The sequence below is a fragment of the Pseudomonas sp. IT-P395 genome (genome assembly GCF_949767675.1).
In the GTDB taxonomy this organism is placed as follows: Bacteria; Pseudomonadota; Gammaproteobacteria; order Pseudomonadales; family Pseudomonadaceae; genus Aquipseudomonas.
The window spans coordinates 619374-721663 of record NZ_CATKPW010000011.1 but is presented as its reverse complement, the minus strand read 5'-3'; the positions used below and the strand labels follow the sequence as shown (position 1 = coordinate 721663).

General features: G+C 59.0%; 97 protein-coding genes and 2 tRNA genes (1 of these 99 only partly in view). 47 read left to right on the top strand and 52 right to left on the bottom strand.

Annotated elements, in window-relative coordinates; all coding sequences use genetic code 11:
- Window positions 1-826 precede the first annotated feature (826 nt).
- The 14 genes from ACM6IN_RS11855 (at window position 827) to ACM6IN_RS11790 (ending at window position 17411) form a co-directional block, all read left to right on the top strand.
- The gene (locus ACM6IN_RS11855) at window positions 827-1615 is read left to right on the top strand and encodes a hypothetical protein (protein WP_095112199.1); all 789 of its coding nucleotides are present in this window, start codon (window positions 827-829) and stop codon (window positions 1613-1615) included.
- Between the two features lie 10 nt (window positions 1616-1625).
- On the top strand, window positions 1626-1826 hold the full coding sequence (locus ACM6IN_RS11850; protein WP_414916083.1) for a hypothetical protein: 201 nt from the start codon (window positions 1626-1628) through the stop codon (window positions 1824-1826).
- 12 nt (window positions 1827-1838) lie between these two features.
- On the top strand, window positions 1839-2789 hold the full coding sequence (locus tag ACM6IN_RS11845; protein WP_007914383.1) for a transporter: 951 nt from the start codon (window positions 1839-1841) through the stop codon (window positions 2787-2789).
- A 23-nt stretch (window positions 2790-2812) separates the two neighbouring features.
- Entirely contained in the window at window positions 2813-3793 is a 981-nt protein-coding gene (locus ACM6IN_RS11840; RefSeq protein ID WP_414916082.1) for an AAA family ATPase, read from the top strand.
- Complete coding sequence (locus ACM6IN_RS11835) at window positions 3790-4725, top strand: DUF58 domain-containing protein (RefSeq protein ID WP_110718627.1); 936 nt, start codon at window positions 3790-3792, stop codon at window positions 4723-4725. The genes ACM6IN_RS11840 and ACM6IN_RS11835 overlap by 4 nt, the downstream gene beginning before the upstream one ends.
- Complete coding sequence (locus ACM6IN_RS11830) at window positions 4722-5324, top strand: DUF4381 domain-containing protein (protein WP_414916081.1); 603 nt, start codon at window positions 4722-4724, stop codon at window positions 5322-5324. Before ACM6IN_RS11835 ends, ACM6IN_RS11830 begins: the two co-directional genes overlap by 4 nt.
- Window positions 5311-6303, top strand: coding sequence for a vWA domain-containing protein (locus ACM6IN_RS11825; protein ID WP_414916080.1), 993 nt, complete (start codon window positions 5311-5313; stop codon window positions 6301-6303). The genes ACM6IN_RS11830 and ACM6IN_RS11825 overlap by 14 nt, the downstream gene beginning before the upstream one ends.
- A 1-nt stretch (window position 6304) precedes the next feature.
- The gene (locus ACM6IN_RS11820; RefSeq protein ID WP_414916079.1) at window positions 6305-7885 is read left to right on the top strand and encodes a VWA domain-containing protein; all 1581 of its coding nucleotides are present in this window, start codon (window positions 6305-6307) and stop codon (window positions 7883-7885) included.
- Window positions 7882-9324, top strand: coding sequence for a hypothetical protein (locus ACM6IN_RS11815; RefSeq protein WP_414916078.1), 1443 nt, complete (start codon window positions 7882-7884; stop codon window positions 9322-9324). The genes ACM6IN_RS11820 and ACM6IN_RS11815 overlap by 4 nt, the downstream gene beginning before the upstream one ends.
- A complete protein-coding gene (locus ACM6IN_RS11810) occupies window positions 9321-10343 on the top strand; it encodes an HAD family hydrolase (protein ID WP_414916077.1) in 1023 nt (340 codons plus the stop codon). The genes ACM6IN_RS11815 and ACM6IN_RS11810 overlap by 4 nt, the downstream gene beginning before the upstream one ends.
- A 70-nt stretch (window positions 10344-10413) precedes the next feature.
- Entirely contained in the window at window positions 10414-12000 is a 1587-nt protein-coding gene (locus ACM6IN_RS11805) for an arylsulfatase (protein WP_414916076.1), read from the top strand.
- 191 nt (window positions 12001-12191) lie between these two features.
- Window positions 12192-14696 (top strand): fused MFS/spermidine synthase, encoded by a 2505-nt coding sequence (locus tag ACM6IN_RS11800; RefSeq protein WP_414916075.1) that lies wholly within the window; start codon window positions 12192-12194, stop codon window positions 14694-14696.
- A 100-nt stretch (window positions 14697-14796) separates the two neighbouring features.
- A complete protein-coding gene (locus ACM6IN_RS11795; RefSeq protein WP_414916074.1) occupies window positions 14797-16416 on the top strand; it encodes a J domain-containing protein in 1620 nt (539 codons plus the stop codon).
- Window positions 16413-17411, top strand: a complete 999-nt coding sequence (locus ACM6IN_RS11790; RefSeq protein WP_414916073.1) for a DUF3829 domain-containing protein — start codon at window positions 16413-16415, stop codon at window positions 17409-17411. The genes ACM6IN_RS11795 and ACM6IN_RS11790 overlap by 4 nt, the downstream gene beginning before the upstream one ends.
- Window positions 17412-17460: 49 nt before the next feature.
- On the opposite strand, the gene ACM6IN_RS11785 is transcribed toward ACM6IN_RS11790, so the two are convergent.
- Window positions 17461-18135 carry a DUF3313 domain-containing protein gene (locus tag ACM6IN_RS11785; RefSeq protein ID WP_414916072.1) on the bottom strand — a complete coding sequence of 225 codons (675 nt, stop codon included), beginning with the start codon at window positions 18133-18135 and terminating at the stop codon, window positions 17461-17463.
- Window positions 18136-18347: 212 nt separating this feature from the next.
- Here ACM6IN_RS11785 and ACM6IN_RS11780 point away from each other — a divergent pair, with 212 nt between their 5' ends.
- On the top strand, window positions 18348-20708 hold the full coding sequence (locus ACM6IN_RS11780) for a tetratricopeptide repeat protein (protein ID WP_414916071.1): 2361 nt from the start codon (window positions 18348-18350) through the stop codon (window positions 20706-20708).
- Window positions 20709-21052: 344 nt separating this feature from the next.
- Here the strand turns inward: ACM6IN_RS11780 and ACM6IN_RS11775 are convergent, their stop codons facing one another.
- From ACM6IN_RS11775 to ACM6IN_RS11765, 3 genes are all read right to left on the bottom strand, one after another.
- The gene (locus ACM6IN_RS11775) at window positions 21053-22027 is read right to left on the bottom strand and encodes a hypothetical protein (protein WP_123375399.1); all 975 of its coding nucleotides are present in this window, start codon (window positions 22025-22027) and stop codon (window positions 21053-21055) included.
- Between the two features lie 220 nt (window positions 22028-22247).
- Window positions 22248-22727, bottom strand: a complete 480-nt coding sequence (locus ACM6IN_RS11770; RefSeq protein ID WP_414916070.1) for a DUF934 domain-containing protein — start codon at window positions 22725-22727, stop codon at window positions 22248-22250.
- Entirely contained in the window at window positions 22724-24397 is a 1674-nt protein-coding gene (locus ACM6IN_RS11765; protein ID WP_414916069.1) for a nitrite/sulfite reductase, read from the bottom strand. Before ACM6IN_RS11765 ends, ACM6IN_RS11770 begins: the two co-directional genes overlap by 4 nt.
- Before the next feature lie 341 nt (window positions 24398-24738).
- On the opposite strand from ACM6IN_RS11765, the gene ccoN reads away from it, so the two are divergent.
- Window positions 24739-26166, top strand: a complete 1428-nt coding sequence (gene ccoN, locus ACM6IN_RS11760; protein ID WP_414916068.1) for a cytochrome-c oxidase, cbb3-type subunit I — start codon at window positions 24739-24741, stop codon at window positions 26164-26166.
- Between the two features lie 18 nt (window positions 26167-26184).
- On the top strand, window positions 26185-26403 hold the full coding sequence (locus ACM6IN_RS11755; RefSeq protein ID WP_016983187.1) for a hypothetical protein: 219 nt from the start codon (window positions 26185-26187) through the stop codon (window positions 26401-26403).
- A gap of 297 nt (window positions 26404-26700) precedes the next feature.
- Here the strand turns inward: ACM6IN_RS11755 and ACM6IN_RS11750 are convergent, their stop codons facing one another.
- Window positions 26701-27192 (bottom strand): hypothetical protein, encoded by a 492-nt coding sequence (locus ACM6IN_RS11750; RefSeq protein ID WP_414916067.1) that lies wholly within the window; start codon window positions 27190-27192, stop codon window positions 26701-26703.
- Window positions 27193-27404: 212 nt separating this feature from the next.
- Between ACM6IN_RS11750 and ACM6IN_RS11745 the strand changes: the two genes are divergently transcribed.
- Complete coding sequence (locus ACM6IN_RS11745; RefSeq protein ID WP_414916066.1) at window positions 27405-28097, top strand: aspartate/glutamate racemase family protein; 693 nt, start codon at window positions 27405-27407, stop codon at window positions 28095-28097.
- A gap of 1 nt (window position 28098) precedes the next feature.
- On the opposite strand, the gene ACM6IN_RS11740 is transcribed toward ACM6IN_RS11745, so the two are convergent.
- Window positions 28099-28617, bottom strand: coding sequence for a GNAT family N-acetyltransferase (locus ACM6IN_RS11740; RefSeq protein ID WP_414916065.1), 519 nt, complete (start codon window positions 28615-28617; stop codon window positions 28099-28101).
- A 263-nt stretch (window positions 28618-28880) separates the two neighbouring features.
- Here ACM6IN_RS11740 and ACM6IN_RS11735 point away from each other — a divergent pair, with 263 nt between their 5' ends.
- Complete coding sequence (locus ACM6IN_RS11735; RefSeq protein ID WP_414916064.1) at window positions 28881-29549, top strand: hypothetical protein; 669 nt, start codon at window positions 28881-28883, stop codon at window positions 29547-29549.
- Window positions 29550-29667: 118 nt separating this feature from the next.
- Here the strand turns inward: ACM6IN_RS11735 and ACM6IN_RS11730 are convergent, their stop codons facing one another.
- From ACM6IN_RS11730 to ACM6IN_RS11665, 14 genes are all read right to left on the bottom strand, one after another.
- Window positions 29668-30648, bottom strand: coding sequence for a LysR family transcriptional regulator (locus tag ACM6IN_RS11730; protein WP_414916063.1), 981 nt, complete (start codon window positions 30646-30648; stop codon window positions 29668-29670).
- 187 nt (window positions 30649-30835) lie between these two features.
- Complete coding sequence (locus ACM6IN_RS11725; RefSeq protein ID WP_414916062.1) at window positions 30836-31783, bottom strand: peptidylprolyl isomerase; 948 nt, start codon at window positions 31781-31783, stop codon at window positions 30836-30838.
- On the bottom strand, window positions 31780-32250 hold the full coding sequence (locus ACM6IN_RS11720; RefSeq protein WP_007915489.1) for a YbjN domain-containing protein: 471 nt from the start codon (window positions 32248-32250) through the stop codon (window positions 31780-31782). Before ACM6IN_RS11720 ends, ACM6IN_RS11725 begins: the two co-directional genes overlap by 4 nt.
- A gap of 17 nt (window positions 32251-32267) precedes the next feature.
- Complete coding sequence (locus ACM6IN_RS11715) at window positions 32268-32897, bottom strand: DNA repair protein (RefSeq protein ID WP_212621929.1); 630 nt, start codon at window positions 32895-32897, stop codon at window positions 32268-32270.
- Window positions 32898-32914: 17 nt separating this feature from the next.
- A complete protein-coding gene (locus tag ACM6IN_RS11710) occupies window positions 32915-34612 on the bottom strand; it encodes a putative porin (RefSeq protein ID WP_095112037.1) in 1698 nt (565 codons plus the stop codon).
- Between the two features lie 39 nt (window positions 34613-34651).
- The gene (locus ACM6IN_RS11705; RefSeq protein WP_414916061.1) at window positions 34652-35356 is read right to left on the bottom strand and encodes an energy transducer TonB family protein; all 705 of its coding nucleotides are present in this window, start codon (window positions 35354-35356) and stop codon (window positions 34652-34654) included.
- 3 nt (window positions 35357-35359) lie between these two features.
- Entirely contained in the window at window positions 35360-35785 is a 426-nt protein-coding gene (locus tag ACM6IN_RS11700; protein WP_007915482.1) for an ExbD/TolR family protein, read from the bottom strand.
- Between the two features lie 11 nt (window positions 35786-35796).
- The gene (locus ACM6IN_RS11695) at window positions 35797-37593 is read right to left on the bottom strand and encodes a DUF2341 domain-containing protein (protein WP_414916060.1); all 1797 of its coding nucleotides are present in this window, start codon (window positions 37591-37593) and stop codon (window positions 35797-35799) included.
- 14 nt (window positions 37594-37607) lie between these two features.
- On the bottom strand, window positions 37608-39206 hold the full coding sequence (locus ACM6IN_RS11690) for a ShlB/FhaC/HecB family hemolysin secretion/activation protein (RefSeq protein WP_414916059.1): 1599 nt from the start codon (window positions 39204-39206) through the stop codon (window positions 37608-37610).
- Window positions 39207-39262: 56 nt separating this feature from the next.
- Window positions 39263-39874, bottom strand: coding sequence for a transposase (locus ACM6IN_RS11685; protein WP_414916058.1), 612 nt, complete (start codon window positions 39872-39874; stop codon window positions 39263-39265).
- A gap of 232 nt (window positions 39875-40106) precedes the next feature.
- The gene (locus ACM6IN_RS11680; protein ID WP_123375410.1) at window positions 40107-40526 is read right to left on the bottom strand and encodes a hypothetical protein; all 420 of its coding nucleotides are present in this window, start codon (window positions 40524-40526) and stop codon (window positions 40107-40109) included.
- 267 nt (window positions 40527-40793) lie between these two features.
- Window positions 40794-42002 (bottom strand): DSD1 family PLP-dependent enzyme, encoded by a 1209-nt coding sequence (locus ACM6IN_RS11675; protein ID WP_414916094.1) that lies wholly within the window; start codon window positions 42000-42002, stop codon window positions 40794-40796.
- Between the two features lie 74 nt (window positions 42003-42076).
- The gene (locus ACM6IN_RS11670) at window positions 42077-43405 is read right to left on the bottom strand and encodes a D-arabinono-1,4-lactone oxidase (protein WP_414916093.1); all 1329 of its coding nucleotides are present in this window, start codon (window positions 43403-43405) and stop codon (window positions 42077-42079) included.
- 76 nt (window positions 43406-43481) lie between these two features.
- Entirely contained in the window at window positions 43482-43835 is a 354-nt protein-coding gene (locus ACM6IN_RS11665; protein ID WP_123375413.1) for a c-type cytochrome, read from the bottom strand.
- Window positions 43836-44204: 369 nt separating this feature from the next.
- Between ACM6IN_RS11665 and ACM6IN_RS11660 the strand changes: the two genes are divergently transcribed.
- The 4 genes from ACM6IN_RS11660 (at window position 44205) to ACM6IN_RS11645 (ending at window position 48377) form a co-directional block, all read left to right on the top strand.
- Window positions 44205-45830, top strand: a complete 1626-nt coding sequence (locus tag ACM6IN_RS11660; RefSeq protein WP_414916057.1) for an NADP-dependent glyceraldehyde-3-phosphate dehydrogenase — start codon at window positions 44205-44207, stop codon at window positions 45828-45830.
- Between the two features lie 129 nt (window positions 45831-45959).
- Complete coding sequence (locus tag ACM6IN_RS11655; RefSeq protein WP_007915457.1) at window positions 45960-46310, top strand: DUF3302 domain-containing protein; 351 nt, start codon at window positions 45960-45962, stop codon at window positions 46308-46310.
- Between the two features lie 5 nt (window positions 46311-46315).
- Window positions 46316-47275, top strand: coding sequence for an HlyD family secretion protein (locus tag ACM6IN_RS11650; protein WP_123375416.1), 960 nt, complete (start codon window positions 46316-46318; stop codon window positions 47273-47275).
- Between the two features lie 61 nt (window positions 47276-47336).
- The gene (locus ACM6IN_RS11645) at window positions 47337-48377 is read left to right on the top strand and encodes an FUSC family protein (RefSeq protein WP_414916056.1); all 1041 of its coding nucleotides are present in this window, start codon (window positions 47337-47339) and stop codon (window positions 48375-48377) included.
- Between the two features lie 3 nt (window positions 48378-48380).
- Here the strand turns inward: ACM6IN_RS11645 and ACM6IN_RS11640 are convergent, their stop codons facing one another.
- The gene (locus tag ACM6IN_RS11640; RefSeq protein WP_123375417.1) at window positions 48381-49274 is read right to left on the bottom strand and encodes a DMT family transporter; all 894 of its coding nucleotides are present in this window, start codon (window positions 49272-49274) and stop codon (window positions 48381-48383) included.
- 137 nt (window positions 49275-49411) lie between these two features.
- On the opposite strand from ACM6IN_RS11640, the gene ACM6IN_RS11635 reads away from it, so the two are divergent.
- Window positions 49412-49849: an Lrp/AsnC family transcriptional regulator gene (locus ACM6IN_RS11635; protein ID WP_007915449.1), complete on the top strand. Its 438-nt coding sequence runs from the start codon at window positions 49412-49414 to the stop codon at window positions 49847-49849.
- Between the two features lie 58 nt (window positions 49850-49907).
- A complete protein-coding gene (locus ACM6IN_RS11630; protein WP_007915447.1) occupies window positions 49908-50237 on the top strand; it encodes a YceK/YidQ family lipoprotein in 330 nt (109 codons plus the stop codon).
- Between the two features lie 43 nt (window positions 50238-50280).
- Here the strand turns inward: ACM6IN_RS11630 and ACM6IN_RS11625 are convergent, their stop codons facing one another.
- Entirely contained in the window at window positions 50281-51636 is a 1356-nt protein-coding gene (locus ACM6IN_RS11625; protein ID WP_095112028.1) for a hypothetical protein, read from the bottom strand.
- A gap of 403 nt (window positions 51637-52039) precedes the next feature.
- Window positions 52040-52711, bottom strand: coding sequence for a Bax inhibitor-1/YccA family protein (locus tag ACM6IN_RS11620; RefSeq protein ID WP_007915443.1), 672 nt, complete (start codon window positions 52709-52711; stop codon window positions 52040-52042).
- 122 nt (window positions 52712-52833) lie between these two features.
- Between ACM6IN_RS11620 and ACM6IN_RS11615 the strand changes: the two genes are divergently transcribed.
- Window positions 52834-52921, top strand: a tRNA-Ser gene (locus tag ACM6IN_RS11615).
- 154 nt (window positions 52922-53075) lie between these two features.
- Here the strand turns inward: ACM6IN_RS11615 and ACM6IN_RS11610 are convergent.
- The 3 genes from ACM6IN_RS11610 to galB are packed head-to-tail and all read right to left on the bottom strand — an operon-like array spanning window position 53076 to window position 55653.
- Complete coding sequence (locus ACM6IN_RS11610; protein ID WP_414894417.1) at window positions 53076-54203, bottom strand: 4-oxalomesaconate tautomerase; 1128 nt, start codon at window positions 54201-54203, stop codon at window positions 53076-53078.
- Between the two features lie 2 nt (window positions 54204-54205).
- Window positions 54206-54922, bottom strand: coding sequence for a 4-carboxy-4-hydroxy-2-oxoadipate aldolase/oxaloacetate decarboxylase (locus ACM6IN_RS11605; protein ID WP_095112026.1), 717 nt, complete (start codon window positions 54920-54922; stop codon window positions 54206-54208).
- Window positions 54919-55653 (bottom strand): 4-oxalmesaconate hydratase, encoded by a 735-nt coding sequence (galB, locus tag ACM6IN_RS11600; protein ID WP_095112025.1) that lies wholly within the window; start codon window positions 55651-55653, stop codon window positions 54919-54921. The genes ACM6IN_RS11605 and galB overlap by 4 nt, the downstream gene beginning before the upstream one ends.
- Window positions 55654-55807: 154 nt before the next feature.
- Between galB and ACM6IN_RS11595 the strand changes: the two genes are divergently transcribed.
- Complete coding sequence (locus ACM6IN_RS11595) at window positions 55808-57043, top strand: LysR family transcriptional regulator (protein WP_414916055.1); 1236 nt, start codon at window positions 55808-55810, stop codon at window positions 57041-57043.
- On the opposite strand, the gene ACM6IN_RS11590 is transcribed toward ACM6IN_RS11595, so the two are convergent.
- The 3 genes from ACM6IN_RS11590 to ACM6IN_RS11580 all read right to left on the bottom strand — a co-directional run bounded on the left by ACM6IN_RS11590 (window position 57018) and on the right by ACM6IN_RS11580 (window position 61013).
- Window positions 57018-58265: an OprD family porin gene (locus ACM6IN_RS11590; RefSeq protein ID WP_007915430.1), complete on the bottom strand. Its 1248-nt coding sequence runs from the start codon at window positions 58263-58265 to the stop codon at window positions 57018-57020. The genes ACM6IN_RS11595 and ACM6IN_RS11590 overlap by 26 nt on opposite strands.
- A gap of 123 nt (window positions 58266-58388) precedes the next feature.
- On the bottom strand, window positions 58389-59651 hold the full coding sequence (locus ACM6IN_RS11585; RefSeq protein ID WP_007915428.1) for a gallate dioxygenase: 1263 nt from the start codon (window positions 59649-59651) through the stop codon (window positions 58389-58391).
- Between the two features lie 24 nt (window positions 59652-59675).
- Window positions 59676-61013, bottom strand: a complete 1338-nt coding sequence (locus ACM6IN_RS11580) for an MFS transporter (protein ID WP_007915426.1) — start codon at window positions 61011-61013, stop codon at window positions 59676-59678.
- A gap of 342 nt (window positions 61014-61355) precedes the next feature.
- On the opposite strand from ACM6IN_RS11580, the gene ACM6IN_RS11575 reads away from it, so the two are divergent.
- From ACM6IN_RS11575 to ACM6IN_RS11565, 3 genes are all read left to right on the top strand, one after another.
- Window positions 61356-62513, top strand: coding sequence for an HD-GYP domain-containing protein (locus ACM6IN_RS11575; RefSeq protein ID WP_414916054.1), 1158 nt, complete (start codon window positions 61356-61358; stop codon window positions 62511-62513).
- Between the two features lie 47 nt (window positions 62514-62560).
- Entirely contained in the window at window positions 62561-66940 is a 4380-nt protein-coding gene (locus tag ACM6IN_RS11570) for a response regulator (protein ID WP_414916053.1), read from the top strand.
- Window positions 66941-67201: 261 nt separating this feature from the next.
- Entirely contained in the window at window positions 67202-68059 is an 858-nt protein-coding gene (locus tag ACM6IN_RS11565) for a DUF2806 domain-containing protein (protein WP_414916052.1), read from the top strand.
- A 227-nt stretch (window positions 68060-68286) separates the two neighbouring features.
- Here the strand turns inward: ACM6IN_RS11565 and ACM6IN_RS11560 are convergent, their stop codons facing one another.
- The 6 genes from ACM6IN_RS11560 to ACM6IN_RS11535 all read right to left on the bottom strand — a co-directional run bounded on the left by ACM6IN_RS11560 (window position 68287) and on the right by ACM6IN_RS11535 (window position 71917).
- The gene (locus ACM6IN_RS11560; RefSeq protein WP_414916051.1) at window positions 68287-69015 is read right to left on the bottom strand and encodes a hypothetical protein; all 729 of its coding nucleotides are present in this window, start codon (window positions 69013-69015) and stop codon (window positions 68287-68289) included.
- A gap of 190 nt (window positions 69016-69205) precedes the next feature.
- The gene (locus tag ACM6IN_RS11555; protein ID WP_414916050.1) at window positions 69206-69814 is read right to left on the bottom strand and encodes a hypothetical protein; all 609 of its coding nucleotides are present in this window, start codon (window positions 69812-69814) and stop codon (window positions 69206-69208) included.
- A 4-nt stretch (window positions 69815-69818) separates the two neighbouring features.
- On the bottom strand, window positions 69819-70163 hold the full coding sequence (locus ACM6IN_RS11550; RefSeq protein ID WP_414916049.1) for a hypothetical protein: 345 nt from the start codon (window positions 70161-70163) through the stop codon (window positions 69819-69821).
- A 252-nt stretch (window positions 70164-70415) separates the two neighbouring features.
- Complete coding sequence (locus ACM6IN_RS11545; RefSeq protein ID WP_414916048.1) at window positions 70416-70826, bottom strand: hypothetical protein; 411 nt, start codon at window positions 70824-70826, stop codon at window positions 70416-70418.
- Between the two features lie 138 nt (window positions 70827-70964).
- Window positions 70965-71474, bottom strand: coding sequence for a hypothetical protein (locus tag ACM6IN_RS11540; RefSeq protein ID WP_414916047.1), 510 nt, complete (start codon window positions 71472-71474; stop codon window positions 70965-70967).
- Between the two features lie 221 nt (window positions 71475-71695).
- The gene (locus ACM6IN_RS11535) at window positions 71696-71917 is read right to left on the bottom strand and encodes a hypothetical protein (protein ID WP_123375424.1); all 222 of its coding nucleotides are present in this window, start codon (window positions 71915-71917) and stop codon (window positions 71696-71698) included.
- A 218-nt stretch (window positions 71918-72135) separates the two neighbouring features.
- Between ACM6IN_RS11535 and ACM6IN_RS11530 the strand changes: the two genes are divergently transcribed.
- Window positions 72136-72597 carry a hypothetical protein gene (locus tag ACM6IN_RS11530; RefSeq protein ID WP_414916046.1) on the top strand — a complete coding sequence of 154 codons (462 nt, stop codon included), beginning with the start codon at window positions 72136-72138 and terminating at the stop codon, window positions 72595-72597.
- A 16-nt stretch (window positions 72598-72613) separates the two neighbouring features.
- Here the strand turns inward: ACM6IN_RS11530 and ACM6IN_RS11525 are convergent, their stop codons facing one another.
- Window positions 72614-73846, bottom strand: coding sequence for an MFS transporter (locus ACM6IN_RS11525; RefSeq protein ID WP_414916045.1), 1233 nt, complete (start codon window positions 73844-73846; stop codon window positions 72614-72616).
- Between the two features lie 230 nt (window positions 73847-74076).
- Between ACM6IN_RS11525 and ACM6IN_RS11520 the strand changes: the two genes are divergently transcribed.
- From ACM6IN_RS11520 to ACM6IN_RS11490, 7 genes are all read left to right on the top strand, one after another.
- Complete coding sequence (locus ACM6IN_RS11520; protein WP_414916044.1) at window positions 74077-75009, top strand: AraC family transcriptional regulator N-terminal domain-containing protein; 933 nt, start codon at window positions 74077-74079, stop codon at window positions 75007-75009.
- Window positions 75010-75086: 77 nt separating this feature from the next.
- The gene (locus ACM6IN_RS11515) at window positions 75087-75542 is read left to right on the top strand and encodes a (2Fe-2S)-binding protein (protein WP_007915396.1); all 456 of its coding nucleotides are present in this window, start codon (window positions 75087-75089) and stop codon (window positions 75540-75542) included.
- Window positions 75542-77794 (top strand): molybdopterin cofactor-binding domain-containing protein, encoded by a 2253-nt coding sequence (locus tag ACM6IN_RS11510; RefSeq protein ID WP_414916043.1) that lies wholly within the window; start codon window positions 75542-75544, stop codon window positions 77792-77794. The genes ACM6IN_RS11515 and ACM6IN_RS11510 overlap by 1 nt, the downstream gene beginning before the upstream one ends.
- Window positions 77795-77811: 17 nt before the next feature.
- Window positions 77812-79164: a c-type cytochrome gene (locus ACM6IN_RS11505; protein WP_414916042.1), complete on the top strand. Its 1353-nt coding sequence runs from the start codon at window positions 77812-77814 to the stop codon at window positions 79162-79164.
- Window positions 79165-79176: 12 nt separating this feature from the next.
- Window positions 79177-80226 carry an XdhC family protein gene (locus ACM6IN_RS11500; RefSeq protein ID WP_123375431.1) on the top strand — a complete coding sequence of 350 codons (1050 nt, stop codon included), beginning with the start codon at window positions 79177-79179 and terminating at the stop codon, window positions 80224-80226.
- Window positions 80227-80407: 181 nt separating this feature from the next.
- Entirely contained in the window at window positions 80408-80617 is a 210-nt protein-coding gene (locus ACM6IN_RS11495; RefSeq protein WP_095112009.1) for a hypothetical protein, read from the top strand.
- Between the two features lie 67 nt (window positions 80618-80684).
- Complete coding sequence (locus ACM6IN_RS11490; protein WP_185051925.1) at window positions 80685-80855, top strand: hypothetical protein; 171 nt, start codon at window positions 80685-80687, stop codon at window positions 80853-80855.
- On the opposite strand, the gene ACM6IN_RS11485 is transcribed toward ACM6IN_RS11490, so the two are convergent.
- On the bottom strand, window positions 80852-81271 hold the full coding sequence (locus tag ACM6IN_RS11485) for a cupin domain-containing protein (RefSeq protein WP_414916041.1): 420 nt from the start codon (window positions 81269-81271) through the stop codon (window positions 80852-80854). The two genes, ACM6IN_RS11490 and ACM6IN_RS11485, sit on opposite strands and share 4 nt — an antisense overlap.
- Before the next feature lie 121 nt (window positions 81272-81392).
- Window positions 81393-82301: a transcriptional regulator GcvA gene (locus tag ACM6IN_RS11480; protein WP_414916092.1), complete on the bottom strand. Its 909-nt coding sequence runs from the start codon at window positions 82299-82301 to the stop codon at window positions 81393-81395.
- Window positions 82302-82411: 110 nt separating this feature from the next.
- Here ACM6IN_RS11480 and gstA point away from each other — a divergent pair, with 110 nt between their 5' ends.
- Together gstA and ACM6IN_RS11470 are read left to right on the top strand one after the other, a co-directional pair.
- Window positions 82412-83023 (top strand): glutathione transferase GstA, encoded by a 612-nt coding sequence (gstA, locus tag ACM6IN_RS11475; RefSeq protein WP_414916040.1) that lies wholly within the window; start codon window positions 82412-82414, stop codon window positions 83021-83023.
- A gap of 99 nt (window positions 83024-83122) precedes the next feature.
- The gene (locus ACM6IN_RS11470; RefSeq protein ID WP_007919637.1) at window positions 83123-83503 is read left to right on the top strand and encodes a RidA family protein; all 381 of its coding nucleotides are present in this window, start codon (window positions 83123-83125) and stop codon (window positions 83501-83503) included.
- A gap of 75 nt (window positions 83504-83578) precedes the next feature.
- On the opposite strand, the gene ACM6IN_RS11465 is transcribed toward ACM6IN_RS11470, so the two are convergent.
- Complete coding sequence (locus tag ACM6IN_RS11465) at window positions 83579-84088, bottom strand: hypothetical protein (protein ID WP_414916039.1); 510 nt, start codon at window positions 84086-84088, stop codon at window positions 83579-83581.
- Window positions 84089-84297: 209 nt separating this feature from the next.
- Here ACM6IN_RS11465 and ACM6IN_RS11460 point away from each other — a divergent pair, with 209 nt between their 5' ends.
- A complete protein-coding gene (locus ACM6IN_RS11460) occupies window positions 84298-86286 on the top strand; it encodes a peptidase U32 family protein (protein ID WP_095112004.1) in 1989 nt (662 codons plus the stop codon).
- A gap of 114 nt (window positions 86287-86400) precedes the next feature.
- On the opposite strand, the gene ACM6IN_RS11455 is transcribed toward ACM6IN_RS11460, so the two are convergent.
- Window positions 86401-86475, bottom strand: a tRNA-Gln gene (locus ACM6IN_RS11455).
- A 320-nt stretch (window positions 86476-86795) separates the two neighbouring features.
- Between ACM6IN_RS11455 and ACM6IN_RS11450 the strand changes: the two genes are divergently transcribed.
- Window positions 86796-87824: an alpha/beta fold hydrolase gene (locus tag ACM6IN_RS11450; protein WP_414916038.1), complete on the top strand. Its 1029-nt coding sequence runs from the start codon at window positions 86796-86798 to the stop codon at window positions 87822-87824.
- Between the two features lie 56 nt (window positions 87825-87880).
- Here the strand turns inward: ACM6IN_RS11450 and ACM6IN_RS11445 are convergent, their stop codons facing one another.
- The 10 genes from ACM6IN_RS11445 to ACM6IN_RS11400 form a co-directional block, all read right to left on the bottom strand.
- Complete coding sequence (locus ACM6IN_RS11445) at window positions 87881-88237, bottom strand: DUF6124 family protein (protein WP_007919067.1); 357 nt, start codon at window positions 88235-88237, stop codon at window positions 87881-87883.
- A 118-nt stretch (window positions 88238-88355) separates the two neighbouring features.
- Entirely contained in the window at window positions 88356-88721 is a 366-nt protein-coding gene (locus ACM6IN_RS11440; RefSeq protein ID WP_414916037.1) for a DUF6124 family protein, read from the bottom strand.
- A 649-nt stretch (window positions 88722-89370) separates the two neighbouring features.
- Complete coding sequence (locus ACM6IN_RS11435; RefSeq protein WP_007919071.1) at window positions 89371-89724, bottom strand: DUF6572 domain-containing protein; 354 nt, start codon at window positions 89722-89724, stop codon at window positions 89371-89373.
- A 51-nt stretch (window positions 89725-89775) separates the two neighbouring features.
- Complete coding sequence (locus ACM6IN_RS11430) at window positions 89776-90114, bottom strand: DUF6572 domain-containing protein (protein ID WP_007919073.1); 339 nt, start codon at window positions 90112-90114, stop codon at window positions 89776-89778.
- Between the two features lie 18 nt (window positions 90115-90132).
- Entirely contained in the window at window positions 90133-91329 is a 1197-nt protein-coding gene (locus ACM6IN_RS11425; protein ID WP_007919075.1) for an S-type pyocin domain-containing protein, read from the bottom strand.
- Window positions 91330-91625: 296 nt separating this feature from the next.
- The gene (locus tag ACM6IN_RS11420) at window positions 91626-92651 is read right to left on the bottom strand and encodes a GlxA family transcriptional regulator (protein WP_414916036.1); all 1026 of its coding nucleotides are present in this window, start codon (window positions 92649-92651) and stop codon (window positions 91626-91628) included.
- Between the two features lie 50 nt (window positions 92652-92701).
- On the bottom strand, window positions 92702-93823 hold the full coding sequence (locus tag ACM6IN_RS11415) for an agmatine deiminase family protein (RefSeq protein ID WP_414916035.1): 1122 nt from the start codon (window positions 93821-93823) through the stop codon (window positions 92702-92704).
- Window positions 93824-93870: 47 nt separating this feature from the next.
- Entirely contained in the window at window positions 93871-94974 is a 1104-nt protein-coding gene (locus tag ACM6IN_RS11410; RefSeq protein ID WP_007919088.1) for an extracellular solute-binding protein, read from the bottom strand.
- Window position 94975: 1 nt separating this feature from the next.
- On the bottom strand, window positions 94976-95884 hold the full coding sequence (aguB, locus tag ACM6IN_RS11405) for an N-carbamoylputrescine amidase (protein WP_414916034.1): 909 nt from the start codon (window positions 95882-95884) through the stop codon (window positions 94976-94978).
- 4 nt (window positions 95885-95888) lie between these two features.
- Window positions 95889-96941 carry an agmatine/peptidylarginine deiminase gene (locus ACM6IN_RS11400; RefSeq protein WP_007919090.1) on the bottom strand — a complete coding sequence of 351 codons (1053 nt, stop codon included), beginning with the start codon at window positions 96939-96941 and terminating at the stop codon, window positions 95889-95891.
- Window positions 96942-97052: 111 nt separating this feature from the next.
- Here ACM6IN_RS11400 and ACM6IN_RS11395 point away from each other — a divergent pair, with 111 nt between their 5' ends.
- Window positions 97053-97961 carry a LysR substrate-binding domain-containing protein gene (locus ACM6IN_RS11395; protein WP_007919091.1) on the top strand — a complete coding sequence of 303 codons (909 nt, stop codon included), beginning with the start codon at window positions 97053-97055 and terminating at the stop codon, window positions 97959-97961.
- On the opposite strand, the gene ACM6IN_RS11390 is transcribed toward ACM6IN_RS11395, so the two are convergent.
- A complete protein-coding gene (locus ACM6IN_RS11390) occupies window positions 97910-99070 on the bottom strand; it encodes a radical SAM/SPASM domain-containing protein (RefSeq protein WP_095111998.1) in 1161 nt (386 codons plus the stop codon). The genes ACM6IN_RS11395 and ACM6IN_RS11390 overlap by 52 nt on opposite strands.
- Window positions 99071-99193: 123 nt before the next feature.
- The gene (locus ACM6IN_RS11385) at window positions 99194-100087 is read right to left on the bottom strand and encodes a LysR family transcriptional regulator (RefSeq protein ID WP_095111997.1); all 894 of its coding nucleotides are present in this window, start codon (window positions 100085-100087) and stop codon (window positions 99194-99196) included.
- A 115-nt stretch (window positions 100088-100202) separates the two neighbouring features.
- Here ACM6IN_RS11385 and ACM6IN_RS11380 point away from each other — a divergent pair, with 115 nt between their 5' ends.
- From ACM6IN_RS11380 to ACM6IN_RS11365, 4 genes are all read left to right on the top strand, one after another.
- Window positions 100203-100604 (top strand): RidA family protein, encoded by a 402-nt coding sequence (locus ACM6IN_RS11380; RefSeq protein ID WP_414916033.1) that lies wholly within the window; start codon window positions 100203-100205, stop codon window positions 100602-100604.
- A 73-nt stretch (window positions 100605-100677) separates the two neighbouring features.
- Window positions 100678-101235 carry a helix-turn-helix transcriptional regulator gene (locus ACM6IN_RS11375; protein ID WP_007919095.1) on the top strand — a complete coding sequence of 186 codons (558 nt, stop codon included), beginning with the start codon at window positions 100678-100680 and terminating at the stop codon, window positions 101233-101235.
- 75 nt (window positions 101236-101310) lie between these two features.
- Window positions 101311-101883 (top strand): HD domain-containing protein, encoded by a 573-nt coding sequence (locus tag ACM6IN_RS11370; RefSeq protein ID WP_414916032.1) that lies wholly within the window; start codon window positions 101311-101313, stop codon window positions 101881-101883.
- A gap of 205 nt (window positions 101884-102088) precedes the next feature.
- Window positions 102089-102290, top strand: partial view of a putative selenate ABC transporter substrate-binding protein gene (locus ACM6IN_RS11365; RefSeq protein WP_414916031.1) — the 5' portion only. It continues 662 nt past the right edge of the window; only the first 202 of its 864 coding nucleotides appear in the window; it begins with the start codon at window positions 102089-102091; its stop codon lies off the right edge, out of view.

Sequence of the window (102290 nt, the reverse complement as noted above, 5' to 3'; positions counted from 1 at the left end):
TTGGCGAGGTACATGGGTTCCGGCTCGTTGGCGCTGGACATGATGTGGGCGGTGGGGTTGAGGTAGAAGTCGAGGGCGCGGTCGGCGGCTTCGTGGAGTTTTTTGCTGTCGACTGAGGCGTAGGGGGATGTAGTGTCGGCTTCTGCTTCTGGGGGGTTGGGTGTTGGTTTTTTCATGGTGTAACTCCGCTGAAAGTTGGAGCTGTCCCATTCGGTTTCCGGACGAAGAGGTGGCAGCTGTACGCAGGTTGGAAACCCGGGCAGCGGCGACCCGGTCGACCCGAAGGTCTCCCGCGCACAGCCGCCATAACGGAGTGCACACATTTGAAGTGCGCAAGGATACGTTATGAAAGGCGTGTACGCGCCACTAATACCCGTCGGGGTTTCCAGTCCCGGTCGCTGATTTGGCAGCGACGAACACAGGCTAGAGACCCGACGTCCGACGGACAACCTGAAAACCTTGTGGGAACGTTCCGCAAAATCAAAACAACCTTTAAACATCCCGAATTGAAATACGTATGGGTAGGAGTTGCCGAGAGCTCAAACCGCGACCGGACGATTCTCTGATTTTGATCCACAAAACCAAGATCAAAAGATCGCAGCCTCGTTTCACTCGACAGCTCCTACACCGTAAGCAATGGAATAGTTGGTACACAATCACCTGTGAACCCGTACACAAAACCTAAGAATTAATCCATTCGGCTGGCTAACTCCCGATTAGCTGCTAGCGTCATTCAGACGTGTCCTACAGGCTTGATAAGAAAGGGATTACGCCGTAACGGCCGAGAAGTGCCGAGTATCCAGAAGCCACCAGGGAATCGGGGATGATGTTCAATCGAGTGGGGAAGACTCTTTTTCTGGCCAGTGCGCTGGCGGCTGCGTGTGGCGTGCAGGCGGATAACGCCGAGGACTCGAACAAAAGCAACAACCCGTTGAACGTGGCGCCCGGCGCCAATCTGCAGGACTACTACACTCCGAAACTCTACGACAGCAATGCGCACAGCAATGACGTGTTGCTGCGCGGCACCCTGCCGATTGCGCCCAACGATTTCATCGGCGTGCCGCAACTGGTCCGCGCCACGCTACCGATCAGCACCCGCCCCGATCCGCACAACGGTTACAGCACCGGCATCGGCGATCTGAACCTGTTCGATATCTTCATTCTGAAAACCGAAGGCGTGCAATTGGGCATTGGCCCGTTGATCACTGCGCCGACCGCCGAACAGGACGAACTCGGTACCGGCAAATGGCAAGGTGGCCTCGCCGCCGTGGCCATCGACGCCTCGCCGCGCGGACTGCTCGGCGCGCTGGTGCAGTACCAGAGTTCGTTTGCCGGTGACAACGATCGCCCGCACGTCGAGAGCGCAACCATGCAGCCGTTCATCATCCATAACCTGGAAAAAGGCTGGTACCTGCGCTCCACCGGCACCTGGACTTTCGACCTGAAAAATGACACCCACTACATCCCGCTCGGTCTGGGTGTTGGCAAAGCCTGGAAGTCCGGCAGCAACATCCTCAACGCTTTCGTCGAGCCGCAGTGGACGGTCGACCGCAAGGGCGACGGGCTGCCGCAGTTCGTTGTGTACACGGGTATCAATGTGACATTCGGCAAATAAGGAAAACGCCATGCACGCTGTTTTCAAAGCCACCGGATACGGCCTGATGACCATGTTTGTCAGCTGTGGCGTCGGCGCCCAGCAGCCCAACTGCCCGCCGACACCAAACGGCTCGGCACAGGGGATTGTTCGCCTTGATATACCGAAACCGGAAGTCGCCAGTGGTGAATGGAAAATGCCGTTGCTCAATACGATCAATTCAAACCAATAAGCGGAGTCATCAATGATCAAGCCCAACGTTGTGCGCCCGCTGTTGGCGCTGTGCATGATCGGCAGTCCTCTGCTTTACGCAGCAGAGGGCGGCGTCGGCCGCCCGATCACCGGCCAGCAGGTGTTTTCCAACGCCGGGATCGTCCCACCCGAGCCGGGTTGGGTCATGTCGCTCACCAGCATCTGGTACGACGGCTCGCTCAAGGGCAGTGACGGTGCACCGATTTCCGGCGCAGTCAGCGGCGGGATCGACATGAAAGTCTCCTACACCATGGGCAACTTCACCCACGTCTGGGACACCGGCAAAGGCCCATGGAATTACGCCTCGGCAATCGGTGTGCCGGTGCAATACACCGACATCAAAGCCAGCATCACCGGCCCGCGTGGGCGCACCCTGGGGGACAGCGATTCCGGCACGCAATTCGCCGACGCCTTGATCACGCCGATTGCCGCCGGCTATCACTTCGATGAGCTCAACCACATCTCGTTTTCGCTGCCGATCTACGTGCCAACCGGCGCCTACAACAAGGATCGTCTGGCCAACCCGGGACAGAACAACTACACCTTCATGCCAACGGTGGCGTTCACGCATCTGGATGGCAAGGGCGGCGAACTCACGCTGTCCAGCGGTCTTGAGTTCTATACCGAGAACGACGCCACCGACTATCGCAACGGCAACATCTTCACCCTCGACGCACTGTGGACCCATGGTTTTGGCGATGGCTGGAGCGCGGGTGTTGCGGCCGGCTACATCCAGCAACTCACCGATGACAAAGGCCAGACCGCCGACACCTTCAATGGTTATCGCGGACGCTCTGTAGGCGCCGGCCCGGTCGTGGGCTGGACCGGTAAATTCGCCGACGCCCAAGCCAATATCAGTGCGCGCTGGGTACCGGAGTTCGACACCAAGAACCGCCCTGAAGGCAACGGCTTCAGCGTCAACCTGACCCTGGCCTTTTTCTAGACCGGACACAAAGGACTGCCCCCATGACTGCGCTTACCGACCTCAACGCCCTGCAAGCCAGCATCGCCGAAGCCGTACTCGGCCAGGATCAGGTGATCCGCCAGATCCTCCTCGGCCTGTTGGCCAACGGTCACTTGCTGCTGGAAAGTCTGCCGGGGCTGGCCAAGACCCGCACGGTCAAAGCACTGGCCAAACACCTCGACGCGAAGATGAGCCGCATCCAGTTCACCCCGGATCTACTGCCCTCGGACATCACTGGCGCCGAGGTGCTGCATCAGGTCGAAGGCAAAAATGAAATCCGCTTTCAGCCGGGTCCGCTGTTCGGCAACCTGATCCTCGCCGACGAGATCAACCGCGCACCGGCCAAGGTGCAGGCGGCGTTGCTCGAAGCCATGGAGGAACGCCAGATTACGGTGGCCGGTAACAGTCATGCGCTGCCGGAACTGTTCATCGTGGTGGCAACGCAAAACCCGATCGAACAGGAAGGCACCTATCCGCTGCCGGAAGCGCAGATGGACCGGTTTCTGATGAAAGTCCTGCTCGACTACCCGAGCGCGGAAAACGAGAGTCAGGTGCTGCGCCTGCTGCGCAACGAAGAGTTCGCCCAAGGCGCCAGCACCACACCGATCAAGGGTTTCAGCCTGCCGCAGGAGGTGATCTTCGCCGCGCGCAAAGAAGTCAGCGCGGTACATGTCTCTCCGGCCATCGACAGCTACCTGATCGACCTGATCAACGCCACCCGCCACCCCGCCGATTACGACGAAGACCTCGCGCGCTGGATTGCCATCGGTGCCAGTCCGCGCGGTGGCATTGGCCTGGACCGTTGCGCCCGCGCCGATGCGTGGCTGCAAGGTCAGGACTTTGTCTCGCCGGACAACGTGCGCGCGCTGGTGCATCCGGTGCTGCGCCATCGTCTGCAATTGAGCTACGACGCGGTGGCCGACGGCGTCAGTGCCGATCAGGTGCTCGACCGGATCCTCGATAAAGTGGCGATTCCGGCATGAACGACGAAGGTCTGGTCTACGTCTCTCTCGCGCAATTGATGGCGCTGGAGTTCAAGGCCCGTGACCTGAGTTTTCTCGCACGACAGCCGCGGGGCAGCATCCTCGCCGGCAACCATGCTTCGCGCCTGCGCGGGCGTGGCTTGAATTTCGATGAGCTGCGTCGCTATCAGCCGGGCGATGATTTGCGTCACCTCGACTGGCGCGCTTCGCTGCGTACCGGCAAACCGGTGGTACGCACCTTCACCGAAGAGCGCGACCGCCCGGCGTTGATCGTCGTCGATCAGCGCATGTCGATGTTCTTCGGCTCGCAACGCAGCTTCAAATCCGCACTCGGCGCCGAACTCGCGGCACTGGCGGCGTGGATGGTGTTCAACGCCGGCGACCGGGTTGGCGGACTGGTGTTCAACGATCAGCGTATCGACAGCATCGCACCGTTGCGCAGCCGTAAACGTGTGGAAGCCTTGCTCAGTCGTATCGCCGAGCAGAATCAGGCACTCAGCGCGGCCAACCCCGACGCCGAAGACGAAGACCAGCTGGACAAGGTCTTGCAACGCTGCCTCGCCCTGGCCGGGCACGACCATTTGATCTGCATCGTCAGCGACTTCGCCGGGGCCGGCGAACGGACCCTGCAACTGATGCGGCAATTGTCGGCGCACAACGATGTGATTGCGCTGCAGGTCTACGACCCGCTGGCCATGAAGCTGCCAACCAATGGCCGCCTGCTGGTTACCCAAGGCGAATTGCAGGTGGAACTGGCGGTGGAAAAACGCAACGTGCACCAACCGCTGGGGGACTTTCTCAGCGGTCGGCTGCAGGACGTTGCGACCCTGCTGCGCCGCAGTCAGGTGCCGTTGATGATGTTCAGTACCGCCGAAGAAGCCCATGCGCAACTGCGTGCCGAGCTGGGTAAAAGTGCCGGAGCACGGCGATGAACCCGAATATCCCGAGCATTGAACAGCTCAAAGAGTTGGGCCTGCCCGAGCCGGTCAGTTATGCGCCGCAGACGTGGGGTTGGTGGGTGTTGCTCGCCCTGCTGATATTGGCCGCGTTGTTGATCGGCATTCGGCGTTATTGGCAATGGCGCAGGGACGCTTATCGGCGCGAAGGCCTGGCACGTCTGACGCAGTTGCGCAGCCGTAGTGATGACTTGAATGCCTTGCGCGAACTGCCGGAACTGCTCAAACGTGTGGCGCTCTCGATGCCGATGCACAAGCCTACTCGCTGGAATGCAAACCCTGTGGGAGCTGGCTTGCCAGCGATGGGGCCATCACATCCAACATCTGTATCGACGGACAGGACGCCATCGCTGGCAAGCCAGCTCCCACAGGGTCCTGCGGCGCTTGGGCGGGAGGATTGGCAAGGCTTTCTGCAGCGCCACTGCAAAAAGCCGCTCCCGGCCGATTTCAGCAAACAACTCGCGCAACTCGCCTACGCCCCCGACGACACCCTGCGCGCCCTCCCCGCGCCGCAACGCCTGGCGCTGTTCGACACCTGCCAATACTGGATGGAGCATCACCATGTGGCAGCTTGATTACCCCTGGCTGTTGCTTCTGCTGCCATTACCTTGGCTGGCTTACCGCTATCTGCCCACCTACAACGAGGCCCGCAGTGCCGTGCGTGTGCCGTTTTTCGCAGCCATGAGCCGCGCGATCGGTGAGGCCCCGGGCATCGTCGGCAACCGCCGCAATCACTGGCAACTGCTGCTGAATGTTCTGGTCTGGGCCTTGATTTTGTTGGCCGCCGCACGCCCGGTTTTCGTGGAAAAACCCATCGAACGGCAACAACCGGTACGCGACCTGATGCTCGCCATTGACCTCTCGCAGTCAATGGAAACCGAAGATTTCACCAACACCAACGGTGAAAAGATCAACCGCCTCGCCGCCGTCAAAGAGGTGGTGCAAGGCTTTATCGACAAGCGCAAGGACGACCGCCTCGGTCTGATCGTGTTTGGCACCGGCGCCTACCCGCAGGCGCCGCTGACCCTCGACCACGCCAGCCTTTCACTGCTGCTGGCCGACACCGGTATCGGCATGGCCGGCCCCAACACCGCGATCGGTGACGCGATCGGTTTGAGCCTGAAGCTGCTGGACAAGGCCCACGAGCAGGAAAAAGTGCTGATCCTGCTTACCGACGGCAACGACACCAGCAGCGCGATCACCCCCGATCACGCCGCTGAAATGGCCGCCAACAAAGGCGTGATCATTCACACCATCGGCATCGGTGACCCGAGCGCGTCCGGTGAGGCCAAGGTCAACTTGTCGGCGCTGGAACAGATCGCCAAAACCACTGGCGGCCAGTTCTTCCGCGCCGAAGACCGCAACGCGCTGGATCAGGTCTACAGCACCCTCGATCGCCTCACGCCACACCAGGTGAAAACCCTCAGCCATCAACCACAACGCGAGTTGTTCTACTGGCCGCTAGGCGCGGCGGTTGCGCTGTTTGGGCTGTATCACCTCGGCGCGCTGCTGCGTGTGCGTCTGGCGTTTGCCCGTCAGCGGCAGGAGGCCTGAGATGGAGATCAACCTCAGCGACTTCCATTTCCTCCGCCCCCTATGGCTGCTGCTCGCACTGTTCGGTGCCGTGCTGCCGCTGCTCTGGCGGCGTGGTCGCGACCTGCAACGACGGCTGCGCGGCAATATCGCCGAGCACTTGTTGCCGCATCTGCTGGTGACTCCGCAGGACCATCAGCGCCTGCGCCCGGTGCACCTGCTGTGCGCACTGTTGATCCTCGGCGCCGTCGCCGCCGCCGGACCGACCTGGGAACAGGATCGGCCGGACTTCCTTGAAAATCGTGCGCCGCTGATTGTTGCCGTGGATCTGTCGCCATCGATGGACGCCAGCGATGTGCAGCCGAGCCGACTGGAAGCGGCTAAACACAAACTGCACGATCTGATACAGCGCCGCGCCGGCGCTCGCACCGCATTGATCGCCTACGCCGGTAGCGCCCATCTGGTGTTGCCGCCGACCGATGATCCGGCGCTGCTCGACACCTTCATTCAAGCCTTGGGCAGCGGATTGATCGACAAACCGGGCAAAGACGTCGGCGCGGTGATCGATCAGGCGAAACGCTTGCTCAATGCCGAAAAAACACCCGGCAGCCTGCTGCTGATCACTGACGGCGCTGACACCGCAGAACTCGACGGCCTCGACAAGCGTGTGGGCGACAGTCCATTGCAAGTGCTGGTATTGGCCGTTGGCAGTGAGGACGGCGGCATCATCCATGATGCCAACGGCCAGCCGCGCACCGATGCCAACGGGCGCCCGGCACTGGGCCGTTTCGATCCGGCAGCAATCAAGCAACTGGCCTCCGCCCTCGATGCGCCACTGGGCAGCCTGAGCGTCAATGACGATGATCTGGACTGGATCGAGTTGCACGCGCAGCAGCATTTTCAGAGTGCCAGCGCCGAGCAGCGCGAACTGCACTGGAAAGACGCCGGTTACTGGCTGTGCTGGCCGTTGTTGCTGTTGGCGCTGTGCAATGTGCGCAAGGGCTGGAGCGTCAACTGGATGCCCGCGCTGGCACTGGCGATTGGCTTGGGCTGGCCAGCAGCACCGGCGCAGGCCAACGCCCTGACCGATGCGTTTTTCACCCGCGACCAGCAAGGTCGCTGGGCGTTCGAACATGAGCATTTGCCGCAGGCTGCCGCGCTGTTTGTCGACCCGTACTGGAAAGGTGTCGCGGCGTATCACGCGGCCGACTACGACTTGGCGCTGGCGACCTTCGCGCGGCTCGACACACCGCAGGCGTATTTCTATCTGGGCAATATTTACGTGCGCCGCTTCAAGTTCGATGAGGCCATCGCCGCGTATACCCAGGCCTTGAAGCTGCAACCGCAGTTCCCCGAAGCCACGGCCAATCTGGCGCTGGCGCAAGCGCTGCTCAAGGACACCGAAAGCGCCGAGAAAAACGCCCCGGAGACCAAGCCCGATGAGGTGAAATTCGACAAGGCGCCGGGTAAGGGTCAGAGCAAAAAGGTCGAGACCGAGCAGGCTGCGTCCGATGCTTTGTGGCTGCAGAACCTGACCACCTCGCCGGCGAAGTTTCTCCGGCAGAAGTTCAGCTTGCAGGATCAGCAGGGAGCCAGGCCATGAAGCGTCCAAACCCTGCTCGCTCTATCGCTGGCAAGCCAGCTCCCACAGGGAACTCCGGTGTTATCACCGATTTTGTGAACACCATAAAACCCTGTGGGAGCTGGCTTGCCAGCGATGGGGCCAGATTGATCACTACAAGAATCAGCTTCTGGTTCCTGGCCAGTCTGCTCAGCCTCAATGCTTTCGCCGCCGAACCCCAACTCAAAGTCCAGGCCCACCTGCAACCCGCCGAAGGCGCCATGGTTGGCGGTCTGGTCGAGCTGCAAATCGACGTCCTCACCGACACCTGGTTCACCAGCGCCGCCACCCTGCCCGACCTGAAGCTCGATGGCGCCCTGGTCATGCCGCCGGACGGTCAGGCGCAGCATCTCAATCAAACCATCGACGGTCAGGCCTTCAGCGGTTTGCGCTACAGCTACCTGATTACCCCGAACGTCGCGCGCAGCTTCGACATTCCGGCGCTGACCGTGCGCGCCACACCCGGTCAGGCCACGACAGAAATCAGTGCGCAGAGCCAACCGGTGCAGTTCAGCGCGGCCCAGCCGCCCGGCTTCAAACCCGGGGAAACACCGCTGGTGGCCAACGGTTTGCGTTTCACTCAGAGCATCACCCACTCGGCGACGCCGTTGAAAGTCGGCGACAGCATCACCCGCCAACTGACCCTGCAAGCGGACGGCGCACTGGCCATGGCCCTGCCGATTCCAATGCTCGGTGATGTTCCCGGTCTGAGCCGCTATGCGAAAACCCCGCAAGTCACCGCTCTGGACGACGGTCGCGGTGACATCCTCGGCGGTCAGCGCATCGACAGCGTCAGCTACCGCATCGACAAGGCCGGCTCGCACACGTTGCCGGCCATCGAGGTGAAATGGTGGGACGCCGGCACTCGCCAATCGCGCACCGCGCAAGTGCCGGCGGTGACGTTCGAAGCAGCAGCCGGCACGCCTTACAAAGCGGTCTTTTCGATCAGCGCAGACCTCAAACAACTCGGCCAGAATCGCCTGCACTTCTCTACACGCTGGCTGTGGTGGCTGACCCTGATCGTGGCGGTCGTCGGTGCCGCTTATCTGTTGCGTCCAGCGTTTAACCGCGCCCGGCAACAGTGGCAAGTACGCCGCCAAGCGCAACAACGGGCATGGCAGCAATCCCCTGACTTCGCCTGGCAGCAAGTCAACGCACAACTGCAAGCGCAACCTGCGCAATTGAGCGCGCTGTACATGTGGCTGCGCCGCAGTCGGCTGGGGCTGAAACTGGTCGACGCGGGCCCGCGCCTGCAAGGGCTGTTACGCGGGCTTTACGGTCGTCAGCCAAGCACCGAGCAAACACTCGTTCAACTGCGCGAATCATTGACTACGCTTCACAGTCAGGCCGAACAGCAGCAGGCAAAACCGGCCTCGGCCCTGCGCCCGCTCAACCCCGTTCACGAGAAGGACTTCCCATGACGACTGCGCTACGGCAACGCCAACGTTTCGGACTCGCCCTGTTGTTTGGCCTCGCCCTGCCATTGCTGGCTCAGGCCAGCGAGCCGCTGCCGTCGTGGAATGACGGCCCGGCGAAGAAGAGCATTATCGAATTCGTGCAGGCGGTGACCGACCAGACCAGCAAGGACTTCGTCAAACCGGGCGACCGCATCGCCGTGTTCGACAACGACGGTACGTTATGGAGCGAACAACCGGCCTATTTCGAATTGCTGTTTGCCTTCGATGAGGTCAAGCGCAACGCCGCGCAGCATCCGGAGTGGAAGACTACCCAGCCGTTCAAAGCCGTGCTGGAAAACGATCACAAGGCGCTGGCCGCTTCCGGCATGGAGGGCCTGCTGAAAATCGTCGGGGCGACCCACACCGGCATGACCACCGAAGCCTTCGATGACTACGCCAAAACCTGGCTCAGTCAGGCGCGGCATCCAAGGACCGGCAAGCCGTACACCGAGATGATCTTCCAGCCGATGCTGGAAATGCTCGATTACCTGCGCAAACAGGACTTCAAGACCTACATCGTCTCCGGCGGCGACACCGGGTTCATGCGCGCCTTCGCCGAGAAGGTCTACGGCATCCCGCCGGAACAAGTGATCGGCACCACGTTCATCACTTCATTTCAATACAAGGACGGCAAGGCCTCGATCGTGCGCACAGCGAAACTGGCGCACAACGACGACGGCCCCGGCAAACCGGAAAGCATCGACGCGGTGATCGGCAAACGGCCGATCCTCGCCTTCGGCAACTCCGACGGCGACCTGCAGATGCTGCAGTGGACGGCCGCAGGTCCCGGCAAGCGTTTCATGGGCTTGGTGCACCACACCGACGCCAAGCGCGAATGGGCCTATGACCGTCAATCCGATATCGGCCGGCTCGACAAAGCCCTCGATGAAGCAAATTCCCGTGGCTGGACCGTGGTCGACATGGCGTCGGAGTGGCGCCGGATCTACCCGTTCGAGCCTGCGGTCACCGGGCAGGTGCAATAAGAAAGCGTGATGCAGGACTGCAATAAAGGTTAGTCGCAATAAACGACCCCCGCGAAAAGGAGCAAGTCAGATGACTCGCATACGCAAATGGCTACCGAAACTCGCCTTGGTGGCGACTTCGGTCATGGCGCTGTCGGCTACGGCCACGGCGGCTGAAAAACCCAACATTCTGGTGATCTTCGGCGATGACATCGGCCAGACCAACATCAGCGCCTACTCGATGGGGGTGGTTGGCTACAAGACCCCGAACATCGACCGCATCGCCAAAGAAGGCATGATGTTCACCGACTACTATGCGGAGAACAGCTGCACCGCCGGTCGATCCTCGTTCATCACAGGGCAGACACCGCTGCGTACCGGTCTGTCGAAAGTCGGCATTCCCGGTGCACCGGTGGGCCTGCAGAAACGTGACATCACCATTGCTCAGGCCCTCAAGTCGCAGGGCTATGCGACCGGCCAGTTCGGCAAGAACCACTTGGGCGACAAGGACGAATACCTGCCGACCAACCACGGTTTCGACGAATTCTTCGGCAACCTGTACCACCTCAATGCGGAAGAAGAACCTGAACGTCCGTACTGGCCGAAAGATGACGCCGAGTTCGTCAAGGCTGTGTCTCCGCGTGGCGTGATCCACAGCTTCGCCGACGGCAAGATCGAAGACACCGGCGCGCTGACCACCAAGCGCATGGAAACCATCGACGACGAAACCACCGCTGCTGCGCAAGCGTTCATCGAGAAACAGGCCAAGGCGGACAAACCGTTCTTCGTCTGGATGAACACCACGCGCATGCACTTGTTCACCCACGTGCGTGATTCGATGAAGGGCCAGAGTGGCATGCCCGGCAATGAATATGCGGACGGCATGCTCGAACACGACGCCGACGTCGGCAAACTGCTGAAAACCCTTGATGACCTGAAAATCACCGACAACACCATCGTTGTCTACACCACCGACAACGGTCCTAACCAGTTCTCCTGGCCGGATGCGGCGACCACGCCGTTCCGCAACGAGAAAAACTCCAACTGGGAAGGTGCTTATCGCGTGCCGGCAATGGTTCGCTGGCCGGGCAAGATCAAACCGGGTGAAGTCACCAACGAGATGTTCTCGGGCCTGGACTGGTTCCCGACCTTGCTCGCAGCGGCTGGTGAAACCGATGTCGCCAACAAGTTGCTCAAAGGCTGGGCGCCAACCTCCGGCGGTACCAGCTTCAAGGTGCATCTGGACGGTTACAACCAATTGCCTTTCCTGACCGGCCAAAGCCCTAAGAGTGAGCGTAAAGAGTTCTACTACTTCAACGATGACGGCGTGCTCGTGTCGATGCGCTATGGCAACTGGAAAGCGGTGTTCTGCGAACAACGCGCCCCGGGCGGTTTCAAGGTCTGGAGCGAACCGTTCGTGTGCCTGCGTGTACCGAAAATCTTCAACCTGCGGATGGACCCGTACGAACGTGCTGACATCGTTTCCGATCAGTACTACGACTGGACCACCAAAAACGTTTATCTGACCGAAATGGCCGTGATGAAGTCGGCGGCGTTCCTGCAGACCTTCGTCGAGTACCCACCGAGCCAGAAACCCGCCAGCTTCAGCATCGACCAGATCCGTGCTGCGGTTGACGCCAAAATTGCCGAAAAAATGAAAGCGCAGCCTGCGCAGTAACACCGCAAGACTGCCGCCCGCCCTCACCGGCGGGCGGACTTATTGATCGTTCCCACGCTCTGCGTGGGGACGCAGCCCGGGACGCTCCGCGGCCCTTGCCGAAGCGGACGCAGAGCGTCCAATGAGGCATTCCCACGCAGAGCGTGGGAACGATCAGCCAGTCTCAATGACTTTTGAATTAAGGCCTCCGCATGTCCTCACGTATCGCCAGCAAGCCGTCGGCCATACCCGCCTCGCATACCGCCGCTCCCGCGCTGCTGTTCCCCGCCCTGCTGCTGTGCATCTCCGGCGCGGCGGCGCTGGTCTATCAGGTGCTGTGGATCAAGCAACTGTCGCTGGTGGTCGGCGTCGAGGTGTATGCGATCACCACCGGTATCAGTGCGTTTTTCGCAGGCTTGGCTATCGGTGGCTGGCTGTTCGGGCGCTGGGCCGATCGCTTGCAGCAGCCGGTGTTGCTGTATGCCGGGCTGGAAGTGCTGGTGGCGATTCTCGGCGTCGGCGCGACCGTGGCCATGAGCCTGGCGGCCAGTCCGTTTGCCTGGCTGCAAGAGCATGTCGGCCTGATCGCGTGGATATTGCCGTTCGCATTGGTCGGCCTGCCGGCGGTGTTGATGGGCGGCACCCTGCCGGTGCTGGTGCGTTCGCTCGCCGCCGATCCGGGCAAGGCCGGCGGTCAGTTGTATGCGGCGAATACCTTGGGGGCGATTGTCGGCACCCTCCTCGCCGCGTTCGTGTTGATCGCCAGCCTTGGTGTGCGTGGCAGTGCCTTGTTCGCGGCGATGCTCAATCTGCTGGCAGCCATCGGTGCGTTATGGCTGGCCCGGCAGCATCCGGCGCCCCTGACCACCACCGTCAAACACCACGCGGAAAAAGCCCCGGATCGAACCGCGCTGTGGCTGTACTCCATCGCCGGTGGCGTGGCGCTCGGTTATGAAGTGGTCTGGTCGCAATCGATCGTGCAGTTCATGAGCACCCGCACCTACGCATTTGCCGTGGTGCTGGCGACCTATCTGACCGGGCTGTTTATCGGCAGCGCCCTGCTCGCCCGGCGGGTCGAGCGCATTCGTGATCCGTGGGGCGTGTTCGGCTTGCTGATTGCCGGCGCCGGCCTGATCGCGTTGCTGGAAATCGCCGTGCTCGGGCGCTGGCTGGTGATCGCGCAAAGTCAGGCGGAAATGTGGCTGTTGAGTCTGGGCGCCAGTGAACTCGCCGGCATGAGTGCACGCTTCGCGGTGGCAGCGTTGAGCATTGTCTTTGTACCGACGCTGCTGCTTGGCGCGGCGTTTCCGCTGGCACTGCGTTTGAGTGTCGGCCATGAACGCGTAGGTCGGGATGTGGGTGCCGTGGTCGCTTTCAATACCCTCGGCGGGATCGTCGGGGTGATGCTCTGCGGCTTCCTGTTGATCCCGCTGCTGGGGCTGGTGCGCACCTTGGGCCTGCTGGCGATTATCGCCGCCGGCATCGGCTATTTTGCCGTACGCAGAGGTCATCACGTGAAGAAAGGCCGGCGTCAGGCCGTGGTTGCCCTCGGTCTGGTCTCGGTTGCATTTGCCGTGTTTACCCCGGTCGACAAACTCGCCAGCCTGCTGCCCGGTGCGCGCAACGGCAGCCTGTCGTTCTATGAAGAAGGACGGGGCGGCACCGTCGCCGTGGTTGCTCAAGGTCGCGGCGATAACACCTTCCATCGCTTGTATATTCAAGGCGTATCGAACACCGGCGATGCCATGCCCTCACTGCGCTACATGCGCGTGCAAGCCTTGCTGCCGCTGTTGATTCACAACGGTGAGCCACGCTCGACACTGGTGATCGGTTTCGGCACCGGCATCACTGCTGGCGCCCTGCTGCGCTACCCGGGGCTGGAACATCGGGTGGTCGCCGAGTTGCTGCCGTCAGTGGTCAAAGCCGCGCCGTTGTTCAAGGGCAACTTCAACGCCGCCAGCGATCCCGGCGTCGATGTGCGTCTGCGCGACGGGCGCCAGGAACTGCTACGCAGCGCACAAACCTACGACCTGATCACCCTCGAACCGCCACCGCCCTCTGCGGCCGGTGTGGTCAATCTGTATTCGCGGGATTTCTATCAGTTGGCGGCGAGTCGCCTGGAGGACAAAGGCATCGTCGCGCAGTGGCTGCCGTTGCCGACGCAGAACATCGACGACTCGCGTTCGCTGGTGCGCAGCTTCCTTGATGTGTTCCCGTATGCCTCGCTCTGGACCAGCGAGTTCCATGAGATGTTGCTGGTCGGTTCGCTGCAGCCAATGGAACTGGATGCCGCAAAAATCACCGCGCGCTTCCAGCAGGACAGCGTGCGCAGCACCCTGCAGGACGTCGGTATCGGCTCGGCCGCTGCCCTGCTCGCGACCTGGGTCACCGATCGCGCCGGGCTTGAACGCTTTGCCGCCGATGCACCTGCGGTGACCGACGATCAGCCGAGGATCGAATATGCGCCATGGGTGCGCAGCAAGGAGATCACGCGCGTGTTGCCGGCACTGTTGGACCTGTATCAGGCGCCGCCACTGGTGAATGCCGATGCCGGATTCAATGAACGTATGGAAAGCCATCGCCAGCGCTTGATGCAGTTCTATCGCGCCAGCCTGCATGCCTATGACGGCGACCGCGATGCCTGGGCACGGGATATCGGCGAGGTGATGCGCGGCGATGGCGGCAACCCGTATTTCCGCTGGTTCGTCGGCAAATGAATGGAGGCTGAGGACTTTTCGACGCGAAACAGGTAGGGTGCGCACAATCAAAGCGCCACCACTGGACCGCGTCGAAGGTTTTCATGGAGTTGTACACGCAATGAGTTGCTGGACCGTGCTTGGCCTTACCGCCGACGCCGATACGCGCAGTATCAAACGCCAATACGCCGCCCTGCTCAAACAGACCCGCCCGGACGAAGACGCCGAGGGCTTTCAGCGCCTGCGTGACGCCTATGAGCAAGCCCTGAATTACAAGGAATGGGCGCAGGTCCACGAAGACAACGAAGCGCTGGACGACAGCTGGGATTTGACCGGCCTGACCGTGGTCGAGGTCGATGCCTTGCAACAGGCGACGCGCTCGCTGCACGGCACCAGCCTTGCGCAGTTGCAACAGCGCCATGCCCTCGCCGTTGAGCAGGGTTGTGCGCATATTCTCGAAGAAACCCTGCTGCAGCATTGCATCGAGCATCCTGACACGTCGGCGCCGATGGTCGATTGGGCGGTGCAGACCTATCACTGGTTCAGTGCCTGGCAACGGCTGGAACTGGATGAAGAGTCGATCGAACTGTTGCTCGATCAGCAGCGTGATCGCATGACTCGACCGCTGCGTGATGCCCTCGAACGCGAAGACGGCGAAGCCTTTTTGCAGGCCTACGCACAGTGCGCGCAATACCTTTGGCTCGACGCTGAAGTGCACCGGCAGTGGTTCAACCTGTACCTGAGTCGATTGCTGCTGGACAGCGAATACTGGTCCTCCGCTATTTTCGAACAGGTGTGCGTTGGCCAGGGCTGGCACTCCGGCCCGGCCAATCTTTGCCCGAAAGATGAATGGAAGCGGCTGACCGCTCGCTACGAGGCACCGCGGTTTATCGCGCAGCAACGTCAACTCGCCGAAGAGCCGCCCGCCACCGCCGAACACCGCGCCGCCCGCCTGTTGCTCGGCAGCGGCCCGTTCAGCCAGCGGCGCGCACTGGCCCGGCGCCTGCGTGAGAAAGATTGGGAGCATTGCCGACATTTGAGTTCGGCGCTGTATGCCAATCATCCGAAGGTCTGCGCAGAGTTGCCCGGTGGCACCGCGTTCTTCTGGCGTGATTGGGAACTGAAACGCGGTGAATGGCCGACCTACGTTGGCGTGGTGCTGGCCTGTCTGATCGGTGCGTTTACTCATTTTATCCCGCTGGGGCTGCGCGTCACCGGTTTGTTCAATATTTTCATGGTGTCGATCGTGGTGTTTGGCGTAATTGCCGCCGGCCTCAATTGGCTGGCCCACGATCTGGCGCACCGTTATTGGCTGCTGGATGACTGGCTAAGCGAGCGGCTGTGTCCGGGGATCGTGGCGCCATTCGGGGTACTTCGCGACCTGATTCCCTGTGCGCTGATGGTCGCCGGACTCACTTGGCTATTCGGTCCTGTCGGCGGGGTGGTCTATGCAACGACGTTGGCGGTGGTCGGCCTGGTCCGGCGGCGTCAGATCGAACCGCACGTGTCCTGGGAGCAACGCAATCCACTGCTGAAGATTTGCCTGGCGGTACTCGGCGTTGTCGCCCTGGTGATCTTACTCGGCGTGCTCAATGTGATCGCCAGCAAAGACACGGTGACCCGCAATCAGGGACTGCAACCCTGGGCCGAGCGTTTGTGCAGTCGTCTGCCCGCCACGGCGACTGGCTGCGGTGCACCCGCTACCCGTGAGCAATGGTATGGCGCGGAGGCAAAACCATGAGTTCGAGAATGATGTTTGTCAGTGGTCTACTGATCGCACTGCTGGTGATGGGGTTGTCGGGGGCAACCACGCCGTTCCTGCAACTCGACCTGTGGCTGGACAATCGCGACGCGCCCGTCACTGCTCAGGCCAACGCGCTAAGCCCGATCATCACCTGCGTCAACCGTGTCGACGTGCATTGGCAGGTGGCTTACGAGCAATACAAACACCCGAAACCGCCAAAGGATTATTCCGCCGCCAATTGGGTGCCCGAGCCACGAGACTTCGAAGACAGCGATGCGCGCATCGTGCAGGACATCCAGAAGGATGTCTGTCTTTCCAACATGAACCTGAAGCTCGATCTTCTGGGCTATCAGCCGGGACTCTCGCAACGCGCCCGTGACTATGCGAAAGCGCTGCAGGGCGTGGCAACAGTATCGATGCCCTCACGATTCGATAGAAGTGCCAGCTTCGTTTCCGTGTTCCCGAATCCGTCAGGGGGCTACCGGGAGCGGTACCTGAGCGCCATCGCTGACTACCTCCAAACGTCGGCGGCCTTGAGAAAAGACCTTCTTGCGCTGGATATGGCCCAGCGCAGCGAACAACTGAAACGGCTGGATGCGCGCATGGGCAAGGAGATCCACTGGTCGCTGCTGGCCTACATGATTCAGGCCCGAAATACGCTGGAGCAGTTGGAAGACGGGATGAAGCACCAAACGCTGACACCGCAAACCGTGGCGGACACCACCGCCAGCCTGCAACAGGCATGGTCTCGCCGCGAGCCTTTCATGCGCACCGGCGAGCGCGGATTCCGCACCAAGGATGATGACGCAAAGGAACTGTGGGAATACATCAGCGAGCCCGCGCAGCATTACCTCGACGCGCTGAACACCCTGCACAAGGACTGGCAGGAACACGCCGAACCGCAACGTTTGAGCGACGACTACTACGCCGTCACCCGTGGTTACGACGCCCTGCTCAGCCACTACAACCGCCGGGCACGCGCCAACTTCTGAGGAGTTGCACCGGCCGGACCGTCCTCGTGGACAATCCGGCCGGGTGCACTTATTTGACAGCCTTGAGCTTCAGATACGACTGACGCATGTCCGCGGCCCAGCCATCGATCACCGGTTTGACGTCATTCGCCGTCATCGCCTGCGAGTCATTTTCCAACGGCTTGCCGGTGCCTTTGCGCACCACTTGCGCGACGACCTTGTTATTCGCGCCATCGAGGAACACCGCTTCGGTGGCCAGGGTAGTTTCCTGATCGCGAATACCGCTGGCGGTGCTGACCGCAGCGGCGACCAGAGCAATCGGAATCACCTCATAGGCGTGCAGGCCTTCAGTCTTGCTGCTCACGGCGGTGATCGCCGCACGCACCACAATCACGCCCGGGCCAGGACCGGTTGCCAACGGCAGGTCTTTGCCGATTTCACGCTTGAGTGCCTGATCGTAGTAGGAAGTGATGCCATTGAGGGTTTGCTGGGAGATCTTCGCGGTCGGTTGCGGTTTCGGGTACAGCTGGGTCGGCTCGATATACACACTGGTGAATTTCTTGATGTCGACCTTCGGATCGATCCAGCGCATGACCTCGGCACCGGACGGCGATTTGGCCTCCTTGAGCTGGCTGTAGTCTTTGAGGAAGCCGGAGTACTCTTTCGGGTCGACGGTTTTGCTGGAACAACCCACCACTGCGAGAGTGGCAAAACACAGAGTGCCCATCATCACTGCTAGCTTCATGCTGTAACTCCTGTCAGAAGGCCGAAAACTTTGCCTGGGGGAGTTACAGGTATAGCTAAAACCTCAGTAATTGCGATTGCAAAGCACAAAATTCACACAAACCTGCGCGACGGATCACAAGGGTCATTTGACAGACGCCGATGATCCGGCAAAGCTGCATCGAGCTTGAACGCACGCCAGACGGCAAATGCACCTGGACTACGGAAGTCGCAATGCCCAAGCATAAAAATAAAACAGCACAACCTGACCCTGATTCGACGCAACCTTCCATTTCAAAATACCTGTTCCCGATCACCATCGCTGTACTGCTCGCCGCCGTCGCGGGCATCGGCTGGTTTCTGTTCAGCCCTGCTCCGGCGCCGTTGAAACCCGCGCCGATCAGCGCCCCCGTCGCCCCGGCTGCCAAGCCACAACCAGTTGTGGCGAGCAAACCGGCAACCATGGTCGATGAACAACAATGCCAGGGCTGCCACAGCGAACAGGTCAAAGACTGGCAAGGTTCACATCACCAATTGGCGATGCAGCCGGCGAACGCTGAGACGATGCTCGGCGACTTCAACAACGTCACCTTCAAAGGCGAAAACGAGACCACGCGTTTCTCGCGCAAGGGCGATGAATTCTGGGTCAATACGCCCGGCATCGACGGCAAGAACGCCGACTTCAAAGTCGCCTACACCTTCGGCATCGCGCCGCTGCAGCAATACCTGATCGAAGTCGGCGAAGGTCGTTTGCAGGCGCTCGGCGTGGCCTGGGATACCGAGAAACATCGCTGGTTTCATCTCTATCCCGGCCAGGGCGTCAATTTCAAGAATCCGCTGCACTGGAGCAAGCCGAGCCAGAACGCCAACTTCATGTGCGTCGAGTGCCACACCACCGGCTTCAAGCGCAATTTTGATGCGGCCAGCAACACCTTCAACAGTCAGTGGAACAGCCTCGGTGTCGGTTGCCAGGCTTGCCACGGCCCGGCCTCGAATCACCTGGAGTGGACGCAGAAAAAAACCGACCTGATTCATCAGGGGTTTGACGTCGACCTCAAGGACAAGAACGCCACCGTCGAGATCGAAACCTGCGCCCGCTGCCATGCACGTCGAGCGCCGTTGGGCGATGGCTACACCGTCGGCAAGCGGCTGATGGACGACTACCTGCCGAGCACCCTCACCCGCGAACTGTATGCGCTGGACGGCAAGATCAAGGATGAGGTGTTCGAACATGGCTCGTTCCTGCAAAGCAAAATGTTCGACAAGGGTGTGCGTTGCAGCAACTGCCACAACCCGCACAGCAACGAGCTGAAGGCACCGGGCAACGCGGTGTGCCTGCAATGCCATAACACCGCTGGCAAGACTTCAATCGAAGGTGTCGACGGCAAAGGCCTGCAAGCGAAGAACTACGATTCCATCGAGCATACGCGCCACACCATGGGCCAGCCCGGTTCGCAGTGCGTCGATTGTCACATGCCCGGCAAGTTCTACATGGGCAATGACTTCAGGCATGACCACAGCTTCAGCATTCCCAACCCGGAACGGGCGCAGAAGCTCGGCACACCGGACGCCTGCCTGACCTGCCATCAAGGCAAGACTGGCGACAAGGTCACCGCTCAGTTCAAGTTGTGGAGCGCCTCTACCGCGCCGCTGGCACCGCGTTATGACGAAAGCCTGTGGTTGATCCGCAACGGCCAGCCGGGCGCCGCGGATGCGCTATATGAGCAGTTGCAGCGCAGCAATTTGCCAGCGATTCAACGGGCGACGTTGCTCGCTGAATTGCCGCTGTACCCGAGCGAACAGGCACTGAAACTGGCCACCCAGGACTTGAAGAATCCGGCGCCGCAAGTACGTGAAAGCGCTGCGCGAGCGATCAGTGCATTCCTGCCGCCAGCGGAGCGTGCGCCATTGTTGTCGCCGCTACTGGGTGATCCAGTGAAAGCCGTGCGCATTGTGGCTGCGCGGGATCTGTTGAGTGTTGCGCGCAACAATGGTCTTGGCGCTGCGCAAGCCAATTGGGAGGCTGCGATTGCCGAGTACGAAGCAGTGCAGAAAAGCCTGCTGGAACGTGCCGAGGCCAATCTGAATCTGGCGATGCTGTATCAGGCCAATGGCCGTGGTTCGCAAGTCGAAGGTCTGCTGCGCTCGGCACTCAAGCGCGACCCGGATTTCTATCCGGCGTTGGTGACGCTGGTGCAATGGCTGGAGGCCAATGGCCGTGGCCAGGAGGCGCAGACGCTGTTGGATGACAGCCTCAAGCAGCATCCGGACGCCGCACTGTTGCAGCACACCCGTGGCTTGTCGCTGATCCGCGCCGGCAAGACCACCGAAGCCATGTCACCGCTGAAAAAAGCTGCGCAACTGGAGCCGCAGAACGCGCAGTACGGTTATGTGCTGGCGGTGGCGCTGCATGAAAGCGGCAAGGTCGATGAGGCGTGCGCGGTGCTGGAAGGTTTGCTCAAGGTACAACCGGCGAACCGCAACGCGCGGTTGTCGCTGATTCAGTGGTATCTCGACAGCGGGCAGGAGCCAAAGGCGCAGGTGCTGTTGCAGGGGTGGAAGAGGATGAATATGGGGGATCCGGCGCTTAAGTGATTGGCTGGAGATTGGCTTCCCTCACCCTAGCCCTCTCCCAGAGGGAGAGGGGACCGACCGGGGGAGATTCAAGAGATACACCGACGTGACCGATTCGCTTTGAATCCATAATCGACTCGGTCTGTCACGTCGGTATCGCTCGCCAGACAACTCGGTCAGTCCCCCTCCCTCTGGGAAAGGGGACCGAATGGGGGATATTCAAGAGATACACCGACGTGAGCGATTGGCGTTGAATCCATAATCGACTCGGTTTTTCACGTCGGTGTCACTCGCCAGACAACTCGGTCAGTCCCCTCTCCCTCTGGGAGAGGGTTAGGGTGAGGGGCTTTTCAAGGTTCAACCGTTTACCAGGATGAAGTCTCACCACTGCGCAACGCCATCTCGCGCCGGCTGTTGATGTGCATCGCCTTGATCAACGACACCGTGCCCACCAACAAAATCGCCGCGCCCAACAGGAAATCAATGTTGTACAGCTGAAAATCCTGCACCGGCCCGATCAGCAGCACCCGCACGATCGCAGCGCCCAACAGCGTGGCGAGGAAGTCGATCCCCGGCTCGTTACGGTAGAACACCAGCAGCAACGGCAGGCACAACACCAACAGCAGCAACAACACGACAACCTTGAACGAACCTTTGCGCTCGACGCTGAACGCACACTCGTGCGGGCCGTAAGCCTTGTAATCGTCGTCGCGGATCATCGAGTTGTTCTCGTTGATGTAGTCGACGCGGTTGTATTTCTGAATCGGTGTGAAGGTATTGGACATCTCCATCAGCGTGGTGATGTTCTTGAAGCGCAGGTCGATGCGTTCGCTGCCCTTGAGGTAATAAAGCACCGGTTTATAGCCGTAGCGATAAGTGTCGAAGGGGAATTCAGTGACCTGACCCTGCACACCGATCGGCCGTGGTTCAAGTTCGGCGTAGGCGCTTTTGTTGGTGGCCGACAGGTTGCGGCTCAGCGGCTGCACCTTGACCTGTTCAAGGAAGATCGGCGTGACGCCATAGGACCACTGCAAGGGTTCCAGACGCAGACGCAGTTCGTTGCGGCTGAGGTCGTAACGGTTGAAGGTGCGTTCCGAAACCACCAGGGAGCCACTGAGCATGAACTCGCCGCGCAGGTTGTTGGTGACGCGCAAGGTCAGTTGGTCCTTGCCCAGCAACGCCGCTTCGGTGGACGGTGGCGTGCCGCACCACGCGGTGCTTTCGCCGACGCCGCCGAGCTGGCCGCTGCGGTTTTCCTTGAATACGTAAAAGTAACTGGCCCACAGCGTCACCATCAAAAGCAACGCTGTGAGGCCGAGGATTTTTTTGCCCGGACTCACTGATCAGACTCCCTTCTTCGGTTCCATCGTCCAGCCGAAAACCCGCTGGCGACGGCGACTCTACCAAAAGGCCACCATCGACCCAAGGAAAAATGCCCAACGAGTGAGGGTTGTAGGGGTTTCCCCGGTGGCAGAAGCAAGATCAAAAGATCGCAGCCTTCGGCAGCTCCTACAGTGACCTCATGTAGGAGCTGCCGAAGGCTGCGATCTTTTTTAACCGTCAACGCCGACGAAAGAGCGGACGCGGTTCGATGACTGAGCGCCCATACAACACGCTCATGCCAACCAATCCTTTCAGCGCATCCTCAGCCGATTTGTCCTGACGCACCGCAAAACTGTCAAAACCACACTGGCGCATATGGCTGAGCTGATCACGCAACACATCGCCAATCGCGCGCAACTCCCCTGCCCAACCGAACCGGCTGCGCAGCAGATACGCCTGACTGTAAGCACGGCCATCGTGAAAGCTCGGGAAATCCAGCGCAATCAGTGGCAACGAGGCCAACCACGGCACCAGGCTTTCAACCTCATCGTCCGGGCCCAGCCACACCGCGTGGGTCGACGGCGACTCCAGCCAGTGCGCCAGCGGCAACATCAGCAAACCTGCCGGCCTTGGCGTCGATGGCTCACGCACCAGCGTCCATGGGTCATCCGTAACTATTCGCGCCACGCCCTGCTCCAGCCGCAACAGATTGTTCATACCGCGGCCTCCAGCGTTTTCGGATAGACCCGCTCCTTGAACGGCTCCAGGCCAATCCTTGCCACGGTGTCGACAAACAATTCCTCGTGCTCGCGATAGCGCACAAAGGTGCCAATGATCCGCTCGATCACCTGCGGCACTTCAGCGGCGCTGAACGACGGGCCGATGACTTTGCCCAATGCGCTGTTTTTGCCTTGCGCGCCGCCGAGGGTGATCTGATACCACTCGCTGCCGTTCTTATCGACGCCGAGGATGCCGATATTGCCGATGTGGTGATGGCCGCAGGCATTCATGCAGCCGGAGATGTTCAAGCTGATATTGCCCAAATCGTGCAGGTAATCGAGGTTGTCGAAGCGTGCCTGAATCGCCTGGGCAATCGGGATTGATTTGGCGTTGGCCAAGGCACAGAAATCGCCGCCGGGGCAGGCAATAATGTCGGTCAGCAGGCCGACGTTGGCGCTGCCCAGATCGTGTTTGCACGCCAGTTGCCAAAGCGCATAGAGATCGGTTTTCGGTACATCGGGCAGGACGATGTTCTGCTCGTGGGCAATACGAATCTCGCCGAAACCGAAACGCTGCGACCAGTCAGCGACTGCGAGCATCTGCACGCCGGTGACATCCCCCGGCGGCGAGGCCATGCCCGGTTTGGTCGACAGCACGACGCTGGTGTAACCCGGCACTTTGTGCGGCTGCACATTGCGCGCGACCCAACGAGCGAACGCCGGGCTTTCGGCCAGGCGCGTGCCGAAGTCCAGATCGGTGTCGGCCAAGGTGTGATAAACCGGCGGCACGAAGGCGCTGGCGACCCGTTGGTATTCGGCCTCGGTCAGTTGCGCCGGGCCGTCCTTGAGGTGTTGCCATTCCTCTTCGACTTCCTTGGCGAACGCCTCGATGCCCAGCGCCTTGACCAGAATCTTGATCCGCGCCTTGTACTTGTTGTCGCGCCGGCCGTGGCGGTTGTACACCCGCAGCACCGCTTCGACGTACGAGAGCAAATGCTGCCACGGCAAGCCTTCGCGGATCTGCAAACCGAGAATCGGCGTGCGGCCCAGGCCACCGCCGACGATCACTCGCAGGAGCATCTGCCCGTCGCGACCGGGGTAAAGGTACAGACCGATGTCGTGCATCATGATTGCGGCGCGATCCTGTTTGGCCGAGCAGATGGCGATCTTGAATTTGCGCGGCAGAAACAGGAATTCCGGGTTGATCGTCGACCACTGCCGCAGGATCTCGGCCAACGGGCGCGGGTCGATCAGTTCGTCAGCCGCGACCCCGGCGAAAGCCTCGGTGGTGATGTTGCGCACGCAGTTGCCGGACGTCTGGATCGCATGCATGTTGACCTGCGCCAGACGTTCGAGAATATCCGGCACGTCGCTCAGTTCGATCCAGTTGAACTGCATGTTCTGCCGCGTGGTGAAGTGGCCGTAACCGCGATCGTAGTCGCTGGCGATGCTCGCCAGCGTGCGCATCTGCTCGGCGCTCAACGTGCCGTAGGGAATCGCCACGCGCAGCATGTAGGCGTGCTTTTGCATGTACAGGCCGTTTTGCAGGCGCAGCGGCAAAAACTCCTCTTCGCTCAGTTCCCCGGCCATGAAGCGCTCGACCTGATCGCGAAACTGCGCAACACGCTCGAACACCAGCGCCCGGTCGTAATCATCGTATTGATACATGCAACTGCCACCTCATCAGTTATTCCTGTGGGAGCGAGCCTGCTCGCGAATGCGGTGTGTCAGGCAACTGCATTGTTGGCTGACACACCGCATTCGCGAGCAGGCTCGCTCCCACAGTTTTCTTCAGAGCACTATGACGAAGCAGCGCAGCACGTTACAGATTCACCTGAAGCGATAAAAACCATATCAGGGCGCGGCAGAACGCCGCAGTCAGCCCTTCAATCTGATCCGCACAAATCAAAGATTCCTGAGCCTGTTTTGTTTCTGGCGGGGTTTCTACAGTGCAGCTCATGCCAGACCGGGTGGCCTGGCAAGACTTTGCAACCGTGGATGAACTGACCATGAGCACAGCAACAATCGGACAGGCTTATAACTACAAGGTCGTCCGCCAATTCGTCATTGCCACAATTTTCTGGGGTGTGGTGGGCATGGCGATGGGGGTTTTGATCGCCTCGCAACTGGTGTGGCCAGAGATGAATCTGGATCTGCCGTGGACCACCTTCGGCCGCTTGCGCCCACTGCACACCAGCCTGGTGATTTTTGGTTTCGCCGGCAGCGCGCAATTTGCCGCCAGTTACTACGCAGTGCAACGTACCTGCCAGGTGCGGCTGTACTCGGACACCCTTGCCGCGTTCACTTTCTGGGGCTGGCAATCGGTGATCGTGATCATGCTGATCACCCTGCCAATGGGCTACACCACCACCAAGGAATACGCCGAGATCGAATTCTCCGGCGCGGTGTGGATGGCCGTGGTCTGGGTCGCCTACGCCATCGTTTTCTTCACCACCGTGGTACAGCGCAAGACCAAACACATCTACGTCGGTAACTGGTTTTTCGGCGCGTTCATCCTGGTGATCGCCATGCTCCATGTGGTCAATCACCTGTCGATTCCGGTGGACTGGTTCAAGTCCTATCCGGTGTACTCCGGCGCCACCGACGCCATGGTGCAGTGGTGGTACGGGCACAACGCGGTGGGCTTCTTCCTGACCACCGGGTTCCTCGGGATGATGTATTACTTTGTGCCGAAACAGGTCAATCGGCCGGTGTATTCGTATCGTTTGTCGATCGTGCATTTCTGGGCGCTGATCACCCTGTACATCTGGGCCGGCCCGCACCATTTGCATTACACCGCACTGCCGGACTGGGCGCAGTCGCTGGGCATGGCCATGTCACTGATCCTGCTCGCGCCGAGCTGGGGCGGGATGATCAACGGCATGATGACCTTGTCCGGCGCCTGGCATAAGTTGCGCACCGACCCGATCCTGCGCTTTCTCGTGCTGTCGCTGGCGTTCTACGGCATGTCGACGTTCGAGGGGCCAATGATGGCGATCAAAACCGTCAACGCCCTCTCCCACTACACCGACTGGACCATCGGCCACGTGCACGCCGGCGCCTTGGGCTGGGTGGCGATGATCACCTTCGGCGCGACCTATCACATGGTGCCGAAAGTGTTTGGCCGCGAGCAGATGTACAGCACGCCGCTGATCAACCTGCACTTCTGGCTGGCGACCATCGGCACGGTTTTGTACATCGCCTCAATGTGGGTCAACGGCATCACCCAAGGCCTGATGTGGCGGGCGATCAACGAGGACGGCACGCTGACCTATTCGTTTGTCGAGGCGCTGCAGGCCAGTCATCCGGGATTCATCGTGCGCTTTGCCGGCGGGGTGTTCTTCCTCACCGGGATGTTGCTGATGGCTTACAACGTGTGGCGCACGGTGCGGGTTGCCGACGTTGCACTGGCGCGCAGTGAAGCGCAGATCGCCTGAGGCAGGGAGCCGCTCGTGATGGAGATTTTCTTTGATGTGTTGGGCGTGGTGTTTCTGTGGCTGGCGGTGGAGTACTGCTTGCGGCGGGAGACAGCGGACAGTCTGGATGAGGCGAGCATGGTGCCGTTTGCCGATGATCCGGAGGTGGCTCGGCGGGTTGAGCTGGCTACCGGAAAAACCGTGAAAGCGGTGGCGCCGGAGGTGGCTAAACCGGGGTGGGTCAATCTCGATATGTGAGGGTGTCAGGTGGGCTGCCCTCACCCTAACCCTCTCCCAGAGGGAGAGGGAACTGACCGCGTTGTTTGTTCGGGTTACGCCGACTTGAAATATCTAAGGTGAATGCAATCTCAAAAACAACGAAGATCGGCTCTCTCTCCCCCCTGGGGGAGAGGGAACTGACCGAGTTGTTTGTTCGGGTTACGCCGACCTGAAATATCTCGGGTGAATGCAATCTCAAAAACAATGAAGATCGGCTCCCTTTCCCCCTCGCCCCCTTGGGGGAGAGGGCTGGGGTGAGGGGGTAAGCTCTTGATCTTAAACGCGATCGCGAGGAATCAGACTCTGCAACTGCTGGGCAAGGAAATTGGCGTCGAAGGCAAACGTATCCGGATCCTTCAAACCATTGGTCTTGCGCCATTGCCACGTGCCGTCCGGCAATCCGACCAGCGAAATGCTGCCATAACGCGCCGCCGTCAGCCCCATCACCGCGAGCGAAATCTGACCCGCGCTGCCCATTACATCCGGCACGAACTCCACCGGTTTGCCGGCAATCACAATGCTCAGCTTCTCCGTCTTGAAAGTGGACGTCTCTACCGGGTTACTCGGCCCGAACGCGACATAGGCCTCGCGACTCACCTCCAGTAGATTCGGCGCCTGCACCGGCTCCAGCCATTGCTGAATTTCGCTGAACAGCGCAGTAATCCGTGTAGCCCAAGCAGCCGATTGCGTCTCGAACAGTTGCTTCTTGTGCGCTTCGCTCTCGGCGTAATGACGAAGCATCTCGCCCAGTTGTTGTACGTCGTCCATAGCGGTGTTCCTCGGAAAGGAGCTGCAAAGGTCGATAGTGGCAGATACCAGCCCCGGCGTACGTTTAACCTGCACCAGGCCCGATGAAGCACCATGACACCTGCGTGAAAGATCAGCGGTACAGTCACTTGCTGCTGGCATCGAAGCATGAAGAAAAGGAAACTCGGCGCAGACCTGAACGCTCGACACTGTCATTTGCCTGAGGACATCAAATGCGCACCATCGGCCTGATCGGCGGCATGAGCTGGGAATCCAGCGCCGAATACTATCGACTCATCAATCAGCAAGTCCGTGACCGTCTCGGCCCGTTGCGCTCGGCGCAATTGCTGATGCACAGCGTCGATTTCGGCCCTGTCGAACAGGCCCAGCACGCCGGGCGCTGGGACGATGCGGCGGCGATTCTGGTCGATGCTGCGCGCAGGCTCGAAGCCGGCGGCGCCGAATGCGTGGTGCTGTGTACCAACACCATGCACAAGGTCGCCGAACAGATTCAGGCAGCGATCAGCATTCCATTTCTGCACATTGCCGAACCGGCCGCGCAGGCGGCTCTGGACATCGATGCGCGCACGGTCGGCCTGCTCGGCACGGCATTTACCATGGAGCAGGATTTTCTCAAGCAACGTTTGATTGCCCAGGGTTTGACGGTATTGGTGCCGGACGAAGCCGAGCGCAAGGACGTGCACCGGATCATCTACGACGAACTCTGCGTCGGCGTGATCAGCGATCAGTCTCGGCAAATCTATCAACGAGTGATCGAATCCCTCTCCGCGCGTGGCGCGCAGGCAATCATCCTCGGTTGCACGGAAATCGGCCTGTTGATCAAACCCGAACACAGCGCCCTGCCCCTGCTCGACACCACCGAACTGCATGCACAGTCGGCGGTGGCGTTTGCGCTGGGCGACTGAGTCAGGTTTTCGGGCGATTGCGCAGGCGGGCCATGCTCAGGGTGTCGACCCATTGCCCGTCGCGCACGGCGTAATCGCGAAACAGGCCTTCGGTTTCGAAACCGAATTTGCGATAGAGCGCGATGGCTGCCTCGTTGTCGGCGTAAACCGAGAGTTCGACGCGGTGCAGATTCATCCAGTTGTCGGCGACGTCCAGCGCCGCCGCCAACAGCTTCGACCCCACGCCTTTGCCCTGCCACTCCACGACGACTGCCATACCGACACTGCCGGCATGGCTGCGACGAATCCGCGAATAGTTTTCCAGCCCCAGATGGCCAATGACCTGGCCCTGATGCAGCGCGACCAGCTTCAACACCCGTTCATTTTCCGCCAGCAACCGTTGGCGCCAGACGTCGATTGACTGAAACGGCATCTGCAACACCTGCCGGGTGACGGCCCGCTCGTTGTAAAGCGCCGTGACAGCCTCGAGGTGCGACTCGCTGAAGCGTTCAATATGAATGGCGGCGTTGTGGTCGGGCATGGCGGATCCTTCCTGGATCGATGTGTGGCCGATCACTCTAAATCGCACGCAACCCGTCTGGCGAGAGCGAAAATGGTGGGAGCGAATACACTTGCGAGAGCGATTTTTCAGTCGCCGGCTCATTAAATGACAAGAACACGTGACCGCCTCACTCCCTTACCATCCGTCTGATTTCGGTCCGAACCTGTCAGATCTGACAGGTGCGCAATTCCTTTTAAAGCGCTTTGATTGTTCCTGTCCAAACACAATGCAGGAGCTTCCCCATGACGACTTACAAACAGACTGAAACCTCAACCGACGCACTAACGAGCACGTCAACCGCGTTACAGGTGGACACGTCGTTGCTTTTATTAAACGGTGTGATGGTCAGAAGCACTTACTCCCGCAACTTCACGGGGGCTGATGCAATCGGAAACACTGCCGTAAGACAGGCAACTGGGGGTAAACCTCCTTACAGATATACGTCATCCGAGAGAGGCATCGCTGCTGTAGATCATGGAGGTAAAGTGGTCGGGATGGGCAATGGCACCACGACTATCATGATCACTGATCAAAGCAACGCACAGGTCAGCTATCCGGTGACCGTTTCAAACGTATACGATTTGCTTGTCGGTCATGCTGGAGCGCCTAACACGTATTCCAAGTATATGCAGCATCTTGACCGATACGACTATGTCTACATGACGCCGGAGATTCGTGATGTCCTGGATCGCTGCTACGCCCAGCCGTGGATCGAATACTTTCCATCCAGCGCGACCGCATGGACGGGTATAGCCAATGGCGACCTAGCGGAGGTTTACAGTGGTGAGGGCACCTTTGATTTTGTAGATCAAAACGTTCATAACTCGGGTTTGGTTTTCTCGCTCCATGGATACGACGTGGTCCAGGAAACAGGCTCTTGGGAAGTAGTGGAGCCACCTTCGGATAAATAACAATGTCCCGAGGTTCGGACGCCCTCGCTGGTAGGCCAGCGAGGGCGTCGGCCAGTCGCTATAAATGTCAGGTGTCAGACTGCAATCGCGCGCAAGCTCGCTCCCACAGGAAAATGCGTCAGGGCTGAAACCATTCCCGGCGTTCGTTGAAGGTGTGGTGAATGAGGTCGGTCAGGGTCAGCACTTCGGCCACATTCTGCGATTCAGTGTTTACGGCCAGCCATGCCTGCAACTGCATCGGCTCTTCGAACAACCCCGGCAGTGCGATCAGGCCCCGGTCAAAGCGGCTCATATACGCCGGCAACAAACCGATGCACGCGCTGCAGCGAATCATCTCCAGCATCAATTCATAGGACTGCATCTGCACCACCCCGGCCAGACGCTGTTCGACCAGGTCATTCCATGGGCGAAAGCTGTCGATCTGGCGGTCGTGTTGCCATTGCACCAGCATGAAGTCGGCTAGGTCGTCGGGGGTGTCCGGGCGGGCGGTGACGCGGGAGTAGCGTTTGGCGATGTGTGGCAGGTAGTCGAGGCGTGCCAGCGCTTGCGGTTCGCTGGTGGCGAAGGTCGGGCCCGGGTGTGGGGTTTCGCCGTGGGAGAGCCAGAGGACGACGTCGGCGCTGACGGCACGCAGCGACAATTCGCTGTCCAGCGCGATGATTTCCAGACGCACGCTGGCATTGCGGCGCAGCAGTGCGATGAGGTCGCGGCCGAGGATGTCGTGGAGGATCGATTCGGCGACGGCGAGGCGGATCAGTGGCTGTTCGATCACCGGCAGTTTGCGTTCGTTGGCCAGCGCTATCAGTTTGGCCTGCAGTTGCTGGCCTTCACGGGTGAGGCTCAGTGCGCTGCCCTGGAAGCTGAACAGCGTGTGTTGCAGTTCTTGTTCGAGCTGGGCCAGTTGTTTACGCAGCAAGGTCGAGCGCACGTTGAGGCTGCGCGCGGCTTGCATGAAGCAACCGCAGCGGGCGCTGACCAGGAAGTATTGGGCGACGTCAGCGTCGATGGTCGCGGCGTGGGCGAGCCACGGTTCGCTGTGGTCGTGTGGCCAGTGGTAATCGGTGGTGCCCGGTCGTCCTGCGGGTTCGGTGAATGACATCGATGACTCCCTGTCGATCTTTGTATTTTGGTGGCTTTCAGCACTTTTAAACTATTTCTGAACCCAGTGGAGATCCTGTGGGAGCTGGCTTGCCAGCGATGAGGCCGGCAGATCCAACATCATGGGTGACTGGTAAGCCGCCATCGCTGGCAAGCCAGCTCCCACAGGTCACTCAGTGAAGGTGAAATCAGTGTTTTTCCTCTAGGACTTTGTTGAGCTCGGCACCGTCGATGCTGAGCGTCGCGGTATTGAGCATGCCGTCGAGGTACGCTTGGGCAATCTGTTCCTGCCGCTGCGCACGCAAGGCCTGGGTCAGTTGATCGCGCAGTTCGTCGAGGGTCGCCAGCCGCGCCGGTTGTTGCTCGGTGAGTTTGATCACATGGAACCCGGCGGCGCTCTGGACGGGATCAGAGACTGCGCCCACCTTGAGCCGTGCCACGGCGCCTCGCACCTCCGGCACCAGTTGCTGCAACGGTTGCAGGCCACTATCACCGCCGCGTTCAGCGGTGACGCGATCCTGCGAATATTGAGTCGCCAGTGCGGCAAATTCCGCCGGTGCTGCCTGAGCTTTCTTGCTCACTTCAAGCGCCTGCTTGCGCACCGCTTCAAGATTCTGCGGATCATTGACGCCGAGAAAAATCTGACTGACCCGATACAACGCCGGCGTCTGCCAATTGGTTTTGCCGGCGTCATAAGCCTGCTGCAATTCGGCCGCACTCGGATAATCCGCCGGCACTTGACTGACCGAACGCAAGTAATCGCGGAAAACAATCTGCTCAGTCGCCGCACGAGTCTGCCGCGCAACCTCCGGACGCTGCGCCCAACCCTGCGCATCAGCCTGTTCCAGCACCGCTTTCTCGGCCAGCCGCGTGCGAATCCAGCGTTCCAGTGCCTCACGATTGCCGCGCAGTTGCTCGCGGGTTTCCGCTGGCACCGTCGCCAGCAACGTTTGAAGTTCCGCAGGGGTTACTTGCTGATTGCCCAAGCGCGCCACCGCCGGCCCCGTTGCAACCGCCGCCAGCGGCGACGATTGCTGGGCGGCGACCGGGTCACTGCCCGGCCGCACCACCAGCGCCACGGTCACCACCAATAGCGCCACTGCCGCAGCGCTGATCACCATGGCAGGCTTTTTCACAGCGCGACTTCCTCTTGCTCAGCGATGGCGACTTTGGCGGTCTGCGCGCTGCCGTTCTGGGTGAAGTCACGCAGATAAACAATAAACTCTTGCAGCAAGCGATCCCACAATTCCAGGTTGCCACGCAGGTGATCATTGCTCACGCCCGCCGCCACCACCACGTCCATTTCCATCACCAGAAACTCGCCCTGCAACGACAACCGCGCAAACCGGCGGCTGGCGTTCCACTGCTCGGCCACACCCTGTGGCAACTCACCCTGCACGCGCAGCGCACAGCTGAACGTGAAGTCGACGTAACTGCCCTGCTCCACCGCAGGGTTGCCGAAACGCACGGCATAGCCAATGCCCTGACTGGCGCTGAGCAACTGGACGATGCCGTTCTGTTCAGTCTGGTTGACGCGATAACCGGCGGCTTGCAGGACGTCGGTCAGGGATTGTGGGGAAACATGGCTGATCAATTGAGTCATTACTTCTTCCTTGTTTATCAGTGCGAGAGCGCGGCTTGCGGCGCGTCGAATTGAGTCTTGTAGAGCTCGTCACCGAACCCCTGCGCCAGTTCATCGAACTTGACCCGGGCGCTGCCCGCGAAGGGCTGGCGGATCTTCATCACCTCGGCCACGTCGATGTTTTCGTAGGCAGTGAGGATCTGTTTGGCGACGCCGTACATCTGCTGATTCTTGACTGAACATTGCTGCACTTGTGTGTCACGTTCAGCCAATTGCGCTTGAAGCTTAGACCGTTCTGCCTCTTTGGCACGGGCCATGACCAGCAACTCGTCATAGGCCTTTTTGAACTTGCCGGTCTGCTCGGCGCTGGCCGCCACTTGTGCCTGCGCCTGGCTGTGCAGGCTCTGCTGCTGCCCGGCCAGTTGCTCAGCGACGCCTTTGGCCTTGGCCAGTTCAGCGCTCAATTGCTTGATTTGCGCCTGCGCAGCCTTGGCTTCGTTTTGCGCCGCCAGTTGCGCGGCGCTGGCCTGGGCCTGCTGACTTTGCAGGGCCTGCAACTGTTGCGTGGTGCTGCGCAATTGCGTGCGCAGGCGTTCTTCCATGCCTTCGGCACTGGCCCCAGTGGCGATCAACAGCCCGAGCCCGAGCAACACAAATCGCGTTTTCATAACCCTCTCCCGGCGCCTTAGAAGCGCGTGTTGATCTCAAGCTGCAAGACGTCGATGTCGAACGGCGCGCCGTACACCGCTTCGGTGCTCATCCAGCGACCGGTCGCGTATACGTTCTTCGCCAGACCGTAGTTGCCGCCGATGAAATAGCCCTTGGCGTTGGTGCCGCCAAGGTGGAATGACGAGTCGTTGAAGCCGTCCGGCAAGGCATCCGGCTGGATATACTTGTAGCCGGCGAACATGTTCCAATCGCCCTGCTTTTTCAGGTCCAGCGCGCTGCCGAGGGTGAATTGCACCATCCACGCATTGGCGCCGCTTTCGATGTCGCCGTTGCTGTCGAGGTTGTTGACGATCTGCCCGGCCGAACGCTTGCGCATGTCGCCTTCGTCGTACGCGAGGTTGTGGATGTAGTTGCCCTGGCTGCGCAGTTTGAAGTCTTCTGGCAGGTCGGCGTCCCACACTACGTTCAAGTCCAGCAGATTGAATTCGGAAGCGAGACCAACGAATTGCGGCTGCGGCGTGGTGGTCGGGTTGAGCGGGTTCGGCGTGATGTCGCGCAGCAGGAACACGCTGTTGCCCTTCTGCATGAACGCCGCGCGGCTGCCGTCGCTGTCACAGCCCGGCGCGCCGGCCCACGGTTCGCAAGGGCTGGAACGCTGGCCTTGAATGTCGTCGAAGCGGTAGTAGGCCAGTGCACCTTTCAAACGGTTGTTGCTGTTGATTGCCCATTTGGCGCCAATCTGCGCGCCGTACAACCACTTGTTGTCGCTCTCTTCCTTGTCGAAACCGTTGCTGCTGGCGGTGTCGTTGGTGTAGTCCACCGGGAACGCACCGACGGTGCCGAACACGCCCCAATCGCGATTGAGTTTGTGGTCGAAAATCGCCGCCACGCCGTCGAAGTTCAGGTCGTTGGAATAGAGCATGTCGGTGGACATGAACGGGTTGGCGAAGCGCCCGCCGGTCAGGGTCAATTCATCCGTAGGCTTCCAGTTCAGGTAGCCCTGATCGAGCCAGATGTCCTTTTTGGCGAAACCGCCGCCGAGGTTTTGCGTGGTCGATACCGGGTTGTTGTCCGAGCCGGTGCCGATACGAATGCCGGCGGTCCATTGCGGCGAAATCTCTGCTTTCATGCCCAGCCTTGCGCGGATGCGGAACTGGTTGGTGCGATCTTCGCGGGTGTTGAGCAGCGGCGGCAGATTGGTGCTGCTGTTCGGATTGACGTCGTACGGGCCGTTGTTGTTGAGCTTGGCGAAGTCGACGATCTCGTTGCTGTTGCTGTCCGAGTAGTAGCGCGATTCGTTGCGCAAGCGAATGTCGCCGTCGAAACTGATGCGCGCAGCCCATTCCGGGAAGCTGTTGGGCGCGGCCCAGTTTTCCTGTTTGGCGGTGGCCATGACCTCGGCTTTGACCTGATCACGAATCTGGTCGCGCACCGCTGCCGGCACGTATTGCACACGGACGTCACCCGGCGCCGCCACTGGCCCGGCCGCCACGGCGGTGGATGCCGCAGCCTGTTTGGCCTGGGCCGCTTCGTTCTGCGCCTGAGCAATCAGTGCGTCGGCCTTGTCCTGCTTCAGAATGCCCTGCTCGACCAGCAAGCGGATCAGATTGATCGTGGCGTTCTCCGAGGGCGCGGGCGCTGCCACGGCCTGACCGACCAGGGTCGCAATGACCATGCCGACCGCCAGGGACAATCGATTCACGTTGGAAATCATCTGCACACAACTCCTTTTGCCAAAGCGTAAATAAATGAATTAACCCGGACGCCGCCCTTGCAGGGACAGGCGCACAGGCAAAGTGATGGAGGCCGGTGGCCGTTCGCTGAGGGCCGGGGCACCGCGCAGCGCCGCCAGCACCTGAGTATCGATTTCGGGGTTGCCGCTGGACTTGATCAGCTCGACGCGGGTGATCTCGCCGACGCTGCTCAGCCAGACATCGGCCTGCAACGAAAACGCGAGGTTGCGCAGCTCAGGGTTCTCACGCAGCAAACGCTGGAAGGTGAACGCCAGAAACTGGCTGTACGTCCCGGTGCCCAGACGCCCGCCACCAGTGCCAGCCATGCCGCCACCCTTGCCCGCGCCGATGTTGAAAGCGTCGTTGCCGGACTGCGCATCGCCGTCCATTTGCATCGGGTTGGCCAGATCATCCGCCGGGGATGGCGGCGCTTCTTCCTCGGGCTTGACCTCTTCTGGCTCGGGCGTTGGCTCCGGCTCGACGACTTTTTCTTCCACCGGGTTTTCCGGTTCCGGCGGTTTTTCCGGCGGCGGAGGTGGCGGTGGTGGCAACGGAATGATCGTCGGCACCTTCGGCGCTTCGCGGCGGATGCCGCTCATGTCATTGGCCCACTGCCACAGAAACCATGCGGCGAGTGCACCGATGAGCAATCCGGCGCCCCACTTCGCGTAACGCAGCGCTGGCTTTTTCACCGGCAGCGGCTCGATCGGGAGTTGTGCGGTCATGACTCAGCCCTGACTCGGTTTGCCGGTCACAAGACCGACTTGGGACAGTTCGAGCCGGCGCAACAGATCCAGCACTTCAATGACTTTTTGGTATTGCACCGTCGCGTCGCCGCGCACGATCACCGGGAAATCCGGACTCTGTGCCTTTTCGATGCGCAGGCGTTCTTCCAGCTCGGCCAACGTCACCGGATAGGCGTCGAGGAACACCTGGCCGCCGTCGTTGACCGAAATCGCTTTGGTCTTGGCCTCGGACAGCGACACGGAGGCGCTGGCCTTGGGCAGGTTGATCTGGATCCCGGAGACCTGCGCGGTGGCGGTGAGGATGAACATCACCAGCACCACCATCAGCACGTCGACCAGCGGGGTGATGTTGATGCTGTCTACCGCGGCATCTTCGTCATCGTCGTGGGAGGCATTTACAGACGCCATGTCAGTGCTCCTCAGGCCGGTACGGAGTGGTTGGCGTGATGGCCGCGATGCGCCGACTCACTGAACTGACTCTCGCCGTGCATCTCCGCCAGCCGCGTGATGAACTCGTCGACAAACACACGCATGTCGGCGCTGACTTCCTTGTTGCGGGTGATCAGGCGGTTGTAGCCAAACAGCGCCGGGATCGCAACGAACAGGCCCATCGCGGTCGCGAGCAACGCGGCAGCCATACCCGGAGCAATGGCGTTGATGTTGACGTCACCGGCCATTGCGGTGCCGAGGAACACCACCATGATCCCCAGCACCGTGCCGAGCAGACCGATGTACGGGCCGCCGGCGATGGCGTTGGACAGGGTCGAGAGCTTCGAGCTGAGCTGCTGGTTTTCGCGGGTACGCACGCCGTCCATCGAGCAACGGATCGCTTCGATGGTCGCAGCCGAAACCGAGGAGGTATCGGCGCCCTGTTCGCGGCGAGTGCGGATCTCTTTGACCGCCACCAGGTACAGGCGCCACAGCGATGAATGCTGCAAGCGCTGGGCGAGTTGCGCGTCGTCGGCGAACATTTCCAGACGCGTACCGACTTTGGCGAACTGCACACGGAAGTCTTCGTTGGCGGCAGTGACGCGGCTGAGGCTGCGGTTCTTGCGCAGCATGATGATCCACGACTGGAACATCATCAGCACCAGCACGGCGATGATCACCCAAGCGTCGATTGGCACCGCGTTGAGCAGAAAGCCGAGGCTGCCGAAACCGAAACCGGACTGTTCTTCGTCGACACCGTAAGCGACCAGTTTCGACTCGGCGCCTTGCGAGGTCGCGTCGGCCAGCAACAGCGGCGCCGGGCGTGAAACTTTCGACAAGCGCAATTCATCGATAGCGCCCACGAACGGCTGGAACGGGCCTTCGTGCACGTCAGCGCCGATGGCCATGACCGAGTTGAAGGCTGGCATCGCCTGGGCGAGCGTGGCAGCTTCGCGACCGTTGATGAACAGGGTGACTTTGGAACCTTCAGCGGTCAGCGCGACGTGCTGCCATTGGCCTGGATTCAGCGCTTGCGTGGCGACGGCACGTTGGCCGTCGATCTCTACAAACGGCACACCTTGGTTGGCACCGATCAACAGACTGTTGGTGCCCTCACGGCGAGCGAGAATCAGTTGCTCGCCACTGGCCTGATCCAGACGCAGCCAGGCACTGAAAGTGAACGCACTGCCGGTGTTGTGTTGCAACGAAGGACTGGCCGGCAGCAACAACGGCTGGCCACTAAACTGCAAGGCGCGCCCAACCACGCCGTCAATCGCCGCGCCGGTCGCGCTTTGTGCGGTGTTGCCGTAGGCGGTGGTGTCTTTCGGCGGGGTGCCGGTGGCGCCGTCGAAGTGATACAGCGCGGTGTAATTCGGATCGAAGGTCAGTTGGCCGTTGCCGGTCGCCGGCGCCTTCTGATTGCCGTAATACATCCAGATGTCCTGGCGCTGACCACCCTCGACATTCGGCACATCGACCCAGATCAGCGCCATGCCCATCAGCGCATCGAAGCTTTCGATCTGGTGGTTGAGCACGGTCTTGTCATCGGCAGCGACGAAGCGCAGATCGGCGCCGTCCTCTTTCACGCCGTCGAAGGTGAAGTTGCCGGTGTGCAGGCGCACCAACAGCGCGGTGCGACCGAGGGCCTGATTGATCGCCGCGCCTTGTGGCGTGGTGTCGACAGCGATCTGTTTGCGGTAATGCCAGTCGTCCTGCCACCAGGCCTGAGCCGTGGCCGGGAGCACGAAGCCCAGGCAGATCAACAACGAAAGAAAGAGGCGCTGCATGAACGTGCTCCTTGTCAGAAAGTGGCTTGAAGGTTGAAGTGCAGGCGCGATTCCTGTTTCGAGGTGTTCGGCCCTTCGAGTAGCGGGTAGCCCCAGTCGAGGCTGCCGGACAGCCATTTGCTCAGGCTGGCGCGGGTGCCGAGACCGACGCTGGCCAAGGCGTAATTGGCGTCCTGATCCGGCAGTTCGTCGCGCAGGTAGAGTTGCGCGCCTTCGGCAAAGGCGTAGAAACGCCAGTCCTGCATCCATGTGCCGGCGTACTTGGCCAGCGATGGCGTGCGCACTTCCTGGCTGAGCAGCACGCCGTCATCGCCGGTACGCTCGGCGGCCAGATAGCCACGCACCGAGGTCGCGCCACCGGCAGAGAACTGTTCGTTGGAAACCAGTGGCCCCGAGGCCAACTGGAAAGCGGCTTTGCTTGCGCTCTGCCAGTCGCTGTCGAAGGTCCAGGTGTAGTTGGTGTCGCCCTTGAGCACGGCGAAGCTCGGTTTGGCGCGGTAGCGTTTGTAGTCGAAGTCTTCGTCGGAACTGCCGTAGCCGAAGATGCTGCGAGTGGCGGCGACCAGGCTCAGACCGAGGCCGAGCTGGCTCTTCTCGGTGTAGCGATAGCCGTTGTAAGCGAAGGTAAAGGGTGCGTATTGCAGCGGGACTTTGTCGCTCTCACCGGACAAGGTCAGGCGTTCGTCGAAGTCCTTGAAGTCGATGCCGGCGGACAGCGAATTCGACCAGCTACCGCTGGAGGGCAGCGTGTAAATCGCCGAGACGCCATAGGAGTGGCCCTTGCCGAGCACGTTGCTGCCGCCGATGGTGGCGACGTTGCTATCGGACTGGTAACCGGAGAACTGCACGCTCCAGCGATCGGTCAGCGGCGCGGTGTAGGAGCCGGACCAGACCTTGGCGTTATCGGTTTCCTGCGGCGCAGTGAAGAACGTCAGGTTGACGCTATGGCCGAGTTGCCAGAGGTTGTTGTAGCCAAGGCTAGTGACCGTGCGCAGTTTTTCCGTGTCGGCGCTGTAATCGTTGTTGAGGCCGACACTCGCAGTCCACGGGTTTTGATCTTCGACCTGCAAATCGACGTCCATGGTGCCGGGGCGCTGACCTTCGCGCACCAGTGGCATGACTTGCCGGCCCGGGGTTTTGTTGAGCTGCGCGAGTTCGCCCTGAACCTTGGCGAAGTCCGGCACCTCGCCTTCCTTCAGCGCCGGGACGTCGTCGCGGATGTCCAGCGGCGAATAGTGTTTGGCGCCGACCACACGTACCCGGCCGACCTTGGTTTCGCTGACTTGCAGGTAGACGATGCCATCGGCAACGGCTTGCTCGGGCAGCTCGACGAACACTGATTGATAGCCGCGTTGCTGATAGGCCTTCTGCAATGCGTCGCGCGCACCTTCGATGTCACTGAGGGCTTTTTGCGGACCGAGGAACGGGTACACCGCCTCTTCGATCGCCCGCGCATCGAGCACGGTGTTGCCGCGCACGAAGTACTCGTTGACGTCGACCAGACGCTGGGCCGCTACGTTGTTGGCGGCCTCTTCGGCCAATGCCGGCTGCGCGCCCGCCGTCACCAGCAGCCAGCCCCACAGCGCCAGCCGTGACTTGAAAATCGGTTCCACACTACCCCCTGAATTCGCGATGACCTGTTGGCGTTTCGAACGCCGCGTGTATGGCGTCAATTGCTGGCTGTCGAGACACAGGCGTGTTTGCCCAGCCACGTGTGCAAAAGCGCGAAGTTCAACGAGAACTCGGGCATTTGCAGCAAGGCACCGCAGAACACTTCGCCGATGATTTTTTGGATGAGCAGCACCGCGCGCGGCTCGTTGAGCAGCGTGGCGATGTCGCGACTGAGGGCGTTGAAGCTCCAGACTTTCTGGTTCAGGCCAAGACCGACGAACCAGCGGAACAGCAGGTTGTAATTGAGCTGTTCATACAGTTGCTGCTCGCTGGGCACCGAATACAGCAGTTGCAGAAGCAGGATGTGCATGACCGTTTGCGCGGGAATCAGCATGCCCGGTTCGGCATTGAGGTCGTGCAGGAGCTCGCGGTGGGCGTCGAGCAAGTCGTCGATCTGCGGGCGCAGCAACACCAGCGAATGGCCCGGCGGAATGTAGCTGGAGACCTCTTTCAAGGCGCCCTGCCAGTCATCCTGCGAGACAATCCAGACCCATGGCGCGCCGTAGCGATACACCGAAACCGGCTTCTTGCGCGCGGCTTCGACGATCTTCGACAGGCGTTGATCGAGTTCCTGCATGCCCACTTTCGAGTAGCGTTCCATAGTCCCCATTGCCTCACTCCCGGCGTCCCGCCTCGGCTTGTGAAAAGCGCCCCGTTGGGCCCCTCAAGCGCGTTACATAGGCATGACCGGACTGGCGATGTGCTACCGAACTTTTGTCATAAAAGCTTCATTACAGAATTGGTCGAGAAATCACAGACACAACAAAATACTGTGGGAGCTAGCCATCGCTAGCAGGTTAGCTCCCACAGGTTTTACACTTTTATCGAGATTTGGCTTTAAGTCAGTTCGGGGTGGACAGATCAAACCGACCATGCACTGTGATTTTAGGGTGAGGCGCGCCGTCCTGTTCCTTTGCCAGTTTCATTTGCATATTGAAGACAGCACTTACTTTACTCGATGACTTTTCAATAAATGTATCAATGCCGCCTGAAATCGGCTTGTATTCGAGACTGTAAAACTCACCATCCTCATCAAAATACTCCGCAGAAAATCTGTTGTACTCCAAGTGACTGCTGTTCGAAGGAAATTTAAACCTGAAGTACTTACTGAGCAGTCTAGGAGTCTTTAATACGACAAAAACTTCTACAGCTTCGTGTGAAAACTCAAGAAAGGACTTGTCAACCTCATAAGGCCCTTGCCCCTCAATCTCTACTTTCGCTTCGCCGACAGCTTTTGATTCTGATTCAATATCAATAGTCATCTTAAACATCCTTATAAGCGGAATCTCGCATCAATGAAAAAAAGCTTTTTAAGCTTTATCGCTGGACTTTCAACAAAAGCCTATAATCCTGACTCTGTCACACACTAAATAGGCTCAAATTTTATCCGCGTCTACTGTAAAACCTGACAGTAGACAGATGCGCCCTTCCATGAAACTCCCGCAATGGCTTTGATAAACCGACCGGATGATCGAATCGTTTTTTACTTCCTTACATGTCTTTCACCGAACATTTTAGAAGTTCAAAAATCAAGAATAAACCGGCCAGATTTCGACGAGCCTGCCACCCCGCACCGCTAACAAATCCCCAAACTGCAACAGCACTGCTTCAGTCTGCGTCGGACGCAGGAAGACTTGATCTTCCACAACCAATCCCACGGCATTCGAGCCATTGACCATTTCCTGATTCGAGCTGCGGCCGTACACCCCATTACTCTGCAAACCGGCTGGCGATTCGAACTCGGCCATCCAGTTGCCGCCGTAGATGAAGAAAGTCTGGCGCTGATTCTGGTCCCACCACGAAAACAACTTCGACTTGCCATCCAGCGCCGGAATATTCACCGCACCAGTGTTTTTCAATACGGGCGTGGCGATGTAGGTCGCGGGGACGTGTTCGGTGAGCGATGGCAAATCGTAGTGCGTCGGTTTGAGCATCGCCGTGCCCACCGAAACTTCAGTGCTGAGCTTCTCTTTTTCATGAATGCGATAACTCGGGCTGCCAGCGGTGTTCAGGCACAAACCGTCATGCCACAACGCTGGAAACTGCTGCCGGGTGAAATCGACGCAGCGCTGATAAATCACCATGACCTTGGCGAATAGTTCTTCCGGCGAGCCGAGAATCCCCGGCACGCCCATGCCTACGAACGGGTCGTAACCCATGAACCCGGCGAATTCCAGGTGCTGCGGGTTGGCGCTGATCAGTCTGAGCATCTGCCCCAGCACCTGCTCATCACTGACCCCGCCGCGATGCAGGCCGACATCCAGCTCGATGTTGATGCGCATCCGTGTGCCCAAACCCTTCGCCAACGCAAGGTATTGCTGCAAACGTTCGGGGCCGTCGAGCAGCCATTGCAGTTGCTTTGCGGGATCGAACGGACCTTTGTGGGTTTGGTAGAACAGCTCTGCCGAACGCACCGGCAATGGCTTGCCGAGCAGGATGTCGGACTGTGGAAATACCTGCGCATCATGATTGAGAAACGGCTGATGGAATGACATCAATTTTTGCGTCCCGGCACGTTGTGCGATGTAGCTCAACAGTCCCGGTGACGGCAGCGACTTCTCCACCAGGCGCAATTGTTTGCCGCCGCGCCTGACCGATTGCATCACCACATCAATGTTGTGATCGAGCCGATCCAGGTCGATCAGCAGCACCGGGCGCATCGGGCCTTTTTCCTTTAACTCTTTGTTCAGTGCGCGGAAATAATCGCTGTACGGCGCGCCGTGGTCTCCCGGCCGCAACCACGCGCCGACGCCCACCAACAATGCGCCAAACCCCAACGTGCCAAGCAGAAAATTGCGTCGATTGACCGCCATCAGCTCACCCCCAATATCGACGCCAGATGCGCATTGAGAAAGCGCCCGCTCGGATCCAGTGCCTGCCGCACATCGACAAACTCGCGCCAGCGCGGATACAGCGCTTGCAGGTTCTTCGCGTTGAGCGTGTGCAACTTGCCCCAGTGCGGTCGGCCGTTGTACTTCCAGAAGATCGGTTCAACCGCCGCGAAGAAGTTGTGATGATCCATCTGGTAGTGCTGATGCACCGAAATCGAACAGCTGTCGCGCCCTTCGAACATGCTCAACGGAATGTCGTCAGCCTTGACGTAGCGATACTCGATGGGAAACCAGGTGCGCAGATCCTTGTCCTGAATCAGCTTGAGGATTTCCCGCAGGCAGGCCGGGCCGTGTTCGGCAGGCACCGAATATTCCATTTCGTTGAACCGCACGGTGCGTACGTTGGCGTAGATGTCGAACGAGTCGCCGACGCGATCATCGAAACTGGCCAGATGACGCAAGTTGTTGAGCAGCGTGCGGCGCAGGTCGGGGAAGTCGCTGCCGTACTTGTCGATCTTCTCAATCAGGGTGACGAACTCGTTACCGCCCTCTTCTTCCGGGCTGATCGGCGGTGTGGCCGGGTCGTCGGTTTCATTGAGGGCGATGGACAAAGCGTAGTCGGAATGGGTGACGACGAGCATTTCCCAGTGCTGGTTTTCACGGGTGTTCTTGTCGATGTCCTCCAGCAGTTCTTCAGTCTTGGCGATCCACTGGCGTTCGCGCAGGCGATAGGCCGGGCGGTTTTGCAGGCGGATTTTCGTCGCCACGCCGAGGGCACCGAGAGAAACCCGGGCGGCATTGAATACTTCGGCATGGCGTTGGCTGTCGCAGTCGAGCACTTCACCGCTGGCCGTCACCAGTTGCATGCCGCAGACGTGCGCCGAGTACGACTGGAAGTTTTTGCCGGTGCCGTGGGTTGAGGTGGAAATGGCCCCGGCGAGTGTCTGGTAATCGATGTCAGCCATGTTTTGCAGAGCCTGACCGATGTCTTTCAGCGGCTGGCCCATGCGCGACATCGGTGTGCCGGCGGCGAATTCGGCTTGCAAGGTTTTCGCGTCGTGATCGAGCAGACCGTTGAAATAGCTCAGCGACAACAGCGTGCCGTCAGTGGGCACCAGCGCGCTGAAGGAATGCGCCGAGCCGACCGGGCGAATCTTGCCTTGTGCCTGCTTGATGATGGTTGCCAGCTCATCGAGATTCTTCGGCGCCAACCGAGCGGCTGGCAGGCAACTCTGCCCGCCCGACCAGTTGCGCCACGGAATCAAACGCGGCGCACGCATCAACTGGCCCAGTGCCGGGTGGCTCGCCAACGCGCTGAACGCGCCGACAATACTTGCCCGTTGCAACAACTGACGCCGTGTCAGATCCATGGTCATGCCGGGCACCTTATTGAGGGAGGGGCTGGTCGGCCATGAAGCCGATCAATTGCAGGAATTGCTCTTCCGAACACTCGACGCACTGGCCCATCGGCGGCATGCCGTTGTAGCCGTTGATGGCGTGATCGAGCAGCGTGTCAGCGCCCTGCTGGAGGCGCGGCTCCCAGGCTTTGCGATCACCAGTGAGGGGTGCGTTGGCGGCGGGATTGGCGTGGCAGAGCTGGCAGCTGTTGGTATAGATCTGCGCCAGTGCCGAGTCGTTGGGCACGGCGTTATGGGTGGTGACCGGGGGTTTGGGGTCTTCACCGCAGCCAGGCAGCGCCATGGCCAACGCCAGCAGTAGAGTCAGTCGGATTGCCCGCATAACGGCCTCGCTTATTGTTGTGCTCACACCTTAAGGCAGCGGCCGCAGCAGGTTGAGGGCATTGCGGGACATTGAGGGGGGCAAACGGGGCCAGCCAGGACTCGCCTCGGGATCGGCTATAGACACAAAACCCTGTGGGAGCTGGCTTGCCAGCGATAGCGGTGTGTCAGGCAATGAAGATGCTGAAAGTACCGGCCACATCGCTGGCAAGCCAGCTCCCACAGAGTTCGCGGTGTTGCCAGCCCCCTCTGCTCTGCGCCTTTGCGTGACATTCGGGTGACATTTGCGGGTTTAAATTCCGGCGCATTCAGGCGTATAACCTGTGAAGGCTTTTTGATCTGCATACGGACATCAACACGGGGTAGCGACATGACCACAGCAAACATCCTTGGCAACCTGTTCCCTTCTGTCAGCGACATCCCGGAAAAATACCGCCTCGACGCTCAGGTCGAGCAACGCGAATATCTGGTCGACGGCCAGTTGCGCCGCTGGGACGGCCCGCTCGCCACTGTGCGCAGCCCGGTCTATCTGAAAGGCGACAACGGCGACGATCAAGTCATCCTCGGCAGCACCCCGCTGCTCGATGCCGACACCGCGCTCACCGCCCTCGACGCCGCCGTACGTGCCTACGACCGTGGCCAGGGCCTGTGGCCGACCATGCGCGTGGCCGAACGTATCCAGCACGTCGAAGCTTTCCTCGGCCGCATGCGTCAGCAGCGCGATGCCGTGGTGAAGTTGCTGATGTGGGAGATCGGCAAGAACCTCAAGGACTCGGAAAAAGAGTTCGACCGCACCTGCGACTACATCGTCGACACCATCAATGCGCTCAAGGAGCTCGATCGCCGCTCCAGCCGTTTCGAGCTGGAACAGGACACCCTCGGGCAGATCCGCCGCGTGCCGCTCGGCGTCGCCCTGTGCATGGGGCCTTACAACTACCCGCTGAACGAAACCTTCACCACGCTGATTCCGGCGCTGATCATGGGCAACACCGTGGTGTTCAAACCGGCCAAGCTCGGCGTGCTGTTGATCCGTCCGTTGCTCGAAGCCTTCCGCGACAGCTTCCCCACCGGCGTGATCAACGTGATCTACGGCAGTGGCCGCGAAACCGTCAGTGCGCTGATGGCCAGCGGCAAGATCGACATCTTCGCCTTCATCGGCACCAACAAAGCCGCCAGCGACCTGAAGAAACTGCACCCCAAACCACACCGCTTGCGTGCTGCGTTGGGTCTGGATGCAAAAAATCCAGGCATCGTTTTGCCGGAAGTCGATCTCGACAACGCCGTCAGCGAAGCGGTCACCGGTTCACTTTCGTTCAACGGTCAGCGCTGCACCGCGCTGAAAATCCTCTTCGTCCACGAAGACGTGGTCGACAGCTTCATCGAAAAATTCAACACCAAACTGGCCACGCTGAAACCGGGCATGCCATGGGACAGCGGCGTGTCGCTGACGCCGCTGCCGGAGTCGGGCAAGGTCGATTATCTACACGGTCTGGTGGCGGATGCGCGCAGCAAGGGTGCCGAAGTGGTCAACCCCAATGGCGGCGAATCCCGCGCCTCGTTCTTTTACCCGGCAGTGCTGTACCCGGTGAATCCGCAGATGCGCGTCTACCAGGAAGAGCAATTCGGCCCGGTTGTGCCGATCGTGCCGTACCGTCATCTCGATACCGTGATCGACTATGTGCTGGAGTCGGACTTCGGTCAGCAACTGAGCATCTTCGGCACCAACCCGGTGGCGGTCGGTCGTCTGGTCGACACCTTTGCCAACCAGGTCGGGCGGATCAACCTCAACGCGCAATGCCAGCGCGGGCCGGACACTTACCCGTTCAACGGCCGCAAGAATTCGGCGGAAGGTACGCTGTCGGTACACGATGCATTGCGGGTGTTCTCGATCCGTACGCTGGTGGCGACCAAGTTCCAGGACAGTAACAAGGACCTGATCAGCGAGATCATTCGCGGGCGTGACTCGAGCTTCCTGACCACCGATTACATCTTCTGATCACTGTCACCCGCATCATGAATAAGCAAGAAGGCGACCACATGCGGTTCTGATCCAAAGTCGCCAAGCGCCCGGCAAATCAGTGTCTACACTGATGCCAGCACTGTGCTGGATGCCGGGAGCTTGATCATGCTGGATTACTTCGCGTTAGGCGTGTTGGTGTTTGCCGGGCTCGTGCTGTTTTACGGGATCATCGTGCTGCATGACATTCCCTACGAAATTGCTGTGCACCGTAACCATCCGCATCAGGATGCAATCCATGCCACTGGCTGGGTCAGTCTGTTCACGCTGCATGCGCTCTGGCCGTTCCTGTGGATCTGGGCGATGGCCTATCGAGAAGATCGCGGCTGGGGGTTCGGTGACGGCAAATCCGTGCAAAACCATGTCGCTCGCCTGGAGCAACAGGTGAGCGAACTGCAAGGACGCCTCGAGCGACTCGAAGCGGCGAATGCCACTGCTCCCCACAACCGGGAGGGCTGAACGCCATGGATCTACTGCTCATCCTGACTTACGCCGCGATCTGCGTCGCAGTGTTCAAGATCTTCCGTATCCCGCTGAACAAATGGACGGTGCCCACCGCCGTACTGGGCGGCATCCTGATGATCGGCGCCTTGATTTTCACCATGAACTACAACCATCCCTACTCCGAGGTGGCGCGCACTTACTTCGTTTCTGTGCCGGTGATTCCCATCATCAGCGGCCAAGTGATCGACGTGCCGGTGAAAGGGAACGAGCCGCTGGAAAAAGGCGACGTGCTGTTTCGCATCGACCCTACGCCGTTTCAAAACCGGGTGAAGTCGCTCAAGGCGCAATTGATCGCCGCCAAGGGCGATCGCTATCGGATTACCGAATTGATCCGGCGCAACTTCGGCACCCAGCGTGAACTGGATGCCGCGATTGCCCGCACCGACGACCTGCAAGCGCAGCTCGACAACGCCCAGTTCGAGCTGGACAACACCACCGTCCGTGCGCCGAGCAAAGGCTTCGTCACCCATGTTTCGTTGCGGCCGGGGATGATGGCGAGCAAGTTGCCGTTGCGTCCCTCGATGGTGTTCATTCCCGAGGAAGGCCAATATTTTGCTGCGTGGATGCGCCAGAACAGCCTGCTGCGCCTGACCGTCGGCGATGAGGCGGAAGTCGCGTTCGACGGCATTCCCGGCAAGGTGTTCGCCGGTCGGGTGAAAAATGTCATCGGGGTGATTGCCGAAGGTCAGGTGCAACCTTCCGGCACCCTGATCGGCTACACCGGTTCGCCGCCGGCCGGGCGTGTGCCGGTGATCATCGAAATCACCGATCCGGACTTCGCCCAGTACAGCAAGCTGATGCCGGGCGGTGCGTACGGGCAGGCCGCGTTGTACAGTCAGCACTTCCACCACATTGGCACGATGCGCAAAATCCTCCTGCGTATGGCAGCATGGATGAATTACATTTTCCCGTTCCATTGATCTGAACCACCATCACGAGAGGCCCGCACTGAGTACTTACAGCACCCATCGACTTCCGCCCTTGCTGCGCCGTGTCTTGCGACCGTTGCTTGATCCTTATCGACGCTACCGGCACGCGCGGCTGATCCATGCGGTGCGCGTGGCCCTCGGCTTGCTGGCAACGATCCTGCTGACCACCGGCATCAACCTGCCCCACGGCGAATGGGCATCGGTGACCATGCTGGTGGTGATCGGTGGTTTGCAGCACCACGGCAACATCGGCAAGAAAGCCGCCGAGCGCGCCACCGGCACCTTGATCGGTGCCGGCGTCGGGTTGCTGCTGGTGGCGCAGCAGGCATGGCTCGGCATGCCGTGGTTGACGTATTTTGCAATGGCGGTGGTCTGCGGTTTCTTCTCTTATCACGCCATCGGCAAGGGGGGTTACACCGCCCTGCTTTCGGCGATCACCGTGTTCATCGTCGCCGGGCATGGCGACAATCCGATCACCGATGGTTTGTGGCGCGGCGTCGATATTCTGATCGGCATCGCCCTCGCCCTCGCCTTCTCTTTCGCCCTGCCGCTCTACGCGGTGTATTCGTGGCGCTACAACCTCGCCGATGCTTTGCGCGATTGCGCCACGGTGTACGGACGCATCATCAGCGGTCAACCGGTCAGCGCCGATGAGCATTTGAAACTGATGGGCCGTCTCGGCGCGGTGATGGTGCAGCTGCGCTCATTGATGCCGTCGGTGTCCAAGGAAGTGAAGGTGTCCATGACCGAACTAGATGCGATCCAGCGCAATCTGCGCATGTGCATCAGCACGCTGGAGATCCTCGGCAACATCCGCCCGGATGCCAACGATCCGGAAGCCATGGCCCACCTGCAATCCGCGCTGAAGGCCGAGCACCGGCAGATTCGCGTGCAACTGATCGGCATGGCCCGGGCGCTGAAAACTGGCGCCTCGCAACGCCTGGACAGGCCTTTGGAATTGCCGGAGGCCAGCCTCGATGCGCCCGTTTACAGTGCGCTGGATGGCTATCGTTTGTTGACCCGGCAACTGGCGGCGAACGTTACCGAGATGCGCCAGCGCCTGGCAAAAACCGCACCGCGCTGGAACATCTGAGGGTTACTGCGCGGCCAGTCGCCGGGACTTCAAGCCCCAACCCTGTTGCATGCCGGCAGCGGCCAAGAGGATCGCCGCCACGCCGAGCCATTGCAGAACTTCCAGACGATGGCCGAACGCGAACCAGTCGACGAAGATCGCCGCAATCGGGTAGATGAACGACAGTGCGCCGGTCAATGCGGTCGGCAATTTCTGGATCGCGCCGTACAGCAGCACATACATCAGACCGGTGTGGACGATGCCCAGCGTCACCAGACTGGCCCAGGCGCTCGGGGCTTGCGGCAGCGCACTGAAATGCGCGAACGGCGCCAACAGCAAGATCCCGGTGCAGACCTGAATCAGCGCGATCAGATGTGGCGGCGTGCCGGTCAGGCGCTTGATGATCAGCGCTGCAATCGCATACAGAAACGCCGCACCCAACGCCAACGCAATCCCCATCAGATAGTCATTGCCGCTCTCGCCCTGAGTGCCATGGGCACTGACGATCGCCAACATGCCCATGAACGAAATCGCCAGCCAGAACAACTTCTGCAGAGTGATTTTTTCGCCGAGAAACAGTGCCGCCAACCCGACCAGCATAAACGGCTGCACGTTGTACACCGCCGTGCCGATCGCAATCGAAGCGCGAGAATACGAGGCAAACAACAGCACCCAGTTACCGACAATCGCCGCCCCGCTCAGCACCGCGAGCAAGAACGTGGTGCGAGTCAGAATGCCCGGGCGCAGAAAGCCGAAAGCGGCACAGATCAACAGCAAGGTGCCGGCGCCGAACACGCAGCGCCAGAACACTACATCGAGTACCGGTTGCCCGGAGACCAGCACAAACCAGCCGATCGTCCCGGATATCAGCATGGCGGCGGTCATTTCAAATGAGCCGTGACGCAGTGTCTTGTCCATCATTGATCTCCTGTCTTTGTGGCAAAAGTATGCCAAGCGAACACGCAAACGCTCCAGAGCAAAAAGCAGGCTAAACTCGCAATCTGCCTTTTTTATCGAGGGTGGTTTCCGTCAATTGCCTAATGCTGGAGTTTTCCATGACCGACGACATTGACCAGATCCTCATCAGCGCCTTGATGGAAGATTCACGGCGCTCACTCAAAGCGCTGGCGCAGATCAGTGGATTATCGTCGCCAAGCGTGGCTGAACGCTTGCGGCGCTTGGAGGAACGCGGTGTGCTCAAGGGCTATACCGTCGAGATCGACCCGAAATGCTTTGGTTACCAATTGCAGGCCATCGTCCGGGTGCGGCCATTGCCGGGACAGTTACAGGAAGTTGAACGGCAGATTCTGTCGATTCCCGAATTCACCGAGTGCGACAAGGTGACGGGCGAGGACTGCTTTATCGCGCGCCTGCATGTGCGCTCGATGGAACAACTGGACACCCTGCTCGACCGCCTCAATACCTTGGCCGAAACCAACACCGCGATCGTCAAGAAGACGCCGGTCAAGCGCCGTTTGCCACCGATGGCCTGAGTGCTTTTTCCGCACGTTCGGCGTAGATTGAGGTTTTTCCGGCGAAGGATTGGCGGTAATGAGATTTCAGGCAATGGTGTTGGCAGCGTTGACGCTTGCCGGTTGCGGGACCGTACAGACCGTGGTGCGCAGTGATCAGGCTGCGGTGGACAGCCTCAAGGAGCAGAAAAGTTATTGCGGGGCGGTGCCAAGGATTTACAGCGGCCTCGCCTACGACTTTTGCAGCCTGCATGCGCCTCTGGGCAAGGGCGTTGATGCCGACGATTACAAAAACGCCGCGATTCCCGTGGTGTTGATCGATGCCGTGGTGTCCGGGGCACTCGACACGCTGTTGCTGCCCTACACCGTCTACAAACAGCAGACTGATGGCAGCATCGTGATCAACTGAAAAAAGCCTGCGCACGCCGAAACGTGCGCAGGCTTTTCGCTTCTTACTCCAGCAGTTGCTGCAGGCTCGGGTCACGAATGACTTTCTGCAATGGCTGCGGCGTGGCGTTGTTGGTGGACTTGAGCATTTTCAGTTTCATGTCCGACGCTTTGCTGCACGCATTCTTGCCGTCAGCATAGATGCCGCTCATGTCGCATTTCCACTCGAAGTAATTCACCAGACCGCCGGACAACTGCAGGCTGTAGTCAGTGCTTTGAGTGCCCGGCGTGAAAGCATGGCCGGCCGGAATGTTCTGGAACCACTTCATCCATTCAGGCGAACCCGGCTGCGGCGCATTGGCCTGGAACGTTGGATTCATGATCGCCACTTGCGGCGTTTCGGCGGTCGCATGGCAGCTCAGGCAGGAACTGTTGGGGTTGTCCACCGGACCATTGAGGCGACCGTTCCAGCCCAGATGGGTGGGCGGCAACTCTTGGGTCTTGGCGTTGATCGCCGTCTGTTGCAATGCGGGGTTGATCTTGGTTTGCGTCGGTTGCGGGTTGGTGAAGTCGTTGCCGATTTCTTCCGGATCGTTACCCCACATGATCCCTACCGGGACAAGGTTGTCCCAGCCCGGCTTGCCGGTTTTCGCGCCGTTGTACTGAAAGGTGCCGAAGATCCAGCCAGTGGCGCTCATGCGCTGATCGCGCACGGCGATGTCCATCTGAATCAATGCGACATCCTTGACCTTGCGATTGGCCGACGTGAACGTTTCGGTGACGTAGCCCTTCCACAACACCGGGTTCACCAGGAACGGCACGGTGCTGCGATCGATATCGGCGAACAGGGCTTTGCAGACTACGGTGCCGTCGGGGAAGCTGTTGGGTGCCGATGTGTATTTCGGATCAGGGTTGTTCGGGTCTTTCCAGACCTCTCCGATGGTATAGGCACCGATGTCGTTATAGATGCCCACCGCGTAAGTCTGGCCGGTGGCGGTCTGCGTGGGGGCGAGTTGCTTGACCTGGATCTGCGCCTCTTTGGTCAGGCCGTGAATCCCTTCGCGTCCCAGCGGGCCATAGTGCTGCCACGGCATGTGATACCACTGACGTTTTTTATTGTTCTGCACGTACCAATCAGCCTCGACGTTGCCTTCGAGGCAATAGGTTTTGACTTCCTCCATGTACGCACGCCAAGTCTCAAAATTGTTATCTGGCTTGGTCGGTAGATTCTTGAAAAAACCGGGTAGCGGTACTTTCGGCGCTGTGGCCGGGTAATTCTGGCTCAACTCAAACAGTGGGCCAGAGTATTGGCTGGAAGGTGGTTGATAGCCGAAGTCAGGATAGACGCCGGCGAGGGTTGACGCGCTGAACAGCGCGGTGGTGACGGCCAGTACAGCCAGTTTTCCTTGGGGCTGGTTCATCGATGATCTCCTTGATTGGGACAACGCCTGCAATGGCAGGGCCTCCATTATTTTTCTGGTATCAGGGTCCCGGTCGTTCGCCGGGATACGGTCACGGTGCATGGAGTTTGGCGTGGTTCACCTCCCGGTTTTCACTGGACGAACGAATACAGTCGCTCTCGACCGAAAGGCCTAGCGATCAACAGCAAGGGAAGTGAATGCGAGGGACGCAGGAATTACACGAGGGGGGCTGGTTACCGACTCCTGTCGATCAGGCTACTGCTCTTCCTTGGTAATTAGGTTTAGGTGAGTTCCAAAAATACGCCACTATTTTCAGATCATTTTGTAGGCGAAAGGCCACTACGCTTTTCGACGAGCAACAAAAAACCCGCCGAAGCGGGTTTTTTGTTGAAACGACTAACGATCAGTCGTCGCGGCTCATGATGCCGAAGATCTGCAACAAGCTGATGAACAGGTTGTAGATCGATACATACAGGCTGATGGTCGCCATGATGTAGTTGCGCTCACCGCCGTGGATGATGGCGCTGGTCTGGAACAGGATGCACACGGACGAGAACAGCACGAAACCTGCGCTGATCGCCAGTTGCAGGCCGCTGACCTGGAAGAAGAAGCTTGCCAGCGTTGCACCCAGCAACACGAAGAAACCAGCGGTGATGAAGCCACCGAGGAAGCTCATGTCCTTACGGGTGATCAGCACGTAGGCCGACAGACCACCGAACACCAGTGCGGTCATCGCGAACGCCGAGCTGACCACTTCAGCGCCGCCCTGCATGCCCAGGTAACGGTTGAGGATCGGGCCGAGCAGGAAACCCATGAAACCGGTCAGCGCAAAAGCGGACACCAGGCCCCACGCGGAATCACGCAGCTTGTTGGTGAGGAAAAACAGCCCGTAGAAGCCGATCAGCACCACGAAAATGTTCGGGTAGCCAACGCGCATCTGCTGGGCAACGAAAGCCATGACGCCGCTGAATGCGAGGGTCAGAGCCAGTAGGCCATAAGTGTTGCGCAGGACGCGGCTAACCTCTAGCTGCTCAGCCTGCACGCTGTTATTAACTGCGTAATCCTGTTCGCGCATGGCGACACTCCTGTTGGTTTGAAACGTTCAGTCGCAAAGATCATAACAGACGCTCTGTAACAAGCCATGCAGAGAGTTTGACAGTGTGTTTCATTCAGGTATTATGGCGCCCGCAACGCAACGGAGGTGTGGCCGAGTGGTTTAAGGCAACGGTCTTGAAAACCGTCGACTGTAACAGGTCCATGAGTTCGAATCCCATCGCCTCCGCCATATTCTGTACCGACAAAGCCCTGATTATTCAGGGCTTTGTCGTTTCTGGGGTTTGAGATTTCCAGATTTCTTCGCTGGTTGGCGGCCACCCACTAAAAAGGTCAGCCAAGGCTTGCCACCGAAATAGGCAGGAGCAAAGTGAAAAATGGAGTTTTCAGCTCTTTACGCGTACTTGCGAGAGGCACTCTCCTGATTGACCAACGGCTTTACCACGCCAGGTCGCTGATGGAATGCAGACGAAGCCATCAAACAGTAACCGAGCCGTGCGCATCAGTCCGCACCCAACCAATCGCTCGTCCTGCAAGCGCACCTCCACCGTGAACTCGCCCGTCGGATGTTCGATCGACAGGCGTTTCACCTCGCCCTCCTCCACCACCGCCATGACCGCTGCCACACTGCCTTTGATCAGGCAGGCGGCGGCCACGCTGACTGCGCCGAACACGCCAATGCTGGTGTGGCAGCGATGGGGAATGAAGCTGCGTGTGGTGATGGCCCCACCGACCTGCGGCGGTGCAATCAGGCACATTTTCGGCACATTGCGCTGACTCACATCATCCAGATTCATGCGCCGCCCCGCTTGCAGGCGGATGGACTCCAGACGCTGTTTCAGTGAAGCATTGACGTCGAGTTGCGCGGGACTCTCATAGCCACTGCAATCCAGCTCTTGCGCGTTGATCAGCACCACGGGCATGCCGTTATCGATGCAGGTCACTTCAACGCCGTCGATCACGTCCCGGGCGTTGCCGGTCGGCAGTAAGGCGCCGCAACTGGAGCCCGCGACATCCTCGAATTCGACAATCAACGGCGCGGCCTGCCCCGGCACGCCGTCAATACGGGCGTCGCCGTCATAGCGCACTTCACCATCAGACGTTGGGACATGGGCGATGGCGATCTGTCCGGTGTTTTCCATATAGATCCGCACAGGGGTGACATCGGCTGTCGCCGCCACCAACCCGCGCTCGATGGCGAACGGACCGACACCGGCGAGGATGTTCCCGCAGTTCTGACCGTAATCGACACGCGGCTCATCCACCAGCACCTGGGCGAAAAGGTAATCGACATCAGCACCCGCACGGCTCGACGGTCTGATGATCGCCACTTTGCTGGTCAGTGAATCACCGCCGCCAATGCCGTCGATCTGCCGCGCATCCGGCGAGCCCATCACCGCCAGCAACACGCGATCTCGCAGCGCAGGCTCTTGCGGTAAATCGTCGGCCAGAAAGTAAGTGCCTTTCGACGTACCGCCGCGCATCAATAGACAGGGGATGCGGGTCTGCGCCATGCTCAGTCTCCCAGTTCTTCGAGGCTGTCGACGTAACGTAAACCCTTTTCCGCCAGGCGCGCGCGCATGTTGTAGATGTCCAGACCCAGTTCGCCCTTGGCCAGGCGCAGGGCCTTCTGTTCCTCCAGGTCGGCCCGGGCGCGACTGGCTTCGACGACTTGCTGCAGCTCGGTGCGTCGTACGACCACCACCCCATCGTCATCAGCAACCACCACATCACCCGGGTGCACCAGTTGCCCGCCGCACACCAGTGGCAGGTTGACCGAACCCAGGGTTTCCTTAATTGTGCCTTGCGCGCTGATGGCGCGGGACCAGACCGGGAAGCCCATTTCGCGCAGGGTATGGGTGTCGCGCACGCCGGCCTCAATCACCAGCGCCCGGACGCCGTGAGCCTTGAGCGAGGTGGCCAAGAGGTCACCGAAGTAGCCGTCGGTACACGGTGAACTCGGCGCAACCACCAGAATATCGCCGGGCCGGCATTGTTCGACGGCCACATGGAACATCCAGTTGTCACCCGGCGCAACCAGCACCGTGACGGCTGAACCACTGATCACCGTGCCTTGTTGAATCGGCCTGATCGAACTCGCGAACAGTCCTTTGCGGCCCTGTGCTTCATGTATGGTCGCGACCCCGAAGCGTTTCAACTCATCGACTAGCGCCGCTTCGGCCCGCTGAATATTGCGCACAACAACGCCTGTCTTGCCGATATGTTCGCTCATCCCAGATTCTCCGTGACACGCGGGAAAATACTCTGGTAACCCTCGCCATAAACGATGTTGCGGGTTGAGGTGATCCCGACATTACGTTTGGCTTGCACACCGCGTTGCAGGGCGACGCGCGTGTAGTACTCCCACAAATGCTCCTGTCCGGCCATGCACTGGATGGCCGCGTACTTCTTGTCCCAGACATCAGTGATGTCGAGCAATACATCGGGGCGCCATTCGCATTGCTCGGGCTGGTGTGGCTCGAAACTGTAGACCGGCGGTGCACCGACGATTTTCTCACCCGGTTTATAGCCTTCGGCCTGGGCGATGATGCGCGCCTCCTGGGTCAGGTTCATGGCCAGCGGGTGATCGTAGTTGTACGGGTCTTTGAGCGAGTGACTGAGGACGAACTCCGGTTGCACCCGGCGAAAAACATCGGCTAGACGGAACAAGGTTTCCTTGTCGGCGCGCATCGGGTAATCGCCGATATCGAAGAACTCGACACTGGCCCCGAGAATGTCGGCGGCGGCCTGAGCCTCTTCGCGACGTGCGGCTTTGACCTTGTCTTCGCTCATCTCGCCCTTGCGCCACAACTTGGCGGATTCGCCGCGCTCACCGAACGACAGGCAGACGATATGAACGTGGTAACCCTGCTGTGCATGCAGAGCGATAGCGCCACCGGCACGCCAGACAAAATCGGCTGAGTGGGCGCTGACAACCAGCGCGTTTTTGGTTGATTCGATCATTGCGGATACTCCTTTGCGTTGCGAAAGAGCATCGCATCGCACGCCGCCGACGGAGTAATGCGTTCGAGTGTTCGAGGTATGCGTTTTTTTTATTGCCACTCGAAAATAGCGGCGGCATAGTCGTCGGATTCGCCGACCCGCAGAGTCCTTGCTCATGGAAATCTTTGAACTGCCGAGCCTGATGCACGTGCGCGCCTTCGTCCGCGTGGCTGATCACGGCAGCGTCTCCAAGGCGTCAGTCGCGCTGTACCGGGCGCAATCGGTGGTCACCCGCTCGATTTCCGAATTCGAAGAACGGCTAGGCGTAATGCTGTTCGAGCGGCACGCCAACGGTATGCGCCTGACCAATTTCGGAGAGCGTTTGCTGCCCCGAGCGCGACGGGTGCTGGCAGAGCTTGGGAGCGTGCCGACATTGCTCGGCCAAGGTGAAAAAGCTGCGATTGAACCGCTTTATCTGTTCCAGGCGCGACGCCTGCAAGTGTTCGTCAAACTCTGTGAAACCCAGCACATGCAGACAGTGGCCAACCTGTTGGGGCTGAGTCAGCCTGCGGTCAGTTCGACGCTGAAAGTCCTCGAAAACGGCTGCGGCCAATCGCTGTTCGAGCGCACGCCGCGCGGCTTGCAACCGACCCGCGCGAGTCATGACATCCTGTTTGCAATCCGCCGTGCGCTGAACGAACTGCGCCATATCGACAGCGACATCACCGCCCTTCGCGGTGCCTTGCACGGCGTCGTCCACGTCGGTGCCCTGCCCCTCGGCCGCACGCGCATCCTGCCCGAAGCCATCGTGCGTCTGATGGCCGAGCACCCGGGTATTCAAGTGATCACCAATGAGAGTCCCTTCGACCTGCTGGCGACTGAATTGCGCGCCGGTGATGTGGATTTCATTTTCGGAGCGCTGCGTTCGTCGACCTATGCCAGCGACCTGGTCGGTGAGTCACTGCTGACAGAGGAAATGGTCGTGCTTGCGCGGCGTGATCATCCGCTCTACGGCAAAACCGGCCTGCAAGATCATCTCGCTAACGCGAAGTGGGTATTGCCGCGCGCCGGTTCGCCGGCCCGCAAAATGCTCGACGACTGCTTCGCCGGTTTCGGCATTCCGGCGCCTTCCCCGGTGGTGGAAAGCGCCGACATGGCGATCATTCGCGGACTGTTGTTACGCTCGGACATGCTCGCAGCCGTTTCAGCGCATCAACTGGAACAGGAAATCGCTAGCGGCGAGTTGTGCATTTTGCCGCTGGAATTGAAACAGACCGCCAGGGCCATCGGCCTGACGTACCGCAGCAGCTGCCTGCACTCACCGGTCGCGCAGGCGTTGATGGAGGTGATCCGCCAGGTAATCCGAACTCAGGCCAATGAAGCGGTTAAAGCAGGTTCAACGGATAGCTGATGATCAAGCGATTCTCGTCGAACTCATTGCTGCTGTAATCGCGGCGAATGCTCGAGTTGCGCCAGCGCAGGTTGAGGTTCTTGAACGCGCCGTTTTGCAGCGTGTAACCCAACTCGGATTCGCGGCCCCATTCTTTACCGTCGGTGACGGCTCCGCTGTGCACATTGTCGCCGCTGATATAACGGTTCATCAGGGTCAGACCGGGCACGCCGAGGACGGCGAAGTTGTAGTCATGGCGCAGCTGCCAGGATTTCTCCCGCGCATTGTCGTAGCTGTTGTTGTAGCTGTCGTTGGCCAAGGTTCCGCCGCTGGTGCCGTTGACGCGCATCCAGGCATCGTCGCCGCTGAGCTTTTGCAAACCGAGGTAAAACGTGTTGCCGCCGTAGCGTGCCGACAGCAATGCCGAGAACGTACGGTTGTCCAGATTGCCTGCGCGGGCACTGCCATCCTCGCGACCCCAGAAGTAGCCAAGATTGGCGCCCAGCGTCCAGTCACCCAGTGGTTGGCTATGAACCAGTTGCAGATACTGTTGCTGATAGATGTCCTTTAGCTGAGCATTCCACACGCCGATCATCGTGCGCTTTTCGTTGAACGCGTATTCGCCGCCGACGAAGTTGAAACGGTCAGAGGTAAACGCGGTTTTGCCCTGCATGAACATGTCTTCCATGCTTGAATCGTTGCGCGGACTGTTCTGCCGGAACTGACCGCCATACAAGGTCAACCCGGCGATATCCTGTGAAGTGACCTGACCGCCACGAAAGGTTTGTGGCAACGAGCGACCGTCGTCGGAACGCAATATCGGCAACACTGGCATCCACTCGCCGAGCTTGATTTCGGTCTTGCCGATTTTCATTTTCCCGGCGACAGCCAGGCGCCCAAATTGATCGGCAGGTCGGCCATCACTGTCCAGCGGCAGCAATTGCGTGCCTCCCGTGCCTTGACCGCCGTCAAGCTTCAGCGAATACAGGCCCAGCACATCCACACCAAATCCGACTGCACCTTGGGTGAATCCAGAGCGGAAATCGAGAATGAAATTCTGCGTCCATTCCTCGGCTTTGCCCTGCGCATTGGCCGGGTTGGTGAAATTACGATTGATGTAGAAGTTGCGCAGATTGAGATTGGCGCTGGCGTCTTCCACAAAGCCTGCGGCGCTCGCCTCGACAGGCAGCACACAAACAGCGGACAGCGTGAAGACTACGCGAGTATTGGCGGTGATTTTCATTGTTATTGTTATCCATTTTTTTGGGATGAAGCAGTCCGCTACGCCCGCATGAGCCGGGCGCAGTGAAATCATTCAAGGGTGTTGCGAAGCGGCCCGGAGCGAGCCGTCGATGACGCCGTGACGTTAGCGCGGGGCCTTGCCCGCTACCGAATAGAGCACCTGCTGATTACGGGTTTTCATGAACGCCTCCAGGCTTTGTCCGCGCATCGCTGCGTAGATCTGCAGATTCGGCACCCCAACCACGGCAGCGAGTTTTTCCAGCACGAAGAAAATCGCCCCGTAGTGAATCAATCCGCGCCAGTCGCGGCGGCGCAGCAGATCCCGCTCTTCGTCGCTCAGCCCTGCTTCATCGAACAGCGCTTCGGGTTGGTCGAGGAAACGCTGACGCCAGTGCGGCTCGATCATGCGATGCAAAAACTTGTTCAACCGATAGCCCTTGGCGCTGCGCTCCAGGGTGAACGGATAGGTGCCTTCGAGCTTCTCGATACCCGCCAACTGATGCTGCATGTGCTGCAAGTGCCGCGCAATGACGTCGACGGGAACGGGCCGATCCTGATTTTCCAGCAACAGTGTGGCAATGCCGGTCATCGACGGCAGGTAGTAATCCTGGTGCAGGTTTTTCACCGTGGCCGACAGCGCGCCGCGCATGATCAGCCAGGTGATCACTTCCGAACCTTCCATGCCCCCCAGCGCGGCGTACTCGGCGTGGGTCATTTCGGTCAGGCGCTCGGGATCATTGACCAACAGATCAATGAACTGCTGGTCCCACTCCGGGTTGTTGAAACCACAGCGTTCGCCGTGCACCTGGTGGGAAACGCCGCCGGTCGCGACGATGGCTACTTTCAAGTCCTCGGGGTAGCTTTCGATCGCCCGGCGCAGCGCCTGGCCCAACTTGTAGCAGCGCCGCGCACTCGGCACCGGGAACTGCAACACGCCAACCTGCAGCGGCACGATCTCCACCGGCCAGTCCGGCTCGCACGGCAGCAGCGCCGACATCGGCGAGAAGAAGCCATGATCGAGCGGCTTGTCACGGAAGAAACTCATGTCGAATTCATCCGCTACCAGGCTCTCACCGATGTGCCGCGACAGCGCCGCATGGCCAGCGATCCCCGGTAACTCGCGTGGATTACCGCCCTCATCAGCGACTTCGTAACGCTCATCGACACCGAGGGAAAATGCACCATAGTGATCAAAGAAAAACGACGTCACGTGGTCGTTGAATATATAGAACAGCACATCCGGCTGCTGCTCCTTCAGCCACACCTTGATCGGCTCGAAGCCACGGAAGATCGGCGCCCAGGCGGCCTCATGCTGCTTGTCGTGATCGACCGCAAAGCCGATGGTCGGGGTGTGAGATACAGCAAGGCCACCAATGATGCGTGCCATAACGAGTTCCTTTGTCGAAAAAGATTAATGCGTCAGCAAGGCCCGATTGACTCGGCGCCGTGCATGACCGTTGGCCATGATCGCCAGTGCAGCGATAAAGGCAGGCACGCTCAACAGGGCAAACAGCAGCGGCAACCCCAGCCCAAGGCTGAGCACCGCGCCACCGATGAGTGAACCAAAGATAGCCCCGAAGCGGCCGATACCCAGCATCCAGCTGACGCCCGTGGCGCGGCAATCTGTCGGGTAGTAGCCCGGCGCGAAAGCATTGAGGCCGGTTTGCGCCCCACTCATGCAGAAACCTGCCGCCACCACGCCGAACGCCAGCAGACTGGATTCAAGGCTGAAGGCGCCCAGCAGCAGAATGAAAGCGCCACCCAGTGCGTAGGACGTGGCAATTACCGCGTTTGGATTACGCCGGTCCATCGCCCAGCCGACTACGATGGCGCCGACGGTACCGCCAATCTGAAACAGGCCGGTGATGGTCGCGGCGCGTTCGATGGACAGCCCACCTTCACGCAGCAGGGTCGGCATCCAGCCCATGGTGAGGTAGATCACCAACAACCCCATGAAGTAAGTCGCCCACAAAGCGAGCGTGCCGAAGCGATAGCTTTCGGTGAACAACAAGCGCAGCGGTGCTTTTTGCTGAGCCTGCGGTTCGGCGATGACGAATTTCGTCGCTGCGCTGAACGTGCCCCCCAGCTTGCTCAGCACCTTGGCAATCTGGCTGGCGGGCGCGTTGCGCGCGGCAAGAAAACGCGCCGACTCAGGCAGCAACAGCCACATCAAGGGCAGTAACAACATCGGCAGAATCCCGCCAGCGAGCAGCACCGACTGCCAACCGTGATGGGGAATCAACCACGCGGCGAGAAATCCGCCCAACCCCGACCCCATGTTGAACCCGGTGAACATGATCGTGATGAACAGTGACCGATTGCGTTCCGGCAAATACTCGGAAAGCAGTGTGGTGGTGTTTGGCAACGCTGCGCCCAGCGCCACACCGGTCAGCAGACGCAAGGCCGCCAGTTCGTAGGGATTACGCGCAAAGGCGCAGGCTAGGCTCAGCACGCTGAAGCCAGTCACTGCCGTCAGTAGCACCTTTTTGCGGCCGATTCGGTCGGCGTAAGGGCCAGCGGTCAGCGCGCCGATCGCCAGCCCAACCATGCCCGCGCTCATCACTGGGCCAAACGCTGCTTTTGACAATCCCCACTCTTGAATCAGCGAGGGGGCAATAAACCCCATCACCGCGACGTCGAAGCCATCGAAAAGCACGATGAAAAAACATAAACCCATAATCAGCCACTGGTACGGCACCACTTTGCGGTTGTCGATCCACGCTTTGATATCGACCGTTTCACTCGTCATGCTCTCACCTTCTTATTTTTGTAGAAGTCCCGACGGACAAGGCCTGTAAGTAGACCGTCCACGCTGAACGATGAAGGTGACTGTAAAGCCGCAGGTATACCGCCCGCCTCTGGGAAATCCTTAAGCAGGTATCGGTTTTTCTTATCGGGGGATCAAAAGAGATAAACGGGGCGTGGTAGAGCGTGGGATTGATGACCGTGGCGCGAGCGGCCAATAATCGAGTACCTCATCGAACAAACCTCCCTGCTTCGACCTACCGATTGCCGCTTTTCTAGCTACGCTTGCCGACAAGAGTCTGGCGTAAGTACGCCTACTGCTTATCAGTCAAGGGAGCCAACATCCATGGATAGCATGCAGGGCGTTTATCCATCAGCAACCGTTCTGGTGGTCGACGATACCCCAGACAACCTGATGCTGATCGCCGAGTTACTCAAGGACAAATACCGGGTCAAGGCCGCCAACAGCGGTGAAAAAGCCTTGCGCCTTCTGCAGGCCGACCCGCTCCCCGACCTGATTCTGCTGGACATCATGATGCCGGGCCTGTCCGGTTATGACGTTGCCGAGCGGCTCCAGCATGACGCCCGCCTCTGTCATATACCGATCATTTTTCTGACCTCCATGACCGCCACGGAGGACGAAATTCGCGGCTTGAGCCTCGGCGCTGCTGACTACATCACCAAGCCGATCATTCCTCCGGTGCTCATGGCCAGGGTCGAGACTCAGGTCAAGCTCAAGGCCGTCGCCGACTTTCTGCGCAATCAAAACGATTTTCTGGAACAGGAAGTGCAACGCCGTACCCGCGAAGTGATTGCCATCCAGGATGTCACCATCCACGCCATGGCCTCGCTGGCCGAAACCCGCGACAACGAAACCGGCAACCACATTCGCCGCACCCAGCACTACATAAAATTGCTGGCCGAACTGATGCGCGAGCATCCGCGCTTTCGTCACTTTCTCGACGAGGAAACCATCCAGCTGCTATTCAAGTCGGCACCGCTGCACGATATCGGCAAGATCGGCATTCCTGATCGCATCCTGCTCAAGCCCGGACGTCTCACGCCGGAAGAGTTCGAGATCATGAAGACCCACACAACCTTGGGACGCGACGCCATCCAGCACGCCGAGGACCAATTGGGGATCGGCGTCGACTTCCTTCGTCTGGCCAAGGAAATCGCCTACGGGCATCAAGAAAAATGGGATGGCAGCGGCTATCCGCAAGGGTTGGCCACCGACGATATTCCGATCAGCGCGCGTTTGATGGCTGTGGCGGATGTCTACGATGCGCTGATCAGCCGCCGCGTATACAAGCCTGGCATGCCCCATGAGCAAGCAGTGGAAATAATCCGCGAAGGTCGAGGCAAACATTTCGACCCGGACATCTGCGATGCATTTCTGGCCAATACCGAGCAGTTCCAGAACATTGCCGTGCAGTTCGCCGACAGCGATCAGGACTTGGCCAGACAATTGGCCTTGCTTGAACAGATCGCTGACCAACCCTGAGCCGTGTGCCGCTCTTTGCCCCCCCCCACTGCTGAACGAGGCCCGTTATGAACAGACTGTTCGAGACGCTCGAGCGCCTGTCCCTGCGCAGCAAATTGATCATCGGCTTCGCGGCGCTGCTGATGTTGGTTCTGATACTGGGCGTGCAAAGCCTGCGCACCCAGTATTCGCTCAGGAACGAAATGCAGCAGTTGTACCAGCAGGATCTGGTGGGTATCCAGCATGTGCAGGAAGTCCGGGTGCAGTTGCCGTATCTTTTGCTGGCCATGCAACGTGCGATCGCGACCAACAACGCGGACATTCGCATCAGCGCCAGAGCGCAGATGAGTGTCGCCCAGGAACGACTCCACGAAGCCCTGGAACAGGTGCGCCCGACACTGCGGCGACAGAGCAGTCTGAGCAGTCTGCTGGAGTTCGAGAGGGTCTTGCAGCGTCTGCAAAAAGATGGCGATGCGGCGCTGGAATTCGCCGGCAAAGGCTCCCTCGGTCAAGCCTGGATGTTGCTTAACAGTCAGGATTTTCTCGCGCTGGAACAGGGCAGCGACGGGCTGCTCACGCAGATCGAGAACAACAAGCAAGCCGACATCCACGATACGGCGAAGAATCTGGCCGAATATGCGCAGCGCAGTACCACGATCACCTATGTGTTGCTGCTGGGCGGGTCGACACTGGCTTTGCTGTTGACCTGGCTGGTCAGTTATTCCATTCGCGTGCCGCTCAATCGTGTCCGTGTGGCGGTAGACGAATTGGCGTCCGGCAAACTCGACGGGCAGATCCCCCACACCGACCTTCGCAACGAAACCGGTGACCTCGCCCGAGCCATTGCCACGTTGCAGGTGGAGGCTTGTCAGCTTGAGCGCCAGCGCTGGGTTAAAAACCACACTTCGCTTCTGCAAGTGGATCTGCAACAGGCGGAAACCCCGCAGCAGTTGGCCCAGGCTTTTTTTAGCCACATCGCGCCGCAGTTAGGCATGTGCCAAGGGGCACTTTACGTTCTCTATGAAGGCGCCTCGCGCCTTCGATTGGTGGGCGGTTACGCGGTGGACAGTGAGCATCCGCTGCCCGTTGAACTTGCGCTCGGTGACGGGTTGCTTGGCCAGTGCGCACTGGATCACCAACCCCGCCACCTGCAGAATTTACCCGAACCGTTTTGGCATGTACGCACGCAGTTGGGCGCCGCTCCCGCCAGCGTCCTGATGGTTCAACCCGTGCTGCGTGGCGAACGCCTGCTCGGGGTGGTGGAAATGGCCGGTTTTCGCCAACTGGAAGAGAACGAAGCGCTGCTCTTGCAAGAAGTGTTGCCCAGGCTGGCCGGCGCCATGGCCATCATGGAGCGCAGTGAGGCGGCCCAGGCGCTGCTGCTGGAGACTCGTCGTCAGGCGGACGAAATGGGCGCGCAGACTTTGCAATTGGAACACCAGGCCAGTGAGCTGGAAGCCCAACAGGCAGCATTGCGGGCCACCGAGGCCTGGTACCGCGGCATCATCGAGGCTGCACCGGACGGTATGCTGGTGCTGGGGGCTGACGGTCGCATTCTGATGACCAACCCGCAAATGGACAGCCTGTTTGGCTATGCCCCCGGCGAGTTGATTGGCGCCAGCATCGAGCGTCTGGTGCCGCAGGCTGCCCGCGAGCGTCATGTCAAATTGCGCGACGGTTTCATCGCCAGCGGCGGCACCCGGCAGATGGGTGGCGATCTGGAGGACCTGAGCGGCGTGCGTAAAGACGGCAGCCTGTTCTCCGTGGAAATTGGCCTTTCCCACCTGCCCCGCCTGGAAGGTCGTGGCGTCTGCGTCTGTGCCTCGGTGCGCGACGTGAGTGAGCGCAGAGCGATGGAAGCCAGGCTGCGGACTGCCAGCGATCGCCTGAACCTGGCGCAAGAGGCCGGCGACATCGGTCTGTTCGATGTTGATCTGGTCAGCGGCACAAACTATTGGACGCCGCAGCTTGAAACCCTGTTTGGTCTTGAACCGGGTGCCTTCGGTGGCACGCTGCAGCACTGGCAGGCGCTGGTGCATCCCGAGGATCTGGCGCGGGTCAGCAGCACCTTCGACAGCGCCGTGCAGAGTGGCGATGACCGCGTCGAATTCGACTTTCGCATCGTGCGCAAAAATGACGGGCAGATACGCACGTTCCGCTCGCTCAACCGTTTCTCACGCACGCCGGACGGCCAGCCATTGCGCGCAACCGGCATCAACATCGACGTGACGGCGCTGGCAGAAGCAAGAGCAGCAGCCGAAGAAGCCACTCAGGCAAAGAGCGAGTTCCTTGCCAACATGAGCCATGAGATCCGCACGCCGATGAACGCCATCATCGGCATGAGCCACCTGGCGCTGCGTACCCATCTGGATAATCGCCAGCGCAACTACATTGAAAAGGTGCACCGCTCGGCGGAGAACCTGCTGGGAATCATCAACGACATCCTCGATTTTTCCAAGATCGAGGCCGGCAGGATGAGCCTCGAACAGGCGCCTTTCCGCCTCGAGGACGTGCTCGACAGCTTCGCCGCCATGATTGGCCTGAAGACCGAAGACAAGGGTCTGGAGTTGCTGTTCCAGATCCCGCCCGATCTGCCCACGGCCCTGATCGGCGATCCCCTGCGCCTGGGGCAAGTGCTGATCAATCTGGGCAACAACGCGGCCAAGTTCACCGAGCACGGTGACATCGTGGTCGGCGTGGAAGAAGTGGGTACACACAACGAACACGTGCAACTGCACTTCTGGGTGCGCGACACGGGCATCGGCATGACCGTCGAGCAGTGTTCACGCCTGTTCCAGTCGTTCAGTCAGGCAGACAGTTCGATCACTCGCAAGTACGGCGGCACCGGGCTCGGCTTGTCCATTTCGAAGAAACTGGTGGAGCTGATGGCCGGCCGAATCTGGGTGGAAAGCCAACCGGGGGCCGGCTCGACATTCCATTTCCAGGTGCAGCTCGGCGTGCAGCAAGGCGTGCAGCCGCGCCGTATGTTCAAGGCCGGTGAGCTACTGGGCATGCGGGTCTTGGTCGTGGATGACAATGCCAGTGCGCGTGAAATTCTCTCGGGCATGGCGCGCAGCTTTGGCCTGGAAGTGGATGTCGCGCAGAGCGGTGATCTGGCGCTGCGCATGTTGGCCGACGCCGAGCACAAGGCACTGCCTTACAATCTGGTCTTGATGGACTGGCGGATGCCCGGCATGGATGGCATGGAAGCCGTGAGCAAAATGCATTCCGCCAGCCTGATGCGCACGCCATCGGTGATCATGATCACCGCATTTGGACGCGAAGAAGCCCGCGAAGAAGCCGAGCGCCAAGGCATCCAGTTGCCGGTGGTACTGACCAAACCCGTCACGCCGTCCTCGCTGCTCGAAGCCATCGGCGTGGTGCTGGGCAGAGAACCACAGGGTGAAACGCGAACGGGCGAACGCTCCCTGCACAATGCCAACACCGTCGCCAGCCTCAATGGCGCGCGGCTGCTTCTGGTCGAAGACAACGATCTCAATCAGGAACTGGCCAGCGAGCTGCTGGAGAGCGTCGGAATACGCCTGCGACTCGCCACGCACGGTCAGGAGGCCCTGGACATCCTCGCCGAGGATGGCGACTTCGATGGCGTGTTGATGGATTGCCAGATGCCGGTGATGGATGGCTACACGGCAACCCGAAAAATTCGCCAGCAACCGCGCTTCAACACTTTGCCGGTGATCGCCATGACCGCCAACGCGATGGACGGTGACCGCGAGCGCGCCCTCGAATGCGGCATGAACGACCATATCTCCAAGCCACTCAACGTCGAAACCATGTTCGCCACCCTGGCAAAATGGATCAAGCCACGTACCGCTCAAGCATCGCTGAACGCAGGATTCGCCGATGGCTTGCCCGAGCAGCTTGAGGGCATCGACCTCGCGGCAGGTCTCGCCACCTGCATGGGACGACGGGATCTCTACCTACGCCTGCTCTGCAAGTTTCGCGACACTCAGACAGGCTTTATCGAGCAGTTCCACGCCGCACAGATCGATCCGGATGCTGGCGCCGCTGAACGACTGGCGCACAGCTTGCGCGGCACCGCCGGCAACATCGGCGCCAAAGCCGTGGCGCAAGCCTGCGCTTTGCTGGAACAGGCCTGCCATGACGGCGAGCCGGCTACGGTGCTGCAAGGGCTGGCGATGCAGGTCGAGTATTGCCTGCAGCCGATTCTGGTCGCACTGGCCGACCTCAAGGCAGACAAATCCGCCGGCGCAGGTGATGAGCCGCAGAACGACTCGGCAATCAACGAGCAACTGAACAGACTCGCGGGTCTTTTGGACGAGGGTGATACGGCGGCTTTGGATGCGCTTGCTGGATTGCGCAATATGCGACTTGATCGGGCGTTAGAAGAACGCCTGGCTCTGGTCGCGGTACAGGTGGAAAGGTTCGATTTTGATCGGGCTTTGAAGCTTTTGCAGAATGGGTGATTTGAGCAGGGAGGTCGGCGTAGAGCCTTCTTGCTACTGATCGTTTTTGGCCGATAGCTACTGCTCCAGAATGACCGCTTTCGGCCAAAAGCGATCATTCGTGCCCGAATAGGGTGCTTATAGCATGCCTTCGATCCTCGATATGATTCTCTACATAAACCCGTAATTTAATCTCAGAAGTCGCTACACTATTTTCTGTATGGAAAGCCAATTTGGGTAGGAATATAAAGTGGTTTATCGCCAACTGAGGGGGGCGACACAATGGCTGACGGTCTTTCGCTAATAGACTTGAAAGGTGTTTCAGAGCCACTAACAAAACTGATAGAGTCAGTTTCCAAAGGTATAGGTGCGTTATACGAACCAACAGGGAAAGTCAGAAACGCTAAGGCCGAAGCGAAAGCCATGCTAATACTAGCAAAGGCTGGAGAAAAAGTTGACTCAGTGACTCTCAGAGCATTAGAACGTGTAAGCCATCAAGAGATAAGACGACAGAACAACATTGATGCTATCGTTAAAGGAGCTGTCGAATACTTACCCGGCGAAGTTTCATCGGAAGAGGTTAATGAAGACTGGGTTGTTAACTTTTTCAATCTCGGGCAGGACATTGGAAATGCCCAAATGCAAAAAATCTGGTCTAGACTCTTAGCAGGAGAAGTTGCTCAGCCCGGCAGCTTTAAATCTCGCACAGTTCAGGCCGTTAAATCTTTAAGTGTAGATGATGCAAATTTATTTACATTGCTATGCGAGTTTTCGTTTGTCACCGATGGAGACGAACGAGTTTTTCCAGTATTTTCTCACGAGTTTTTTAATTATGTTCGAGCTAATGGATTAAGCACCAAGGCTGAGACTCACCTACAAAGTATTGGGCTTTTAAATAGCGGCGTCATTTGGTATGGCGCTACAAGGTCTGAGGATAAAATATATCTTCGATACTTTTCAGAGAATTACTATACTTCCCCTAAGCCATCGAAAAAAACCGTGAATAAAGTTTTCATGCAGGCATTCCCCTTCACTGAAATAGGAAGAGAACTCGCAAATATTGCCGGAGGCCGGCCAAATAAAGAGTATATTAATCTACTGCGCAGGGATGGATGTATCTATCCTGTAGAGGAAAACTAAGCTTAGTCTGTATGTGTGGTTAACTCGCACAATTGCCCAGACAGGTCTTGGGCCCATCTAAATACGGAGATAGTCCGATTCGACAGGCGGCTAAATCAATCCTTGATGTAGCCGCCGCAATTGGCAGGCAGCAGCCAATACTTGCTAATTTTTTCAGTCAGCGACCGGCAATGTCTACCGGCGACTGAACGGCCTTAATCATTAAACTATATTCAAAGATGAATTAATTACTGAGCACGTTCCAAAGGATGGATAGTATAGGAATCGACATTCGACTCCAATCGGAACAACGTTTTCCCGTGAGATTGATATAACATAAGATATTTGTCCCCGACTTTAGAGATCAGCCTCAACGATTGTGGCTTTCCGTAATCAGGACCTTTAGTCATCAGCGGGAAACTTTTTTCCGGATTTTCCAGAGAGCTACTAGCGTCAACACTCCCTAGAGTAGCGGCTGATCCATAGACTACAACCAGAGAACCTACCAGCCAGGCAATACCCGAAGTCAGATGTGGCGCGTTATTGCGCTTTACTGCTACAAAAACGTGCGAGACATACATGCCGAACGAAATTAAGAACGCGTAATAAATAACTTTCGACAAAGCATTCAATAAATTAAAATTCCAAAAAAAGCTTGCCGCTGTAACAATTGCCAAAAACACAATAGATATATAGATCAATCCTTTCTTCACTGCTTGATATGAGGTACCATTAAGAAACAACTCTAGAGAAGACAAAGTCGCTGCAAGTATCGGAAGAGTAACAGGGAGGGAATAGGAAACGGTTTCCTGAATGGTTAGATGAGAGTGCACCCAACCACAACCCAGCCCGTCGAAATATGCGGAAGAGTATTTTTTCCCTAAGAGATAAAGTAATGGCGCAGCAATGGTTGCAACCTGAGCTATCGCTGAAATCGATCCGACTTTATCATCTTGTGTAATTTTTAGATTATCCATTTTCTTCTCGTACATTTAGCCAGTACACACTATTTTACAGCCACTATTCTGCATGGCCCCTCTACACCTAAGGCTTTTAACATTAGACCGTATGAAGCGCCATTTTTCCTTGAATTTGGAATCACGAAATACCTATATTGGCTAGCCGTGAACAGTCACTGGCTATTCCACAGTTTTAATCTGACCTGATCTATCTGTAGATTGCTGAAGTTGAGAGTTCTCCATTCTCACAATGTGGATCGTATTGTTCGTAATAGACTGCGCAAGTTGCTCCTCGACCTTGCTGAAGCGTATTCCCTCGCCAAGGATCCCTCGTGCTTCCAGATCTAGGGCAAAGATCCATGATCTTGGTTTTCGTTACGTCCAAGATGCCAACTAGCTTGTGTATAGGCACGTGCAAGGCCGGCTCAAAGTCTGTCCTCATCAAATTTCTGAACGCCGTATTGAGATCAGCGGGAAATTTAACCATTACCGTACCGGTCTCAGTACGTTCCACCAGATCAATGATCTGGCTCACTGAGTCGCGAGTAGGGTGTTCACACACAGATGCGTGCAATTCGCCACCCATATCAACGGGGATCCACCCCCTGTAAGGGTTGAAAGCCTTCAGTTCGCCAGTAATGATCCGGTAGCTGGGCACCGAACGTGCTTCGTAACCGTTTAGCTCATCATTGAGCCATTCCTCGATGTCCTTGATCTTAAGTTTTCTGGACACGAGTAATGCTTTACGCAACAGGTCCGGAAGATGAATCGTCCGGTCAAGTACGTCGCTCTGAAGCTCCAATACCAGACTGTCCATGGAGTCAGAGCACTCCCATGAAGGCAATTAGTGTTGGTAGGTATGAGGCGAGCACATTGCCAGTAGCTCCTTCCAGAACAGTTTTGATCGATCCCAGGCACTCTTTGATGATGCCGATCTTCGGTGCCGGCGAGCTATTCTGCACCCTAGTTGTCTCGACGTCAGAACGGAGACCCTGTGCAACATCTTGATCGTTGATCTTCGAGATATCTTGGGTAAAGGCCTCTAAAAACTCATTCAGATCAAGATTTTGTACACTCTGGTCGAAGTGCTGACTGGAATGCTGAGCATCTTGCTGCACTTGCGAGTCGTGCATGGATCCGATGGAGATGTTGTTCGTTTTGCTCATAAGGGCGGCCTCACTCCGAGATGGCGACTTGATACTGCATCATCCATCTTCGACAGAAGAGAGGAAACTTGGAAACGCTACCGGACATTTTTCGCCTCCAATCTGTAGCGTCGACCTAGCGCTGTAGGTGTGTCCGCGCATGGCCGGAGTCGGACGCCCGTGAGCGGCCACTATTGGCCAATTGCAGCCCTCATTACAGGCAGCAATCGGCGATTAGATGTTGCAGAGAATATCTAATAAATTGGAGACGAATTACTCAACGAATTTTTCATATGCACGCATTCCACACAAGGCATCCCATGTTTTCTGTGGAATCAATTTTCTTGCCCAACCGTAGTACCCCCACGTTTTGGCGATATCCTGCTGCCAACAGGCATCACACATTAACGAATGAAAATGAACGTTATTACTCATGATATCTTGATAGATAGCATGCAAACTCTTAGGGTTATTACAATAGCATTTGAATTTCTTGTCTCTTTTACGCTCTTGAAGCGGCCCTACGAGACGCTCATAGATTTTTGGATGGCGCTTTTTAAGACGTTGATTTACCGAGTCCAAAACATCAATTCGATCTTTACTAATAGCGTTATCTCGAAGATTCAGCAGACTCTGCTCGGAGTCATATCTTCCTTGATTGATTCTGGAAACAATGCCACTCATACATGATCTCCATCTTACCAAAACGCTTGAATAGGGTCAGTTAAGCTTCCGTTTCAGATCTACAGACTTCTATCCAATTCAGACAGACACCGACGCTTTCGGCAAAACAAAAGTCGGCCGTCGCTAGGCAACGTACGATCATGTGATCGCTCTCCAACAGCGTCGATACCAACGCTCGTTTGACTGCTTCTCTCTCAGTTTTTTAAGGTCTTCTGCGACCTGCATGGCTTGCTCAAGAAGCAATGCGTTCTCTTCATAAGCACATGGGTCATTGGTGCCTTGGTATAATTGCCCGCCCTCAGAAACATCTCTCACGACACTATCCGCAAGCTGGTAGAACCTAACAATTAGGGCCGCTTGCTCAGCGTCTAAGCAACCAATGTTCTGAATGTTTCCCGCATAAACCCTACAGTAATGGTCTGCCACCGATATCCTGTATTCCTCGGCCAGTTTTGCCGGTTCATTGCGATAAAGCTTGGCTCGCAGCCTCAAATCCTGCAAGAAGTGACGATGCCTAGTTATCTCCGTGAGTGCCATGATCTCAGAGTAAATGGCTCTACCAACAGTACTGTGCTCCCGAGCCAGCTTCAGCCACCACGCAAGGATAGCCAGTACGACAGGCAATGAGAATTTGACTACTTCGTCCACTACGCCTCCTAACTGCGAAAACTTCAAAAAAGCCCTAAGAACTCTGCTTTTAGTATCCATCAGCTTTCATTAAAGCTCATGCACTATCACCCTATTGAAGAATATGAATCGCCCTTTTGCCCGCAGAGACATCAAGCGTCCGCTTCTGGCCAAAAGCTGCCGCACCGTGTCTCCCGTCACCAAGCTGTTGATCCGTGATTCGACTAAGGGGCAGCAACCTGTCAATCCGCAATTGTCCACGACTTGCCAAGTGCCAGCCGGTGACCATCGTCAACCCTTAGGCGAGAGAGAAGGCTTTTGGGCGCTGAGAGAGAAAAGAACACCCAGTGGCCAGAACCATCCGCCATGGGTTCGTTGTCGGCGACATAAAGCGCAACCTCGCTCTCAGGCATTTTTAGGGCGACAGACAGTTCCGCCTGGGTCAACTTTCGATAATCGTTCATCAGATCACTCCTTGATCCCGGCTCCATGCCGGTCCTATAGCAATAGCGCAAAAACTGGAAACCCTCCACCGCCCGGGCATGCTCCGGCGTAGTCCGCGCTCCCTAAAGCCCCCAATTCACCCAACACCCCTTATGTAACCCAAAAACACGCCGATACCGTCCAGCAGCACGGAAGCACCGCAGCAGCACTGACTCCCTAGAAGGAAGGAACCCAAACAATGTTGGAACACCTCTGGCGCAACATCCATTCCCCGGACTACTTGCCCAACGTACTGGAATGGATGCTCCATATTCTCCTCAGCCCGTTCATGGTGATCATGTGCCTGATGGTCGGGGCGCTGGCGGGAAAATGGTGGCGAGCCCTGCCCTACGGCAGCCTGACTTGTTATGTGGTCTTTCTGAGCCGGTCTTCTTTCTATCGCTGGGAAAGCATTTTCCCCTTGGCCGGCCTGCCTGCGCTGGCGATAGATGGCGCACTGCTTGCGCTGCTCGGCTTTTATTTGAAAGGCGTACTCAGAGCCCGCGCTGAAGCAAAACCCGAAGGCCATTGGCTGCGCAGGCTTTATCAAGGCCTTAAGGTTTTTCTGCTGACGATCATGGTGATGTTCTGGGGATTGGTCGTGCTGTTTGTCGTGGTCTTCACGGTCTCGGTCGCGACCCAACCGTCATTGGTGCATTGAGCAGCCTCCTGCTCGATCAGACAAATCGGGACTCCGGATCGCCGGAAACAGCGGCCGACTCAACAAGATGAACTTCAGTGGCATTGCGCCCCGCCAACCAGGCCAGCACAGACGCGACAACCAGTACCGCAGCACTGAGCTCGAATGTCGCTTTGTATCCGCTCAGATCAAAAGCCAGACCGCCAATGATTGCGCCTCCGGCGATCGCCAGTTGCACAATGGCCACGAGCAAGCCGCCTCCGGCTTCCGCGTCATCCGGAAGCGTCTGCGCCAGCCATGTCCACCAGCCGACCGGCGCGGCAGTGGCAACCAGTCCCCAGAGGCCGAGCAACACGGCGGTCAGCAGCGGGGACTTGCCGAAGCTGACCAACGCCAGCGCGATGGCCGCCATGATCAGCGGGATGACGGTCAACGTGCGGTAGAGGCCACGGCCCATAAACCGTTCGATGAGAAAGGTGCCGATAAAACCGGCCAGTCCCAGCCCCAGCAGCATCAAGGACAACGTTGAAACACTGACGCCGGTCACGCCCTCAAGAAAGGGACGCAGGTAGGTGAACAGCATGAACTGGCCCATGAAAAATACGCTGACGGCGACCATGCCCAAGGCCACTGGCGGCTGCTTCATCAGGCGCAGAACGTTGCCGCTACCGGCTTGGCGCTCGGCCTTGAACGACGGCAGGCTTATCAGCAGCCAGACGGCGGCCAGCACTGCGACCGGAACCACACAGAAGAATGCCCCGCGCCAGCCGATCAGCGAACCCAGGAAGCTACCCGCAGGCGCGGCGATGACCGTGGCCAACGCGTTACCGCCATTGACGATGGCCAGCGCTCGCGAAACCTGTTCAGGCTTGACCAGACGTATTGCAGTCGCCGCCGACAGTGACCAGAAACCACCAATCGCTATCCCGATCAGCGCACGTCCAAACATGAATGACGGGTAACCCGGCGCGACCGCGACGACCGTACCAGAGACGATCATCAACAACGTCAGGCCCAGCAGCAGCTTCTTGCGTTCGACGCGAGCAGCGACCGAGGCAATCAGCAGGCTGGTGATCAAGGCAAAGGCACCGGACACGGAAATGCCCTGCCCGGCCTGGCCTTCGGTGATGTGCAGGTCGGCCGCAATCGGCGTCAGCAGGCTGACCGGCATGAATTCTGAAGCGACCAAGGCGAATGCGGCCAACGACATGGCCAGCACAGCGCTCCAGCCGCCTGTTCTTTTAGATGGATCTGTAGATGGAAACGTCATGTGAACTACCTGTGGTGCGAAAAACCTGTGGATGTGATGCGCAGGGGCAAGCAGTTTGTAGTCCCTTCCGGACAATGCCCCCGTAACAGATAGACACATTCTCCCGGTCAATCCGGCCCTTCCCTAGCGCATTCCTCTTGAATGCTTGCCTGATCCTCTGGCGATGCAGGGTGATGGATAGGAAACGTCTCGCGCGCGGATTAGAGTTCGGTCAACAGGAGTGACCCGACATGATCCCTACCCCTCTGCCCCAGGAATCGCCTTTGGCATTGCACATTGACCCGCGCGTGAGCGCACCGGGTGACTTCGCCACGGCCATCCCCGGTTTGTCGTTGTTTCGTCGCGACCAACCGGCGCCGCCCGTGGTGTGCATGATCGAACCGAGCCTGATTCTCGTCGGTCGCGGCGAAAAGCGCTTGTGGGTCGGCGGTGAAGGCTACAGCTATGACCCGTCACGGTTTCTGGTGACGTCGCTGGACCTGCCGGCCAATTCCGAAGTGATGCTCGCCAGTGCCGAACAGCCCTGTGTCGGCCTGGTGCTGAAACTGGATGTCAGCATGCTCGCCGAGGTCATCACCAAGAGCGGTTTGCCGGCCAAACGGCAGCCAGCAACGGGCACGGGCGCCGCGATTGGCAGCCTGTCCTCTGCGCTGGAGGGCGCACTTGATCGGCTGCTGGCATTGCTCGATGAACCCGAGGCGATCCCGGTGCTGGCGCCGCTGATTCTGCGCGAAATCCACTATCGGCTGCTGCACACCGACCAAGGCGCACGGCTGCGGCAGATCACGGCCGTCGATGGTCAGGGTTATCGCATTGCCAAGGCCATTGACTGGCTGAAGGTCAACTACACCGATGCCCTGCGCATCGACGATCTGGCCGCGCGGGTGCAGATGAGCGCGCCGACCTTTCACCATCATTTCCGTCAGCTCACCGGCATGAGCCCGCTGCAGTACCAGAAATGGCTGCGGCTCAACGAAGCGCGGCGGCTGATGCTGGTCGAGCGTCTCGACGTTTCGCGGGCGGCGTTTGCGGTCGGCTATGAAAGTCCGTCGCAGTTCAGCCGCGAATATGCCCGGCTGTTCGGCACCGCGCCGAGTCGTGACATTGCCCTTTTGCGTGGGCAGCCATTCGAAGCAGAAGCCCTCGGCACAGTAGCGAATTGAACGAAAAACGCTGATACGCCTCGCCGCGTGTCACCGCTCATAACAATGCAAGTCAACCGATGATCAGCGGGTGAACCATGGAACTACGAATCAACCAGAAGACCTATCAGGTCGATGCCGACGCCGATACGCCCTTGCTGTGGGTGATCCGCGATGATCTGGGCATGACCGGCACCAAATACGGCTGCGGATTGGCGCAATGCGGCGCCTGTTCGGTGCTGGTGGACGGCAACGTCGTGCGCTCGTGCGTCACGCCGGTGGCGGGTGTGGTCGGCCGCGAGGTCACCACCATTGAGGCGATCGAAAGCGATGACGTGGGCAAACGGGTGGTCGCGACCTGGGTCGATCTGCAGGTCGCGCAGTGCGGCTACTGCCAGTCCGGGCAGGTGATGGCCGCCACCGCGCTGCTCAAACAAAACCCCAAACCGAGTGATGCGCAAATCGAAGCGGCGATGGTCAACCTGTGCCGCTGCGGTACCTACAACGCCATTCATGCCGCCGTGCATGAGCTGGCCGGCAAGGGAGACGCGTGATGAACGTTCGAATCGACCCTTCACTGCAAGCCGCAGCACTGGATCTGCACGAACCGATCAATGTTTCGCGCAGGCGTTTTCTGACCGGTACCGCCGTCGGCGCGCTGGTCCTCGGCTTCGGTCTGCCGCTGGGTGCGACGCGCGTGCAAGCTGCCGTTGCAGCGGCGACGGCCGAGCGCGGCACGCAAGTGCCGGCGTTTCTCGAAATCCGTCCAGACAATCGCGTGCGTCTGCTCTGCCCGTTCATGGAGGGCGGACAAGGTACGTTCACGGCGATGGCGCAAATCGTCGGTGAAGAGCTGGATGCCGACCCGGCAACCTTCCTCGTCGAAGCCGCGCCGCCCGGCGAAGCCTATGTGGTGTTGGAAAACGGCATGCGCATCACCGGCGGCAGTATGTCGGTGCGCATGAGCTACCCGGTTATGCGCCGCCTCGGCGCCCTCGCCCGTGCCATGTTGTTGCAGGCGGGTGCGCAACAGCTTGGCGTGCCAGTCGGCGAGTTGACCACCGAGCCTGGCAAAGTCGTGCATGCCAAGTCGGGCCGCTCGTTGGCCTACGGTGATCTGGCCGAGCGCGCAATGGATCTGCCGGTTCCCGATCCGGCTTCCGTGACGCTGCGTGATCCGAGCCAGTTCCGCTGGATCGGCAAACCGGTGAAGCGCCTCGATGCCTATGACAAATCCACGGGCAAGGCGCTGTACAGCATCGATCTGAAAGTCGACGACATGCTCCATGCCGCCGTGCAACATGCCCCGCGCTTGGGAATGACAGTCGGCAGCCTGCGCAACGAAGACCAGGTCAAGGCAATGAAAGGCGTGCATTCCGTGCATCGTCTGCCGGGCGCCGTGGCGGTGCTCGCCGAGCGCTGGTGGCACGCCAAACGTGCGGTCGAGGCGATTCAGGTTGATTGGCAAGAACCAACGGCCGAGAGCAAAGTACGACCGATGCCCGCTGACTTTTCCAGCGATGCCTGGTTCAAGCGCCTTGCTGAAGATAAAGGCCCGGCCAAAGATGATGAACATGAAGGCGACGTGGCGTCGATTCTCAAGGAGACCAAGACCCGGATCGACGCCACTTACCACAACCAATACCTGAACCACGGCCAGTTGGAGCCGCCTTCGGCACTGGCCCGATTCAATCCGGACGGTTCGCTGGAAGTCTGGTTGCCGAATCAGGCGCCGGACATGTTCCGCGCCGACATCGCCAAACGCACCGGGCTGGATCCGTCGCGCATTACGTTGCATTCGCCACTGCTGGGTGGCTTCTTCGGTCGGCATTTCCTCTACGACTCGGCCAGTCCCTATCCGCAGGCGATTGCGCTGTCCAAGGCCGTTGGCCGTCCGGTCAAACTGATCTGGAGTCGCGAAGAAGAGTTCCTGCGTGACGTGCTGCGCCCGGTTGCCGCAGTGAATTTCCGTGCGGCGCTGGACAGCGACGGCTGGCCGCTGGCAATCGAAGCGATCAGTGCCACCGAAGGGCCGACCGAAGCCCTTGCCGGCAAGCAGGGTGAAAAACTCGACCCCACAGCGCTTGAAGGCTTGTCGGGCAAGTCCTATGCGATCCCCAACAAGCGCATCGCGCAGATCTACGTCAAAGGCCCAGCGATGCTCGGTTACTGGCGTTCGGTGGGCAATTCGCTGAACGATTTCTTCTATGAATCGTTCCTCGATGAACTGGCCGACAAGGGCGGCAAAGACCCGTTCGACCTGCGCCTGCATCTGCTGCGTGACAACAAGCGTTTGACCACGCTGCTGCAAGCGGTGGGTGAACTGTCAGGTGGCTGGAAGCGCGGGCCGTTTACCGCCGAGGATGGCAGCAAACGTGCGCGCGGCGTGGCCATGGCTTCGCCGTTCGGTACAGAGACGGCGGTGATCGCCGAGGTGTCCATCGAGAACGGTCAGGTCAAGGTGCACGACATCTGGCAGGCAATTGATCCGGGCAGCATCGTCAACCCGGCGATTGTCGAGGCTCAGGTCAATGGCGCCGTGGCGTTGGGGCTGTCGCAAACCCTGGTGGAGGAAGCCGTGTGGGTCGATGGCAAGCCCCGCGCGCGTAACTACGACTTGTATCCGATCCTGCCGCCTGCGCGGATGGCTCGGGTCCATGTGCGTGTGGTCGAGAGCGGGGAAAAAATGGGTGGCATCGGTGAACCGCCGTTGCCAGCGGTCGCGCCCGCCGTCGCTAACGCGGTGGCAAGGCTAACCGGTCAGCGGGTGCGCAGCCTGCCCATGAGCCGACACACCTTCACTTGATCAGCGCCGGAGCGTCCATGAATAACAGCCGATTCGCAAGAACCGCTGGCTGGCTGGCGGTGCCGTGCCTGGTCGCGGCAGGCCTGCTGGCCTGGTATGTCACCCGCGAGCCTGTCTCGCGCCTGGAAACCCATCAGATCGCCGTGGCCGATATCGACCCGGCACTGGTCGCCCGTGGCGAATACGTCGCCAGGCTCAGCGATTGCGTGGCCTGCCACAGCGTGCCGGGCGGTGCGCCGTTCGCCGGCGGCCTGGAAATGGCCACACCGCTGGGCTCAATCCATGCGACCAATATCACCCCGGACACGGAAACCGGCATTGGCCACTACAGCCTGGCGGACTTCGACCGGGCGGTGCGCCACGGCGTGGCACCCGACAGTCGCCGGTTGTACCCGGCGATGCCCTACCCGTCCTACGCCAAGCTCAGTGACGATGATGTGCGCGCGCTGTATGCGTTCTTCATGAAAGGCGTGGCGCCGGTGAAACAGGCGAACATCCCCAGCGCGATTCCGTTTCCGCTGAACCTGCGCTGGCCGATTGCACTGTGGAACGGTGTGTTTGTCGACGCCGAGCCCTACGCGGCCAAACCTTCGCAGGATGAACAATGGAACCGTGGCGCCTACCTGGTTCAGGGCGCCGGGCACTGCGGCAGTTGCCATACGCCGCGCGGCCTGGCGTTCAACGAGAAGGCACTCGATGACACCGGTAAACCGTACCTCGCCGGCGCCTTGCTCGATGGCTGGTACGCGCCGAGCCTGCGCGATGACCACAACACCGGTCTGGGCCGCTGGAGTGAGGCGGAAATCGTGCAGTTCCTCAAGACCGGTCGCAACCAACACGCGGTGGTCTACGGCTCGATGACCGAGGCGTTCAACAACTCCACGCAGTTCATGAGCGATGACGATCTGAGCGCGATTGCCCACTACCTGAAGTCACTTCCCGGGGATCGCGAACGGGACGGCGCGCCGTGGCAGTATCAAGCGGTTTCGGCAGCGCAACGTCTGGACTCGCCCGGTGCGCATACCTACGTGACGCGCTGCGCTTCGTGCCACGGCCTGGACGGCAAGGGTCAACCTGAATGGATGCCGCCGCTGGCGGGCGCCACCTCGGCACTGGCCAAGGAGAGCGCTTCGGCGATCAACATCACCCTGAATGGTTCGCAGCGTGTGGTCGCGGCTGGCGTACCGGACGCTTATCGCATGCCGGCCTTCCGTGAACAGCTGTCGGATCAGCAGATCGCCGAAGTGCTGACATTCATGCGCAGCACCTGGGGCAATCAGGCCAGCGCTGTCGATGCGCAGACCGTGGGCAAACTGCGTGAGCACACCGATCCGGCCAGCAGCAGCCCGATCATCCTGCAGATGCGCTAAGAGGAGACACTGATGGAAAGCATCGACTTGCTGGTCCTGCGCACGGCGCGGGACTGGCTTGCCGCTGGCGAGCGTGTATTGCTCGCCACGGTGGCGCGCACTTGGGGTTCTTCACCGCGTCCGACCGGGTCGATGATGGCGTTGCGTGACGATGGTCGCGTGGTGGGCAGCGTGTCCGGCGGCTGCATCGAAGACGATCTGATCCATCGCTACACCACGGCCCATGGCGGCAGCGCTTTTAGCGACAGCGCACCGCAAGGGGTGCGCTATGGCGTCAGTGCCGATGAGGCGCATCGCTTCGGCTTGCCCTGTGGCGGCACGCTGGAACTGATCCTTGAGTTCAATCCGTCGTGGCAGTCACTCGACGCGTTGCTGGTGCAACTGGACGCAGGGCAACTGGTTCGCCGTCGCCTGACGCTGGAGTCCGGTCAGGTCATGCTCGAACCGACTGCGACGCCGGAACAGTTCAGCTTCGATGGCGTGCAGATGCTCAACACCTTGGGACCCGGCTATCGAATGCTGATGATCGGGGCTGGCGCACTGGCCGAGTATCTGGCGACCATGGCGTTGTTCAACGGTTTTAAAGTGGCGGTGTGCGATCCGCGCCCCGAGTACATCGAAACCTGGGCGGTCGATGGTGTGGAGCGCATCATTGGCATGCCGGATGATGTGGTGCGCGACTTCGCGGTCGATCTGCGCACCTGCATCGTTGCCTTGAGCCATGACCCCAAACTCGACGATCTGGCATTGCTGGAAGCGCTGCACAGCCCGGCGTTCTACATCGGCGCCATCGGCTCGCGGCGCAACAGCCAGCTGCGCCGCGAACGCCTGATCGAGCATTTTGGTGAAACCGAAGCGTCACTTGAGCGTCTGCACGGACCGATCGGCGTATACATCGGCAGCAAGACGCCTGCGGAGATCGCCGTCAGCGTGATGGCCGAGATTCTTGCAGCCAAGAACGGTGCAAACTTGCCGAGTGAACTCAGCATCGCCCAGGCGAAATACTCCATCGAATCTGTGGCGACTGCTTCTGCTCGGGATACTTGCCAAACATCGTCCTGATCTCGTCAGTCGTTGTATCGATCCACTCTAGACCAGACGCGAACAGCCACTGATCATTCCTGCGACACATGGACGGCGGACGTCGCAGCAAAACGCTTGCAGATGTGCTGCAATAGCCGTCGAAAAACCGCATCAAGCGTTTACCGGCCTGATTCGTCATACGTCACCAGAGGAGGCCTGAATGCCGAAAAAACTGTCAGTCCATAAAGAGGCCACCACCGCCGCAGACATCGAGCGTTCCATTCAGGCCATGAACAAAATGGCCGAACGTCTCTGGGGCGAAGGCCGAGAAGCCGAGGCCAAAGCCCTGCTCGATGCCCTCGATGCGTTGAACCGGGCGCTGGACAGAATCAGGATTGGCGAGAGTCGCAGAGTTGTGACGCTGCACTGAATAGTGGCATCTGGAACTGACTCATGAATCAGCCGTGCAAACGTGGCATGGCCAAGGATGAACGCTGATGCGCGCGATAAAAACCTTCTTCGGCATTCTGTTGTTACTGTGCGGTTTCGACTTCAGCTACGAAAAACCCCGCAGGGTCTTTACTGCGGGGTTCGTCAGGTTTTGCGTGGTCGTCGCTTTCGTAGAGTTGCTGATACTGCACACGATTTATTACGGCCCGACGCGTTAGCTCTGCGGTTTGAGAATCAGCACCGGCTCACCTTTCTTGACGATGTAAGTCGCCAGTTCGGAACCTTTGTCCTGACCGACATTGCGCGCGATATGCGCCACGCCTTCCGGAATGAACAGCGAATCACCGGCCTTCAACGTGACCGGCGCCCGGCCTTCCAGTTGATACTCGAATGTGCCGCTGATCACATAAGCGACTTCCACGCCCGGATGGGCATGCCGGGGCGAGGTCACGCCCGGTTCGAAATCAACCCGTGCCTGAATCACTTCGCGGTCGGCCGCGCCGAGATCCTGCTTTACCAGATCGGTGCGGCTCAACCCTTGCTGCCAGCTCTTGGGTTGCGCGTCGGCCGCGTGTGCAAGGCCGATCATCGAAGCGAAGATTACTGCGGTGGTCAGAAACAGTGGACGGTGCATGGCGTGCCTCTCAAAGGTCGTATTGGGGTGACCTCTACTGTGGGCGCGGCATGTAGAAAGGATGTGTCGCAAATCCTCGGTTTGTTGTTTACGTGTGTCCTTGCACGGGATTGATACACGCTTATACAAAGACCTCGTCGCCGGGGCGTTGCGCCAACAGCCAAGCCCTGAACGCCGCGATCTTGCGGGTATCGGCGGTTTCATGGGGCGTCACCAAATAGAAACCCAATTCATCCTTCAACCGTAGATTAAACGGGGCGACCAGCCGGCCAGCACGCAGGTCGTCGTCGACATACGTCGAACGCCCGATGCACACACCTTGCCCGTCCACCGCCGCTTGCACGGCCATCATTGCCAGATCGAAGGTCAGGCGCGGGCGCTCGGCGAGTTGCGCACACTCACCGGCGGCGCTGAGCCAGTTGTTCCAGTCGCCGGCGGTCATGCCACTGACTTGCAACAACGTGTGCTCGAGCAAATCGGCCGGTGCATTCAGGCTTTTCGACGCGTTGAGCAACGCCGGACTGCACACCGGAAAAATCTCATCGGACATCAGGAAATCGGCGCGCAAGCCTTTCCAGTCGCCACGCCCGTAACGAATCGCGGCATCGATGCCGCCCCGACGAAAATCGACCAGCTCGGTGGATGCGCTGATGCGCACATCGATGGCGGGAAAGGCCTGCTGAAATGATGGCAATCGCGGCAATAACCATTTGGAAGCGACCGACACCAAGGTATTGATGGTCAACACGCTGTTGTGGCGCGACTCCAATAACGTCTGCGTCGAATAGCGCAACTCTTGGAAGGCTGTACGAATGCCAGGCAAGTACGCCTGGCCGTCTTCAGTCAGGGCCAGCCCATCCTTGAGCCGCAGAAACAGATTCACGTCCAACTCCTCTTCGAGACGGCGGATCTGATGGCTGATGGCGGTTTGCGTGACGTTCAGTTCTTCGGCAGCCTTGGTGAAACTCATATGCCGAGCGGCACACTCAAACGCTTTCAAGCCATTGAGCGAGGGCAGTCTGGCGACCATGACGAGTTCGATACTCATGAGATTTTGTCATACGCTAACACCGCAAATGACCTTTGCGAAGACCTGCCCCTGCAAGGGATGCTGACACTTCCTCACCCACTGGAAGTGCCATGAAACTGTATTTCGCCCCGATGACCTGCTCGCTGGCGCCACACATTGTGTTGCGCGAATCGGGGCTGCCCTTCGAGTTGATTCGCGTCAACAACCAGAGCAAGCGCACGGCCGACGGGCAAGACTTTCGCGACATCAACCCCAAGGGCTACGTCGCTGCGTTGCTCCTGGATAACGGCGAAGTGCTGACAGAAGGCCCGGCGATCCTGCAGTTCCTCGCCGATCAGGTCCCCGAAAGCGCACTGGCGTCGACACCCGGCAGTTGGCAGCGGACGCGCTTGCAGGAGGACCTGAACTTCATCAGCACGGAAATTCACGGTGGCTGTGCGCCGCTGTTCGATGCGCAAATGCCACAAGCGACCAAAACGATTTTTACGCAAAAACTGTTCAAACGCCTCGACTACCTGAACCGCAGGCTGGTGGATCAGGACTATTTGCTGGGCACATTCGGAGTCGCCGATGCCTACCTGTTTACCGTGTTGACGTGGCTGCCAAGCTTCAATATCGACCTGCAGCACTGGCCGGCGCTGGCCGCCCACTCACGCCGTATCGCCGCCCGCCCCAGCGTCGTTGCAGCCATAGCGGCAGAAGCGGCGACGCTGCCGGTTTGATCGCCCTCTACGCTCTCGCTGCGGTGGCGGCTGATCATTTGTCCGTTAGCCCTGAATCTGTAAACTGGCGCAATTTACTCGCTCACACAAGGGATCCGCATGGCTAACCAAGACATCACCTTTACCCCCGATCCGGACGCAGACTCGATTTCGTCGGACGTCACCACGTTCAACGGGATCATGATGTCCACGCAGATCCCGACCCGTGCCGACGGCAGTCTGGAACTGGGCGACATCACCCTGCAAAGCGAATGCACCCTGCAAGCGCTGAAAGTTGCACTGGAACGCGCCGGCAGCTCGATGGACCGGGTGATGCACCTGACCATCTACCTGACCGACATGGCCGATCGCGCGGCATTCAACGAGGTGTACAAGCGCTACTTCGCCAAGCCATGGCCGGTGCGTGCGGCGGTGGGTGTGGCGTCGCTGGCGGTTGAAGGCATGCGTGTGGAAGTGACTGCGATGGCGGCCAAGGCCTGAATTCCACGCCTTTAAGTCATCAGCCGCCGACTCATAGACCCGAGCCAAGCCTCTAAAGACTGGCTCGGGTCCTTTTCAGGATCGCTTCCGGGCTTCAAGTGGCCCTGTTGCGACAAGCGATAACTTTCCATCCTTCACGCTATATTTTTTGACTTTACCGCGGTCCTCAAACTCAAAGTCGAAGTGGAAATCGGCGATTATCGAATTGTTCGTGTCATTTCTGTGAAACTCAATTTTTCCCGCACTGGCATAGATGATATCCGGGGTCATCGTGATGAGCCCTTGCACACTACTACCCTGCCCCCCTATGTCGTGTTCCCCATCGGGTAGCTCGTTATTGATAACGAACGACATTATTTCGAGAATGTTGTTTGCATCATCTCGATGGTGTGCGATCAGACTAAAGGTCTCGGTGGAACCGAAGTAGAAAGCTCTGCCTTCTTTGGTTGCCTGGAATACCGGCCCGTCAAGGTGCGGATGGATGGGGTCAATCACTGCTTTGTAGTAAATTTCCGGCGCGCGGGTCCTTCTGTTCAAGTTATTTTTGTTGATGCCTAAATAACGAAAATAGTCTTTATCGTTCATAGCAACATGTCCTTTTCGTAATGAATGTTCGGCGAGCGATTTCATTACTATTTCGAACTTCCTTCTGCACAACAACTGACAGGTCTGACAGTTGCGCGAATCCGCGAAACGTGCCGAGCGCGATTTGCAGACCATCGGTACAGAGGTGCCGACATGTCGTTTCACGGGTAGAATGCGCGCCTAACCGTGACAGCCTGACTAAAAAAACTATGTCCTTGCCCAAGCATCACCTGGAATTGCTCAGCCCTGCCCGCGATGTCGCTATCGCCCGTGAGGCGATCCTGCACGGCGCTGACGCCGTGTACATCGGCGGCCCAAGCTTCGGCGCGCGCCATAACGCCTGCAACGAAGTCGGCGAAATCGCCGAACTGGTGGAGTTCGCCCGCAAGTATCACGCGCGCATCTTCACCACCATCAACACCATCCTGCACGACAACGAACTGGAGCCGGCGCGCAAGCTGATCCATCAGTTGTACGACGCCGGGGTCGACGCGCTGATCGTTCAGGATCTGGGCGTGATGGAGTTGGACATTCCGCCGATCGAGCTGCACGCCTCAACCCAGACTGATATCCGTACGCTGGAGCGGGCGAAGTTCCTCGATCAGGCCGGTTTCTCGCAACTGGTCTTGGCCCGCGAGCTGAACCTGCAAGAAATCCGCGCAATCGCCGACGAAACCGACGCCGCCATCGAATTCTTCATCCATGGCGCGTTGTGCGTGGCCTTCTCCGGCCAGTGCAACATCTCCCACGCGCAGACCGGGCGCAGTGCCAACCGTGGCGACTGCTCGCAGGCGTGCCGCTTGCCGTACACCCTCAAAGATGAAAAGGGTGGCGTGATCGCCTACGAAAAACACCTGCTGTCGATGAAAGACAACAACCAGAGCGCCAACATCCGCGCCCTGGTCGAAGCCGGTGTGCGTTCGTTCAAGATCGAAGGTCGCTACAAAGACATGGGCTATGTGAAGAACATCACCGCCTATTACCGTCAGCGCCTCGACGACGTGCTCGAAGATCGCCCGGACCTGGCCCGCGCCTCCAGCGGCCGCACCGCGCACTTCTTCCTGCCCGATCCGGAAAAGACTTTCCACCGTGGCAGCACCGATTACTTCGTCACCGATCGCAAGATCGACATTGGCGCGTTCGACTCACCGACTTTCACCGGTCTGCCGGTGGGTATCGTCGAAAAAGTCGCCAAGCGTGACATGCAGGTCGTGACCCACGAACCGCTGTCCAACGGTGACGGCTTGAACGTGCTGGTCAAACGCGAAGTGGTCGGTTTCCGCGCCAACATCGCCGAAGCAAAAGGTGAATTCGAAGAAGACGGCGAGAAGCGCTACCGCTACCGCGTCGAGCCGAACGAGATGCCGGAAGGCTTGTACAAGCTGCGCCCGAACCACCCGCTCAATCGCAATCTCGATCACAACTGGCAACAGGCGCTGCAGAAGACCTCTTCGGAGCGTCGCGTGGCCCTGAGCTGGGTCGCGCGCTTGCGTGAAGAACAGCTGGAAGTCACCGCCACCAGTGAAGAAGGTATCAGCGCCAGCATCACCCTGAACGGTCCGTTCGGTGTGGCCAACAAGCCTGAGCAAGCTCTGGAGCAATTGCGAGATCTGCTCGGCCAGCTCGGCACCACGCAGTACCACGCGACCGACATCAAGCTGGATGCGCCACAGGCGTTCTTCATCCCGAACTCGCAGCTCAAGTCGCTGCGCCGTGAAGTGATCGAAGCCCTGACCGCCGCCCGTGTCGCCGCTCATCCGCGTGGCGGCCGTAAAGCCGAAACCAACCCGCCGCCGGTGTACCCGGATTCGCACCTGACCTTCCTCGCCAACGTCTACAACCAGAAGGCGCGCGACTTCTACCACCGTCACGGCGTCAAGTTGATTGACGCCGCGTACGAAGCGCATGAAGAGCCAGGCGAAGTGCCGGTGATGATCACCAAGCACTGCCTGCGTTTCTCCTTCAACCTGTGCCCGAAACAGGCGAAAGGCGTGACCGGTGTGCGCACCAAAGTCGCGCCGATGCAGTTGATCCATGGCGATGAAGTGCTGACGCTGAAGTTCGATTGCAAGCCGTGCGAGATGCACATCATCGGCAAGATGAAAGGCCACATCCTCAACCTGCCGCAACCGGGCAGCGTGGTCGGCCACATCAGCCCCGAAGACCTGATGAAAACCATTCCGCGCGCACCGCACTGAGTGGACGACGTGCGCGGTGCTTAGGCGCCGCGCATGCCTGCCCTGCTCCGCCAGGCCAAATCGCAGGCATAAAAAAACGCCAACTTCTTGCGAAGTTGGCGTTTTTTTCGAATATGGCAGGGGCGGCTGGATTCGAACCAACGCATGGCAGGATCAAAACCTGCTGCCTTACCGCTTGGCGACGCCCCTACTGCTCTTTCCAGCTACTCCGTTAGGTTCGCTGTGAGAACGGGGCGCAATTTACCAAGGTTTTTTGGCTTTGGGAAGCGCGAAGTGAAATATTTTTTGTTTTAAAACAGCGACTTATTATTTTGGCCTGAATCAGGTCCAGGGGGAGTCGGTTTATCCGCTGTGTATCACACTGTGTACGACCCCCACCGCGACACATCGACTTTCAACAGAGCCGTTCTTCGACACAGGCCAGATACGTCCCCACGCTCAAATGCACTCAAGGTTTCAAGGGTTCAAAACGACCCCTCGGCCAACAGCTCGCAAAAGGAGACGTCACCATGAAAAAGGCACTGCACACCCGCAACACCGCGTTCGGCTTGTCGATTCTGGCTTTGTCGTTGTTCGGCACTTTTGGCACCACGCAAGCGCAAACCATTGAACCTGCGGCCGTCAGTTATTCCGCGCCCTCGCCCTTCGGCCCGCTCAAACATGTGAAGGCCGGCGTACTCGACGTGGCCTACGCCGAAACCGGCCCTGCCGATGGCCCGGTGGTGATCCTGTTGCACGGCTGGCCCTACGACATTCACAGCTACGACGAAGTCGCGCCGTTGCTCGCAGCCAAGGGTTATCGGGTGTTGATGCCCTATGCGCGCGGTTATGGCGATACGCAGTTCCTTTCCAAAGACACCCTGCGCAACGGTCAACCGGCGGCACTGGCCAGTGACGTCATCGACTTCATGGATGCGCTGAAGATCAAGCAAGCGGTGCTCGGCGGTTATGACTGGGGCGCACGTTCGGCAGGCATCGTTTCGGCGTTGTGGCCGGAACGGGTGAAAGCGCTGGTGTCGGTCAGCGGTTATTTGATCGGCAATCAGTTCGCCGGGCAAAACCCGCTGCCGCCCAAGGCTGAGTTGCAGTGGTGGTATCAGTTCTACTTCGCCACCGACCGTGGTCGTGCCGGTTACGGGAAAAACACCCACGACTTCGCCAAGCTGATCTGGCAAACCGCTTCGCCGCAGTGGAAATTCGACGACGCCACGTTCGACCGCAGCGCCAAGGCGCTGGAGAACCCCGATCACGTCGACATCACCGTGTTCAACTACCGCTGGCGGCTGGGCCTGGTGCAGGGTGAAGCGAAGTACGCCGCGCTGGAGCAGAAACTCGCCACCGCGCCGTCGATCAGCGTGCCGACCATTACCCTTGAAGGCGACGCCAACGGTGCGCCGCACCCGGCGCCGGAGGATTACGCCAAGCGCTTTACTGGCAAGTATCAGTTCCGTTTGATCAATGGCGGGATCGGGCACAACTTGCCGCAGGAAGATCCGCAGGCGTTTGCCAAGGCTGTGATTGATGCCGATCACCTGTAGAAACAAAAAAAGCAGTCAGCCGCGAAGGCTGACTGCTTGATCATTAACGTGAGCGACTACTCAGTTGGCACAACCAGATCCAACGCCTTATTGACTGCCAACTCTCCCAACATGACCACTTGCGCAATACCCAACAGCGTATGACGGTTTGATCCCTCCAGCACGCCGGCAAAATTACCGAGCATGACCGTCGCAGACGCCAGGGAGCCGCTGGCATTGCTCAGCAAGGACTCGGCGTCGGATTGCGGATTAACCATGAACATCGTGCTGGGCGTATAGGGCGTGGCCATGATCGCGGCAGGCAACAGATAATGGTCGAGCGCACGTTCTGCCGCTTCGTGCAGCTTTCTTGAATTGGGCGATGCGTACGGCGATACCAGGTCGGTGACCGGTGGTTCGGGTGGCTGAGACATCAGCTGAAACTCCAGACAAGAACCGTTTGCGGTTCTTCGATAGAAGGCGTGAAGCGCCGCGATTGCGGACGCTTCTGTGCAATGAGGGAGCGAGCCCCCTCACCCATCTGCATCGCGACTAGTGCGGCAAGCGCTGGTTATCCAGGACTCGGCCGACCACGAGTTCACTGAGCATGATCACCTGTTGCAGGATCAGCATCTTTTTGCGCTGTGAAGAATCGATCGAATCGGCGAGATCTCGGGCCATGTCACTGGCGCAGGACAGTGTTTCAGTGGCTTCGACGAGCAGGGTTTCGTTATCTACCGTGGGATCGATGAGGTAGATCTTACCGGTCTTGCGGGTGGGTATTGACGTCTTCAGCGCCGAGGGATTGAGGTAGAAGTTGATCGCGCGGTCGGTGGCCTCTTTGATGTTTTGAGGTTCGAGCTCGGCGTCGTAGGGGATAGGATCGGTTTCTGGCGGGTTCGGCGTAATTTTGAACATAGATGACACTCGCTTAGCAAAAAATAAGGAGCCATCACTCACGCTACCAAACGAGGTGGTGACCATTGCGCAGGTTGGTAGACCGGTCTAAGCGAGTAAACCCCGGCGCTCCCGAAGGAGCCCCACGCATGGCCACCATATAAAACCGAGCCTCGAAAAGAGACTGCATATAGCGGCGCATTACGCTTAGAAAACGGGCTACCAAACCCGATCACTGTTTTGCAGTGACAGGGAAACGATACAGCCCGCCTCAAGGCGCGTAAGCCGGCGGATTCTGGCGTACGCGTAGGCAACGGCGCAAGGTGTTGTAGCCGTTATGGCGTAACAGTGCGTGTAAGTTAAACGTGTGTGCGCGGCGGTGTTTAAAAGCCCCTCACCCTAGCCCTCTCCCAGAGGGAGAGGGGACTGACCGGGGTGTTTGGTAGAGGTACGCCGACGTGGGATACCGTGGTGAACTCAGATGAGAAACGGCTTGGGTTATTTGACCAGCCGCTCTGCTTTGGAGGGTCTGTAGCCGAAATACGAGCTGTAACACTTGCTGAAATGGCTTGGCTGGCTCGATTTCCAGTCGCGCAGGAGTATTCAGTGCGCGCGATCTTTCAGAGAGGACTGTCAGCGTTCAGAGGACAAGCCGGCGTCTGGGCAACCGCTAGTGGCGAACTGCAAAGTCATCCTTGAGTACAAACTCCATTCCAATGCCCACGCCTTTGAGTACCTCGGTCACGCGGTCGATAAAGGTTTCACCTTGCTCGGGCAGCTCATAGAGACCATTGATGCGAATCTTCGGTTTTTTACCTTTCGCTGGCGGATAGCTTTCCAGCAGTTCGCCGCTCTCGATGAAGGCGATGTAGGTATTGATTTTCTCTTGAAGCAACAACAGGTGTTCACCCTGTTGCGCTTTGTCGCCCCATTCCAGGTGATCGGTGATGACGAGCACGACGTTATCTGGTTCCCACTCGGGTACTGCGATGATGTCGACGACTTTGGTTTCGGTGATGGACATGCCCGATCTCTCAGTGGAGATTGTCAGCTCCGTTTTCCCTAGATGTGTTTATTAGTCCGCTTTGAGCACGAATTCGAATCCTATGCCCACCTCCTTCAATGCCTCAGCAACGCGATCGATGAACAACTCGCCTTGCTCGGGTAACTCGTACTTGCCTTGGACACGAATGACAGGTGATTTTCCGAGTGCACCGGGTATCTCAATGTAGATTTCACCGCTTTCGATGAAAGCGATGTAGTTGTTGATTTTCTCTTGAAGCACCAACAGGTGCTCGCCTTGTTCAGCCTTATCGCCCCATTCCAAATGGTCAGCAATACCGAGGATGATCTTGTTGCTGTCCCATTTTGGGATACCCCACATGTCGATGGTTTTTGCGTCTGTTACTGACATTTCAGTTCCTTGATTCCGTTATTTTTGCGGCGGGCGCAGAATTTCTACTCGGGTTGGCGGGATTTGGGTGCCGCCGGGGAAGCCGGGTTTGCCCTTACCCATGATGCGTCCACCGCTCTGTTCGATTTCCGGGAATGCTCGCTTTTGATTGCGGGTCAGTGGTGCCGTTTCCGAGGCTTTGCATTCGACGCACGCGATATCGCCGTTTGCATCTCTGCCTATCATATCGAGGCGGGTCCGGGTGCCGCTCTCTGTTTTTATCGTTACTTGTTGGCCGGACTCTTCCATTTCTTCCGAAAAACCGCTGTACGACTCTTCTTCGAAGGCCGCCCCTGCTACCTTGTTCTTCTCTAGTTGCGTGCTGAGCACGATGTAGATGGGCTCAAGACCTGCATCGTCGGGGAACCAGATGATCGCATCCTGAAACTCGGGAGGATGTGCTGGATTAGCCAAAAGCGTGTCCGACTTTTCTGTCGGCGGATATATCCATACGGGAGGTAATTGCGGCACGCCTTCAAGTGCTGGAATACCCAGCACACCATCTGGGTTTGCTGCTGGCGTCCAGGTAAGGCCAATGCCGTTACCTACGTCGGCTACGTATTTCTCGCCGTCCTTTTCCGCTTTGATGACAGGAACATTTTCCCAGTCCTTTTTGCCGCCCGTGTAGAAACCGTAAGCGCTGACGGAACCGTCCGGCAAGGTCTTCACGTTGACGCGGACGCGAGTGCGGCCCGTTTCGAGCGTGGCGTACTGGTCGGTTTTGTAGAAGGCACTGTCGGGTGCAAGGTTGGTATTAGGCATTAATAGCGCAACGGTGCCGACGGCGGCACCTGCTGCCAACGCACCTGCACTTTCGAGCAAGCCTAGCGCGAGGGAGCCACCCACTCGCTGAGCAATGGCGCTGCCGGTTGTGGAACCGCCGACCAGTTGAAGAGTTGTGCCTTCGGCGGTGATTGCCGCTCCTGTGGCCAGGACAGCCCACAAACCGTAGTCCGCCAGTTTCTCTACCGGGACGAATCCAGCTTGGTTTGTGTGGTTGATTTCGCCGTCGGGCAAGTTGCAGCTTTTGGCGAAGACGCATCCCAACGGTTCTGGTTTTACGTCTGGTGTCGCTGGAAGGTCTTTGTATTGCGCCCAGTGTTGGGCGTTGACGTCGACGGGTTCGACGCCGGTGTTGCGATAACCCTTTGGAGGGTTGGGGACGTAGCCACTCAATCCTTGATTCCTTGTCCTGATCCTTTGAACGAGGCGCAGGGTGACAGGTGGTGTTTGGGGTGGCAATCAGTGGCACTTTGACGCCATTTTCAATGGCTCGGCATGGCCCATCTGCAAACCGGCAGGACTCCCGCTTGCAACGACTGGGGCATATGGCGCGCTTCGGTGATGTATAAGGTCTTCAAGAGCCCCTCACCCTAGCCCTCTCCCAGAGGGAGAGGGAACTGACCGGGGTGTTTGGGGGAGGTACACCGACGTGGGATTTCGAGGTGAATTCAGGTGGGTGACGGCTTGGGTTATTTGACCAGCCGTTTTTCTTTGGAAGGTCTGTAGCCGAAATATGAGCTGTAGCATTTGCTGAAATGACTTGGCGAAACGAAGCCGCACGCCACCAGCACTTCCACCTGCGACAGCTCAGTGTGTTGCAGCAAACGCCTTGCTTCGGTGATGCGCAGTTCCAGGTAATAGCGCTGCGGCGTGGTGCCCAGTTGTTCCTTGAACAAGCGCTCCAACTGGCGACGGGAGCGGCCGGCGTACACCGCCAGTTGCTCCAGCTCCAGCGGCTCCTCCAGATTGGCATCCATCAGTTTCACCACTTCACGCAGCGGCGCACTGACGCAGAGGTTTTCATCCGGTTTGATCCGGCGGTAGCGCGACTCCTCAAAAGCCAGAATGTCTTCGATACCTTCGACCAACGCCTTGCCGTGCAGGCTTTTGATCCAGTCGAGTGCCATGTGAAAAGCGCCGGACGGACTCGAAGCCGTCAGCCGGTCGCGATCAATCACGTAAGGCTCACTGCTGACGTGGGTGGTTTTAGCGATTTCGGTCAGCGCGGGGCGATGTTCCGGGTGGATCGCGCAGCGATAACCATCCAGCAAACCGGCCCGGCCAAGAAACCACGAGCCATTCCATAACCCGGCGAGCGAGGTGCCGCGCTCCGCTGCAACCTGAAGCAAATGAATAAACTCGTCACTCGCCCGCAATTCGGTGCGATACCCGCCACACACCACCAGCAGATCCAGCTGCTGAAGCGCGGCCGAATCCAGACGTGCATCCGGGCGGATCACCAGCCCAAGATCACTAATGACTTCGCCGTCGCCCAAGCCAAACGTGCGCGACGAAAACAACCCCGGGCGCAGCAGATTAGTGGTGACAACCGTATCCAGCGCCTGGGTAAACGCCGGCAATGAAAAATGTTCCAGCAGCAAAAAACCGGTGCGGGTCATGCGCGCGTCATCCGCGCCTTGCTCATTCAGATAGCGGAGGTTTTTCCCCTTCATGCCTCCGCTGAATTGGCGTCGTTCGATCAAGTTCGGGTCCATCGGTCATGTTGTTGTGCGCCGATAGTTGGCTTGATCCGCCAAAGAGTCAATCACGCCTGTGGTTGATGGCTGGTGACGCAGTGAATTCCACCGCCACCGGCGGCGATTGCATCAATGTTGAGCTGGACGATTTCGCGATCCGGATACAGTTGCGACAACAGATCGAAAGCCTTTTTGTCTGCCGCTTTATCGCCGAACTCCGGGGCGATGATCGCGCCGTTGATGACGAAGTAATTGATGTAACCGGCAGCAAAGTCCGGGTTGTTCTGGTTGAACTTGCTTTTGCGCGGATTCAGCGGCGGCGACATCGTGTGGATCTGCAATTTGCGACCGTCGGCATCGGTGGCGTTCTTGAGGATTTCCAGGTGCGCCAGGGTGACCTTGTGATCGTAGGATTCAGGGTCGGTGTCGAGGTTGGCAATCACCACGCCGGGCTTGATGAAACGCGCGTAGAAATCGACGTGAGCGTCGGTGATGTCCTTGCCCTTGATGCCCGGCAGCCAAATGATTTTGCGCAGGCCCAGACGCTCCTTCAGTTCAGCTTCGACATCGGCCTTGCTCCAGTCCGGATTGCGGTTGCGGTTGATCCAGCTGCTCTCGGTCATGATCCCGGTGCCGTGACCGTCGACCTCGATGCCACCGCCCTCGCCCACCAGATCGGTGCGGATGTAGGTGGCTTGTGCGTCGTCGGCGACCAGTGCGGCGATCTTCGAGTCTTTACCGTGCTGCTGTTTGCCACCCCAACCTTTGAAGTTGAAGTCCACCGCGCCCAAGCCACCCTTGTCGTCGATGACGAAGTTGGCGCCGATGTCGCGCATCCAGATGTCATCCAGCCCGGCAGTGACGTAAGTGATATTGCGCGTACCGCAAAATTCTTCGGCGATGCTGCGCTCGTTCTTGCGGCAGAACACGGTGACCGGTTCAAACCGGGCGATGGCGCGGGCGATACGACCGAGCGCTTCCTGGACGTCTTCGGTGAAGTCTTCCCAGATCGCGTCCTGCGCGCCGAAAGCGATGTAGGCGCGCTCATGTTTATCGCCTTCGTCGGGCATGAACCAGCGGCCTTGCGCGGCGGCGAGGACTTTGCCCGGCGACAGGCCGAGGCCCATGAATGCCGCGCCGACACCGGCGGCGACCGTGACTTGTTTGATGAACTCGCGACGAGTCGACATGTTGCTTTTCCTGTAGAAAAAGGCCGGCGCAACACGCCGGCCATGGATCATTTGCCAGTGGCAGTCTTGAATTTGGTCCAGGTGCGCATACGCGCGCGCATGTCCGGTTGGGGAATGTCCTTGCCCGGAATCAAACGAGCATAGGTCGCTTCGTCGAGGTAGATATCCGGGTTGTCACGCATACTTGCATCGACGTTCGCCCGCGCCTTGGCGTTGGAAGTCGGGTAGCCGGTGAAATTGCTGATCGCTGCCATGTTCTCGGGGCGCATGACAAAGTTGATGAACGCGTAGGCGTATTCCGGGTGTTTGGCGTCGACCGGAATGGCCATGGTGTCCATCCACACCGTCGTGCCTTCGCGCGGCACGCGATACTGGAAGCGCGTGTGTTTGCCGGCACTGTCCGAGGTGCGTTGCGCCTGGGTCATGTCACCGCTGTAACCCAGCGACAGGCACAGATTGCCGTTGACCAGATCGGTCACCGGTTGCGACTGGAATTTGCGGATGTACGGGCGCAACTTCATCAGCAACTCGCTGGCCGCTGCCAGATCTTCGGCTTTGCCGCTGCGCGGATCGCGACCGAGGTAGTTGAGCACTACCGCCAATGCCTCATCCGGCGAATCGATCATCGAAATCCCGCAATCGGCAAACTTCGCCGCCAGCTCAGGCTTGAACAGCATGTCGAGGCTGTTGACCGGTGCGTCCGCCATGCGCTGTTTGATCTGCTCTTCGTTGTAGGTCAGGCCAATGGTGCCCCAGGTGTAGGGCACCGTGGCCTTGCTGGAATGCTCGTAATGGCCGCGCAGTTTCTGCAAACCGGGTTCGATATCAGCCAATTCCGTCAGCTTCGTTTGATCCAGCGGCATCAGGCTGCCGGCACGCATCAAGCGCTCGGCGACGGTGTCGCCGGGGAAGATCAGGTCGTAACCGCTGCCGCCGGAGAGCATCTTGGCTTCGAGGGTCTCGCTGCCGTCCATGACGTCATAAATCACCTTGATCCCGGTTTCGGCGGTGAAGCGGCTCAGCGTGTCTTCAGCAAAATAATCGGCCCAGTTGTACAGCCGCAGGGTTTTGTCTTCGGCGTGCAGCGACGGTATCAAGCAGATCAGCGCCAGGCCGATCGCGCCGCGCAAGCGTTTGTGGTGGATAGCCATGTCAAACCCCTTGAGTGTTCCAGCGTGCATGGAGGTGGCGACCGTCCTGACTGAGCAGCGGCCCATACATGTCCGGACGACGATCGCGATAGATGCCCCAGCTCAAACGCTCTTCGCGCATGGCGGCCAGATCGACGCTGTGCAGCAGCACACCGGTACTGTCGCGGTCAGCGCTGACGAGCAATTGGCCCTTGTGATCGCTGATGAACGACGAGCCGTAGAAGCTCATTTGCAGGTTCGAATCGGTGGTCGCGGTTTCTCGACCAACGCGGTTCGACGCCACCACCGGCAGCAAATTGGCCGCCGCATGGCCGCGCATGGTCATCTGCCAATGGTCGCGGGAATCCAGCGCCGCGCAGCCCGGTTCCGAGCCGATCGCCGTTGGATACAGCAACACCTCAGCACCCATCAACGCCAGGCAACGCGCGGTTTCCGGGAACCACTGATCCCAGCAGATGCCGACGCCGAGGCGGCCGAACGCGGTGTCCCAGACTTTGAAACCGGTGTCGCCGGGGCTGAAATATTCCTTCTCCTGATAGCCGATGGCATTGGGGATATGGGTCTTGCGATACACACCCAACAGGCGCCCGTCAGCATCGGCCACGCTCAGCGAATTGAAGTAAGCGTTGCCGGCCTTTTCGAACCAGCTCAGCGGCAACACCACGCCCAACTCGCGGGCCAGTGCGGCGAAGCGAACGAGCACGCGGCTGTCACGGTATTCCTCGGCCAGGGCCATGTGTTTATGGCTTTGTTCGATGCAGAAGTACGGTGTGGCGAACAGCTCCTGCAACAGGATCACTTGCGCGCCCTGCTTCGCGGCGTCGCGGACGAGCTGCTCGGCGCGATCAAGGTTTCCCGGTAAATCCCAAGTGCACGGCATCTGGGTGGTGGCGATGGTCAGAATGCTCATGCGTTCAACCTCTCAACGGCCAGGCCGGCTGCTGTTGCGTGATGCAATGCACCCCGCCGCCACCATGGGCCAGATGATTGATCCTTACCGGCACCACTTCGCGGCCGGGGAAGGCTTGCTCCAGCACTTTGGAGGCGACGTTGTCAGCCTCGATGCCATACGCCGGCATGATGATCGCGCCGTTGGCGATGTAGAAATTGGTGTAGGACGCACAGAACACTTCGGCTTCGGTGTCGACCGCATCGGTGGCTTCGAACAGTTCGATCAGCTCGAATTTGCGCCCCTGCGCATCGGTGGCGAGTTCCAACGCACGACGGTTTTCCCGCGCCACTTCGGCGTACACCGAAGACTGGTCGTGAGTGGCGTCAACCAGCAGCACACCCGGACGGGCAAAGGCGCAGACGCCATCGACGTGGCCGTCAGTCATGTCGCCGGTGACGTAATCCGGATCGCCCGGCAGCCAAATGGTTTTCTTCACGCCGAGCAAACGGCTGAAGATCGCTTCCATCTCGGCTTTGCCAATGCCGGGGTTGCGATTGGGGTTGAGCAGCACCGATTCGGTGGTGATCAGCGTGCCTTCACCGTCGACATGAATCGCCCCGCCTTCGTTGCTCAGTGGCGTGCCGAAGCATTCCAGGCCAAGGTGATTGAGTGCGCGGCGCGCCAGGCTTTCGTCCAGATCATGCGCCGACTTGCCGCCCCAGGCGTTGAAACGCCAGCTGACACCGGCCAGCCCTTGCTGCGGATGGCAGACAAACGTCGGGCCGGAATCGCGGCACCAACTGTCATTCACGTCCAGCGGGATCAATTCAATGTTCGGGCCGCACAAGGCTTTGGCGCTGGCGATGGCCGACGGGTCGATCACCAGTTTCACCGGTTCGAAACGGGCGATGGCGTTGGCGACGCGCGCAAAATCTTCCTGCACCTGCGCCAGGGTCACGCGCCAACCGGATTCCCACAACGTCTGGTTGTGCGGCCAGACCATCCACGTCGCGGCATGGGTCACCCACTCTGCCGGCATCATCCAGGCGCTGTTTTTATTGTCGTTGTGCTGCATGATAAGCCTCGCTAGTTAAGCCAATGTGTTCACGCCGCCAATGCTACGGACGCGCAAACAGGCAAACAAACGATGGATTTAGCGCACAACTGATTAGAGGAGCTTATCGATATGCTCAAGCACTGGCCGCCGCTCAGTTCCCTGCGTGGCTTCGAAGCCGCCGCCCGGCTCGGTAGTTTTCACAAGGCCGCCGAAGAGCTGAGCCTCACCCAATCGGCGATCAGTCAGCAGATTCGCAGCCTTGAGGCGTACCTGGAACAGCCGCTGTTTTTCCGCAGCGGTCGCAGCGTGGCATTGACCGATGCCGGCCACGACTTGCTCAGCACCACGCAAGCGATGCTGCAGCAATTGGCGGTGGGGATTCGGCGCTTGGGCCAGTATCAGAAACCCAATCAACTGGTGCTCAACACCACACCGGCATTCGCTCGGCATTGGCTGTTGCCGCGTTTGGCGGATTTTCGCGCGCAGCATCCCGAGGTAGACCTGTGGATTTACAGCACCGATGAAGTGCCGGACATGGCCACGCAGACCATCGACATCGCTGTGCGCGACGACATCAGCTCGCAGGCCGAATGCAGTTTCAAAGTGCTGCACGCCGACCGGCTATTTCCAGCCTGTCACCCGAGGGTTTTAGCGTTGCCGGCAGCACAACGCACCACGTTGCATGGCGAGCGGGAAATGGACTGGAGTCATTGGGCGGTCGAGGCCGGGATCGACGTCGGCCAGCAGGATCAGGGGCTGAATTTTTCCGATCCGGGATTGCTGCTCGACGCCGCATGTTCGGGGCTGGGCATCGCGCTGGTCAGCCAATTGCTAAGCCGTCAGGCGCGCGCTGACGGCTTATTGCAACCCTTGGTCGAGAACACCATTCGCGGGCCGAACTGGGCTCTGCTGACCCACCGCGACAGTGAGCATGATCCGCTGGCGAAAAGCTTTATCGCCTGGTTATCAGCCCACCTGAGCCCAGTTCAGACCACCGAGAACACACCAGCTCCCATTCTTCCTTCCAGACGGCCATGAAGCACATAGTGCTGATAGCCACTTTTCAATTGTCCGGTGGAAACGGCGTGCCTGACATCGTCGTTTAGCTGGAGATACTGGGCTTCATCGAAACGTTCAGCACTGACTTCACCCGCACGCCCCAGCAGTTCGCTGTCCACAGCAAGCCCTAGGCTACTGAGATTCTCGAAATCAAGAATGCGATTAACCGCGTGGCGCTCCAGCACGCCTTGGTTGGGGTACATCGAGTAGATATGCAGGCCTTTTTTCGCGCAGCGATTGCACATGTCGACGCAGTTTTGCTGCGTCGATTTGCGACGTGTCAGTTCAGCAAGCGGCATGTCGAGGTACTTGCCGACCTGATATTCGGTCTGATTGAAGATCGTGCAGCACAGCACCGTATTACCATCGCAGTCGATCACCAGCCAGTCATCCTTGAGCGAGCAAGCTTGCTCGGGGTAATGCTGGATAACGTTGACCAGATCGTCGTACGGCGGCAGTGCCAGGCGTTTCAGGGTTTCCAGATCGGTAGGCGTGACAGACGGGTCTCGCTCGACAATGGCCAGAGTTTTCTCCAGCGGCATCATCACCGAATAGCCGGTGGTGAAGATGAAGCCCAGGCGCTCACTGAACTCGCGCATCAGTGCTTCTTCTTCGATGTTATCCAGATAGCGGTGATAGTAAACGTCGACCCGGGTACTCAAACGCAATCGCTGTTTGATCTCATGCAGGGCAAGCATGTTCTGCTTTACGACTTCGATATCGCCGCCGACATGACCCTTTTTGTAGGTCTCCTGATTAAAACCCGACAGCGATATGCGGAAGTAACTCGGTTCGGCCAACAAGGCCTTTTCCATGTTCTTGGCCAGATTCAGGTTGGTGCTGATGCCGCTTTCCATGCCGGCAGCATTGATGATCTCGATGAATTCGCCAATTTTGGGATGAACCAGTGGCTCGGTCCAGTTGTAGAGGAAGATGGTATCAACGCCCTCGATCCCGGCCTTTTCGACAATCTGCCTGAACATGTCGAGTTGCATGGCTTTTTTGAAGTTGAGATTTTCCGAGTTGCCCATCGGGCAAGAGGGACAGCTCAGATTGCATGCACCGACGATATCGATGTACATATTCATGCGGGTGAAGCTCCTTGAGTTGAAAGCCATGCATCTCATCGCTACAGGCTTTCAGGTCGCCGAATGTGTTGGTTTTTTGACGGCATTGGCACAGCGGCTAGCAATAAGCGCACCAAAATGCCGTCACGCCATCAACGCCACCACCCAATCGATGAACACTCGCAGTTTCAGGCTGACATGCCGGTTCGGCGGATAAGCCACATAGAGCGGCATCGACTCGAGTTTCCAGTCCTCGAACAGCGGCACCAGTTCGCCGCGCGCCTCGTGTTCGGCAGACATGTATTTGGGCAGCCACAGCACGCCCAGGCCCGCCAGACCTGCCGCGAGGTAGGCATTACCATCATCGACCGCGAGCACGTGACGGCCTTTGATTTGCAGGTTTTCACTGGCGTTGTGCAAGGCATACGGCACTGGTTTGCCGGTGCGTGCCCAGAGGAAACCGACTACGCGATGATGGCTGTCTTCCAGCTCCCGTGGATGCGCAGGTGTGCCCGCCCGCGCCAGGTATTGCGGCGCGGCAAACACGCCCAACTGCAGGTCGGCGACCTTGCGCGCCATCAGCGACAAGTCCATAAGCTCGCCACCGCGCACCACACAATCAACATTCTCATCAATGATGTCGACGATGCGGTCGCTGACGCCCATGTCGATCTGGATATCCGGATAACGCGCGTTAAACTCAGGCAGGGCCGGCACCAGAATCAACCGCGCCAGCGGGCTCGGCACGTCCACGCGCAGCCGGCCCTTGGGCATCGCCGCCGCGCCGGGCAGGCTGGTTTCGGCGTCGTCCATATCCGCCAGTAACTTGATCACCCGCTCGTAATAAACCGCGCCGTCAGCGGTGACGTTGACCTTGCGCGTGGTGCGGTTGAGCAGTTTGACCCGCAGCCGTGCCTCCAACTGTTGAACCAGTTGCGTCACGGTGGTTTTGCTCATGTGCAGGGTTTCTGCCGCTTTGGTGAAACTCCCCGCCTCGACCACCCGGGCAAAGGCTTGCATTGCGTCAAAACGGTCCAAGGTGCGCCCTCGATTGTTTGGATTTCACAAACAGTGAACGCCAAGCTTGCGCGTTTATCGCCTGTCTGCAAATACCTACAGTGGCTCCATCAACTCAGATGAAGGAGACACTCCCATGACTCAGCGCGATGTTGTTTTCCCACCCGCACGCCGCACCCTCTATGAGCGGCATCGATACTCGCCAGCCATTCGCTCCAACGGTTTTCTGTTTGTCTCGGGACAGGTCGGCAGCACCGAGGACGGCACGCCCGAGCCGGACCTGAAAAACCAGGTGCGTCAGGCTTTCACTAACCTCAATGCAATCCTTGAGGAGGCCGGTGCCAGCTTCGATGACGTGGTCGATGTCACCGTGTTTATCGTTGACCCCCAGTCGAAATTCGAGACGATCTGGGATGTGGTGCTGACCGAGTTCTGGGGCGAGGCGCCGCATCCGACGGTAACGGCTGTTGGTGTGACGTGGCTGTATGGGTTTGATTTCGAGATCAAGGTCATTGCCAGACTGCCCGAAGCAGTCTGATCGTCAGATCGATTTGCAGCAGGGGTCGGCAGTCTTCAGACTGGCGGCCCTTTAGATTTTTCCGACATCCATCATGTCAGTTTCATTGCTCAAACCTGCCCTCCCCGGCATCGCCCTGCGTCGTTGGCGCTTGTTGCATCGCGTCAAGCAAAGCCATGCCGCGCAGATGTTCAACGTCACCCAATCGACTATTTCCCGTTGGGAAAGTGGCGTGCTGGCGCTGGATCCGGCTGCGCATCTACAGCTTGAGCAATTGCTGGCCGCGCGTCTCGACACGGCAGCCGATCAGGCTCTCGCCCGTCTGGTGCGCGAAAGCACGCGACCGGTGCATCTGGTCTGTGACCTAACCCACCGCTTGCTGGCCTGCTCCCCGGCCCGTGCCGCGCAGTTCGCCAGCCCGTTGAGCCAATTGCTCGGGCAATCGTTGTGGCGTTTCGTGACGCCGGAAATCGCCAGCAACGAACTCGCACTCGACGCCCTCGGCTGGCGCGAACTGCAGGCGCCACCAGCGCTGGAATTCGTCACCGGCAACAACGACTCCGACCTCGTGCCAATCCGCCAGAGCCTGTGCCGCTGGACCCGTATTCCGTTGTCCGACGGCACGGCCGCGCGACTTGTCGAGACGCTTTGAAAGCATATTTTATGCGTGGACGCTCACCCACATCAGTTCTAGGCTTGCCTCTCGGTTCCACCATCGGGCAAGTTCATGGACCTCGAAAAAATCAGCGGACGCCTTGAATTTCTGCGTGAAGCGGAAAAACTCAAGGACGTTCTCAGAAGCGCACACACCTCAAGCGGCCGCACCGAAAGCACCGCCGAACACAGTTGGCGCCTGTGCCTGATGGCGATGGTTTTCGCCGATGAACTAGTCGGACTCGACCTGCTGAAAGTGCTCAAGCTGTGCGTGATTCACGACTTGGGCGAAGCGATCAACGGCGACATCCCGGCAGTCGATCAGGCCGCGTTCCCCGACAAGGCTGAGCAGGAGCGTAATGACCTTCTGCTGCTCACCCGCTCGCTTGATGAGGCGCTGAGAAACGAGATTCTTGCGTTGTGGGACGACTACGAACATGCCCGGTCAACCGAAGCCAAAGCGGTCAAGGCACTGGATAAACTGGAAACCCTGTTGCAACACACTCAGGGCCAGAACCCGGCGGACTTCGACTACCGCTTCAATCTGACCTACGGTGAGAAGCACACCGGTGCTGCACCGATTTTCGCTGCACTGCGCGCCCTCATCGATCAGGACACTCAGGCAAGAATTCAACAAGCGAAGTGAACTCGTCGCGTCCGGCATCGCCCGCGCCCCGGCGAACAATACGATCAACGCTCGCCTTCAAGGGTTGGCCGGCTTACAAATCCACATCTGTTGATGCTGGTCTTTGATGCCTTGAGTGCGTATAACCTCGCCGTTTCGTCTACCCTGAGTTTGCGCCTCACGTCGCCACTTCAGCCCTTTTGACGCTCACGAAACGGAGATTCCCATGCTCAAACGAACCCTGGCACTGACCGCCGGCCTGGCGCTGTCCTTTTCTGCCCTTGTGACCCACGCCGCCGACGTTTTGCGGGTCAGCGCGATTCCCGATGAAGCGCCGACCGAACTGCTGCGCAAATTCGAGCCGCTGGGTGCCTATCTGGAACAGCAACTGGGCATGAAGGTGCAATTCGTGCCGGTGGCCGATTACC

What these genes read in the sequence shown, in the direction of transcription:
- ACM6IN_RS11855 (WP_095112199.1), top strand. Translation starts at nt 827, where the DNA reads ATGTTCAATCGAGTGGGGAAGACTCTTTTTCTGGCCAGTGCGCTGGCG.
- ACM6IN_RS11850 (WP_414916083.1), top strand. Translation starts at nt 1,626, where the DNA reads ATGCACGCTGTTTTCAAAGCCACCGGATACGGCCTGATGACCATGTTT.
- ACM6IN_RS11845 (WP_007914383.1), top strand. Translation starts at nt 1,839, where the DNA reads ATGATCAAGCCCAACGTTGTGCGCCCGCTGTTGGCGCTGTGCATGATC.
- ACM6IN_RS11840 (WP_414916082.1), top strand. Translation starts at nt 2,813, where the DNA reads ATGACTGCGCTTACCGACCTCAACGCCCTGCAAGCCAGCATCGCCGAA.
- ACM6IN_RS11835 (WP_110718627.1), top strand. Translation starts at nt 3,790, where the DNA reads ATGAACGACGAAGGTCTGGTCTACGTCTCTCTCGCGCAATTGATGGCG.
- ACM6IN_RS11830 (WP_414916081.1), top strand. Translation starts at nt 4,722, where the DNA reads ATGAACCCGAATATCCCGAGCATTGAACAGCTCAAAGAGTTGGGCCTG.
- ACM6IN_RS11825 (WP_414916080.1), top strand. Translation starts at nt 5,311, where the DNA reads ATGTGGCAGCTTGATTACCCCTGGCTGTTGCTTCTGCTGCCATTACCT.
- ACM6IN_RS11820 (WP_414916079.1), top strand. Translation starts at nt 6,305, where the DNA reads ATGGAGATCAACCTCAGCGACTTCCATTTCCTCCGCCCCCTATGGCTG.
- ACM6IN_RS11815 (WP_414916078.1), top strand. Translation starts at nt 7,882, where the DNA reads ATGAAGCGTCCAAACCCTGCTCGCTCTATCGCTGGCAAGCCAGCTCCC.
- ACM6IN_RS11810 (WP_414916077.1), top strand. Translation starts at nt 9,321, where the DNA reads ATGACGACTGCGCTACGGCAACGCCAACGTTTCGGACTCGCCCTGTTG.
- ACM6IN_RS11805 (WP_414916076.1), top strand. Translation starts at nt 10,414, where the DNA reads ATGACTCGCATACGCAAATGGCTACCGAAACTCGCCTTGGTGGCGACT.
- ACM6IN_RS11800 (WP_414916075.1), top strand. Translation starts at nt 12,192, where the DNA reads ATGTCCTCACGTATCGCCAGCAAGCCGTCGGCCATACCCGCCTCGCAT.
- ACM6IN_RS11795 (WP_414916074.1), top strand. Translation starts at nt 14,797, where the DNA reads ATGAGTTGCTGGACCGTGCTTGGCCTTACCGCCGACGCCGATACGCGC.
- ACM6IN_RS11790 (WP_414916073.1), top strand. Translation starts at nt 16,413, where the DNA reads ATGAGTTCGAGAATGATGTTTGTCAGTGGTCTACTGATCGCACTGCTG.
- ACM6IN_RS11785 (WP_414916072.1), bottom strand. Translation starts at nt 18,135, where the DNA reads ATGAAGCTAGCAGTGATGATGGGCACTCTGTGTTTTGCCACTCTCGCA.
- ACM6IN_RS11780 (WP_414916071.1), top strand. Translation starts at nt 18,348, where the DNA reads ATGCCCAAGCATAAAAATAAAACAGCACAACCTGACCCTGATTCGACG.
- ACM6IN_RS11770 (WP_414916070.1), bottom strand. Translation starts at nt 22,727, where the DNA reads ATGAACAATCTGTTGCGGCTGGAGCAGGGCGTGGCGCGAATAGTTACG.
- ACM6IN_RS11765 (WP_414916069.1), bottom strand. Translation starts at nt 24,397, where the DNA reads ATGTATCAATACGATGATTACGACCGGGCGCTGGTGTTCGAGCGTGTT.
- ccoN (WP_414916068.1), top strand. Translation starts at nt 24,739, where the DNA reads ATGAGCACAGCAACAATCGGACAGGCTTATAACTACAAGGTCGTCCGC.
- ACM6IN_RS11755 (WP_016983187.1), top strand. Translation starts at nt 26,185, where the DNA reads ATGGAGATTTTCTTTGATGTGTTGGGCGTGGTGTTTCTGTGGCTGGCG.
- ACM6IN_RS11750 (WP_414916067.1), bottom strand. Translation starts at nt 27,192, where the DNA reads ATGGACGACGTACAACAACTGGGCGAGATGCTTCGTCATTACGCCGAG.
- ACM6IN_RS11745 (WP_414916066.1), top strand. Translation starts at nt 27,405, where the DNA reads ATGCGCACCATCGGCCTGATCGGCGGCATGAGCTGGGAATCCAGCGCC.
- ACM6IN_RS11740 (WP_414916065.1), bottom strand. Translation starts at nt 28,617, where the DNA reads ATGCCCGACCACAACGCCGCCATTCATATTGAACGCTTCAGCGAGTCG.
- ACM6IN_RS11735 (WP_414916064.1), top strand. Translation starts at nt 28,881, where the DNA reads ATGACGACTTACAAACAGACTGAAACCTCAACCGACGCACTAACGAGC.
- ACM6IN_RS11730 (WP_414916063.1), bottom strand. Translation starts at nt 30,648, where the DNA reads ATGTCATTCACCGAACCCGCAGGACGACCGGGCACCACCGATTACCAC.
- ACM6IN_RS11720 (WP_007915489.1), bottom strand. Translation starts at nt 32,250, where the DNA reads ATGACTCAATTGATCAGCCATGTTTCCCCACAATCCCTGACCGACGTC.
- ACM6IN_RS11715 (WP_212621929.1), bottom strand. Translation starts at nt 32,897, where the DNA reads ATGAAAACGCGATTTGTGTTGCTCGGGCTCGGGCTGTTGATCGCCACT.
- ACM6IN_RS11710 (WP_095112037.1), bottom strand. Translation starts at nt 34,612, where the DNA reads ATGATTTCCAACGTGAATCGATTGTCCCTGGCGGTCGGCATGGTCATT.
- ACM6IN_RS11705 (WP_414916061.1), bottom strand. Translation starts at nt 35,356, where the DNA reads ATGACCGCACAACTCCCGATCGAGCCGCTGCCGGTGAAAAAGCCAGCG.
- ACM6IN_RS11700 (WP_007915482.1), bottom strand. Translation starts at nt 35,785, where the DNA reads ATGGCGTCTGTAAATGCCTCCCACGACGATGACGAAGATGCCGCGGTA.
- ACM6IN_RS11695 (WP_414916060.1), bottom strand. Translation starts at nt 37,593, where the DNA reads ATGCAGCGCCTCTTTCTTTCGTTGTTGATCTGCCTGGGCTTCGTGCTC.
- ACM6IN_RS11685 (WP_414916058.1), bottom strand. Translation starts at nt 39,874, where the DNA reads ATGGGGACTATGGAACGCTACTCGAAAGTGGGCATGCAGGAACTCGAT.
- ACM6IN_RS11680 (WP_123375410.1), bottom strand. Translation starts at nt 40,526, where the DNA reads ATGACTATTGATATTGAATCAGAATCAAAAGCTGTCGGCGAAGCGAAA.
- ACM6IN_RS11665 (WP_123375413.1), bottom strand. Translation starts at nt 43,835, where the DNA reads ATGCGGGCAATCCGACTGACTCTACTGCTGGCGTTGGCCATGGCGCTG.
- ACM6IN_RS11660 (WP_414916057.1), top strand. Translation starts at nt 44,205, where the DNA reads ATGACCACAGCAAACATCCTTGGCAACCTGTTCCCTTCTGTCAGCGAC.
- ACM6IN_RS11655 (WP_007915457.1), top strand. Translation starts at nt 45,960, where the DNA reads ATGCTGGATTACTTCGCGTTAGGCGTGTTGGTGTTTGCCGGGCTCGTG.
- ACM6IN_RS11650 (WP_123375416.1), top strand. Translation starts at nt 46,316, where the DNA reads ATGGATCTACTGCTCATCCTGACTTACGCCGCGATCTGCGTCGCAGTG.
- ACM6IN_RS11640 (WP_123375417.1), bottom strand. Translation starts at nt 49,274, where the DNA reads ATGGACAAGACACTGCGTCACGGCTCATTTGAAATGACCGCCGCCATG.
- ACM6IN_RS11635 (WP_007915449.1), top strand. Translation starts at nt 49,412, where the DNA reads ATGACCGACGACATTGACCAGATCCTCATCAGCGCCTTGATGGAAGAT.
- ACM6IN_RS11630 (WP_007915447.1), top strand. Translation starts at nt 49,908, where the DNA reads ATGAGATTTCAGGCAATGGTGTTGGCAGCGTTGACGCTTGCCGGTTGC.
- ACM6IN_RS11625 (WP_095112028.1), bottom strand. Translation starts at nt 51,636, where the DNA reads ATGAACCAGCCCCAAGGAAAACTGGCTGTACTGGCCGTCACCACCGCG.
- ACM6IN_RS11620 (WP_007915443.1), bottom strand. Translation starts at nt 52,711, where the DNA reads ATGCGCGAACAGGATTACGCAGTTAATAACAGCGTGCAGGCTGAGCAG.
- ACM6IN_RS11610 (WP_414894417.1), bottom strand. Translation starts at nt 54,203, where the DNA reads ATGGCGCAGACCCGCATCCCCTGTCTATTGATGCGCGGCGGTACGTCG.
- ACM6IN_RS11605 (WP_095112026.1), bottom strand. Translation starts at nt 54,922, where the DNA reads ATGAGCGAACATATCGGCAAGACAGGCGTTGTTGTGCGCAATATTCAG.
- galB (WP_095112025.1), bottom strand. Translation starts at nt 55,653, where the DNA reads ATGATCGAATCAACCAAAAACGCGCTGGTTGTCAGCGCCCACTCAGCC.
- ACM6IN_RS11595 (WP_414916055.1), top strand. Translation starts at nt 55,808, where the DNA reads ATGGAAATCTTTGAACTGCCGAGCCTGATGCACGTGCGCGCCTTCGTC.
- ACM6IN_RS11590 (WP_007915430.1), bottom strand. Translation starts at nt 58,265, where the DNA reads ATGAAAATCACCGCCAATACTCGCGTAGTCTTCACGCTGTCCGCTGTT.
- ACM6IN_RS11585 (WP_007915428.1), bottom strand. Translation starts at nt 59,651, where the DNA reads ATGGCACGCATCATTGGTGGCCTTGCTGTATCTCACACCCCGACCATC.
- ACM6IN_RS11580 (WP_007915426.1), bottom strand. Translation starts at nt 61,013, where the DNA reads ATGACGAGTGAAACGGTCGATATCAAAGCGTGGATCGACAACCGCAAA.
- ACM6IN_RS11575 (WP_414916054.1), top strand. Translation starts at nt 61,356, where the DNA reads ATGGATAGCATGCAGGGCGTTTATCCATCAGCAACCGTTCTGGTGGTC.
- ACM6IN_RS11570 (WP_414916053.1), top strand. Translation starts at nt 62,561, where the DNA reads ATGAACAGACTGTTCGAGACGCTCGAGCGCCTGTCCCTGCGCAGCAAA.
- ACM6IN_RS11565 (WP_414916052.1), top strand. Translation starts at nt 67,202, where the DNA reads ATGGCTGACGGTCTTTCGCTAATAGACTTGAAAGGTGTTTCAGAGCCA.
- ACM6IN_RS11560 (WP_414916051.1), bottom strand. Translation starts at nt 69,015, where the DNA reads ATGGATAATCTAAAAATTACACAAGATGATAAAGTCGGATCGATTTCA.
- ACM6IN_RS11555 (WP_414916050.1), bottom strand. Translation starts at nt 69,814, where the DNA reads ATGGACAGTCTGGTATTGGAGCTTCAGAGCGACGTACTTGACCGGACG.
- ACM6IN_RS11550 (WP_414916049.1), bottom strand. Translation starts at nt 70,163, where the DNA reads ATGAGCAAAACGAACAACATCTCCATCGGATCCATGCACGACTCGCAA.
- ACM6IN_RS11545 (WP_414916048.1), bottom strand. Translation starts at nt 70,826, where the DNA reads ATGAGTGGCATTGTTTCCAGAATCAATCAAGGAAGATATGACTCCGAG.
- ACM6IN_RS11535 (WP_123375424.1), bottom strand. Translation starts at nt 71,917, where the DNA reads ATGAACGATTATCGAAAGTTGACCCAGGCGGAACTGTCTGTCGCCCTA.
- ACM6IN_RS11530 (WP_414916046.1), top strand. Translation starts at nt 72,136, where the DNA reads ATGTTGGAACACCTCTGGCGCAACATCCATTCCCCGGACTACTTGCCC.
- ACM6IN_RS11525 (WP_414916045.1), bottom strand. Translation starts at nt 73,846, where the DNA reads ATGACGTTTCCATCTACAGATCCATCTAAAAGAACAGGCGGCTGGAGC.
- ACM6IN_RS11520 (WP_414916044.1), top strand. Translation starts at nt 74,077, where the DNA reads ATGATCCCTACCCCTCTGCCCCAGGAATCGCCTTTGGCATTGCACATT.
- ACM6IN_RS11515 (WP_007915396.1), top strand. Translation starts at nt 75,087, where the DNA reads ATGGAACTACGAATCAACCAGAAGACCTATCAGGTCGATGCCGACGCC.
- ACM6IN_RS11510 (WP_414916043.1), top strand. Translation starts at nt 75,542, where the DNA reads ATGAACGTTCGAATCGACCCTTCACTGCAAGCCGCAGCACTGGATCTG.
- ACM6IN_RS11505 (WP_414916042.1), top strand. Translation starts at nt 77,812, where the DNA reads ATGAATAACAGCCGATTCGCAAGAACCGCTGGCTGGCTGGCGGTGCCG.
- ACM6IN_RS11500 (WP_123375431.1), top strand. Translation starts at nt 79,177, where the DNA reads ATGGAAAGCATCGACTTGCTGGTCCTGCGCACGGCGCGGGACTGGCTT.
- ACM6IN_RS11495 (WP_095112009.1), top strand. Translation starts at nt 80,408, where the DNA reads ATGCCGAAAAAACTGTCAGTCCATAAAGAGGCCACCACCGCCGCAGAC.
- ACM6IN_RS11490 (WP_185051925.1), top strand. Translation starts at nt 80,685, where the DNA reads ATGCGCGCGATAAAAACCTTCTTCGGCATTCTGTTGTTACTGTGCGGT.
- ACM6IN_RS11485 (WP_414916041.1), bottom strand. Translation starts at nt 81,271, where the DNA reads ATGCACCGTCCACTGTTTCTGACCACCGCAGTAATCTTCGCTTCGATG.
- ACM6IN_RS11480 (WP_414916092.1), bottom strand. Translation starts at nt 82,301, where the DNA reads ATGGTCGCCAGACTGCCCTCGCTCAATGGCTTGAAAGCGTTTGAGTGT.
- gstA (WP_414916040.1), top strand. Translation starts at nt 82,412, where the DNA reads ATGAAACTGTATTTCGCCCCGATGACCTGCTCGCTGGCGCCACACATT.
- ACM6IN_RS11470 (WP_007919637.1), top strand. Translation starts at nt 83,123, where the DNA reads ATGGCTAACCAAGACATCACCTTTACCCCCGATCCGGACGCAGACTCG.
- ACM6IN_RS11465 (WP_414916039.1), bottom strand. Translation starts at nt 84,088, where the DNA reads ATGAACGATAAAGACTATTTTCGTTATTTAGGCATCAACAAAAATAAC.
- ACM6IN_RS11460 (WP_095112004.1), top strand. Translation starts at nt 84,298, where the DNA reads ATGTCCTTGCCCAAGCATCACCTGGAATTGCTCAGCCCTGCCCGCGAT.
- ACM6IN_RS11450 (WP_414916038.1), top strand. Translation starts at nt 86,796, where the DNA reads ATGAAAAAGGCACTGCACACCCGCAACACCGCGTTCGGCTTGTCGATT.
- ACM6IN_RS11445 (WP_007919067.1), bottom strand. Translation starts at nt 88,237, where the DNA reads ATGTCTCAGCCACCCGAACCACCGGTCACCGACCTGGTATCGCCGTAC.
- ACM6IN_RS11440 (WP_414916037.1), bottom strand. Translation starts at nt 88,721, where the DNA reads ATGTTCAAAATTACGCCGAACCCGCCAGAAACCGATCCTATCCCCTAC.
- ACM6IN_RS11435 (WP_007919071.1), bottom strand. Translation starts at nt 89,724, where the DNA reads ATGTCCATCACCGAAACCAAAGTCGTCGACATCATCGCAGTACCCGAG.
- ACM6IN_RS11430 (WP_007919073.1), bottom strand. Translation starts at nt 90,114, where the DNA reads ATGTCAGTAACAGACGCAAAAACCATCGACATGTGGGGTATCCCAAAA.
- ACM6IN_RS11420 (WP_414916036.1), bottom strand. Translation starts at nt 92,651, where the DNA reads ATGGACCCGAACTTGATCGAACGACGCCAATTCAGCGGAGGCATGAAG.
- ACM6IN_RS11415 (WP_414916035.1), bottom strand. Translation starts at nt 93,823, where the DNA reads ATGTCGACTCGTCGCGAGTTCATCAAACAAGTCACGGTCGCCGCCGGT.
- ACM6IN_RS11410 (WP_007919088.1), bottom strand. Translation starts at nt 94,974, where the DNA reads ATGGCTATCCACCACAAACGCTTGCGCGGCGCGATCGGCCTGGCGCTG.
- aguB (WP_414916034.1), bottom strand. Translation starts at nt 95,884, where the DNA reads ATGAGCATTCTGACCATCGCCACCACCCAGATGCCGTGCACTTGGGAT.
- ACM6IN_RS11400 (WP_007919090.1), bottom strand. Translation starts at nt 96,941, where the DNA reads ATGCAGCACAACGACAATAAAAACAGCGCCTGGATGATGCCGGCAGAG.
- ACM6IN_RS11395 (WP_007919091.1), top strand. Translation starts at nt 97,053, where the DNA reads ATGCTCAAGCACTGGCCGCCGCTCAGTTCCCTGCGTGGCTTCGAAGCC.
- ACM6IN_RS11390 (WP_095111998.1), bottom strand. Translation starts at nt 99,070, where the DNA reads ATGAATATGTACATCGATATCGTCGGTGCATGCAATCTGAGCTGTCCC.
- ACM6IN_RS11380 (WP_414916033.1), top strand. Translation starts at nt 100,203, where the DNA reads ATGACTCAGCGCGATGTTGTTTTCCCACCCGCACGCCGCACCCTCTAT.
- ACM6IN_RS11375 (WP_007919095.1), top strand. Translation starts at nt 100,678, where the DNA reads ATGTCAGTTTCATTGCTCAAACCTGCCCTCCCCGGCATCGCCCTGCGT.
- ACM6IN_RS11370 (WP_414916032.1), top strand. Translation starts at nt 101,311, where the DNA reads ATGGACCTCGAAAAAATCAGCGGACGCCTTGAATTTCTGCGTGAAGCG.